The sequence below is a fragment of the Rhodococcus sp. IEGM 1409 genome (genome assembly GCF_030056735.1).
In the GTDB taxonomy this organism is placed as follows: domain Bacteria; phylum Actinomycetota; class Actinomycetes; order Mycobacteriales; family Mycobacteriaceae; genus Rhodococcus_F.
Genome location: NZ_JASHKN010000007.1, coordinates 1 through 115,343 on the forward strand (window position 1 = coordinate 1; position 115,343 = coordinate 115,343).

At 62.8% G+C, this 115,343-nt stretch carries 105 protein-coding genes and 1 pseudogene (1 of these 106 running past the window's edge); 52 read left to right on the forward strand and 54 right to left on the reverse strand.

The annotated features are described in order from the left end of the window. Nucleotides 1–94: 94 nt before the first annotated feature. Together QM716_RS18520 and bar are read right to left on the reverse strand one after the other, a co-directional pair. Nucleotides 95–1,573: an amidase gene (locus QM716_RS18520; RefSeq protein ID WP_283305498.1), complete on the reverse strand. Its 1,479-nt coding sequence runs from the start codon at nt 1,571–1,573 to the stop codon at nt 95–97. Between the two features lie 156 nt (nt 1,574–1,729). Further along, entirely contained in the window at nt 1,730–2,839 is a 1,110-nt protein-coding gene (bar, locus tag QM716_RS18525) for a barbiturase (protein ID WP_283305500.1), read from the reverse strand. A gap of 224 nt (nt 2,840–3,063) precedes the next feature. On the opposite strand from bar, the gene upp reads away from it, so the two are divergent. The 4 genes from upp to QM716_RS18545 all read left to right on the forward strand — a co-directional run bounded on the left by upp (nt 3,064) and on the right by QM716_RS18545 (nt 8,493). Then, the gene (upp, locus tag QM716_RS18530) at nt 3,064–3,687 is read left to right on the forward strand and encodes a uracil phosphoribosyltransferase (RefSeq protein WP_283305501.1); all 624 of its coding nucleotides are present in this window, start codon (nt 3,064–3,066) and stop codon (nt 3,685–3,687) included. A 92-nt stretch (nt 3,688–3,779) separates the two neighbouring features. Then, nucleotides 3,780–5,477, forward strand: a complete 1,698-nt coding sequence (locus tag QM716_RS18535; RefSeq protein ID WP_283305502.1) for a PucR family transcriptional regulator — start codon at nt 3,780–3,782, stop codon at nt 5,475–5,477. A 269-nt stretch (nt 5,478–5,746) separates the two neighbouring features. After that, complete coding sequence (locus QM716_RS18540; RefSeq protein ID WP_283305504.1) at nt 5,747–6,985, forward strand: CaiB/BaiF CoA transferase family protein; 1,239 nt, start codon at nt 5,747–5,749, stop codon at nt 6,983–6,985. Next, entirely contained in the window at nt 6,982–8,493 is a 1,512-nt protein-coding gene (locus QM716_RS18545) for a carboxyl transferase domain-containing protein (protein WP_283305506.1), read from the forward strand. The genes QM716_RS18540 and QM716_RS18545 overlap by 4 nt, the downstream gene beginning before the upstream one ends. Nucleotides 8,494–8,580: 87 nt before the next feature. Here the strand turns inward: QM716_RS18545 and QM716_RS18550 are convergent, their stop codons facing one another. From QM716_RS18550 to QM716_RS18560, 3 genes are all read right to left on the reverse strand, one after another. Then, nucleotides 8,581–10,035, reverse strand: a complete 1,455-nt coding sequence (locus QM716_RS18550; RefSeq protein ID WP_283305508.1) for a uracil-xanthine permease family protein — start codon at nt 10,033–10,035, stop codon at nt 8,581–8,583. A gap of 148 nt (nt 10,036–10,183) precedes the next feature. Then, a complete protein-coding gene (locus QM716_RS18555; RefSeq protein ID WP_283305509.1) occupies nt 10,184–11,827 on the reverse strand; it encodes a PucR family transcriptional regulator in 1,644 nt (547 codons plus the stop codon). 102 nt (nt 11,828–11,929) lie between these two features. Next, nucleotides 11,930–13,045 carry an XdhC family protein gene (locus QM716_RS18560; protein ID WP_283305510.1) on the reverse strand — a complete coding sequence of 372 codons (1,116 nt, stop codon included), beginning with the start codon at nt 13,043–13,045 and terminating at the stop codon, nt 11,930–11,932. 283 nt (nt 13,046–13,328) lie between these two features. Here QM716_RS18560 and QM716_RS18565 point away from each other — a divergent pair, with 283 nt between their 5' ends. Genes QM716_RS18565 through QM716_RS18575 form a run of 3 tightly spaced genes read left to right on the forward strand, consistent with a single transcriptional unit; the run spans nt 13,329 to nt 15,875 of the window. Further along, complete coding sequence (locus tag QM716_RS18565) at nt 13,329–14,516, forward strand: CaiB/BaiF CoA transferase family protein (RefSeq protein ID WP_283305512.1); 1,188 nt, start codon at nt 13,329–13,331, stop codon at nt 14,514–14,516. A 43-nt stretch (nt 14,517–14,559) separates the two neighbouring features. After that, nucleotides 14,560–15,219: a TetR/AcrR family transcriptional regulator gene (locus QM716_RS18570; protein WP_283305513.1), complete on the forward strand. Its 660-nt coding sequence runs from the start codon at nt 14,560–14,562 to the stop codon at nt 15,217–15,219. After that, a complete protein-coding gene (locus QM716_RS18575) occupies nt 15,216–15,875 on the forward strand; it encodes an enoyl-CoA hydratase-related protein (protein ID WP_283305514.1) in 660 nt (219 codons plus the stop codon). The genes QM716_RS18570 and QM716_RS18575 overlap by 4 nt, the downstream gene beginning before the upstream one ends. Here the strand turns inward: QM716_RS18575 and QM716_RS18580 are convergent. Next, nucleotides 15,843–16,385 (reverse strand): ATP-binding protein, encoded by a 543-nt coding sequence (locus QM716_RS18580; protein ID WP_283305515.1) that lies wholly within the window; start codon nt 16,383–16,385, stop codon nt 15,843–15,845. The genes QM716_RS18575 and QM716_RS18580 overlap by 33 nt on opposite strands. A gap of 115 nt (nt 16,386–16,500) precedes the next feature. Between QM716_RS18580 and QM716_RS18585 the strand changes: the two genes are divergently transcribed. Beyond that, on the forward strand, nt 16,501–17,232 hold the full coding sequence (locus QM716_RS18585; protein ID WP_283305516.1) for an oxygen-binding di-iron domain-containing protein: 732 nt from the start codon (nt 16,501–16,503) through the stop codon (nt 17,230–17,232). Here QM716_RS18585 and QM716_RS18590 read toward each other — a convergent pair. Both QM716_RS18590 and QM716_RS18595 read right to left on the reverse strand, forming a co-directional pair. Then, nucleotides 17,224–18,615, reverse strand: a complete 1,392-nt coding sequence (locus QM716_RS18590) for an amidase (RefSeq protein ID WP_283305518.1) — start codon at nt 18,613–18,615, stop codon at nt 17,224–17,226. The two genes, QM716_RS18585 and QM716_RS18590, sit on opposite strands and share 9 nt — an antisense overlap. Nucleotides 18,616–18,765: 150 nt before the next feature. Continuing rightward, nucleotides 18,766–19,077: an ArsR/SmtB family transcription factor gene (locus QM716_RS18595; RefSeq protein ID WP_007735219.1), complete on the reverse strand. Its 312-nt coding sequence runs from the start codon at nt 19,075–19,077 to the stop codon at nt 18,766–18,768. 91 nt (nt 19,078–19,168) lie between these two features. Here QM716_RS18595 and QM716_RS18600 point away from each other — a divergent pair, with 91 nt between their 5' ends. Next, on the forward strand, nt 19,169–20,227 hold the full coding sequence (locus QM716_RS18600) for an SDR family oxidoreductase (protein WP_283305519.1): 1,059 nt from the start codon (nt 19,169–19,171) through the stop codon (nt 20,225–20,227). A gap of 142 nt (nt 20,228–20,369) precedes the next feature. Further along, nucleotides 20,370–21,668 (forward strand): T3SS (YopN, CesT) and YbjN peptide-binding chaperone 1, encoded by a 1,299-nt coding sequence (locus tag QM716_RS18605; RefSeq protein ID WP_283305520.1) that lies wholly within the window; start codon nt 20,370–20,372, stop codon nt 21,666–21,668. A gap of 25 nt (nt 21,669–21,693) precedes the next feature. Here the strand turns inward: QM716_RS18605 and QM716_RS18610 are convergent, their stop codons facing one another. From QM716_RS18610 to QM716_RS18635, 6 genes are all read right to left on the reverse strand, one after another. Further along, on the reverse strand, nt 21,694–23,787 hold the full coding sequence (locus tag QM716_RS18610) for a transglycosylase domain-containing protein (protein WP_283305521.1): 2,094 nt from the start codon (nt 23,785–23,787) through the stop codon (nt 21,694–21,696). A 208-nt stretch (nt 23,788–23,995) separates the two neighbouring features. Continuing rightward, nucleotides 23,996–24,205 carry a hypothetical protein gene (locus QM716_RS18615; RefSeq protein WP_019746112.1) on the reverse strand — a complete coding sequence of 70 codons (210 nt, stop codon included), beginning with the start codon at nt 24,203–24,205 and terminating at the stop codon, nt 23,996–23,998. A gap of 25 nt (nt 24,206–24,230) precedes the next feature. Continuing rightward, nucleotides 24,231–25,067 carry a carbohydrate ABC transporter permease gene (locus QM716_RS18620; protein WP_003946046.1) on the reverse strand — a complete coding sequence of 279 codons (837 nt, stop codon included), beginning with the start codon at nt 25,065–25,067 and terminating at the stop codon, nt 24,231–24,233. Beyond that, a complete protein-coding gene (locus tag QM716_RS18625) occupies nt 25,064–26,239 on the reverse strand; it encodes a carbohydrate ABC transporter permease (RefSeq protein WP_283305523.1) in 1,176 nt (391 codons plus the stop codon). The genes QM716_RS18620 and QM716_RS18625 overlap by 4 nt, the downstream gene beginning before the upstream one ends. A 20-nt stretch (nt 26,240–26,259) precedes the next feature. Continuing rightward, entirely contained in the window at nt 26,260–27,549 is a 1,290-nt protein-coding gene (locus QM716_RS18630) for an ABC transporter substrate-binding protein (RefSeq protein WP_283305524.1), read from the reverse strand. A 170-nt stretch (nt 27,550–27,719) separates the two neighbouring features. After that, nucleotides 27,720–28,793, reverse strand: a complete 1,074-nt coding sequence (locus tag QM716_RS18635; protein WP_283305525.1) for an ABC transporter ATP-binding protein — start codon at nt 28,791–28,793, stop codon at nt 27,720–27,722. A gap of 114 nt (nt 28,794–28,907) precedes the next feature. Here QM716_RS18635 and QM716_RS18640 point away from each other — a divergent pair, with 114 nt between their 5' ends. From QM716_RS18640 to QM716_RS18650, 3 genes are all read left to right on the forward strand, one after another. Continuing rightward, nucleotides 28,908–29,732, forward strand: coding sequence for a DUF2786 domain-containing protein (locus tag QM716_RS18640; RefSeq protein WP_283305527.1), 825 nt, complete (start codon nt 28,908–28,910; stop codon nt 29,730–29,732). Next, nucleotides 29,729–30,226, forward strand: a complete 498-nt coding sequence (locus tag QM716_RS18645; RefSeq protein WP_283305528.1) for a TIGR04338 family metallohydrolase — start codon at nt 29,729–29,731, stop codon at nt 30,224–30,226. The genes QM716_RS18640 and QM716_RS18645 overlap by 4 nt, the downstream gene beginning before the upstream one ends. A 61-nt stretch (nt 30,227–30,287) precedes the next feature. Continuing rightward, entirely contained in the window at nt 30,288–30,656 is a 369-nt protein-coding gene (locus tag QM716_RS18650; protein WP_283305529.1) for a helix-turn-helix domain-containing protein, read from the forward strand. On the opposite strand, the gene QM716_RS18655 is transcribed toward QM716_RS18650, so the two are convergent. Further along, nucleotides 30,657–31,244 carry an ATP-dependent Clp protease proteolytic subunit gene (locus QM716_RS18655; RefSeq protein WP_283305530.1) on the reverse strand — a complete coding sequence of 196 codons (588 nt, stop codon included), beginning with the start codon at nt 31,242–31,244 and terminating at the stop codon, nt 30,657–30,659. Between the two features lie 4 nt (nt 31,245–31,248). Beyond that, on the reverse strand, nt 31,249–31,857 hold the full coding sequence (locus QM716_RS18660) for a ClpP family protease (RefSeq protein ID WP_283305532.1): 609 nt from the start codon (nt 31,855–31,857) through the stop codon (nt 31,249–31,251). Between the two features lie 249 nt (nt 31,858–32,106). Between QM716_RS18660 and QM716_RS18665 the strand changes: the two genes are divergently transcribed. Then, nucleotides 32,107–32,901, forward strand: a complete 795-nt coding sequence (locus QM716_RS18665; RefSeq protein ID WP_283305533.1) for an LLM class F420-dependent oxidoreductase — start codon at nt 32,107–32,109, stop codon at nt 32,899–32,901. Here the strand turns inward: QM716_RS18665 and QM716_RS18670 are convergent. From QM716_RS18670 to QM716_RS18680, 3 genes are read right to left on the reverse strand one after another with little or no spacing between them, the layout of a single operon-like run. Further along, nucleotides 32,823–34,052: a CaiB/BaiF CoA transferase family protein gene (locus QM716_RS18670; RefSeq protein WP_283305534.1), complete on the reverse strand. Its 1,230-nt coding sequence runs from the start codon at nt 34,050–34,052 to the stop codon at nt 32,823–32,825. The two genes, QM716_RS18665 and QM716_RS18670, sit on opposite strands and share 79 nt — an antisense overlap. After that, complete coding sequence (locus QM716_RS18675; protein WP_283305535.1) at nt 34,049–35,764, reverse strand: acyl-CoA dehydrogenase family protein; 1,716 nt, start codon at nt 35,762–35,764, stop codon at nt 34,049–34,051. The genes QM716_RS18670 and QM716_RS18675 overlap by 4 nt, the downstream gene beginning before the upstream one ends. Beyond that, entirely contained in the window at nt 35,764–37,140 is a 1,377-nt protein-coding gene (locus tag QM716_RS18680) for an MFS transporter (RefSeq protein WP_283305537.1), read from the reverse strand. The genes QM716_RS18675 and QM716_RS18680 overlap by 1 nt, the downstream gene beginning before the upstream one ends. Nucleotides 37,141–37,285: 145 nt before the next feature. On the opposite strand from QM716_RS18680, the gene QM716_RS18685 reads away from it, so the two are divergent. After that, the gene (locus QM716_RS18685; RefSeq protein WP_283305538.1) at nt 37,286–38,164 is read left to right on the forward strand and encodes a LysR family transcriptional regulator; all 879 of its coding nucleotides are present in this window, start codon (nt 37,286–37,288) and stop codon (nt 38,162–38,164) included. Here the strand turns inward: QM716_RS18685 and QM716_RS18690 are convergent. Genes QM716_RS18690 through QM716_RS18700 form a run of 3 tightly spaced genes read right to left on the reverse strand, consistent with a single transcriptional unit; the run spans nt 38,161 to nt 42,058 of the window. Next, a complete protein-coding gene (locus QM716_RS18690) occupies nt 38,161–39,870 on the reverse strand; it encodes an acyl-CoA dehydrogenase family protein (RefSeq protein ID WP_283305539.1) in 1,710 nt (569 codons plus the stop codon). The genes QM716_RS18685 and QM716_RS18690 overlap by 4 nt on opposite strands. 10 nt (nt 39,871–39,880) lie before the next feature. Further along, nucleotides 39,881–41,386 carry a class I adenylate-forming enzyme family protein gene (locus QM716_RS18695; RefSeq protein WP_283305540.1) on the reverse strand — a complete coding sequence of 502 codons (1,506 nt, stop codon included), beginning with the start codon at nt 41,384–41,386 and terminating at the stop codon, nt 39,881–39,883. Between the two features lie 36 nt (nt 41,387–41,422). Then, nucleotides 41,423–42,058 (reverse strand): TetR/AcrR family transcriptional regulator C-terminal domain-containing protein, encoded by a 636-nt coding sequence (locus tag QM716_RS18700; RefSeq protein WP_283305541.1) that lies wholly within the window; start codon nt 42,056–42,058, stop codon nt 41,423–41,425. A gap of 176 nt (nt 42,059–42,234) precedes the next feature. Here QM716_RS18700 and QM716_RS18705 point away from each other — a divergent pair, with 176 nt between their 5' ends. The 11 genes and pseudogenes from QM716_RS18705 to QM716_RS18755 all read left to right on the forward strand — a co-directional run bounded on the left by QM716_RS18705 (nt 42,235) and on the right by QM716_RS18755 (nt 54,420). Then, a complete protein-coding gene (locus QM716_RS18705; RefSeq protein WP_283305542.1) occupies nt 42,235–43,215 on the forward strand; it encodes a helix-turn-helix domain-containing protein in 981 nt (326 codons plus the stop codon). 204 nt (nt 43,216–43,419) lie between these two features. Next, nucleotides 43,420–44,487 carry an aliphatic aldoxime dehydratase gene (gene oxdA / locus QM716_RS18710; protein WP_283305543.1) on the forward strand — a complete coding sequence of 356 codons (1,068 nt, stop codon included), beginning with the start codon at nt 43,420–43,422 and terminating at the stop codon, nt 44,485–44,487. 108 nt (nt 44,488–44,595) lie between these two features. Further along, nucleotides 44,596–44,964, forward strand: a complete 369-nt coding sequence (locus tag QM716_RS18715; RefSeq protein WP_283305544.1) for an ArsR/SmtB family transcription factor — start codon at nt 44,596–44,598, stop codon at nt 44,962–44,964. 45 nt (nt 44,965–45,009) lie between these two features. Further along, a complete protein-coding gene (locus tag QM716_RS18720; RefSeq protein WP_283305546.1) occupies nt 45,010–46,416 on the forward strand; it encodes a substrate-binding protein in 1,407 nt (468 codons plus the stop codon). Nucleotides 46,417–46,530: 114 nt separating this feature from the next. Then, nucleotides 46,531–48,096, forward strand: coding sequence for an amidase (locus tag QM716_RS18725; protein WP_283305547.1), 1,566 nt, complete (start codon nt 46,531–46,533; stop codon nt 48,094–48,096). Nucleotides 48,097–48,169: 73 nt separating this feature from the next. Next, the gene (gene nthA / locus QM716_RS18730; RefSeq protein ID WP_283305548.1) at nt 48,170–48,793 is read left to right on the forward strand and encodes a nitrile hydratase subunit alpha; all 624 of its coding nucleotides are present in this window, start codon (nt 48,170–48,172) and stop codon (nt 48,791–48,793) included. Between the two features lie 26 nt (nt 48,794–48,819). Continuing rightward, on the forward strand, nt 48,820–49,458 hold the full coding sequence (gene nthB, locus QM716_RS18735; protein WP_283305549.1) for a nitrile hydratase subunit beta: 639 nt from the start codon (nt 48,820–48,822) through the stop codon (nt 49,456–49,458). A gap of 98 nt (nt 49,459–49,556) precedes the next feature. After that, nucleotides 49,557–50,754 (forward strand): annotated as a pseudogene (gene zigA / locus QM716_RS18740) (zinc metallochaperone GTPase ZigA). A 31-nt stretch (nt 50,755–50,785) separates the two neighbouring features. Beyond that, on the forward strand, nt 50,786–51,700 hold the full coding sequence (locus QM716_RS18745; RefSeq protein WP_283305550.1) for an SMP-30/gluconolactonase/LRE family protein: 915 nt from the start codon (nt 50,786–50,788) through the stop codon (nt 51,698–51,700). 151 nt (nt 51,701–51,851) lie between these two features. Further along, a complete protein-coding gene (locus QM716_RS18750) occupies nt 51,852–53,669 on the forward strand; it encodes an ABC transporter substrate-binding protein/permease (RefSeq protein ID WP_283305551.1) in 1,818 nt (605 codons plus the stop codon). A gap of 4 nt (nt 53,670–53,673) precedes the next feature. Beyond that, nucleotides 53,674–54,420: an amino acid ABC transporter ATP-binding protein gene (locus QM716_RS18755; RefSeq protein ID WP_020909781.1), complete on the forward strand. Its 747-nt coding sequence runs from the start codon at nt 53,674–53,676 to the stop codon at nt 54,418–54,420. Here the strand turns inward: QM716_RS18755 and QM716_RS18760 are convergent. The 7 genes from QM716_RS18760 to QM716_RS18790 form a co-directional block, all read right to left on the reverse strand. Then, nucleotides 54,406–55,590, reverse strand: a complete 1,185-nt coding sequence (locus tag QM716_RS18760) for an RNA polymerase sigma factor (RefSeq protein ID WP_283305818.1) — start codon at nt 55,588–55,590, stop codon at nt 54,406–54,408. The genes QM716_RS18755 and QM716_RS18760 overlap by 15 nt on opposite strands. 8 nt (nt 55,591–55,598) lie before the next feature. Next, nucleotides 55,599–56,006 (reverse strand): YciI family protein, encoded by a 408-nt coding sequence (locus QM716_RS18765; RefSeq protein WP_283305553.1) that lies wholly within the window; start codon nt 56,004–56,006, stop codon nt 55,599–55,601. 117 nt (nt 56,007–56,123) lie between these two features. Then, nucleotides 56,124–56,738, reverse strand: coding sequence for a response regulator transcription factor (locus QM716_RS18770; protein WP_283305554.1), 615 nt, complete (start codon nt 56,736–56,738; stop codon nt 56,124–56,126). Then, on the reverse strand, nt 56,735–57,877 hold the full coding sequence (locus QM716_RS18775; protein WP_283305555.1) for a sensor histidine kinase: 1,143 nt from the start codon (nt 57,875–57,877) through the stop codon (nt 56,735–56,737). The genes QM716_RS18770 and QM716_RS18775 overlap by 4 nt, the downstream gene beginning before the upstream one ends. Before the next feature lie 21 nt (nt 57,878–57,898). Continuing rightward, nucleotides 57,899–58,690: an ABC transporter permease gene (locus tag QM716_RS18780; RefSeq protein WP_283305556.1), complete on the reverse strand. Its 792-nt coding sequence runs from the start codon at nt 58,688–58,690 to the stop codon at nt 57,899–57,901. Then, the gene (locus tag QM716_RS18785; protein ID WP_283305557.1) at nt 58,687–59,625 is read right to left on the reverse strand and encodes an ABC transporter ATP-binding protein; all 939 of its coding nucleotides are present in this window, start codon (nt 59,623–59,625) and stop codon (nt 58,687–58,689) included. The genes QM716_RS18780 and QM716_RS18785 overlap by 4 nt, the downstream gene beginning before the upstream one ends. Continuing rightward, complete coding sequence (locus tag QM716_RS18790; protein WP_283305558.1) at nt 59,622–59,858, reverse strand: hypothetical protein; 237 nt, start codon at nt 59,856–59,858, stop codon at nt 59,622–59,624. Before QM716_RS18790 ends, QM716_RS18785 begins: the two co-directional genes overlap by 4 nt. A gap of 234 nt (nt 59,859–60,092) precedes the next feature. Here QM716_RS18790 and QM716_RS18795 point away from each other — a divergent pair, with 234 nt between their 5' ends. Beyond that, a complete protein-coding gene (locus QM716_RS18795) occupies nt 60,093–62,174 on the forward strand; it encodes a PhoX family protein (RefSeq protein WP_283305559.1) in 2,082 nt (693 codons plus the stop codon). A 3-nt stretch (nt 62,175–62,177) separates the two neighbouring features. On the opposite strand, the gene QM716_RS18800 is transcribed toward QM716_RS18795, so the two are convergent. Together QM716_RS18800 and ggh are read right to left on the reverse strand one after the other, a co-directional pair. After that, entirely contained in the window at nt 62,178–62,924 is a 747-nt protein-coding gene (locus QM716_RS18800) for a glycoside hydrolase family 25 protein (protein WP_084325600.1), read from the reverse strand. A 56-nt stretch (nt 62,925–62,980) separates the two neighbouring features. Beyond that, nucleotides 62,981–64,318, reverse strand: coding sequence for a glucosylglycerate hydrolase (ggh, locus tag QM716_RS18805; protein ID WP_283305560.1), 1,338 nt, complete (start codon nt 64,316–64,318; stop codon nt 62,981–62,983). A 110-nt stretch (nt 64,319–64,428) separates the two neighbouring features. Here ggh and QM716_RS18810 point away from each other — a divergent pair, with 110 nt between their 5' ends. The 3 genes from QM716_RS18810 to QM716_RS18820 all read left to right on the forward strand — a co-directional run bounded on the left by QM716_RS18810 (nt 64,429) and on the right by QM716_RS18820 (nt 67,610). Next, the gene (locus tag QM716_RS18810) at nt 64,429–65,127 is read left to right on the forward strand and encodes a haloacid dehalogenase type II (protein ID WP_283305561.1); all 699 of its coding nucleotides are present in this window, start codon (nt 64,429–64,431) and stop codon (nt 65,125–65,127) included. 72 nt (nt 65,128–65,199) lie between these two features. Next, on the forward strand, nt 65,200–66,111 hold the full coding sequence (locus tag QM716_RS18815) for a cation efflux transmembrane domain-containing protein (RefSeq protein WP_060938777.1): 912 nt from the start codon (nt 65,200–65,202) through the stop codon (nt 66,109–66,111). A 119-nt stretch (nt 66,112–66,230) separates the two neighbouring features. Beyond that, nucleotides 66,231–67,610 carry an HNH endonuclease signature motif containing protein gene (locus QM716_RS18820; protein WP_283305562.1) on the forward strand — a complete coding sequence of 460 codons (1,380 nt, stop codon included), beginning with the start codon at nt 66,231–66,233 and terminating at the stop codon, nt 67,608–67,610. Between the two features lie 74 nt (nt 67,611–67,684). On the opposite strand, the gene QM716_RS18825 is transcribed toward QM716_RS18820, so the two are convergent. Further along, entirely contained in the window at nt 67,685–68,686 is a 1,002-nt protein-coding gene (locus QM716_RS18825; protein ID WP_283305563.1) for a PHP domain-containing protein, read from the reverse strand. 60 nt (nt 68,687–68,746) lie between these two features. Between QM716_RS18825 and QM716_RS18830 the strand changes: the two genes are divergently transcribed. Beyond that, on the forward strand, nt 68,747–69,157 hold the full coding sequence (locus QM716_RS18830) for a TIGR03668 family PPOX class F420-dependent oxidoreductase (protein ID WP_283305564.1): 411 nt from the start codon (nt 68,747–68,749) through the stop codon (nt 69,155–69,157). A gap of 131 nt (nt 69,158–69,288) precedes the next feature. Beyond that, complete coding sequence (locus QM716_RS18835; protein ID WP_283305819.1) at nt 69,289–70,038, forward strand: cyclase family protein; 750 nt, start codon at nt 69,289–69,291, stop codon at nt 70,036–70,038. Here QM716_RS18835 and QM716_RS18840 read toward each other — a convergent pair whose 3' ends face one another. The 4 genes from QM716_RS18840 to QM716_RS18855 all read right to left on the reverse strand — a co-directional run bounded on the left by QM716_RS18840 (nt 70,039) and on the right by QM716_RS18855 (nt 74,306). Continuing rightward, nucleotides 70,039–71,619, reverse strand: a complete 1,581-nt coding sequence (locus tag QM716_RS18840; protein ID WP_283305565.1) for a GGDEF domain-containing protein — start codon at nt 71,617–71,619, stop codon at nt 70,039–70,041. 150 nt (nt 71,620–71,769) lie between these two features. Beyond that, complete coding sequence (locus QM716_RS18845; RefSeq protein WP_283305566.1) at nt 71,770–72,648, reverse strand: metal ABC transporter permease; 879 nt, start codon at nt 72,646–72,648, stop codon at nt 71,770–71,772. A 3-nt stretch (nt 72,649–72,651) separates the two neighbouring features. Next, nucleotides 72,652–73,383, reverse strand: a complete 732-nt coding sequence (locus QM716_RS18850) for a metal ABC transporter ATP-binding protein (RefSeq protein ID WP_283305567.1) — start codon at nt 73,381–73,383, stop codon at nt 72,652–72,654. Next, on the reverse strand, nt 73,380–74,306 hold the full coding sequence (locus QM716_RS18855; protein ID WP_283305569.1) for a metal ABC transporter substrate-binding protein: 927 nt from the start codon (nt 74,304–74,306) through the stop codon (nt 73,380–73,382). Before QM716_RS18855 ends, QM716_RS18850 begins: the two co-directional genes overlap by 4 nt. A 77-nt stretch (nt 74,307–74,383) precedes the next feature. Here QM716_RS18855 and QM716_RS18860 point away from each other — a divergent pair, with 77 nt between their 5' ends. From QM716_RS18860 to QM716_RS18875, 4 genes are all read left to right on the forward strand, one after another. Then, a complete protein-coding gene (locus QM716_RS18860) occupies nt 74,384–75,061 on the forward strand; it encodes an SDR family oxidoreductase (protein WP_283305570.1) in 678 nt (225 codons plus the stop codon). A gap of 139 nt (nt 75,062–75,200) precedes the next feature. Then, nucleotides 75,201–75,980 (forward strand): TIGR04222 domain-containing membrane protein, encoded by a 780-nt coding sequence (locus QM716_RS18865; protein WP_283305571.1) that lies wholly within the window; start codon nt 75,201–75,203, stop codon nt 75,978–75,980. A 5-nt stretch (nt 75,981–75,985) separates the two neighbouring features. Next, a complete protein-coding gene (locus tag QM716_RS18870; protein ID WP_283305573.1) occupies nt 75,986–76,897 on the forward strand; it encodes a TIGR04222 domain-containing membrane protein in 912 nt (303 codons plus the stop codon). An 11-nt stretch (nt 76,898–76,908) separates the two neighbouring features. Continuing rightward, on the forward strand, nt 76,909–77,790 hold the full coding sequence (locus QM716_RS18875; protein WP_283305574.1) for a TIGR04222 domain-containing membrane protein: 882 nt from the start codon (nt 76,909–76,911) through the stop codon (nt 77,788–77,790). Here the strand turns inward: QM716_RS18875 and QM716_RS18880 are convergent. From QM716_RS18880 to pdhA, 5 genes are read right to left on the reverse strand one after another with little or no spacing between them, the layout of a single operon-like run. Next, nucleotides 77,716–78,825 carry a Glu/Leu/Phe/Val dehydrogenase family protein gene (locus tag QM716_RS18880; RefSeq protein WP_283305575.1) on the reverse strand — a complete coding sequence of 370 codons (1,110 nt, stop codon included), beginning with the start codon at nt 78,823–78,825 and terminating at the stop codon, nt 77,716–77,718. The two genes, QM716_RS18875 and QM716_RS18880, sit on opposite strands and share 75 nt — an antisense overlap. Before the next feature lie 25 nt (nt 78,826–78,850). Then, on the reverse strand, nt 78,851–80,245 hold the full coding sequence (gene lpdA, locus QM716_RS18885; RefSeq protein ID WP_283305576.1) for a dihydrolipoyl dehydrogenase: 1,395 nt from the start codon (nt 80,243–80,245) through the stop codon (nt 78,851–78,853). Continuing rightward, nucleotides 80,245–81,477: a dihydrolipoamide acetyltransferase family protein gene (locus tag QM716_RS18890; protein ID WP_283305578.1), complete on the reverse strand. Its 1,233-nt coding sequence runs from the start codon at nt 81,475–81,477 to the stop codon at nt 80,245–80,247. Before QM716_RS18890 ends, lpdA begins: the two co-directional genes overlap by 1 nt. After that, nucleotides 81,474–82,478, reverse strand: a complete 1,005-nt coding sequence (locus tag QM716_RS18895) for an alpha-ketoacid dehydrogenase subunit beta (protein WP_283305580.1) — start codon at nt 82,476–82,478, stop codon at nt 81,474–81,476. Before QM716_RS18895 ends, QM716_RS18890 begins: the two co-directional genes overlap by 4 nt. A gap of 2 nt (nt 82,479–82,480) precedes the next feature. Beyond that, nucleotides 82,481–83,608, reverse strand: a complete 1,128-nt coding sequence (pdhA, locus tag QM716_RS18900) for a pyruvate dehydrogenase (acetyl-transferring) E1 component subunit alpha (protein WP_283305581.1) — start codon at nt 83,606–83,608, stop codon at nt 82,481–82,483. A gap of 154 nt (nt 83,609–83,762) precedes the next feature. Between pdhA and QM716_RS18905 the strand changes: the two genes are divergently transcribed. The 3 genes from QM716_RS18905 to QM716_RS18915 are packed head-to-tail and all read left to right on the forward strand — an operon-like array spanning nt 83,763 to nt 85,427. Next, entirely contained in the window at nt 83,763–84,233 is a 471-nt protein-coding gene (locus QM716_RS18905) for an Lrp/AsnC family transcriptional regulator (RefSeq protein WP_283305584.1), read from the forward strand. A gap of 46 nt (nt 84,234–84,279) precedes the next feature. Then, entirely contained in the window at nt 84,280–85,104 is an 825-nt protein-coding gene (locus QM716_RS18910) for an MbnB/TglH/ChrH family RiPP precursor modification enzyme (protein WP_283305585.1), read from the forward strand. Next, nucleotides 85,101–85,427 carry an SCO6045 C-terminal-like domain-containing protein gene (locus QM716_RS18915; RefSeq protein ID WP_283305587.1) on the forward strand — a complete coding sequence of 109 codons (327 nt, stop codon included), beginning with the start codon at nt 85,101–85,103 and terminating at the stop codon, nt 85,425–85,427. The genes QM716_RS18910 and QM716_RS18915 overlap by 4 nt, the downstream gene beginning before the upstream one ends. Here the strand turns inward: QM716_RS18915 and QM716_RS18920 are convergent. The 8 genes from QM716_RS18920 to leuS form a co-directional block, all read right to left on the reverse strand. Next, a complete protein-coding gene (locus QM716_RS18920) occupies nt 85,416–86,210 on the reverse strand; it encodes a family 1 encapsulin nanocompartment shell protein (RefSeq protein ID WP_283305589.1) in 795 nt (264 codons plus the stop codon). The two genes, QM716_RS18915 and QM716_RS18920, sit on opposite strands and share 12 nt — an antisense overlap. Continuing rightward, nucleotides 86,207–87,265: a Dyp-type peroxidase gene (locus QM716_RS18925; protein WP_283305591.1), complete on the reverse strand. Its 1,059-nt coding sequence runs from the start codon at nt 87,263–87,265 to the stop codon at nt 86,207–86,209. Before QM716_RS18925 ends, QM716_RS18920 begins: the two co-directional genes overlap by 4 nt. Before the next feature lie 68 nt (nt 87,266–87,333). Next, a complete protein-coding gene (locus QM716_RS18930) occupies nt 87,334–88,290 on the reverse strand; it encodes an SMP-30/gluconolactonase/LRE family protein (RefSeq protein ID WP_283305593.1) in 957 nt (318 codons plus the stop codon). A 33-nt stretch (nt 88,291–88,323) separates the two neighbouring features. Beyond that, nucleotides 88,324–89,280 carry an alpha/beta fold hydrolase gene (locus tag QM716_RS18935; protein WP_283305594.1) on the reverse strand — a complete coding sequence of 319 codons (957 nt, stop codon included), beginning with the start codon at nt 89,278–89,280 and terminating at the stop codon, nt 88,324–88,326. Nucleotide 89,281: 1 nt separating this feature from the next. Continuing rightward, nucleotides 89,282–89,656: a nuclear transport factor 2 family protein gene (locus QM716_RS18940; protein ID WP_276117230.1), complete on the reverse strand. Its 375-nt coding sequence runs from the start codon at nt 89,654–89,656 to the stop codon at nt 89,282–89,284. 65 nt (nt 89,657–89,721) lie between these two features. Next, the gene (locus QM716_RS18945) at nt 89,722–90,402 is read right to left on the reverse strand and encodes a hypothetical protein (RefSeq protein ID WP_283305595.1); all 681 of its coding nucleotides are present in this window, start codon (nt 90,400–90,402) and stop codon (nt 89,722–89,724) included. A 63-nt stretch (nt 90,403–90,465) separates the two neighbouring features. Next, entirely contained in the window at nt 90,466–91,971 is a 1,506-nt protein-coding gene (locus QM716_RS18950) for an MFS transporter (protein ID WP_283305597.1), read from the reverse strand. A 455-nt stretch (nt 91,972–92,426) separates the two neighbouring features. Then, a complete protein-coding gene (gene leuS, locus QM716_RS18955) occupies nt 92,427–95,273 on the reverse strand; it encodes a leucine--tRNA ligase (protein ID WP_283305598.1) in 2,847 nt (948 codons plus the stop codon). A gap of 101 nt (nt 95,274–95,374) precedes the next feature. Between leuS and QM716_RS18960 the strand changes: the two genes are divergently transcribed. Beyond that, the gene (locus tag QM716_RS18960) at nt 95,375–95,869 is read left to right on the forward strand and encodes an SdpI family protein (RefSeq protein WP_283305599.1); all 495 of its coding nucleotides are present in this window, start codon (nt 95,375–95,377) and stop codon (nt 95,867–95,869) included. Nucleotides 95,870–95,874: 5 nt separating this feature from the next. Continuing rightward, nucleotides 95,875–96,834 (forward strand): DUF1648 domain-containing protein, encoded by a 960-nt coding sequence (locus QM716_RS18965; RefSeq protein WP_283305600.1) that lies wholly within the window; start codon nt 95,875–95,877, stop codon nt 96,832–96,834. On the opposite strand, the gene QM716_RS29410 is transcribed toward QM716_RS18965, so the two are convergent. After that, the gene (locus QM716_RS29410; protein ID WP_502942090.1) at nt 96,828–97,112 is read right to left on the reverse strand and encodes a hypothetical protein; all 285 of its coding nucleotides are present in this window, start codon (nt 97,110–97,112) and stop codon (nt 96,828–96,830) included. The genes QM716_RS18965 and QM716_RS29410 overlap by 7 nt on opposite strands. 43 nt (nt 97,113–97,155) lie before the next feature. On the opposite strand from QM716_RS29410, the gene QM716_RS18975 reads away from it, so the two are divergent. Then, the gene (locus QM716_RS18975; RefSeq protein WP_283305601.1) at nt 97,156–98,136 is read left to right on the forward strand and encodes a bile acid:sodium symporter family protein; all 981 of its coding nucleotides are present in this window, start codon (nt 97,156–97,158) and stop codon (nt 98,134–98,136) included. Nucleotides 98,137–98,420: 284 nt separating this feature from the next. Here QM716_RS18975 and QM716_RS18980 read toward each other — a convergent pair whose 3' ends face one another. Further along, on the reverse strand, nt 98,421–99,026 hold the full coding sequence (locus tag QM716_RS18980) for a YqgE/AlgH family protein (protein WP_054831849.1): 606 nt from the start codon (nt 99,024–99,026) through the stop codon (nt 98,421–98,423). Nucleotides 99,027–99,080: 54 nt separating this feature from the next. Then, on the reverse strand, nt 99,081–99,776 hold the full coding sequence (locus QM716_RS18985; RefSeq protein ID WP_283305603.1) for a TetR/AcrR family transcriptional regulator: 696 nt from the start codon (nt 99,774–99,776) through the stop codon (nt 99,081–99,083). A gap of 134 nt (nt 99,777–99,910) precedes the next feature. Between QM716_RS18985 and QM716_RS18990 the strand changes: the two genes are divergently transcribed. Genes QM716_RS18990 through QM716_RS19005 form a run of 4 tightly spaced genes read left to right on the forward strand, consistent with a single transcriptional unit; the run spans nt 99,911 to nt 104,482 of the window. Then, complete coding sequence (locus tag QM716_RS18990) at nt 99,911–100,852, forward strand: NAD-dependent epimerase/dehydratase family protein (protein WP_283305605.1); 942 nt, start codon at nt 99,911–99,913, stop codon at nt 100,850–100,852. Between the two features lie 54 nt (nt 100,853–100,906). Next, a complete protein-coding gene (locus tag QM716_RS18995) occupies nt 100,907–101,530 on the forward strand; it encodes a TetR/AcrR family transcriptional regulator (RefSeq protein ID WP_283305607.1) in 624 nt (207 codons plus the stop codon). Continuing rightward, nucleotides 101,514–103,151, forward strand: a complete 1,638-nt coding sequence (locus QM716_RS19000; RefSeq protein ID WP_283305609.1) for an acyl-CoA dehydrogenase family protein — start codon at nt 101,514–101,516, stop codon at nt 103,149–103,151. The genes QM716_RS18995 and QM716_RS19000 overlap by 17 nt, the downstream gene beginning before the upstream one ends. 23 nt (nt 103,152–103,174) lie before the next feature. Next, nucleotides 103,175–104,482 (forward strand): MFS transporter, encoded by a 1,308-nt coding sequence (locus tag QM716_RS19005; RefSeq protein ID WP_283305610.1) that lies wholly within the window; start codon nt 103,175–103,177, stop codon nt 104,480–104,482. Here the strand turns inward: QM716_RS19005 and QM716_RS19010 are convergent. After that, nucleotides 104,466–105,917 carry a CCA tRNA nucleotidyltransferase gene (locus QM716_RS19010; protein ID WP_283305612.1) on the reverse strand — a complete coding sequence of 484 codons (1,452 nt, stop codon included), beginning with the start codon at nt 105,915–105,917 and terminating at the stop codon, nt 104,466–104,468. The two genes, QM716_RS19005 and QM716_RS19010, sit on opposite strands and share 17 nt — an antisense overlap. A 111-nt stretch (nt 105,918–106,028) precedes the next feature. Between QM716_RS19010 and QM716_RS19015 the strand changes: the two genes are divergently transcribed. The 5 genes from QM716_RS19015 (at nt 106,029) to QM716_RS19035 (ending at nt 114,411) form a co-directional block, all read left to right on the forward strand. After that, nucleotides 106,029–106,616 carry an NUDIX hydrolase gene (locus tag QM716_RS19015; protein WP_283305613.1) on the forward strand — a complete coding sequence of 196 codons (588 nt, stop codon included), beginning with the start codon at nt 106,029–106,031 and terminating at the stop codon, nt 106,614–106,616. After that, complete coding sequence (locus tag QM716_RS19020; protein WP_283305614.1) at nt 106,613–108,967, forward strand: DUF6049 family protein; 2,355 nt, start codon at nt 106,613–106,615, stop codon at nt 108,965–108,967. The genes QM716_RS19015 and QM716_RS19020 overlap by 4 nt, the downstream gene beginning before the upstream one ends. After that, a complete protein-coding gene (locus QM716_RS19025) occupies nt 108,964–112,947 on the forward strand; it encodes a lipid II flippase MurJ (RefSeq protein WP_283305615.1) in 3,984 nt (1,327 codons plus the stop codon). The genes QM716_RS19020 and QM716_RS19025 overlap by 4 nt, the downstream gene beginning before the upstream one ends. 47 nt (nt 112,948–112,994) lie before the next feature. After that, a complete protein-coding gene (sigM, locus tag QM716_RS19030) occupies nt 112,995–113,621 on the forward strand; it encodes an RNA polymerase sigma factor SigM (protein ID WP_283305617.1) in 627 nt (208 codons plus the stop codon). Between the two features lie 73 nt (nt 113,622–113,694). Continuing rightward, nucleotides 113,695–114,411, forward strand: coding sequence for an RsmA family anti-sigma factor (locus tag QM716_RS19035; protein WP_283305618.1), 717 nt, complete (start codon nt 113,695–113,697; stop codon nt 114,409–114,411). A gap of 9 nt (nt 114,412–114,420) precedes the next feature. Here QM716_RS19035 and QM716_RS19040 read toward each other — a convergent pair whose 3' ends face one another. After that, entirely contained in the window at nt 114,421–114,987 is a 567-nt protein-coding gene (locus tag QM716_RS19040) for a helix-turn-helix domain-containing protein (RefSeq protein WP_283305620.1), read from the reverse strand. Nucleotides 114,988–115,085: 98 nt separating this feature from the next. Here QM716_RS19040 and nox point away from each other — a divergent pair, with 98 nt between their 5' ends. Further along, on the forward strand, nt 115,086–115,343 hold the 5' portion of the coding sequence (gene nox, locus QM716_RS19045) for a 4,4'-dithiodibutanoate disulfide reductase (RefSeq protein WP_283305621.1). 951 nt of this gene lie beyond the right edge of the window; only the first 258 of its 1,209 coding nucleotides appear in the window; the start codon lies at nt 115,086–115,088; its stop codon lies off the right edge, out of view.

The following is a 115,343-nucleotide window of genomic DNA, read 5'->3' on the forward strand; positions in this document are numbered from 1 at the left end:
GTTCTTCTCCACAGCGCCCATGTCCGCGAACCCGTGCCACAATGCCGAAGCCATCGTCGTTCTCTCCCAACTGGATACGTCCGAAATAGATAAGTCAGTTCACGCGGAGCGCGGGCGGAAGCACCCGCTCGACCCACTTGGTTGCCTGCTCGAACGCGTAGGAGAGTTGGAGAACGTCCAAGTCGGCGCCGTGCCGACCGATGATCTGGATACCCATGGGAAGCGAACGATCATCGAAGCCGACCGGCATCCCCGCGACCGGAACCCCGGCCATCGTCCAGGGAACAACCGTCTCCATCCACCGGTGATACGTGTCCATCGACCGGCCGTCGACGACCTCGGGCCAGTGAGTGTTCTTGTCGAAAGCAAACACCTGGGCACTGGGCGCGAGAATGTAGTCGTAGGTTTCGAACATCTTGGTAATGGCCGACAGCCAGCCGTTGCGAGCCTCCGCGGCCTTGGTCACGTCGAGAGCCGAGAGTGTGACCGCGTGCTCGAGTTCCCACAACAGTTCGGGCTTCATCAACTCGCGCATGCTCGGATCGTTGTACTGATCGATCAAGCCGAGCTGTGCCCACCAACGCCATCGCAAGAACAGTTGCCAGATGTCCTCGGGTTTGAAATCGGGAAGTGCTGCCTCGACGTGGCACCCCAACTGTTCGAAGACCTCGAACGAGGATTCGCACAACTCGAGGACTCCAGGTTCCGTCGCCAGATAACCGTTCCAATCACCGACCCATGCAATCCGAGAGCCCTTCAGATCACGGGCGAGGCTCTCGGTGAATACAGCGGGATCCTCACGAATCCCCAACGGTGCATAGGCATCCGGCCCCGCCATGGTGGAGAGCAGGTGAGCCACGTCGGTGACGGTTCGGCCCATCGGGCCCACAACCGCGCCCTGCGCAATGAATCCCGTCTCCGGCACGCGGCCCCAGGAAGGTCGAAATCCCACGACATTGTTGAACGCCGAGGGGTTTCGGAGCGAGCCCATGTAATCGCTTCCGTCCGCCAACGGAAGCATTCGGAGCGCCAACGACGCTGCGGCGCCTCCACTGCTACCGCCGGCCGTGCGCGAAGTGTCGTACGGCGACACCGTAGTACCCCACACCGGGTTATATGTCTGGGAGCCGAGCCCGAACTCCGGCGTATTGGTCTTGCCTATCACGATGGCGCCGGCAGACTTGATCCGCTTGACGAACAGTTCATCCTCTTCGGCGATTCGATCCGCGAACATCGGCGACCCGGACGTGAACGGCAGACCCTTTGCCGCCGAAAGATCCTTCACCGCATGCGGAAACCCGTGCATCCAACCAAGATATTGCCCATTCGCCAACTGCGAATCACGCTCGCGCGCCTCAGCCGTCAACGCTTCCCGATCCCGCAATGCAACAATCGCGTTCACTGCCGGGTTATGTATTTCGATCTGGTCGAGGAATCTGTCCATAACCTCGACACATGACACTTCACGCCGGCGTATCAGACCACTGAGAGTTACCGCATCGGCCATGACGAGATCGCCACTCTCAGCCACACCGGAATCGCTCTCGTCGACAGGGTCAGCAGCATGAACCATCGTGAATCCTTTCAAGCAGTGAAGTGGGGTGCGCCGGGGGAAATCTCGACCTGGGACATACACCGGGCGGACGCGCCGCCACCGGCAACCGATTCGAAGCGCGAATTGCCGGTGGCGGCGTGCCACTGTCGAAGTTTCCAGCGAGGATCTTGCTGGCTACTGACCGAGATCGACGATGGCAGCGACAGGGCCGCCGCCCTCGGGACCCTGGTGCGCGGCCGACACCGACACGAACACCGCAGGATCACCGGTGACAGCTGCCGTGACGCCACCTACACACGACTTGATCTGGCGGTGCCAGTGCACGTCGGAGTCGTCGAGCATCGCATTGCGACGACCGCGGACCGTTCCGTCCTGACTGGCCTCGCACTTCAAGAACACGTTGACGAGTTGACCATTCAGGTCGCTCGAGTGCGGCCGCTCCGGAAGTTCGAGTCCGGCGTCACGGATCGCCGCCCAGATGCCGTCCTGGTCGAGAGCATCCTTCATCACGCTGTGCCCGATGCGGTAGCGTCCGCCGACGCCACGTGCATTGCCGACGACGACGATCTGGGCGCGGTCCAACTCGACGCCGGACGAGCAGGATGCAACAGAGGAGAAGAGCTCGCGGCTGTGCATGACATCCTCGTCGGTCGGCATGTCGATTTCGCCGAGCGCGACCGCGATCCCGAGAGCCGTACCGCCGTTGGACAGGTCCATCGATTCGTGAGTCTGTTCGGTCCATACCGTCTTGCCGCGGCTCTTGGCGTCACGGATGGTGTGAATGGTCAGCAACGGAGTCTTGGTCTGTACGTAGTGCACGTCGGCAGGATCGGTGATGCCAGCGTTGGCCATTGCATCTTTCACTGCCGCAGCCACTTTGGTGATCATCGCCGTACGGCCGATGTCCTCGGGCAGCAACTGCTCACTCATGGCAACACCCACGGTCAGTCGCGGCTCGTCGGTCTTGGTGACCTTGTCTGCCGGCACGGTCGCGAAGATCGTCGCGTGCGGGCTGATCACGCCGTCCGTTCCGCCTGACCAGACGATCGGCACCTGCGCCACCTCTTCGAGGCTGCGATTGCCCTTGGCGGAGAGAACCTCTCGAAACGCTCGGTCCGCGATGATGCGCGTGTAGTCGTTGACGCCGCCGTTACCCTCGGTTTTGCCGATGACTGCAATGACACGGTCGGCTTCGAGGACGCCGTCGTCGATCAGCTTGGCGAGCTCACTGGCGTCGGAGACGCTGTGGAGCGGAACCTTACGGACCTCGATTGCTTCGGGCATTGGCATCTCCTTGTATAGGGAATCGTGGAGGCAAAATTGGGCCTTGACAGCTCCGCGCGTCCAGTCCAGCCGAGCGGTTCGGAACTGCCATGCCGACCACGCTATGACGACTCGAACCCTTCGGCATCGTCAATACTTGCCCAAACGAAAACCGTGATTGGTTATTTCGACTCCGGATTCACCGGTTGTGCGCCGCCCCATCGGTTCTCACTTACGATTCGACCATGGACACCACTGTTGTCGACCACCCGCTGGCGGCATCTCTGCTCACGACCATGCGCGACGCTCGCAGCGACAACGCAACATTTCGGTCCGCCCTGCGCAGACTCACGCACATGTTGGTCTACGAGGCCACACGCGGCGCAGAAGTGGAACAGTTCGACATCGAGACGCCAGTTGCTCCGACGCAGGGAGTGCGACTGTCGAATCCACCGCTCCTGGTACCGGTCTTGCGTGCCGGCCTCGGCATGGTCGAACAAGCGAGCGCCCTCATTCCGCAGGCAGGAGTCGGTTTCGTGGGAATGGCGCGAGACGAGAAGACACACCAGCCGGTTCCGTACCTGGAGTCCCTGCCCGCTGATTTGTCGGGCACCCCCGTCTACGTCCTCGATCCGATGTTGGCAACCGGCGGATCCATCATCCGCACAATCGATCTGCTCATTGCACGCGGAGCAACCGACGTGACTGCAATTTGCGTCGTCGTGGCCCCGGAAGGGATCGAAGCATTGAAGAACTCCGGACATCCGGTCCGACTCCTCACCGCGAGCATCGACGACGGCCTGAACGAAAATGCGTTCCTGGTACCTGGACTCGGAGACGCCGGCGATCGTCAATTCGGGCCACGATAGTTAACAGACATACGGAGAACCACTCATTTCGAGAGGATATTTTCGTCAACTGTTGACAATGTTCACTGTGTGATCGAGCGTAGTCTCGCGACATGGATAGATCTGCCAAATATTCGAGCGAAGAGCTTCAACATTTGCCAGAAGGTGGCGACTACAGACTGACGGTTCGGGATGTCCTCGAGCTGCCCAGTCTGCGTGGAGCCGAAGTCCTTGCCGGGCACGGGGGCTTGCGGCACCTCGTCCAGTCGGTGAACGTGATGGAAGTTCCGGACATCCTGGCTTGGGTGAAGCCGAACGAACTGTTGGTGACAACCGGGTTCCCGCTGCGCTACGGGCGGACCGGAGAGCTTCTCGACGACACCGATCTCAGTGACCTCGTCGACGGTCTTGCACGTCGAGGAGTCGCGGCACTTGCCGTGAAAACGGGCCGTTATCTCGACGAACTGCCGGAGGCGATGCTGCACATGGCGGAGCAGCGAGGCCTGCCGCTATTGGTTCTTCCCGTCACCGCAGGATTCGACGAGGTGATCTCGGAGGTCTTCACCAAGTTGGTGGCGAAGCAGTCCGCGGCACTCGACATCGCCGATCGACTTCACCGCTCGTTGACGTCGATCGTCTTGGAAGGTGGCGATCTACCTCAGATTGCCGCAGAATTCGCCGCGCTTTTCGACGTCAGCGTTCTGATCTGCTCGCCGGACGGAAGGGTATTGACCGAGGCCGGGGATTCAGCCGCACTGAACGCGCTTCCGTTGTTCGAAAGCACCGGTCGGTTCTTGACCGAGCGGGTCGCTGTCGGTTTACAGAACGCACCCAAGGGATTTCCCGGTCAGTTGGCGCTCACCCGAGTGGTGGCCGGCGGCACCGACCACGGCCGAATGGTGGCGTACGCCGGTACCCACGAACTCGGCGCAGTTGTCGTACAAGCGTTGGAGCGAGCGGCCACCGTTGCTGCGCTGGCCGTCACCAAGCAGCTGGCAGTTGCGGCAGTGGAATCCAAATTTCGCGGCGACTTTCTCCGCGACGCACTGATCGGCGAAGCCGGCTCGCCGGCGGAAGTGAGCGCGCACTTCACCCAGTTGGGGTGGGACGTTACTCGTCCCCTTGCCGTTGTGGTTGCAGAACTCGATGTCGACCACCCGGAATCCCAGCACGCGAATTCCACTCGCACAGACCAAGATCGACTCAGTGACGGCTGGCAACAAGTGGTGCGTACCCACGAGCGGACGGCACCGTCCGTCGGGTTTCGACACGAGGTGGTCACGCTTTTCCCGACCAGCACCGACCGCGCAGTTCGGGACATCGAAGGGGTGGTGCGCAAGGTTGCCGGCGATCGCACCAGCGGCCGCCGCTCCTTCAGCACAGGAGTGAGCCGGGTGATCTACTCCCTGGCCGACCTTCCTGCAGCCTACGACCAAGCCTGCACAGCCGTAGTCGTCGGCCGACGCATCAACGGGCCGGGGCGGATAGCGCACTTCGACGAACTCGGCGTACACCGACTCCTCTCGCTCCAGACAGACAAGAGCGAACTGCGTTCGTTCACCGATGACGTTCTGAAGTCGCTGTCGGCGGACAACGCCGAAGCCGCAGACTTGCGTCTCACACTCCAGACTCTGCTCGACTGCAATTGCAATGTCGCCGAAGCGTCCCGGGCACTGCATATGCATTACAACACTTTGCGATACAGAATCGGGAAGCTGGAGAGCGTCGTCGGATCGTTCACCGACGACCCAGTCCTCCGGTTGAACGTCTCACTCGCCCTGCAAGTCATGAAGATGCACGAGATGAGCTGACAGAGCGCCCCGATTAAGGTTCGACACAACCGTAATCGCGCCATGCGGTGAACGTTCGTCACTTCTTACCCACCACTGATACCCGTCATCGGCAAGGTTACCCATGTGCCGTTCACCGGTGCCCGCTTACGGTTCGAAAGACGGGCCGCACATACCTCCTTCAGTGGCCCTGGCCGGTTTCTCGGTCCAGCGGACCGGAGTCGACCGAACTACGGAGGCCTCAACCACCAACTGGCTCAGCCAATTACACCAGAACACGGCGGTGCGACATGAACTCGACTTCGAAGCCTCACAACACAAGTGCTCGTAGTGGTCCACTACACGACGTGATAGTCGTCGACCTCACGCGCGCACTCGCGGGTCCTCACGCGGCAATGATGCTCGGCGATCTGGGTGCCGACGTGATCAAGGTCGAATCACCTCACGGCGGCGACGACACCCGAGGGTGGGGCCCGCCGTTTGTGGAACCTCCGTTGGAAGCACCGTCGGAACCACCGAACACACAACGGGAATCGACGTATTTCCTGTCCACGAACCGGAACAAGAAGTCGATCACGCTCGATCTCAAATCCGACAGCGGGCGAGCGACCCTCGAAGATCTCGTCTGCCGCGCCGATGTTCTCATGGAGAACTTCCGCACCGGAGTGCTCGATCGACTCGGATTCTCCACCGAGCGACTGGCCGAACTCAATCCTCGACTGATCGTCCTGTCCATCAGCGGTTTCGGCCACGACGGTCCGGAAGGCGGTCGCGCCGGCTACGACCAGATCGCCCAGGGTGAAGCCGGACTCATGTCGCTGACCGGATCGAATCCGGACGACGTCCAAAGGGTCGGAGTTCCGATCGCCGATCTTCTCGCCGGGATGTACGGGGCCTTCGGCGTCGTCGCGGCCTTGAAGGAACGCGAGCAGACGGGGAGAGGCCGCGTTGTTCGAACGTCGCTCTTGGCCAGCGTGGTCGGTGTTCACGCGTTTCAGGGAACGAAGTGGACCGTCGCCGGCGAGGTAGGCACAGCGCAAGGCAACCACCATCCCTCCATTGCACCGTACGGGCTCTTTCGTACCGGCGATGGCGCAGTACAGATTTCGGTCGGCAGCGAGAGCCTGTGGAGAAGATTCTGCGAAGGGTTCGACCTCGATCCTGACGCCCCGGGTATGGCAACAAACGCCGAACGCGTCGAGAATCATTACCAGGTCGTCGAATTGATCGAACGTACATTCAAACCGTACTCGCGTGACGAGCTTCTGACCGAACTCGACCGCATCGGAATACCGGCAGGACGGGTTCGGACGATCTCCGAGGTGTACGAATGGGAGCAGACCCGATCACAGGGATTGCTCGTCGATGTCGACCACAGCACGCTCGGCAACATCACTCTGCCCGGTCCGCCGCTGCGATTCTTCGATCCGGACGGAACCGAAGTGACGGAGACCCGCCACACGGCACCGCCGGTACTCGGTGAAGACACTGACGAAGTCATGTCGTGGCTACAAGGATTCACCCGATGAACCGCCTGACGGCTCGCGACATGCTCGACCTGGTGATCGATGCCGGCACCTGGGAGTCGTGGGATACCCCTCCGATACCCGTCGCGACCGACTCCGACTACACCGAAGCACTTCTTCGGGCCCAGGAGAAGACCGGGCTCGACGAGTCCGTTCTGACGGGCAGCGCCTCCGTCAGAGGCCGCCGAGTGGCAATCATCGTCTGCGAGTTCGGTTTTCTCGGCGGATCGATCGGCGTAGCCGCTGGCGAACGCCTAGTCATCGCCATCCGACGCGCCACGCAGGAGCACTTGCCCGTTCTTGCGCTTCCTACGTCCGGGGGAACGCGCATGCAAGAGGGGACGACGGCGTTTTTGCAGATGGTCAAGATCACCGCGGCACTCATCAAGCACAAAGAAGCGCACCTGCCCTACATCGTCTATCTCCGAAACCCCACCACCGGAGGCGTATTCGCATCCTGGGGATCACTCGGCCACGTGACGATCGCGGAACCGGGAGCCCTGGTCGGATTCCTCGGCCCCCGAGTGTTCGAGGCCTTGTACAACTCACCTTTCCCTGCCGGTGTCCAGACAGCCGAAAACCTTCACGAGCACGGACTCATCGATGCGGTGAGGCCGCCAGACCAGCTCGCCGAAATCGTCGAACGCGCATTGCGCATCATCACCGGGGCGCGTCGTGGGTACTCACTGCCCAGTGACCCGTGCTCGTACGACTGCCCACCCGATACGTCGGCGTGGGAATCCGTCGTCGCATCCCGACGCGAAGACCGCCCTGGGATTCGTGAAGTGCTGCTCAATTCCGCTTCGGACATGCTCCCGCTCAACGGAACCGGCCAGGGTGAGAACGATCCCGGCATCATGCTCGCACTCGTTCGCTTCGGCGACATGCCCTGCGTCCTTCTCGGACAGGACCGACGCGGGCAGACTCCTCACTCTCCACTCGGCCCCGGCGCTCTGCGGGAAGCTCGGCGAGGAATGCGGCTGGCCGCAGAACTCGACCTGCCGTTGGTGACGATCATCGACACGGCGGGCGCGGCACTGTCGAAGGAAGCCGAAGAAGGTGGATTGGCCGGCGAGATCGCTCGGTGCATAGCCGACATGATTTCACTCGAGGTCCCCACCATTTCCCTCCTGCTCGGGCAGGGCACCGGCGGCGGCGCCCTGGCACTGATTCCGGCCGATCGAGTGCTGGCGGCCCACCACGGTTGGCTCTCGCCCTTACCTCCCGAAGGTGCGAGCGCAATCATGTTCCACGACATCACGCACGCTCCGGACATGGCTGCCAGTCAAGGGATACGATCCTTCGATCTGCTTGCGGGCGGCATCGTCGATCGGGTCATCCCCGAATTTCCCGATGCCGCAGACGAATCCGCCGCATTCTGCACACGCATCGGAGCGGTACTGCACTACGAGCTGAGCGTGCTCACCGCTACCGATGCGACTGAACGGCTCATCACCCGCACCGAACGCATCGATCGTATCGGCCTGGTCGAGGCCAGCACCCCCGCCTGATCGTTCAGTACCCAGAACACCGGAAAGGCCGGACATCCTCCAAGGAGGATGTCCGGCCTTCGTCAATCGAGCACACTCAGCCGAACGTCACGTGAGCTGCGGGGCGGGTTCTTCCCGATCGCCGCCGGGAGCCTTCGAATCAGGCTTGTTCGGTTCGGGATTCTTCGCATTCAGTTCTGGATTTTTCGCATTCAGTTCTGGATTTTTCGAACCGATGAACTGGCACAGGTGGTACATCCCGATCACGACGATGGTGCCGAGCGCGATGCCGCTGAGTGAGAACGTGTCACTGAACTTCAGAGCCGTGTCGCCGATACCGATGATGAGGCCGGCCGCGATCGGCATGAGGTTGAGCGGATTCCCGAAGTCGACACCGTTCTCCTTCCAGATCTTGGCGCCGAGAAGGCCGATCATGCCGTAGAGCACCACGGTGATTCCGCCGAGAACGCCGCCGGGCGTCGCCGAGATGACGGCTCCGAACTTGGGGGAGAAGCCGAGCATCATGGCGACGATGCCGGCAACCGCATAGGCGGCGGTGGAGTACACCCGGGTCGCTGCCATGACACCGATGTTCTCGGCGTACGTCGTGGTGGGCGAACCACCGACGCTGCTGGCGATAGCGGTGGCGAACCCGTCGCCGGCGAGCGCACGTCCCATGTACGGGTCGAGATCGTCCCCGGTCATCTCGGCCACGGCCTTGACGTGGCCAGCGTTCTCCGCGATCAATGCGATGACACCCGGAAGGACCAGGATGATGAATGTCAGGCTGAAGGACGGGGCGTGGATGCCGACGATTCCGTTGGCTTCGTCCGAGAACGGGGGCAGCCCGAACCACGACGCCGAGTGCACCGAATCCCAGTTGACGCGGAAATGCTCGGTGATTTCACCGGTGCCGGCGTCGTACGAGGTGATCGTGCCCGAGACGCGGTCGAGGATCCAGGAGAGGGCGTAGCCGAAGATCAGCGCCAGGAAGATGGCGATGCGGGCCATGAAGCCGCGTAGCGCGATACTCATGACGATCAGGGCCACCATGACGATCATGGCCACCCACTGGTCCTGCGGCCAGTACAGCCCCGCGACGACGGGTGCCAGGTTGAATCCGATCAGCATCACCACTGCGCCGGTCACCACTGGCGGAAGAACCTTGAAGACGACCCGGCCGCCGAGGAAGTGGATCGCGATACCGATGGCCGCCAGGACGAGTCCGGACACCAGGATCGCCCCGGTCACCTCTGCGGACGTTCCGCCTTGGGCACGAATGGCGGCGATACCACCGACAAAAGCCGCCGACGTTCCGAGGTAGCTGGGAATGCGTCCCTTGACCACCAACAGGAAGAAGAGGGTACAGAAACCCGACATCATCACGGCAAGTTGAGGATTGAGGCCCATGATGATCGGGAACACGAACGTCGCTCCGAACATCGACACCACGTGCTGGCTGCCCAGCCCGATGGTTCTTCCCCAACTGAGCCGCTCGCCCGGCGCGACCACTTCACCCGGTCTGATGTTCTTTCCATCTCCGTGCAACGTCCAAATCGGCATGATGGGACCTTTCGTGCAGAGGAAGGTGTCCGAACGCTGAGTGTGCTCCAGCTCACAAAACACCGTGACTGGAGTGAAACGCTATTACAGCGCGGGGGTGTGGACGTGATGACAATCTGCCAGAACCCACCGACCCGGATTGGCAATATTAGTGATTGATGCCGCGCATCGCGGTTATCTTCAGTGCTAGAGACAGATCCAGCCGGAGTTCGGGTTGTGCTGTGAAGGGTCCCAGCATTTTCTCCAGCTTAACGACCCTGTAACGCAGTGTGTTGTAATGGAAGTGGAGCTTGCGCGCCGTCTCGGCAATGTTGATGTTGGTCGCGAGCAAGACTTCCAATGTCTTGCGCATGTCCTGCGCTTCGGCAGTTTCCTCCGTCAGTTCCCGCAGCGTCTCGCGGGCGAACGTCTCCAGCTCGTTTTCGTCCTCGACCAAACTGAGCAGTCTGTACACGCCCAGATCGTCGAACTGAGTCACCGTCCACGGACCGGAAATCCGCCGGCCGACGGTCAGTGCGGTGCGCGCCTGGCTGTAGAGCGCAGGCACGGCTTCGATCGCAGCTGTCGGCCTGGACACCCCGACACTGAACGGCCTTCTCCCGCCGCCACCTTCACCACGAACGACCGTGACGAGGTCCCGCACCAATGCCATCGTGTCGGTGCCGACACCCATCACGATCACCGTCTCGCCTGTCAGCGCGGTCACCGCCGCACCGGGATCACGGTGAGCGATCGCGCCGGAGAACGCCATCGCCTGACGATCGACGACGGGCAGCCGAGCGGGCGCCGCGGAGGTCGGTTCGTCCACCGGGTCCGGTTCGATCGAGACGATCACCAGCGGGCGGTCGAAGTCCCACCCGAACGTCTTGGCGTGGGAGACAACGTGATCGTGGTCCCCGGCCCGGCCGAGGAGCAGGTCGTGAACGAAGTTGGCGCGATGGCGTTCCTCCACCGACGCCACGGCCTGTTCGCGGGTGATGACCAAGGCGCACACCGAAGCGGCACGCTCGACCAGGTACTGGTCGTAACTCGTCATCACGCGCTCACCGGTGAACAACGCGAGACGCCCGTGGTCGATGTGATTGGCGGAAATCGCGGACACCGCGATGAATTGACCGTCGAACTCGTGCAGACCCAACCCGCCCTCGACAGTGTCGGTCCGCAGACGACCGGTGGAATCGACGGCCGGGCAGGCTGACAGATGCTTGCGCTCCGCGGCATCCCCGGCGCGGCAGATCTCGCGGCCGTCCGAGGTGGTCACCAGAGCCGCGCCCTTCATCTCGCGCGCGATGACTTCGGTCAACTGCGGGAGTCCGCCGCCGCCCATCACGACGTCGACCAGTAGCCGCCGCAACCGCTCGGCCCCGAACATGGCGTCGATCTGCGCCGACTCCGTCTGATCACGGTCCCGCGCCGCGGGGTGATCGCATGCGCCGTGAAAAACCAAAAGCGGAAAGTCGGCGCCCTCGGCTGCGTCGACCAGTTCCGGTGCGAGAGTGTCCCCGTCGGCACTGAATTGGACGGCGAGCGCTGCAACTCCGCGCGTCGACAACCGTCCGACAAATGCTTTGAAGGGTTCGGTGACCCGGGCGAGGGTTTCCGGGGTGGTGATCAGCAACTGCCCGCGTCGTAGCCACGGCCCGATGTCCGGAACCGCCATGAATCCCACCCGCGCAACCGTCGGATCCTCGCAGCCGCCGGCAACCTTTCGAACACCAGGAAGGAGTGGGGTTCGAAGAAGTTCGGAGAGAACAGCATTCACCTCGGATGCCGGTACGGCCGGGTTTGCCACTTGGCAGGCACCTCGATTTCATTCGGATCACGGAAGATGGTTCACGAAAGAAACGATCCTATCCCCACCGAACACAAGATGTCCGAATTCAGCGCAGTCGACTCAGGCCGTTCGATGCAGGGCGGTCGGATTCTCCTGAGGTGGCGGGTGGATCGGCCCCTGCAGATCCCGCAGTTCCAAACCGGAGGCATTGCGCAGGGTCTTGGTCATCTCGGCCAGGATCGACACTGCGGTCTCCTCCGGCGTCCTGGCGCCGAGATCCAACCCGATCGGCGAGTGCAGACGCCCCAACTCGGCGTCGGTGACGCCACGTTCCTTCAACAGCGCCACCCGACGCTCGTGCGTCGCACGACTTCCCATCGCGCCCACGTAAGCAGCGTCCGAACGCAGCGCGATCTCGAGCAACGGGATGTCGAACTTCTCGTCGTGAGTGAGCACGGCGAGGACGGTTCGGTTGTCGATCGGGGCGGTTTCGAGGAACTTGTGTGGCCACATCACGACCAGATCGTGGGCGTCGGGAAAGCGTGCACGTGTCGCGAAGACCGGCCGTGCGTCCACGACGGTCACTCGGTAACCCGCAAAGGCGCCCAACGTACACATCGATGCCGCAAAGTCGATGGCCCCGAACACGTACATCCGCGGTAGTGGCGCGAAGATCTCGACCAACAGGTCGTGCTGTGAATCGATGAGAGTTCCCGCCGGTGAGACAAAAGCTACGGACTCACCGGTCTCCATCGTGCGCAGCAGGATGGAGACTTCTTCCTGCGTGGCATCCAGATCCCCGCTGCGGCGTCCGTGCTCGACGACGAGGTGCCGCGCCGGCGCTCCCGGACGCACTTCGGTGACCACGACGACGGGCGTATCCGCCTCGATCCGTTCACAGACCTGACCGAACTCGGCGAAACCTGCTCCGACGGCCTGGACAAACACTTCGATGGTTCCGCCGCAGGTCAGACCTACTCCGATGGCGTCGTCGTCGGAGACGCTGAAGACCTCGACGCGGCTGGTGCCGTCGGCGAGAACCTCCTGGGCGATCTCGTACAGGGCACTCTCGATGCACCCGCCCGAGACGCTTCCGACCACCTCACCGGAGCGCGAGACGGCCATCGAAGCACCGGGCATGCGTGGTGAGGATCGCCAGGTACGGACAACCGTCGCCAGTGCAAAATCCTCGCCGCGGGCGTGCCACTGCGCCAGCTGAGTGGAAATGTCGCGCATCGCCTCGCCTCCCGCTTGCATTGCCGTCCGTAGAGAGTTCACGGTATCGGCCCACCGCAATCCTTCCTGTCACACAATGCGCCTAAATCCGGGCCCTGCAGTTGTGCAATGTCGCCGTCGCATCACCTTGCGCTCTCGACCAGTGTTGTCACCGAGCCCAGCCGAAAGCAGGCCTGACCTTCATTCTTCCCCTCTCCGACGATCACTGCAGCGGTAACTCACGCAGATGGTGCCGACGGATCGAGTGGGCGACGTTGCACACCACAGAACCGAGGTTTCTCCGATGGACCAATTACTCAGCGGTATCAAAGTTCTCGACCTCACCCGTGCTCTCGCGGGGCCTCTGTGCACGTCACTACTCTCCGACTTCGGCGCCGACGTGGTCAAGGTCGAAACCCGTGGCTCCGGCGACAGTTCGCGTCAGTGGCCGCCGTTCGACGGCGATCAAAGCCTCTACTTCGCTTCCGTGAACCGCGGCAAACGGTCGATCGCCATCGACATGCGCAGTGAACGCGGACGGAAACTGCTCCGCAGCCTCGCCCTCGACGCGGATGTGCTGGTCGAGAACTTCCGTCCGGGAGTGCTGGCCGACATGGGGCTCGATCCTGATTCGCTCGAGCAGGAGAATCCGGGGCTCGTCGTGATGAGCATCAGTGGTTTCGGCCCGGTGGGCCCGGATCAGTTCGCGCCCGGACTCGACCAGGTGGCCCAGGGGATGTCCGGGCTGATGTCGGTCACCGGCGCCGGGGAACAGACCCCGATGCGGGTCGGTATCCCCATCATCGACACCGTCTCGGGCATCTACGCTGCGCTGGGAATCACAGCGGCACTGGCCTCGCGCGGACGCGACGGTCGTGGGCACCGCGTGCAGACCTCGTTGCTGGAATCCGCGATCTCGATCATGACCTTCCAGGCGCAGGACTACCTGAGCACCGGACGCGTTGCGACGCCGAACGGCAATACGCACCCGACGATCACGCCGTACGGCGCTTTCGACACCGCGGACTTCCCGATCAACATCGCCACCGGCTCGGACAAGCACTGGATCGCGCTGTGCTCGGTTATCGGCGACCCCGACCTCGCCTTCCGTGCCGAATATGCCACCGGTAAGGAACGTTTGGCACACCGAGACCAACTGACGAAAGAACTCGAGGACCTACTGACCACAAAAGGCGCGGCGCAGTGGATCGCCGAGATCCGCGGTGCCGGAATCCCCTGCGGCCCGATCCATTCGATCGATCAGGTGTTCTCCGACCCGCAGGTCGAGGCATTGCAGATGGTCGAGCAGACACACAGTGCCGACGGGACGTCGATTCCCGTTGTCCGCGGGCCGTTCTGGGTGGACGGCAAGACTCTTCCCGTCAGGAATGCACCACCCATGACTCTCGGCGGTGACGCCGACGACGTACTCGCCGACTTCGGCCTGCGTCCGGAGGAGATCGAAGACCTTCGCGCGAATTCGGTGATCTGACCACACACCAGTAACAGAGCAGACGCTCTGTTACTGTGCGTTCATGCCTCGGCCACGCGTTCACGACCTCGACACGCTGCTCGACGCTGCCGAAAAACTTGCCGCCACTGCCGGGCCGAGTGCTGTCACCGTCCGGGCTGTCTCCGAATCCACCGGTGTGTCCAACGGAGCGATCTACCACGCATTCGGCTCTCGCAGTGGACTGGTCGGTAGCGCGTGGCTGCGTGCCGCGCAGCGATTTCTCGCGCTTCAGCAATCGAGAGTGGACGGCGCACTCGCCGACCCGTCGCCAACTTCGGCGGTTTCCGCCGTCGTCGCAGCAGCCGAAGTTCCCGCTGTCTTCGCTCTCGACTACCCACAATCCGCGTTGCTGCTGCTGACGATCCAGCGCGACGAACTGCTCGGCACCGACGTCCCTGCCGACATCACCGAGCAACTCACACAACTCGACCGGTCTCTGGTCGAGTTGTTCATCCGGTTGTCGACCGCGCTCTGGGGCCGCAAAGACGGCCGAGCCGTCGAGGCAATCGAGGCCTGCGTTGTCGGCCTGCCTACCGGACTGCTCATTCACCCGGCCAAACGCGCCGACGGTTGGCGAGCCCCCGACGCAGCAGCACGCGCGCGGTTGGATGCCGCCGTTCGAGCGGTTCTACATCTTGACCCACCACTCCCCAAGTCCCGCAACAGGAAAGGCCAATCATGACCGCAACTCTTCGCTTCGAAGACAAGATCGCCGTTCTCGATCTCGGCGAGGACGAAAATCGTTTCTCCCCGGATTGGCTCGATTCCGTCGACAAGCTGCTCGACCAGGCTCTGAGCGAAGGCGTGCATGCCCTGGTCACCACGGCGACAGGCAAGTTCTACTCCAACGGACTCGACCTCGACTGGCTGGGCGCGAACAGCGACAAGGCAAATTGGTATGTGCAGCAAGTGCAGTCGCTGTTCGCTCGAATACTGACGTTCCCCATGCCCACCGTCGCTGCGATCAACGGCCACGCCTTCGGAGCGGGCGCAATGCTCGGTATCGCGCACGATTACCGCGTCATGCGCGATGATCGCGGCTACTACTGTTTCCCGGAGGTGGACATCAACATCCCTTTCACCGAAGGAATGGCAGCTCTCATCCAGGCCAAACTCAGCCCGGCAGCGGCGATCGTCGCCATGACCACGGGTAGGCGATACGGCGGAAGTGACGCATTCGCAGCCGGTTTGGTGGACTTCACCGCACCCGTCGACGCCCTGACTACCAAGGCGATCGAATTGGTTGCACCGATCGGCCCGAAGAACCCGGGCACACTGGGTGCCATCAAGTCGACGATGTTCGCTTCAGTGGTCACTGCCCTGAGCACTGAGCAGTAGCGCTGGACAGCGTTCCCGCAGAGCGGCTTCCAAGTCGTCGGCGACACTTTCAGGATCGCGCCCTTCGGTGCTGAGAACCACGTCGACCCCGCCGAGCGACGGCATCGAACCGGCCAGCAGTTGTGACGCCTCCACCAATTCGTCCAACCCGGCCCAGCCCGCCGGTTCACGCTCGATGATTCTGGTGCGCAACGTATCCTGATCAGCCTCGAGGCGTGCCAGCAGGTGCCCCTCGGCGCCGGTCCCGGCCAGCAGGGCGCGCCCGTAGTCGTCGTCTTCGACGGTCGCTGTGAGGAACAGGAGTTCGTACCCCGCTTCCCGGTACGACGCACACAGCATCCCGACGTGTGCGATTGCCCGTTCGGTCCCCAGCGGCGGGTAGCAGCACTCGAGTTCGTCCACCTCGATCATCGCGTTGCTCACGCCGGCCTCACCGAGTCGATCGTGAAGTGCGGTCAGCACGGAACTCTTCCCCGCGCCAGGCGGGCCTGTCAGTAGTAGTACGAACACGTCCTCAACTATTGCAGAGCCGTGAGCATGTCCAGAACCTTGTGCAGGCGCGGGGCGGCGAGAAGGCTGGAGAGGACAGCTTGACGAGTACTACAGCCCTGATCGGAGCACAGCGATGACCACCACGATCACCGAAATCGCGCCGGACATCTATCGACTGTCGACGTTTGTGGCCGAAGCGAACCTCACGATGAACCAGTTTGTCGTCGACGGCGAGGAACCTCTGCTCTTCCACACCGGGCAGAGAGCGTTGTTCACCTCGGCTTCCGACGCACTCTCGACGTTGATCGACATCGACCGCCTGAAATGGATCACGTTCGGTCACGTCGAGGCCGACGAGTGCGGATCCATGAACTCCTGGCTTGCGGCAGCCCCCGAAGCGCAAGTGGCCCACGGCGCGATGGGGTGCTTCGTTCAGGTCAACGACCTGGCCGATCGCGCGCCGCTTCCCTTGCAGGACGGCGATGTACTCGAAACCGGGAGCCGCCGAGTTCGCCACATCGACACCCCGCACGTCCCGCACGGTTGGGACGCGGGCCTGATGTTCGAGGAGACTACGTCCACGCTGTTCTGCGGAGATCTCTTCACCGCATTCGGGCACCACCCGGCGACCACCGAGCACGAAATCGTCGGTCCCGCTTTGGAAGCCGAGGACTTGGGCCACGCCACCTGCCTCACCCCGGATCTCGAACCCACGATCCGTGCCCTGGCCGACCTCGAGCCGCGGATTCTGGCCACCATGCACGCACCGACGTACTACGGCGACTGCGTCACCACGCTTCACGATCTCGCCGACTCGTACGCAGCACGTTTCGCAGCCGAAACCGAAAGATGGAAGTCAGACTAAGGCCTGCGCGTTCGACGTGATTCGCGCCGCCACGGACAGCGCAACATGCTCGCGGAACGGCCGCGCCACCACCTGCACCCCGATCGGTAAACCGTTGCGGGAGAGCCCTATCGGAACCACCACCGACGGCAGACCGAGCACACTGATCGCCCGGCAACTCGCGAGCGCATCCATCCATGTGAGTTCGCGACCACCCACCTCGAAGCTCTCCACACCGAGCGTCGGAGCGAGCACCGACGCAACCGGCAGAATCAGGACGTCGCCCATCTCGCCGAGGAATTCGCTGATCAACACCGCACGATCCGCCCAGAGCGCTTCCACTTCGGCGGAACTCCGATCATGCACTGCCGCAAGCATGGCGGTGATGTCCGCGTCGAAAGAATGCGCTGAACCTTCGGCGAGAGAATGAATGTCCGCGTGAGTCTCGACCGATCGCAACGCACCGAAAAGCGTGTTAGCCCGCGACAGGGCCAGACCGTCGTACTCGCTCGCGTCCAGACTGATCGCCGCCGTCCGAACCGCCGCCAGGATTTTTTCGTCGACGGGCATGGTTCCCTCGCCGGGCGCCCAGCGGATGTCGAGGTCGTCGACGTCGACCGAGGCAGGCTCGGTCCACGCGAGATGCGGCATCGACAGAACGCGCAGCGCAAGCGCCGCATCACCGAGGTTGCGGGCCAGTGGGCCGATGGTCTGGATCGTGCCGTGCATCGTTGTGGGGTTGGCGAGCAACCGCCCATCCGAAAGCACGCCTGGATACTGACCTTCCGGATCGACACGTCCGAGCGTCGGGCGAACCGAAGTGAGCCCGGTGCAGTGGGCGGGCCAACGCACCGAACCACCAAAATCCGTACCGAGTCCGAGCACGCTCATTCCGGCAGCAACCGACGCGGACTCGCCGCCACTCGATCCACCGGGGGACCGGACGACGCCGTCCGGTCGCACCGGACTGGCCGTGGTTCCGAACAGTTCGTTTCGAGTCAGGCCGCACGCGCCGAATTCCGGGGTGTTGGTCTTGCCGATCAGAATTGCGCCGGCAGCCTTGAACGCCGCAACGGCCGGGGCGTCGACGGTCGGGACGTTGTCCGCAAGAGTGCGAGAACCCGCAGTGGTGCGCACGCCGGCAGTGGCGATCAGGTCCTTGACCGTGAACGGAACCCCGGCAAGGGGGCCGATCGTCTCGCCGAGAAGGCGTCGCTCGTCCAGGGCGTCCGAGGCCGCGCGAGCCTCCTCGGTGCACACGGTGACCAGTGCGTTGAGTTCGCCGTTGCATTCGTCGACCCGTGCGAGATGGTGTTCGACGACGGTCCGCGCCGACACCTGACCCGACTGCACGGACTCGGCGATGGATCGAGCATCGCGGCCCACCCAGCTCTCACGACTCATCGCACGCCTTTCCTCGCCAGACTCCTCTGCCGAGCGTAAAGACAGCGAGTGAGTCGAGAAACGACCACAGTGCACATACCGACGGCTCCGGCGATGTGAGGTTTTGCCACAACGTCTGCAGCCCTGGAGGGATCGGTCAGGTGATGGTATCTACAAACCCTGCCTGATGAATGCAGCAAGCTTCTCGATCTGTTGCTCGTTTCGTTTGTAGTGCCTCCACTGGCCGATTCGTGTGGTGGTCACCAGATCCGCAGCCTGGAGTGCGGCCATGTACTGAGACGCAGTCGATTGCGATACCTTCGCCCGCGCCTGAATGTGCTTGAGGCACACTCCGACCTCCTCGGCAGGCTCGAGCTGAGGGGGAAAGCTTCCCGGGTCTTTCAACCACTGCAGGATTTGCACACGCATCGGGTTGGCCAGCGCCTTGAACGCCGTTTCCCACTCGGTTGTTGCGTCTTCCATGTGCGTGAGCATACCGCTAGATCGCGAAATCCCGATATATGTGGTTCACTTCTCATATCGCAACATCGCGATATGCCAATGGGAGGTTGGAATGGTGCAGCACGACAAAGTGGCACTCGTGGTCGGAGCCCGAGGTGTGATCGGTGGAAACTTGATCGATCACCTCGAGTCGACCGGCGAATGGAAGATCATCGGGCTCTCGCGCCGAGGCGGCACGGACACCGACCGGGTCGAACACATCGCAGTCGACCTGCTCGATCCTTCCCAGACCGCGGCAGCGCTGAGCGGACTGGACGCCGTCACCCACGTCTTCTACGCCGCCTATCAAGACCGCCCGACGTGGGCCGAGCTCGTTCCGCCCAACCTGGCGATGCTGGTCAACACTCTCGACGCAATCGAACCCGTTGCCGGCGGACTCGAGCACGTCAGCCTGATGCAGGGCTACAAGGTTTACGGGGCACATCTCGGACCGTTCAAAACTCCCGCTCGTGAGAGCGATCCACCGCACATGCCACCCGAGTTCAACGTCGACCAACAGCAGTTCCTCGAACGCAGGCAGCTCGGCAAGGCATGGACGTGGTCGGCGATCAGACCCTCCGTGGTCTCCGGATTCGCATTGGGAAACCCGATGAACCTCGCGATGGTCATCGCCGTCTACGCAACCATCTCGAAGAAGCTGGGTGTCCCTCTCCGATTCCCCGGCAAACCCGGCGCCTACACCAGCTTGATCGAAATGACCGACGCCGGACTCCTGGCCGAAGCAACGGTCTGGGCCGCTACCAATCCCGAGTGCGCAAATCAGGCATTCAACATCAACAACGGCGACCTGTTCCGCTGGCAGGAAATGTGGCCGAAGATCGCAGCCTTCTTCGACATGGACGTCGCACCTCCGCTCCCGATGTCCCTCGATGTCGCAATGGCGGACAAGGAGTCGGTGTGGGATGAACTCGTCGAGGAACATCATCTTGCTCGGACCCCGTATTCCGATGTCTCGTCCTGGGGGTTCGGTGACTTCGTATTCGGATGGGACTACGACTTTTTCGCTGACGGATCCAAAGCTCGGCGGTTCGGATTCCACCGCCACGTCGACACCGAAGCGATGTTCCTGGACATCTTCGCCAATCTGCAAGCTCGGAAGATAATCCCCTGACCAGGAACACGGTCACGTCGGAGCCTATGAACATCGGCACTGTCGGACCCCACGACTAACGTCGTAGGCGCGGTTTGAAAAGCAGGGGTTTCGGCGAGTCGTCGGGTAGGGCCCCATGCACCCCCGGACCAGAGGAGCGACGATGTCGGACAATACTTTCGATCTGGAAATCCTGAGTGCCTGGACTACTTTCGAGACTCATCTCGCTCGCTACATCTCCGTGATGGAGGACGACGACACCCTCGTGGTGGAGTCGCATTACGACAGCATGGACGAACTGGCCGACGCACCCGCATGCATCCAGTTCTTCGCGTGGAACCAGACCTCCGTGCGCTGCGAAGTTCCGTCCAACAGGTTTCTGCATCCCCTGCGGATGCTCGAACCGGAAGACCACACAACGTTGCTCGACATGGGGTTCAACGCTCCGGACCTGTGCGAGCACGAACCCGAGGGCAACGGGTCCATGTCCTTCTACATCGACGTCGACCGCGCTCAACCCGAGGAACTGGTGACGAAGGTACTGCGCGTCTTCCGCGAGATGTGGAGCATTGCGCACCCGTCGTTCCTGCGCGCCAGCACCAGTGGGCGCGAGTCGACGCCGGCCTTCGCCACGACGCCGTCGCACGCTCCCTCGGGTTCGGGCGACATGCTGCGGATCCTGGTCGACGGGGCCGTCGAACGCCTCCTCGGTCATCCACCCAAGCGTGACGACGACGGCGACATCCCGTTGGTCCGCGGTGAGCAGGTCACCTATGTGCGCGTCCTCGAGGACGACGAGTACGTGGAGGTGTTCTCGCGGGTCGTGCATTCGGTCGAGAACCTCGACAACGCTGCTGTTGTTCTTGCACAGCTCAATCGGCAGTGGCCGACCATCAAGCTCATTCTCGTCGAACAGAGTGTGCTCGGCGTGGTCCGCGTGGACGGTGCACCCTTCGTCGCCGAGCACCTGCTGCGGGCTCTGCGCTCGTTTGCAGAGTTGGCCGAAGCATCGGACGAACTCGCCGAAGAACTGGGCGGGCAACCCATCCGCGCAACTGGAGACACCGCCCTCAACGACGGGATGGCCTCCGAGCACGAAGATCCCGGTGCCGAATACGAGTCACACGAGTGCCACGAATTTCCCCCGGCACTCATGGCCCTCCTCGAACTCGACGCCGACGGAACGGGTGAGCTCAGCGCCGAAGAGGTTGCCGTGATCTGTGAGCACGACCGCGACACCATTCTCGACTACCTGCGGATCAGTCAGGAGCAGGAGACGGCGTGGCACGAGGCGTTGACCGAGTCCATTCGGCGCAAGGACGACGACACCGACCTGTGTGCGGGCGAGAAGCGCGCCTGGACGCACGCGATCCGCAACCTCAGGCGCGGACTGCGCGTCGTCGTGCTTCCCGCCAAGGACGCGGCGCCGACGCAACTCGGCCTCTTCGACGATCAGGCCTGAGAGCCGGAAAATCGAGCGCTGCTTGTCAGCCCGGTAGCGGGATGACGATGCCAGGCAGGATCTCGATCTGACGCGGCAACTGGGGAACCTGCGGCACTTCGATCGGCGGTAGGCCCGGCACCTCGATGGGTGCTGGAGGAGCGGCCGCGCCCGTCGTGGGCGTACCCGTCCCGTCACCTGAGGTCACGCCGGAGTTGGCGGGGACACCGGCCTGACCACCGATCGGGTCCGGCCACGGGAAGCTCTCCCAGTCGGAACCCTTCAACGCGCCGTCCATCGTGCTCTTCCAAATATCGGCAGGCACTCCGGAGCCGTAGATCAAGCCGCCGTAGGAGTTGGTAATGGCTTGCGCGTCGGAGGTTCCGATCCATACCGCAGTAGACAGCGACGGCGTGTAACCGACCATCCACGCATCCTTGTTCTGGCCCGTGTCACCGAGCTGCGCGGTGCCGGTCTTGGCGGCAGACGGGCGTCCACCGGCAAGCGCGTGACCGTTCGAGTACGACGCGATCGGCAGCATCGCCTGCGTGATGTTGTCCGCAACAGCCGCATCGAGACGACGCTCACCGGGAGACACCGGGCGATCGAGCAGGACTTCACCTTCGGCCGTCACGACCTTCTGGATGAAGTGCGGCTGCTGGTACACGCCTGAGTTGGCGAGCGTCGCATACGCGGACGCCATGTCGATGACGCGAGACTGATACTGGCCGAGCACGATTCCGTTCTCCGGCGGACTACCTTCTTGCGTGAGCGTCGGGTAGTCGAGTCCGGGAATGCGTTCGGGTAGCCCGGCCAGGTGAGCGGCGTCGGCGATCTTCTGGGGGCCGTTCTCCATCGAGAGCATCAACCGGTAGAAGCTGGTGTTCAGCGAGCGCTTGAGTGCCTCGGCGATGGTGCAGCGGCCACAGGACTCGCCGCCGACGTTTCCGATCGTCACACCGTTGATCGTGAGCGGTGAACTGTCGAACCGTGCGGACAGCGGAATGTCTTCCATCAACGCCGCGACCAAGCCGAAGACCTTGAACGCGGAACCGGTCTGCAACGGCGCCTGGGCGTAGTCGAATCCGGCTCCGTCGTCCCCGCCGTAGTAGGCGTCGACGCCACCGGTCTTCGGGTCGATCGACACAACGGCGGTCCGCAGGTCTTCCGGCTCGCCTTCGAGATTCCGCCTGACCGCGTTCAGCGCAGCTTCCTGCGCAACCGGGTCGATGGTTGTCGTGATCTGCAGACCAGCGGTGTTCAGCGTCTGATCGCTGATACCGGCCTCGGCCAGTTCCTTGAGCACCTGGGTCTTGATGTGACCTTCGGGTCCGGGCGCTTGGTTCAGATCGGTCGGCCGATTGGCGGGGGCGACGGCAGGGAACTGCATCGCGTCGCGATCCGTCTTGGTCAGGCTGCCCAGTTCGACCATGCCGTTGAGAACGTAGTCCCAGCGTGCTTGCAGCGCGGACAGATTGGTCTCCGGGTCCAGGAACGACGGGCTCTGGATGACAGAGGCCAGAACTGCGCCTTCCTCGACGCTCAGCTCACTGACCGGCTTGTCGAAGTACGCGTTGGACGCCGCGGCGATGCCGTACGCACCGCGGCCGAAGTAGATGGTGTTGAGATACGCGGCAAGGATGTCGTCCTTGGACCACTCGCGCGCCATCTTCGCGGAGATGACAAGCTCACGCAGCTTTCGGTCGATACTGCGCTTGTCGCCCACCAAGACGTTCTTCACGTATTGCTGCGTGATCGTCGAGCCACCGCCGGCGCTTTCCTTGCCCATCACGTTGTCGCGAGCAGCGCGAGCAAATCCGGAGATCGAGAAGCCGGGGTTGGTGTAGAAGTTGCGATCCTCCGCCGAGAGCACCGAATCGCGGACGTGAATCGGGATGGCCGACAACGCGACCTCCGTCCGGTTTCCCTCCGCCGGCACAACTTTGCCCAGCACCGTCGTGCCGTCTGCCATGTAAATGGTGGACACCTGATTGGTCTGCATGTCAGAGGGCCGCGGGACATCGGTCCGGCTGTACGCGACAGCAAAAATCGACGCGGGCACGATGACCATCAGGAGCACGAGGACGTAGATGGTCCGGCGGACATACAGCCACTTCGAGCGCTGCTTCTTCACGGGCATGGCCGACTTGCTCGACCGGGGCGAATTAGCCGACTTGCCCGACCGAGCCGACGACTGATCGCCACCCGTCGCACTCGATCTGTTCGATGGACTCACTCAACACTCCCGGTCGTGGATCCGGACTTACCGGCACCATTCCACCAGGGTGATATCTCGATCAGATAACTCCCGGCAACTGCGATACCGAAATGTCACCCTACCGGGCTGGCTACTCGCGACGTTCTGCTCGGACCGCGTTCCGATATCCGCGGAACGCCAGCCCGAGAGCGACGACGCAACCGAGCAGCACCAACGACGGCATCACGCCGGGGTCGCCCTTGACTATCGCCACCACAGCGCCGATCAACGCCATGAGGGCGAAGACCGAGATGAAGCCGGCGATCAGCTCCATTCGCTGGGCGCGCGAAGCCCGCCTCATCGGAACCGTGCGCGCGAAGCCCGCATCACGACTTGACGCCGCCTGCGGTGAGACCGGCGATGATGCGTCGCTGGAAGATGAGAACCATGATGACCAGCGGGACCATCACAAGGGTGCCGCCGGCCATGATCGAGGTGTACGGCGTGACGAATGGGTCCGTTCCGGAGAACTTGGCCATCGCCACGGTGACGGGCGCAGTCTTGTCACTCGAGAGTTGGAGCGAGAGCAGATACTCGTTGACCGTTGCAATGAAGGCCAGGATCGCGGTGGTGAACAGTGCCGGCGCAGCGAGCGGCAACATGATCAGGCGGAAGGCCTGGCCACGGGTGGCGCCGTCGATACGCGCCGCCTCTTCGAGTTCCCACGGAAGTTCTGAGAAGAACGACGTCAGCGTGTAGACCGTCAGCGGCAGCACGAACGAGATGTTCGGGATGATCAACGCTTTGTAGCTGCCGATCCAGCCGATGTCGGTGAACAACTGGAACAGCGGAGTCACAAGTGCGACGACCGGAAACATGGACGCGCCGAGGATGATTCCGGTGACGAAGTATTTGCCACGGAAATCGAAACGCGAAAGCGCGTACGCCGTGAACACGCCGATGACCAAGGCGATCAGCGTGGTCGCGCCCGCGATGATGAGGCTGTTCATCAGTGCACGAGTGAAGTTCACCTTGGCGTCGGGATCGAGCGCCGCGGTGAAGTTGGACAGCGTGAGATTTGTGGGCCACAGCGACGTCGAGAACGTGTCCGCCGGGTCGCGCAGCGCCGTCACGATCATCCAGTAGCAGGGAGCGAGTCCCCACACGATGATCAGTACGACGCCGATGTAGGTGCCGATCTTGCCGCGTAGTGCCTTGTTCATACCGGCTCCCCCTTCCGCTGCTTTTCCTGCGTGCTGACCGCATTGGCTCCGAGGAATCGGACCAGGATGAAGGCCACAGCGAAGATGATGAGGAACGTGATGGTGGACAGTGCCGACGCCGAATTGGCGCCGACGCGCATCTGATCGACCACCAGAACCGAGATGGTGGAGGTGGCCGGGTTGGATCCCATCATGATCGCGGGCAGGTCGTACATCCGCAGAGCGTCCATCGTGCGGAAGAGCACCGCCACCATGAGTGCGGGCTTGACCAGCGGGAGCGTGATCATGCGGAAACGCTGCCACGCCGTCGCGCCGTCGACCTTGGCTGCCTCGTAGACGTCGGCGGGAATCATCTGCAGACCCGCGAGGATCAGCAACGCCATGAACGGCGCTGTCTTCCAGACGTCGGCGACGACGATCGCGAATCGTGCCGGCCAGGGATCGGCCGTCCACAAGATGTTGGTGCCGAGAATCTTGTTGGCGATGCCGTCGTTGGCAAAGATGAAGAACCAGAGCTTCGCGGTGACGGCCGTGGGGATGGCCCAGGGAATCAGCACGGAGGCGCGGAGCAAACCGCGTCCGCGGAACGTCTTGGCCATGATCAGCGCCATCGACAGACCGATCACCGTCTCGAGTAGGACGGTGACGACGGTGAAGCCGAAGGTATTTCCGATCGACTGCCAGAACTGCGATCCGAGTGTGCCGGGCGGGCAGGGAATCGAGCCGTTGGCGGTGTTGCAGGACTGGGTGATCCAGTTCTTGTAGTTGTCGAACCACGTGAACTGGCCGGTGACGAACATGCCGGTCTCGGGATCGAGCTTCTTGCCGTCGCTGTGCATCGACATCCAGATCGCTCGTCCGAGCGGATACAGAATGATGACGGCGAGAACGATCAGTGACGGTGCGACGAACGCCCACACGGGAACTCGTCGACGCTTCTTCGGCTTGTCAGCCGACGCCGGCGGAGGCGAGGTCGGTGGGGGTGGAGTAGCTGCAAGGTCAGGCAGAACCTTGGTCAGGGAAATTCCTGCTGCCTCGGATGCCGACGGCTCTTCTAGCGGTTCCGGTGCACGGTGTCTCCCACCAACGCCCGAACGGTCGGGACCGGTTGAACCGGCCCCGACCGTGGGGTTGGTAGGCACAGCCGCGGAAGGATCCTGCGGTACTGCCATTGCTTATTGCTCCTGGTAGATCAGTTACCGGCGGTTTCGATGCCGGCCTTGGTGTCCGCCAAAGCCTGCTCGACGGTCTTCTCGCCGCGAATAGCAGCGTAGGTGTTGTCGGAGATCGACTTCGACACCTGCGTGTAGTACGGCGTGACGGGACGCGGCTGAGCGGTAGCGAGTGCTTCCTTCAGGGTCGCGAAGTACGGGAACTGAGCGAGCACTGCCGGGTCGTCGTAGACAGCCGAGAGGACGGGCGCGCCGCCGACCTCGGTGAAGTACGTCTGCGACTTCTGGGTCTGCATGAACTCGAGGAAGTCACGAGCGGTGGCCGGTGCGTCGGAGTACGCGCTGATGCCGACGTTGTAGCCGCCGACCGTCGAAGCGCCCGGCCCGTCGACACCCGGAAGAACGGTGTAGCCGTACTTGCCGGCAACCGAGGTCTTCTCACCGTCGACCGAGAAGCCGGACCACGTGCGCATGAAGAGTGCCTTGCCGTCGCCGAATGCGGTCTGCGACTCGCCCTCGGAGTAGGTCAGTGCTTCCTGCGGGATGGTGTTGTCGGCGAAGTTGTCGACGATCGACTGAACGCCTGCCTTCGTCTTGTCGTCGATGGCCGGGGTGAGTCCGTCCGGGCCGACCCACGGGCCGTCGAAGGCGTTGGTGATCTCGGTGGTGTTGACCGTCAGGCCCTCGTAGTTCTTGAACTGACCGATGTAGCAGGAGATGCCGGCTTCGACAGCCTTCGGGCAGTTTTCCTTGAGCTCGGCCCACGTGGTGGGAGCCTTCTCGACGAGGTCCTTGCGGTAGTACAGGAACGCGGCGTTGGTGTTCTTCGGCGCTGCGTAGAGCTTGCCGTTGTATGTGCCCGAAGCGACGGTCGACGGCAGGAGGCCGGACTCGTCGATCGCGAGGTCACCCTCGAGCGGCAGCAGCCAGCCGTTTGCGGCAAACTGGGCGGTGTTGACGACGTCGACACCGATGAGGTCGTACTCGTCGCTCTTGGCCTGCATGCGCTGGGTGATGTCGTCGACCTGCGCGTTGGCTTCCTTGGCCAGCGGCTTGAGCGTCACCTTCTCGTCCGGATGCTCGGCATTCCAGTCGGTGATGATGTTTTCGAGCGCCTCGTTCAGGGCATCCTGCCCCTCGACGATCGTGATGGGTCCGCGGCCTTCGCTCGAGGACGATCCCCCGGATGCGGCCGTGGTGCTGGTTCCGCTGTCCTTGTCCGAATCGGACGAGCAGCCCGCCAATACCAGCATGGACGCTGCCGTGGCTGCAATTGCAGCGCGGCGCATCGCCTTCGAGTTCAGAACCATGGATTCGCTCCCCGTATGTGTATGACAAATAGACGGTCACCGAGAGCCGGCTCACGGCATGCGCCATGGGTGCCGGCTCCCGGCGTCGGCCCCTACTGTGGCACGAGACACCCGTACTTGTGGGTATTACGCCGAACCTGAATCGGTCATGTGTCGTTTGACAGGTCCGCCTAACCCAGGCGACGCCCGTCGGTGGTGGCAAAAATGTGCACCTTCTCGGGGTCGACGCGCAGATTGACGCGCTCGCCCTTCTGCGGCGGATTGCGCCAGTCACCACGCGAGACGATCTGCTGCAACCGTCCACCGATCGTGGTCCGGCCGTAGACGTAGGCGTCCGAGCCGAGTTCCTCGACGACGTCGACCTCCATCTGCAGACCTTCGGCAGCGATCTCGAGGTGCTCAGGGCGAATACCCAGAACAACCTCGGTTTCGACGACGCCGTTCATCGTCTCGCGCGGAACCGGAACGATTCCGTCGCCGAAGGCCACGCCGCCGTCGACGACGGGGAGAGTGAAGAGGTTCATCGCGGGCGAACCCATGAAGCCGGCGACAAAGACGTTCTTGGGCTTGTTGTAGAGCTCGCGCGGCGAGGCGCACTGCTGCAGGGTTCCCTTTTCGAGGACGGCGACGCGGTCACCCATCGTCATCGCCTCGACCTGGTCGTGGGTCACGTAAACCATCGTCGTCGCGAGGCGTCGTTGCAGCTGAGCGATCTGCGTACGCGTCTGCACACGGAGTTTCGCGTCGAGGTTCGAGAGCGGCTCGTCCATCAGGAAGACCTGCGGCTGGCGGACGATGGCGCGGCCCATCGCCACTCGCTGACGCTGACCACCGGACAGCGCTTTGGGCTTGCGATCGAGATAGGGCTCGAGATCGAGCATCTTCGCGACCTCTTCGACGCGAGCACGGATCTCCGTCTTGTTGGTTCCGGCGAGCTTGAGCGCAAAACCCATGTTCTCGGCCACCGACATGTGCGGGTACAGCGCGTAGTTCTGGAAGACCATCGCGATGTCGCGCTCTTTCGGCTCCTGACCGGTGACGTCTCGGTCGCCGATGAGGATGCGTCCGCTGTGGACGTCTTCGAGCCCGGCGAGCATGCGCAGGGTTGTCGACTTTCCGCAGCCGGAGGGTCCGACGAGGACGAGGAACTCGCCGTCCTCGATCTCGAGGTCGAGCTTGTCCACTGCCGGAGTGTTCGATCCGGGGAACAGGCAGGTGGTGCTCTCGAAAGTCACTGAAGCCATGACGGGGTTGATCCCTTCTACCGGCAGGAACGTGCCGGACGATCCAAGTTGAGGGTGAGCGTGTGCGCTAGCAGCATAAACGTCCGTGTCGGCGCGCGAGCGTAGTCTTTCACGGTGAGTTCGGAGAAGATGCTGACCCGCATCGGTGCGCTGCTTCGCCAAGCGGAGTCCACCGACAATCCACACGAAGGTGAAGCCTTCATGGCCGCCGCGCAGCGGTTGGCCACCAGTTCCGCCATCGACCTGGCGGTCGCGCGTGCGCACACCGCATCCTCGGAAAAACGTGCGACGCCCACTCAACGGCTCATCACCATCGGCGAACCGGGCAAGCGCGGACTGCGAACGTATGCCCAGTTGTTCATCGCGATCGCCGCTGCCAACGACGTGCAATGCGACATCGCTCAGACGTCGGCCGTCATCTACGCCTACGGCTTTACCGGCGACATCGACGTGTGCGAGGCCCTGTACTCGAGCCTGCTCTTCCAGATGGTGCGTGACTCCGACGCGTACGTGCGCTCCGGGGCGTACCGCGACGAAACGTCCGTGCGGACGGTCGTCGAAACTCGTGGGCGACGACGCGTCAGCACACAGGTTCGCAAGCCGGTAGCCGGAGTGACGGCGCGCCTGAACTTCCAGATGGCGTACGCGTCCCGCATCGGCGCTCGGTTGGCCGAGACGAAGCAGGAGACGGAGAAGGCGGCGATCGCAGAATCTGCTGCGTCGTCTTCGGAAACCGCACTCGTGCTGCGTAACAAGGAAATCGAGCTCAAGGACTACTACTCGTCCAACTCCCAGGCACGCGGGACGTGGCGGGGCGGTGGCCGCGCGAGTGCCGGGCATTCCTCGCACGCTCGACGAGCGGGTGATCGGGCAGCGCGTTCCGCACGTCTGGGTAACCTTCCGGAGATCGGCAGGGTGCGCGGGCAACTCGACTCATGAGGGATACGCAGCGCAGCGCGGTCTACGAGGCAGAGACGTTGGTACGCACCATGTTCGATCGCGCCGACGAGCGCGGACTCCGGAGCGTCGAGGTCATGGGTTCCACCATCACGCTGCCAGTCGAGCGCAAATTCGGCTCCGTGGAGTCGGTACAGACGTACTGCGATCAGCTACTCGGGCTGAACTGGGTACGGGAGACCTGGCCTCGCGCAACCGTTTCGGTGTCCGTACGCTCCCGAGCCGGCAACGCTGCCGCCCACTATTCGAATGACGTCATCGCCGTTCCGGACGACCGTGACGGTAGGTGGGCACTGCGCGAATTCGTTGTCCTGCACGAACTCGCGCACCACCTCGGCGACCCCGCCTCCGACGAGGCTTCCCACGGACCCGAGTTCGTCGACCGCTATACGCGCCTGGTCGGCGAGATCATCGGGCCCGAGGCGACCTTCGTTCTTCGCGCGATGTTCCTTGCCGGTGGTGTCCGGACAAGTTGACGGTTATCAGCCCTCGGCGAACCCGGTGGTGTACGAACCGGTCGGCTGGAATACTCGGCCTATGGATGCGCCGCGCAGATTAGTCCTGGTCAAGGATGGGTCCGAACATCCCGATCCAGCTGTTACCGTGCGCAAACCCCCACTGATTCGTGAAGCTTACGGACGAGTGTTGCGGGAGGTTCGACGCGATCAGGACCGAACCTTGGATGACGTCGCCGCAAAGGTCGGGATGTCGAAGCAGTACCTGTCCGAGGTCGAACGGGGCAAGAAGGAACCGTCGTCGGAAATTCTGCGCGCAATCTGCGAAGCGCTCGGGATGCCGCTCGAGCACCTGCTCTTCCGAGCGGGCAACAGGATCGTTGCACTCAACTCCCTCACCTTCGGGCACTCTCCCGCACCGATCTCGGGTCCCGTCCTGATGGCGGCCTAGTCAGTTCCCTTCGATGAGGGTGTCTGCCAGTCCGTAGGAGATCGCGTCGTCGGCGGTGAAGATCCTGTCGCGATCGGTGTCCTTGCGGAGTCGCTCGACACTCTGACCGGTGTGCTTACTCAAAATCGCCTCGGTCTGCTCCCGGATTCTCAGGATCTCGGCTGCTTGAAGCGCGAGGTCCGAGATGGTGCCGCTGCCCTGCGTCGACGGTTGATGCAGCAACACCCGGGAATGGGCGAGAACATGCCGATGGCCGGGAGTACCGGCGGCCAGAAGCACTGCAGCAGCCGACGCCGCTTGCCCCATGCAGTACGTGGAAATTGTGGGTTTCAAGAACTGCATGGTGTCGTAGATCGCGAGCATCGCGGTAGTGGAACCGCCGGGAGAGTTGATGTACAAACCGATTTCGCGATCTGGATTGTCGGCCTGCAGATGCAGCATCTGAGCCATCACGACGTTCGCAACGCCGTCGTCGATCTCCGTGCCGAGAAAAACGATGCGCTCGTTCAGTAACCTGCTGAAGATGTCGAAAGACCGCTCACCTGTTGGTGTTCGCTCGATGACATTGGGAATCGTGTACTGGGACATGACGTCACAATCCGATCTTGGGGAAGGTGGCTTGCGGTGCGATCTCGGCGAAGGACGTCACGACGCGGTCGACGATTCCGTATTCGCGCGCCTGCTCCGCGGTGAACCAGCGGTCTCGATCGCTGTCGGTCTCGATCTCTTCGACGGTCCGGCCCGTTTCGGCGGCAAGGATTTCCTGCGATTGACGCTTCATCAGCTCGAGGCTCTCGGCCTGAATCGCGATGTCCACCGCAGTACCACCAATACCGGCCGAAGGTTGGTGCATCATGATGCGGCTGTGCGCCAAGCTGATTCGCTTACCGTGTGTACCGGAGCAGAGGAGCACCTGACCCATGCTGGCCGCGAAGCCCATCGCGACCGTCACGACGTCATTGGGGATGAGCTTCATGGTGTCGTAGATCGCCAGACCGGCAAACACCGATCCGCCGGGTGAATTGATGTAGAGCACGATGTCGCGCTTGGGGTCGGTGGTGGCGAGGAGTACCAGTTCCGAACACACGCGTTCGGCCATGGCGTCGTCGACCTCGCCGGTGAGCAGAATGGTTCGCTGCCGGAAGAGCCTGTCTGTCAACAGGTCACGGTAGCCGGTATCGGTGAGCGCTTCGGTAGTCATGAATCCATTCCTACCGGCACGGCGGTGCCGGACCTCCACCTGTCTGCTGTGGGCAGACCACCCCTGTTTGTGCCCGCCCTGCTTGAGCGAACGGCACGTTCAGTCGATCTAAGGCGCCGAACGTACCGTTCGCTCGAAACGGGGTGGGAACAAAGCAGGCATAACCGTCACCGACTGCGGCAGTAGCGGTACCGCGCACACCCAGCCATGATGGGAGGAGACAACCATTCCTCTCGTCAGGAGCGTGGCATGACTCGTCCGGTACGCATCGGTGTTCAACTCCAACCTCAGCACGCACCCGACTACGGGTTGATACGCGACGCCGTCTTGCGGTCCGAGGACGCCGGGGTGGACATCGTCTTCAACTGGGACCACTTCTACCCGTTGACCGGCGATCCCGACGGAGCCCACTTCGAATGCTGGACCATGCTCGGAGCCTGGGCCGAGCAGACCGAACGCGTCGAAATCGGCGCCCTGGTCACCGGCGGCGGCTACCGCAATCCGGATCTGCTGGCCGACATGGCGCGAACCGTCGACCACATCAGCGGCGGTCGTCTGATCCTCGGTATCGGTGCCGGCTGGTTCGAGAAGGACTACGACCAGTTCGGATACGACTTCGGCACTCCCGGCTCACGGCTCAAACTGCTGGGCGAATACCTCCCCCGCATCACGGGCCGTCTGGCGAAGGGCAACCCGCCGCCGACGCGCAACATCCCGGTTCTCATCGGCGGTGGCGGTGAGAAGAAGACCCTGCGCCTGGTCGCCGAGTACGCCGACGTCTGGCACAGCTTCGGCGACCGTGAGACACACCTGCGCAAGTCGGACATCCTCTCCGACCATTGCGCCGACGTGGGCCGGAACCCGGTGGAAGTGGAGCACTCGGTGCCGTGGCCCGGGCTCGAGAATGCTGCCGACCTGGTCGCCGACGGCGTCTCGCTCTTCACCGTCGGCGTCAGCGGACCTGACTACGACCTGACGACGCTTGTCGAGGCCATCGGCTGGCGCGACGACAACACCGCACCGGCGTTGAGCGGGTTGGCCTGAGAAGTACCCAGCACCTCGTCGTTGTCGGCGCCGAGAACGGGCGGCGCCGACGTCAGGCGCGGCCTCTGTCCGGAGAAGTTGACCGGAAAGGCCACTTGCTTCAACGGACCGAGCGTCGGATGGTCAACCGTCCCGACCATGCCGAGCGCGGCGGTGTGGGGATCTGCGTAGATCTCGTCGAGGTGGCGTATCGGTGAAACCGGCACAGCGCGATCGGTGAGAAGAGCGCACCAGTGTTCGACGGTTCCGGACGCGAAGGCACTGGTGAGTTCTCGTTCCAGACTTTCGCGGTTCTCCACCCGCTCGCGGTTGTGCACAAAGCGAGGATCGGTGACGAGTTCGCCTCGACCGATGGCCTCGCACAGCGACGCCCACATCGCGTCGTTGCCGACGGCGATGACGAAGTACCCGTCGCTGGCAGGAAATGCTTGGTAGGGGGCAAGATTCGGGTGACCGGAGCCCAACGCCGTAGGGCGCTCACCGGTGGCGAAGTAGCTGGTCGCCCAGTTCACGTGCATGGCGAGTTGGCACTCGTACAGGGACGTGGTCACGTACTGTCCACGTCCGGTCCGGCCTCGCTCGACCAATGCAGCCAGCACCCCGACCAGTCCGAACAGCGCTGCACCCAAGTCCCCCAACGCAAATCCGGACTTCATCGGAGCGCCACCCGCTTCACCGGTGAGCGACATGAGCCCACCCGCGGCTTGCGCGATCATGTCGTACCCCGGTTCGTCGCGCAACGGCCCTTCCTCACCGAATGCAGAGATGTGCAGGGTGATCAGATGTGGGTATCGCTCGGACAGTGCCTGGTAGTCGAAGATCTTCTGTAATCCACTGCCCGGCTTGAAGTTCTCCACGACCACGTCGGTCTCTTCGAGCATGCGGTGGATGATCTCCTGTCCTTCGGTGGACTTGAGGTCGATCGTGACCGACTTCTTGCCGCGGTTGATCGCGAGGTAGTAGGCGGCATCGACCCCGACGAAGGGCGGTCCCCACGAACGTGTGGGGTCGCCGCCCTCGGGGTGCTCGATTTTGGTGACGTCCGCTCCGAGATCGGCAAGCGACATGGTTGCGTACGGTCCGGCAAGGATCTTCGACAGATCGAGAACACGGACACCGGCGAGCGGTACGGGGCCTTGTGGAGAATTCACCGGTGAACTCCTGCCACAGAGAGGAACTCGACTACGACGTCACGTGCGTCATCCAACTCCACGTCGCCGCCATCGGTAATCACGTCAAGATTGCCGAGCGCAGCCGACGGCACCTTCCCGGCAAGACCTGCCAGGTAGGAGTTCGCCACCAGCAGTGACCGGTACCCGTAACCTTCTCGGATGCCGTGATCAGCAAGGTCGAAAAGCAAGGTCGCCATGACGGTACGAGCCAACTCGTCGGCATATTTTGCACTGGCAGCCTGGGCGGCATCGTCAGATCCGGCGATCAGACGATCTCCCTCCTCGGCCAGTTCCTCCCAGCGCCGCAACAGAACTCCGGCACCGGCGTCACAGTCAGGTCCGACGCTGGACAGGATGTCCGTCATCGCTCCCGCGACCGCGCGGTGCGAGCCGAACTTGCGTAGGCACCGAAGTACATCCAGCGCAATGACATTGCTCGAGCCCTCCCAGATCGAGCCGAGGTGGGCGTCCCGCACGAGCCGCGCGTTGACCCATTCCTCGATGTAGCCGTTGCCACCGCGTACCTCCATCGCTTCACCGGTGACCACCCGTGCACGTTTGCAGACAAAGTGTTTGGCGATCGGCGTCAGCACCCTGATCAGTGCTCGCGCCTGATCGTCACCGCCGTCTGCAGCCTGAAGACACTGCGCGCTGTACGCGACCAGAGCCAGCGAGGCCTCGGCGTCGAGCGCAAGCGGAAGAAGGGTCGCCCGCATCAGCGGCTGATCGAAGAGCTTCTTACCGAACACGACTCGACTCTTCGAATGTTCGACGGCTTCGCGGACTGCTCGGCGCATGAGAGCGCTCGACCTCATCGCATTGGACAACCGCGACGTGTTGACCATCTCCGCCATCTGGCGGAACCCTCGATCGAGTTCACCGACCTGGAGTGCGTGCGCGCGGTTGAGTGTCACCTCGCCGCTGGGCATGGAGCGCGTGCCCAGCTTGTCCTTGAGTCGATCGATCGTGATGTTGTTGCGTTCGCCGGATACCAAAGTCTTGGGAACCATGAACATTCCGACTCCACGCGTCGAACCATCCTGTCCGCCTGGGAATCGTGCGAGGGTGATGACGACATCGGCGTCAGGGTTGGAGGCGAACCACTTCTTGCCGGTGAGGACCCATCCGTCACCGTCGCGCTCGGCACGCGTTTCGGTGCAGGCGATATCGGTGCCGGCCTGTATCTCGGTCATGAACATCGCACCGGTCTTCGCATGCTCGGGGCCCGTCGACGTCAACGCGTCGATCCAGGGCGAGAACACCACTGGATCACCGAACATACGCAGGGTTCGCGCAGCCGCATCGGTCATCGACACCGGGCAAGCAAGCCCGAACTCTGCCTGCACGAAGATGTACGACGCGAGGTACTTCGCGAGTGGAGAGGGCACGGAGTCCCATCCGTGCAACCCTTTTCGGTGCGACATCGCGGACAGGCCGTACTCGCTGTACGCCGCCCGGCACAGTTCCAGGTAGGCCGGGTGGTAGGAGATGCGGTCAACGCGATCACCAGCCTTGTCGAACTGCTGCAGCACAGGCGGGTTCTGGTCTGCGATGTCGGCAAGCTCGGACAACCGGCCGGCTGCATCTCGGCCCAGTCGGTCGAGCAAGCCGTTCAACGTCTCCCGGTCCGCCCCGACGGTCCATCTGTCCACTACCGCTTTCAGAGCGGGGTCGGTGTGTGCAAAGTTCATCAGTGGTCAACGCCTTTCAGGGTGGATGCGTCGGTCATGTTCGAGGAGTCCATCGCCTCGGGTCCCGGAGCTTGCGAGTACAGCGCACTTCTGCGCAGTAAAGCCGTCATACAGACAAGGGAGAGAACGACATAGACGAGCCCAAGAGCCACGACCGGCCAGATCGAGTTGGTTCGCGTCAGCAGATACTGGCTGACCATCGGGGCCGTTCCGGCGAATACGGCCGTCGAAAGTTGGTACGACAGGGAGATGCCCGTATACCGAACGTTTGTGGGGAATATCTGCGCCAGAATGCCGGCCAGCGCGGCGTAATACATTGCGTGAGGTGCCGTCGCGAGGACCATACCCAGAATCGCCAAGGGGACGGAGCCGGTCTGAACCAGCAGGAACATCAGCGGTAGGAGCACGAGTTCCGGTAGCAGCATCCAACGGACAGCTTTCGACGGATCGATTCGCGTGGCCAGCACAGCGCCGAAAGGTTGTACGAGTGTCTGGGCTACCAGTGCCACGGTGATCACGAGGAGGAAGTCGCTGCGCTCGAATCCGAGATCCGTTGTCGCCCAAGAGAGCGCAAAGGTCGTCTTGACGTACGTGATGGCGACGCCGGCAACCACGGCGCCGACGCCGAGAGCAAGTTCGACGGGATGCGAACGAAGAACCTCTACCAGCGGCATCCGTGTACGTTCTTGTGCTGCAACGGCCTTCTTCATCTCGGGCGTCTCGGAGATGTGCAGTCTGATGTAGAGGGCGACGATGACCAACGCTGCGGATCCGAGGAACGGCAGGCGCCAACCCCACGACTCGAACACGGAATCCGACATCAGGGTCAGGCCTAGGAATGCCAACGTCGCGAGCAGATTGCCGACCGGCGAACCCTGCTGCGCAAACGCGCCGTAGAGCACCTTCTTCTTCGGGGGAGCGAACTCGGTGGCAATCAGTACGGCACCACCCCATTCGCCACCCATGGCAATGCCCTGGAGAACACGAAGTGCAACAAGCAGTATCGGCGCCCAGATCCCGATCTGGGCATACGTGGGCAGGAGGCCGACACCGACAGTTCCCAACCCCATCAACGCGAGGGTGATGACCACGGCGTTCTTGCGGCCGAACTTGTCTCCGAAATGACCGAAGACCACTCCGCCGACCGGGCGAGCCACGAATCCCACGGCAAAAGTCGCGAAGGCTGCGAGTGTTCCCACAGCCGGCGACGCGTCCGGGAAGAAAAGTGGGCCGAGTACCAAAGCGGATGCGGTTCCGTAGATGTAGAAGTCGAACCATTCGATAGTCGTTCCGACAAACGCAGTAATTCCGGCCTTGCGCGCTTGCTCGGTGCTGTATGCGGGCGGATTGGTGTCGTGACCTGGGTTTTGATCCACGGTTCTCCCTGATTCTCGCGTCGAGCATCACCAAGGATGCAATGTGAGGCGTGAATCACTATCGTCCGAAATCCATGTAGAGTCCAAGACTTAGTTCGACTCATTTATGTGGGCAAACCACATAATGAATGACGGGAGTAGCGACGTGGAACTGCGTCAACTGCGCGCGTTTCTCGCAGTCGCCGACGAACTTCACTTCGGCCGCGCTGCCGAGCGACTCCACATCGGGCAGTCCCCGCTCAGCCAAACCATTCGGGCGCTCGAGCGCGAACTCGGAACCGACCTTTTCGTCCGGACCACCAGATCAGTGCAGTTGACCGCCGCCGGCGAAGCCTTGGTCACGCCAGCACGGATCATCGAAGCGCAGCTAGCCGTCGTACGAGATATCGCTTCGGCCGCGTCGACCGGGGAAACTGGCCGTGTCACAGTAGGTTTCGGCGGTACTGGCGGCTACACGGTGCTTTCGGCCCTCACACGATCGTTGGCGGACTCCCATCCGGGAATCGAACTGGATTTACGGCCGCAGATGTATTCGGGTGAGGTGCTCGACGCTCTCCGACGCGGAACCCTCGACATGGGCATAGTCGGTCTGCCCATTCCGCGCGGATTCGAGACTCACACGGTGCGGGAGGAAACCTTGATGGTCGCGGTTCCGGCCCGGCATCACCTCAGTACCCATGACTCGGTGTCACCGGAAGACCTCGCGACCGAGAGATTCGTGATGTATCCCGCCGAGCACGGCTCGGTGGTGCGCGATGCGACATTGTCCTTTTGCGCCACAGCGGGTTTCACGCCCATCGTCGCGCACGAAGCCCCCGATCCGTACAGCCTGCTGGCCATGGTCGGAGCGGGGGTCGGGATCGCCGTCGTCGTGGAGTCGACGGCGCATCTGTCCATGGACGGGGTCGTGTACCTGCCGATCGCCGGGGCCACGCCCACGCTGAAAATCGCAATGACGTGGCGACCGAACAATCCGACGCCGGCAGTACACACCGTCACTCGGGTGCTGAGAGAGCAGCCTTAGGCCCTGGCGAGGATTCCCGCGAAATCAGTTCCCACAGGCAGAGTTCCGTACTCGTGACCACGATCGGCACCGAGGCGAGCGGCAATGAACGCATCGGACGAAGCGGCCGGGGAGTGGCGAACCATCAATGACGCCTGCAGCGCCAAAGCCATTGCCTCGACGACGGTCCGAGCGCGGAACTGCGCGTCGGCAGGCGGCATCGTGGCGAGCTCACCGAGTTGGCGCCTTACCCGATCGAGGTGCTGATCGAGGACCGGGTTGTTGCCGCGAGCGAGGTTGACCTCGTGGTCGAAGGCGGCAACGGAATCCGGTTCACGGGTCATCGCGCGCAGGACGTCGAGCGCGATGACGTTGCCCGACCCCTCCCACACGGCCATGACGGGCTGCTCACGGTAACGACGGGCGAGCGGGAAGTCCTCGGTGTAACCGTTGCCGCCCAGGCATTCGAGGGCTTCGTAGGAGTGGTGCGGACCGCGCTTGCAGATCCAGTACTTCGCAACGGCCGTCGCGAGTCGGCGGAAGGCCTTCTCCTGCTCGTCCGCGTCCTCGTCCTGGGCGCGCGCCAATCGCAGGGCGGTGATGGTTGCGGCCTCGGATTCGAGAGCCAGATCGGCAAGCACCGACGTCATTGCCGGCTGATCAGCGAGGACGGCACCAAAAGCACTGCGGTGCCGTGCATGCCACACTGCTTCGGCCACCGACTGACGCATACCTGCCGTGCTGCCGAGGATGCAGTCGAGTCGCGTCTGAGACACCATTTCGATGATGGTCCGCACACCGCGGCCCGGTTCACCGATCATGGTGCCGACGGTGCCGTCGAGTTCGATCTCGGACGATGCGTTGGACTTGTTGCCCAGCTTGTTCTTCAGACGCTGGATGCGGAAGACATTGCGTGTTCCGTCGGGCAGGATGCGGGGGAGAAGGAAGCAGGAAAGTCCCTCGCCGGCAGCACCTTCGGCCTGAGCGAGAACCAGGAATGCGTCGGACATCGGCGCGGAGCAGAACCACTTGTGTCCGGTGAGCAGGTAGTCCGCACCCGGCCCGCCGCGGCCGGCCGGCTTGGCGATGGTCGTGTTGGCTCGCACGTCGGAGCCACCCTGCTTCTCCGTCATCGACATTCCGAAGATCGCGGATGCCTTTCCCGGAGCATCCAATTCGGGCGTGTAGCTCCGCGAAAGCGCACGCGGGGTCCAGATGGCGGCCACGTCCGGCTGCAATTCGAGTGAGGGGATCACGGCGTGCGTCATGGAGATGGGGCATGCATGGCCCGGCTCGACCTGGGAGAAGAGCATGAATGCCGCGGCCCGAGCCACGTTGGCACCCGGCTTCGGATCGGCCCAAGCAGAAGTATGGGCACCGTGGGCAACTGCGGCAGAAATGATCCGGTGGTACGACGGATGGTATTCGACCTCGTCGATGCGGTTTCCCCAGCGATCGAAAGTCTTCAATTCGGGGATCACCGTGTTGGCCAGCTCGGCGTCGTGCTGGAACCCGGCACTGCCGACCAGTTCACCGATGTCGGTGAGTTCACTGGTGGACCAATCGGCGTCGTGGCGCGCGACGCCTTCGACGAGCACCGTATCGAGCTGGAACTCGTTGACATCCGTGCGCGGTACCGACTGGTTGAGCACAGCGTGGGTGCGATGCGGAGCGGGGTGGGTGACGATCTTCTCGGAAATAACGGTGTTCTCGGAAATATCAGTCATGACAGGCCTTTCAGCTCGCTGCGCGGATGAGATGCTTCTGGATCTTGCCGGTCGGCGTACGCGGAAGAACGGTCGCGAACACCACTTCACGCGGAATCTTGTAGCGCGCTAACTTGTCCGAGAGGTAGTCCTTGATGTCGTCGGCGCTGATGACATCCGGTTCGCGCCAGACCACGTGTGCGACGACGGTCTCGCCCCACTCTTCGTTGGGTTTTCCGACAACGGCGACGTCGACAACGTCCGGGTGCCCGGAGATCACGTCCTCGACCTCTTTGGAGTAGACGTTCTCGCCGCCCGTGATGATCATGTCCTTCGCGCGATCGACGATGAAGAGGTAGCCGTCCGCATCCTTGCGCGCCAGATCGCCGGTGCGATACCAACCTTCGTCGGCGAAGGCAGCCTTGGTGGCAGCAGGGTCGTCGAGGTAGCCCTGCATGACGGTGTCGGCGCGCAGCCAGATCTCACCGATCTGACCGGGCTCCGCGTCGGTGCCGTCATCGGCAACCAGGCGCAGGTCGACGCCGGCCAGCGCGACGCGCCCGATCGATCCCGCCTTGCTCAACTGCTCTTCGGGGTACAGAACAGTGCCCACGGGTCCAGTCTCGGTCATGCCGTATACCTGCCGGAATTCGGTGGTGCCGTACGACTCCACCAGTCGCCGAGCGACATCCGCACCGATCGGTCCACCGCCGTACAGCCATGCGCGAACGCTACCGAGGTTGTAGTCGGCGAAGTTCGGCACCAGGTTGAGCGCGGTGGTGTAGATGACCGGCGGTCCGAAGCAGAGGGTAATGCGTTGTTCCTGAACAGTTTCCAGGAACTTGACGGGATGGTACTCGCGCAGCAGCACGACGGTTCCGCCCATGTAGAGCGTGGACATGAACCAGTTGTTGAGCGGGGAAGCATGCCAGATCGGGACGGCCATGAGCAGTCGCTCGTCTCGAGTCGTCGACACGGCGAGGGCCGCCGTGACCGCAACGCCGACCACGTTGCGGTGACTGTGGACGCAGCCCTTGGGCGAACCGGTAGTTCCCGAGGTGTAGAGGATCTCGGCCGGATCGTTCTCGTCGATGTCGATACCGTCCACGCCCTCCTGGCGGGTGATGGCGTCGTCGAAGAAGTCGAAACCGTCTGCGACAGAGTCTGTGCTGACCAGTTTGGCTGTTGTCTCCAATCGACCGACAACTGGTGACAACTCACCGTCGAAGACGCACACGGACACCTTCGCGTGCTCCAGCACGTAGGCAACTTCGGGCGTTTGCATCTTGTGATTGATGGGGACCACGACGGCGCCCAAGCGCCAGGCACCGAGCATCGCGTACACGAATCCCGGAGTATTGTAACACATCAGCGCGACGCGGTCGCCCGGCTGCACGCCTAGCGACTGCAAATAGCCTGCGACACGGCGACTTCCGTCCTGAACCTGGGAGTACGTGTGATCGTGACCGCCTGCGATCAGAAAGGGTTTGTCCGGGGTCTTGGTGACGTTGCTGTCGAATACACGAACGATGTTCATCGAAGTCCTTGTCGGAGAATCACGCTCGAAGAGAGTTCATTCCATCGAGCTGTTGAGTACGGCGTCGGGTATCTGGAGGGTGGCGAAGATGACGGCAACCGCCTCCTCGAGGGAGTAGCCGAAGCTCTCGCCGGTGGCAGTCTTCTGGATGACGAGGCCGAAGATCGCAGACCAGAAGGCCTTGGACTCGACGTCGATGCCCGCGCGCAGCTGCCAGCCGGTGCGGACCAAAGTACGGAGGAGGGCGGTTTCGCCCGAGGAATGCAGAGTGCGAAGCGTTTCGGAGATCAGGTCGCGGAGTTCACCACGACGACCCGTCATCATCATCGCTTCGACGAAGAGTTCGACGCTGGGAGCCCCCGAGCCCAGGAGGGATCCGACCAGCTTCTCGGTGTAGTCGCCGACCGTGTCGGCGTCGGCTGCATCGACCTCGGCGCGCTTGCCTGCGCGCAGAACGGCCGCGCATGCCACCTCGACGAAGAGCTTCTCTTTGGAGCCGTAGTAGTAGGTCACCTGGTTGGGATGGGCGCCGGCGGCGGTGCAGATCTGCGCGATGGAGACGCTGTCGCCGTGCTCGAGAAAGAGCTCGGTAGCGGCGTTGAACAGCGCCAGACGCGTCTGCTTACCCGACTCACGCGTCGCACGCGCGGCGGGAACTGCCTCGGTGACCATTGCGAACTCCTACTTGTTTGCCATACAAACAATAACTCGCCATTGTTTGTATGGCAAACAAATTCTTCCCGACCCGATGACGTGTCGATTCCTATCGACATGTCCGATGTGCGGGGATTACTCTCTGACCATCGAGCACCCGAGAACTTCGACTTTCTGCGAGGAGGCGCCCTGCAATGCTCGCGCGATCCGGCTTCTCCCAGCCCACACGCACGACGCTCACGGGCGACTGGGCAGACTTGCTACGCGAGCATTTTGTCGCGCTCGACATCTCCGATATCGAAGACAGCGATCGGTTCAGCGGGGCCGTCCGCTCGGCGCAACTCGCCCACGTGCGGGTGTCCGCAGTTCAGTCAATGGAACAACGAATAGTCCGTAGCAACAGCCTGATCAAGAGCGACAGTGCGGACTATCTGCAGATCGGGATGATTCGTCGTGGTAGCGCTGTAGTGCGCCAAGACGACCGTGAATGCGTGCTGCGACGGGGCGACTACGTCCTGTACGACACCACGCGCCCCTTCGATTGGCAGATCGAGGGCCATGCCCACGACGGCATCTGGGGACTCGAGGTGTTCACCTGGCCCCGGTCATATCTGTCGCTCACCGAGGCCGAGGTCACCAGTTTGACCGCCATTGCGTTCGACGGACATGCCGGCCTGAGTGGGCTTCTGGGTCGCTTTCTTCACGATCTTGCTTCCGTCCGTATGACGTCAGACGCGAGCGGAGACGAAGAGGAAGTCGTCAACGAGATCGGCAGCCTGGTCAAGTCGGTACTTCACGCCACAGCGCGCCCGACGATCTCGCGACGAACCGGCCTGTACGAATCCGCTCTGTCGGTCATCGATACTCGCATCGCGGATCCGTCCCTGTCTCCGGTGGACATCGCGGGAACAGTCAAGGTCTCCATTCGGCAATTGCACAGAACCTTCGCCGAGCATGGCACTACGGTGTCGCGTTCGATTCGCATCCGTCGACTCGACGGATGCCGTCGTGAGATCGTCCAGCGCCACGGACCAGAACGGTCACTGACCCAGATTTCTCACCGCTGGGGATTCGCCGACCTGGCCGCCTTCAGTCGCGCATTCAAGGCGGAGTTCGGGATCAGCCCGCGGCGATACCGGTCGCAAGCAGCGGCCCCCACAAGTACTGCTCGCTGATCTGTAACATCTTCGGACACTTGCCCATTCAACATGGTGGTCAAAACATTCTGTCGCCGAAGCTTATCCACAATTCTTGGCACGGTGGGCCAAGTATCGGGCGCTGACGGCCAAGTTTGCTCGGCTGAGCGGGCGTAGATTTTCGGCACGGAGTTGCCAAGTGCCAGGCACCCGATCCGACCACCTACATCACATGGAGCACTCATGGAATCTGCAATCGGTGAACACCTTCAATGCCCGCGCACGCTGACCAGGCGCGTTCCGGATACCTATACGCCACCGTTTCCCATGTGGGTAGGGCGCGCAGACGACACATTGCAACAGGTCGTGATGGGCTATCTCGGCGTGCAGTTCCGCGGCGAGGATCAGCGCTCGGCAGCACTGCAGGCAATGCGGGATATCGTCGCCGGCTTCGACTTGCCGGACGGACCGGCACACCACGATCTCACCCATCACATCGACAGCCAGGGCTACGAGAACCTGATCGTGGTCGGATACTGGAAAGATGTTTCTTCCCAACATCGTTGGAGCAAGTCGACTCCAGTAGCATCCTGGTGGGAGTCCGATGACCGCCTGTCGGACGGATTGGGATTCTTCCGAGAGATCGTGGCACCACGAGCCGAACAATTCGAAACGCTCTACGCGTTCCAAGACGACCTCCCCGGGGTCGGAGCCGTCATGGACGGCACCAGTGGCGAGATCAACGAGCACGGCTACTGGGGTTCGATGCGCGAGCGATTTCCGATCTCCCAGACCAACTGGATGCAGGCCTCGGGCGAACTACGGGTCATCGCCGGTGACCCCGCCGCGGGCGGACGCGTAGTAGTGCGGGGGCACGACAACATCGCACTGATCCGGTCCGGGCAGGACTGGGCCGACGCGGAAGCCGACGAGCGCAGCCTCTACCTGGACGAAATTTTGCCCACTCTTCAATCGGGCATGGATTTCCTCCGCGACAACGGCCCTGCCGTCGGGTGTTACAGCAACCGATTCGTACGCAACATCGACATCGACGGAAACTTCCTCGACCTGAGCTACAACATCGGCCACTGGGCCTCGCTCGACCAACTCGAGCGGTGGTCGGAATCCCACCCGACCCATCTGCGGATCTTCACGACATTCTTCCGAGTTGCCGCGGGTCTGTCGAAATTGCGCCTCTACCACGAGGTCTCGGTGTTCGACGCCGGCGATCAGCTGTACGAGTACATCAATTGTCATCCCGGCACCGGAATGCTGCGCGACGCGGTGACCACCGCCGAGCACTCAACATAAACGCCAGAACATTCGGCCACGTTCTTTCCCTCGGAGGCAACTCGAGATATGTTGACGAGTGTCGACATATCCCAGTAGAGGCCATCGAGGAAGCGCGGACAGCAGACAGTGACTACTCAACGAAACGAAGAGTTGGCATTTGCTGTGCTGGCCGACCAAGTGCGTCGACAGATTCTCGACACTCTGGCTACCCACGGCGAGTGCAACGCGGGCTTCATCAGCGATCAAATTTCGACAGTCGGTCGCACCACGGTATCCACACATCTCAAGGCGCTGCGGCTGTCCGGAGTGATCGTCGAACGACGTCAAGGACGACATCGCTTGTTCTCGATCGATCCGTCGGGGCCGGCCAACGATGCACTCCAGTTCCTGCGCGACGTCCTCGGGCGAGCATTGGAAGCCGGTTCGAACTCCTCCGACTCACCGACCACGGCGACTGAGGATTCCGACGTCGCGTCGGTGCGTCGCCGGGCGTGAGGCCCTGTTTGAGCCCCAGCATCTATTTCAGGCAGGAAGTAGAACGTGCCAGGTCTCTCCGTAACGGCACAGATCGTGACGACCGACCCACCAGGGTCAGCCTTCGAGCGCCTCGAAACGGGGCAACTGCTCGAACTCGAATGTGAGCAACTGACGGTCGGGGCCGCTGTCGCCATCTCCCTTCCCGTAGGCGACGGCGCACGCGCAGATCTAGCCGGAATGCCGATCACGCTGTTGGGATACGTCGCCGGCGTGAAGCGGGGCCGATCGGTAGTGATCGTGCACCACCAACCGTGGCGCGGCCGCCTGACGATCCGGTTCTTTCCCGACGGCACCGGGACCCGGATCGTTCTCGAATCCAGCCTCGATCAGGACGGCATTTCCTGGCTTGCGAACAAGCGTGGATTTGCCCCGCCCGAGCCGCCGCGCTCCGACCGCCATCGCATTGGACTGCTGGTCAGCAAATCCGGCTCGGCAGCTGTATTCGCTCAGGCCACAGAGACACTCGCCGCCCTGGCTGTCGAACAGATCAACGCCGACGGCGGTATCGGGGGTGTTGTCGTCGATTTGGTGATAGGCGACGATGCTTCCGACTCCGCGGCCGGAGCGGCGACCGCACTACGACTGGTGAAGAGCGGATGCCGCGCAGTTTTCGCGTGTGTGACCTCGTCAACCTTCAATGCCGCTGCATCTGCCTTGCAGAACACCGGTGTGCTGTTGGTGCACACAGTTCTCAACGAAGGAGGTCGATCGCGTCCAGGGGTTCTTCGCTTGGGGGAGCGACCACTCGACCAGACGCGAGCGGGCATACCCGCAATGATGTCCGAAACTGATTCTCGCACTTGGTTCCTGGTCGGTCAGCAGTACTCTTGGTCGTTCGGAGCACATTGGGCGGCCCGGCGCGTGATTGCCGAATCCACCGGCTCGGTAGCCGGTGAAGCCTACGTACCGTTGGGGACAACTGACTTCTCACGCGTCATCGAGTCGATAGCCGACTCCGGCGCCGAACTGATACTTTCCTCCCTGGTCGGCCACGACGAGGTCTTCTTCGAAAGACAATGCGCCCAGCAGGGACTGCGGGCCACCACGCGGACCTTTGCACTGGTCCTCGACGAAGCCACTCAACAACTCATCGGCAATTCCGACGCCGACGGAGTCTGGGCGGCATTCGGCTACTTTCAAACCGCAGCCGGCAATCACGACCTCGAAAAGCGATACAGCGCAAGCTCGAACGACCTCCTACCTCCGCTGAGCTCTCTGTCGGCGACAACGTACGAAGCGATCGTGGCTTACGCCCGCGCAGCCCGGACAACGTCGATCGGCGATCCCGAAACCGTGCTTCGGCAGCTCGTCACTACGTCGAAAAGCTCTACAGACAAAGAAGTTCCACTGCATCGGCCGATTCTGATCGCTGAATCACGCCGCGGGCGCCTGTACCCCCGCTCTCTCTGAGCGCGCGTAACCCGAACTTAACGAGTCAATATGTCGATACCTATTGACGCAATTGCAGATCTGGCCCTAGTCTGAGCAACAAGTGAAGCCGATCACATCAGGAGCACACTTCTCATGGCGACAATCCGACCGGACGACAAAGCAATAGACGCCGCCGCAAGGCATTACGGCATCACCCTCGACGAATCAGCCCGGCTCGAGTGGCCGGCACTGATCGACGGAGCACTGGGCTCCTACGACGTAGTCGACCAACTGTATGCCGACGAGGCAACCCCGCCGACCACGTCACGCGAGCACGAGGTGCCAACTGCAAGCGAAAACCCCTTGAGCGCTTGGTATGTGACCACCAGCATCCCGCCGACGTCGGACGGCGTACTGACCGGCCGACGCGTGGCGATCAAGGACAACGTGACCGTGGCCGGAGTTCCGATGATGAACGGATCTCGGACGGTAGAGGGATTCACTCCGTCTCGCGACGCGACTGTGGTCACTCGACTACTGGCGGCCGGTGCAACTGTCGCGGGCAAAGCTGTGTGTGAGGACCTGTGTTTCTCCGGTTCGAGCTTCACGCCGGCAAGCGGACCGGTCCGCAATCCATGGGACCCACAGCGCGAAGCAGGTGGATCATCCGGTGGCAGTGCAGCTCTCGTCGCAAATGGTGACGTCGATTTTGCCATCGGCGGGGATCAAGGCGGATCGATCCGAATCCCGGCGGCATTCTGCGGCGTCGTCGGACACAAGCCGACGTTCGGGCTCGTCCCGTATACCGGTGCATTTCCCATCGAGCGAACAATCGACCATCTCGGCCCGATCACACGCACGGTCCACGATGCCGCACTTATGCTCTCGGTTATCGCCGGCCGCGACGGCAACGACCCACGTCAGCCGAACAGTGTCGAAGCGAGTGACTATCTGTCCACCCTCGACGCCGATGTGCACGGCCTGCGAATCGGGATCGTTCGAGAAGGTTTCGGGCACGCGGTCTCACAACCCGAGGTCGACGACGCAGTCCGCGCAGCGGCACACAGTCTGAGCGAAATCGGCTGCACAGTAGAGGAAGTAAGCATCCCGTGGCACCTGCATGCTTTCCATATCTGGAACGTGATCGCCACGGACGGTGGTGCCTACCAGATGTTGGACGGCAACGGATACGGCATGAACGCCGAGGGTTTGTACGATCCGGAACTGATGGCACACTTTGCTTCTCGACGCATTCAGCATGCCGACGCTCTATCCGAAACCGTCAAACTAGTGGCCCTGACCGGCCACCACGGCATCACCACCCTCGGCGGCGCGAGCTATGGCAAAGCCCGGAACCTCGTACCGCTCGCCCGCGCCGCCTACGACACTGCCTTGAGACAATTCGACGTCCTGGTGATGCCCACACTGCCCTACGTCGCATCCGAATTGCCGGCGAAGGACGTGGATCGTGCAACCTTCATCACGAAGGCTCTCGGGATGATCGCCAACACGGCATCATTCGACGTGACCGGACATCCGTCCCTGTCCGTTCCGGCCGGCCTGGTAAACGGGCTTCCGGTCGGAATGATGATCACCGGCAAGACCTTCGACGATGCGACGGTCCTCCGGGTCGGGCGCGCGTTCGAAAAGCTTCGCGGCGCGTTTCCGGCTCCTGCCGAACGTGCCTCCGGTTCGGCACCACAACTCAGCCGCGCCTAGTTCTGACGCGCTGTCAGGCAACGAATTCCACCGATTCACACATGATCAGCCCACATAAGAAAAGGTGAACCAGATGTCAGTAACGATCGACCACAAAACGGAGAACGCGGCACCGGCCCAGGCGCCGGTCTCCGATCGCGCGTGGGCGCTGTTCCGCGCACTCGACGGCAAGGGATTGGTACCCGACGGTTACGTCGAGGGATGGAAGAAGACCTTCGAGGAGGACTTCAGTCCAAGGCGCGGAGCGGAATTGGTGGCGCGCGCATGGACCGACCCCGGGTTCCGGCAGCTGCTTCTCACCGACGGTACCGCCGCGGTTGCCCAGTACGGTTACCTGGGTCCCCAGGGCGAATACATCGTGGCAGTCGAAGACACTCCGACGCTCAAGAACCTGATCGTGTGCTCGCTGTGTTCATGCACCGCGTGGCCCATCCTCGGTCTGCCGCCGACCTGGTACAAGAGTTTCGAATACCGTGCACGCGTGGTCCGCGAGCCACGGAAGGTTCTCTCCGAGATGGGAACCGAGATCGCGTCGGACGTCGAGATCCGCGTCTACGACACCACCGCCGAAACTCGGTACATGGTCCTACCGCAACGTCCCGCAGGCACCGAAGGCTGGAGCCAGGAACAACTGCAGGAAATCGTCACCAAGGACTGCCTGATCGGCGTCGCAGTCCCGCAGGTCCCCACCGTCTGACCACCCCGACAAGAAAGAAGCACACCATGGATGGAGTACACGATCTTGCCGGAGTTCAAGGCTTCGGCAAAGTCCCGCATACCGTCAACGCCGACATCGGCCCCACCTTCCACGCCGAGTGGGAACACCTGCCGTACAGCCTGATGTTCGCCGGTGTCGCCGAACTCGGGGCCTTCAGCGTCGACGAAGTTCGATACGTCGTCGAGCGGATGGAGCCCCGCCACTACATGATGACCCCGTACTACGAGCGGTACGTCATCGGCGTCGCGGCTCTGATGGTCGAAAAGGGAATCCTGACGCAGGAAGAGCTTGAAAGCCTTGCAGGAGGACCGTTCCCACTCTCGCGGCCCAGCGAATCCGAAGGGCGACCGGCTCGCGCCGACACAACCACCTTCGAGGTCGGTCAGCGAGTTCGTGTGCGAGACGAATACGTTCCCGGGCATATTCGAATGCCTGCTTACTGCCGAGGTCGGGTGGGGACCATCGCTCACCGGACCACCGAGAAGTGGCCGCTCCCCGACGCAATCGGTCACGGCCGCAACGACGCCGGCGAAGAGCCCACCTACCACGTGACCTTCGCTGCGGAGGAATTGTTCGGTAGCGACACCGACGGCGGAAGCGTCGTTGTCGACCTCTTCGAGGGCTACCTCGAGCCTGCGGCCTGATCTTCCAGCATTCCAGGCGGCGGTCACGTGATCGCAGCGGTTCGCGTGACCGCCGCCTGATCTCAACGATTCACTCATTCGGAAGGACACTGGAAATCATGGTCGACACACGACTTCCGGTCACGGTGCTGTCAGGTTTCCTGGGCGCCGGGAAGACGACGCTACTCAACGAGATCCTGCGCAATCGGGAGGGTCGTCGGGTTGCGGTGATCGTCAACGACATGAGCGAAATCAACATCGACAGTGCAGAAGTCGAGCGTGAGATCTCGCTCAGTCGCTCCGAGGAGAAACTGGTCGAGATGACCAACGGTTGCATCTGCTGCACTCTGCGAGAGGATCTTCTTTCCGAGATCAGTGCCTTGGCCGCCGATGGCCGATTCGACTACCTTCTCATCGAATCTTCGGGCATCTCCGAACCGCTGCCCGTCGCGGAGACGTTCACCTTCATCGATACCGACGGCCATGCCCTGGCCGACGTCGCCCGACTCGACACCATGGTCACAGTCGTCGACGGCAGCAGTTTTCTGCGCGATTACACGGCTGGGGGTCGCGTCGAAGCCGATGCCCCGGAGGATGAACGAGACATCGCGGATCTGCTTGTCGATCAGATCGAATTTGCCGACGTCATCCTGGTGAGCAAGGCCGATCTCGTCTCGCAACAGCACCTGGTCGAATTGACCGCGGTCCTACGATCTTTGAACGCAACTGCTGCGATAGTTCCGATAACTCTCGGCCGTATCCCACTCGACACGATTCTCGATACCGGCTTGTTCTCGCTCGAGAAAGCTGCTCAGGCCCCCGGATGGCTACAGGAACTTCAAGGTGAACACACCCCCGAAACCGAGGAGTACGGAATCGGTTCGGTGGTGTACCGCGAGCGCGCCCTTCCACCCCCAACGCCTGCATGATTTCCTGAGCAGCGAGTGGACCAACGGAAAGTTACTTCGGGCCAAGGGCTACTACTGGAATGCCTGTCGGTTCACCGAGATCGGGAGTATTTCTCAGGCCGGTCATCTCATTCGCCACGGATACGTCGGCCGTTGGTGGAAGTTTCTACCCCGTGACGAGTGGCCGGCCGACGACTACCGTCGCGACGGAATCCTCGACAAGTGGGAAGAACCTGTCGGTGACTGCCGACAAGAACTCGTCTTCATCGGCCAATCCATCGACCCGTCTCGACTGCACCGAGAACTCGACACGTGTCTACTCACCACAGCCGAGATCGAACTCGGGCCAGACGTATGGACCAGCTGGAGCGACCCCCTGGGCGTCGGCTATACCGACCAGACCGTTTGATATTGGTCCGGTTTGCCGTAAGTTGTGCGCAATGGGAGTATCACGCAACCGAACTCGGGCGTTGTTGATCGTCGCGGCGATCGCAGCCGGGACCGTGGCCGCAGCTACGCCGGCGGAGGCCACCTGGACAGCCGCGCCGATGTGCGGCGAGTGGCGGGTCGAAACCGTAGCGCAAGGGTTGGAGCAGCTCGAAAACCTCGAGCCCGATGACAACGGCGGGTTCTACCTCTCCGGCGAGTCGAAGATCTATCACGTCGACGCCGCAGGGCAGGTGCGAACTGTCCTCGACGGCATGGCTGCCCCTGGCGGTTTGCAACTCGACGGCTCGAGGCTGTCCTTCCTCACCAGACAGGACGGCAAGCTGTGGCACCTGGACACCACGACGGATCAGCTGTCCGCACCCGTCGACTTCGCAGGCAACGGCCTGCTCCGCCTACCCGACGGCGATCTACTGTCCACGTGGGTCGGAACAGAAGGCGGCCAGTCGAAGGGCGTGTCGCGCTATGACCACGACTCCGGAACCGTCGTACCCAATTGGTCGACAGTGCCGCGTTCGGAGGGGCTCGCGCTCAGTCCGGATCATCGAGCCGTGTACACAGACGATCTGTTCACCGGTCAGATCATCCGGGTCCCCTTGGATATCCCTGACGCGTGGACAGTTGTAGCGACGGTCCCGAGCCTGATACCCGGCCTCGACGATTTGACCATGTCGCAGGATGGAATGCTCTACGCCGCTGCTCACGTCGAAGGCTCGATCTATCGCGTCGACCCTGATACCGGCGCTTCGTGCGTCGTCGCTTCGGGCCTCTCGGGTGGATGGACCGGGCCGAGTTCCGTGCGTATCGGCCGGGACGGCGACGGTTGGGCGATCTACGTCACCAGCTTCGACGGGACGCTGCGTCGCCTGGTACCTCCGTCGGGCGTCGAACTCGCACCCATCCGCTGACGCCGATCTCTTCGGCACGAGATTCTCCGACCTGGCGATACTTAAAATCACGCTGATTTGAATGCATGCCCGCAGCACAACGGCCGCTTGTCGGAAAACTGTCAACAGTTCTACACGGAGAAATGGCTACCCTTAGGTTTACGCTGCACGCATGTTTTCTTCCGTCGCAGCGAAGATCCGCCTGGTGGTGGCACTGCTCCTCACTGCCCTCCTGGCGCTGACTCTGTCATCGTGCTCGAGTGGCTCGGATTCGTCGGCAGCCCCCACAGACCTGTGTGCACCTCCAGGAGTGGGAGCCGCAACCGCGGCGCCCACCAACCTTGATGCGGCAGCGGGTGCGGGCGCCGAAGACCGCTACACCACGGCCACCGCCACCCCGGTCGATCAGATCGACACCTCCAAGCTGAACCTGATCAAACCCGGGGTCATCACGGTCGGCACGCTCGGCGACGCGCCCCCGAGCATCTGCGTCAACTCCGAGAACCAGTACACCGGATACGACAACGAACTGCTCAAGGCCGTCGCGGACAAGCTGGGTCTGAAGGTCGAGTTCGTCGGCACCGAGTTCGCTGGTCTTCTCGCCCAGGTCGCCGGTCGACGCTTCGACGTCGGCTCGTCGTCGATCACCACCACCGACGACCGTCGCAACACCGTCGGCTTCACCAACGGTTACGACTTCGGATACTTCTCCCTCGTCGTCCCCAACGGCAGCGCGATCACCGGCTTCGGAGACCTGGACGCGTCCAAGCGCATCGGCGTCGTGCAGGGAACCGTTCAGGACGACTACGTCGTGAACACGCTCAAGCTCGATCCCGTGAAGTTCCCCGACTACGCCACGGCGTACGCGAACCTCAAGTCCGGACAGATCGACGCCTGGGTAGCTCCGTCTCAGCAGGCCGAAGGCGCAATCGCTCCCGGTGATCCGACCTCGATCATCCAGAACACCTTCTCGGTCAACAACTTCGTCGGCTGGGCGGTGAACAAGGAGAACCAGCCGCTGATCGACGCCCTCAATTCGGGCCTCGACGCGGTCATCGACGACGGAACCTGGGCTCAGCTGTACGCCGACTGGGTGCCGCGCCAACTCCCCGAAGGCTGGAAGCCCGGATCCAAGGCCGCGGCCACTCCGGAACTGCCCGACTTCGCAGCCCTCGCAGCAGAAAACGCAGCAAACGGCGACGGTGGAGATACCGCGTCGTACCAACCGAAGTCGACGCTCGAACAACTCAAAGACACGTTCTTCGACTGGGATCTGTACAAGAAGGCATTCCCCGATCTCCTCAAGACCGGTCTGCCCAACACGCTGATCCTCGCGCTCGCGTCGGGCATCATCGGCACGATCCTCGGCATGCTGCTCGCTGTCGCCGGTATCTCGCGAACCCGTTGGCTGCGCTGGCCTGCCCGCGTCTACACCGACATCTTCCGTGGCCTGCCCGCCGTCGTCATCATCTTGATCATCGGGCTCGGCGTCGGACCGATCGTCAAGGGAATCACCGGCAGCAATCCGTACTGGCTCGGTGTCGCGGCGCTGTCGCTGCTCGCGTCGGCGTACATCGGTGAGATCTTCAGATCCGGTATCCAAAGCGTCGAATCCGGGCAGCTGGAAGCCTCCCGCGCTCTCGGCTTCAGTTACCGAAAGTCCATGTCGCTGGTCGTCATCCCGCAGGGTGTACGACGCGTTCTGCCGGCGTTGATGAACCAGTTCATCTCGCTGATCAAGGACTCGTCGCTGATCTACTTCCTAGGCCTCCTCGTCACTCAGCGGGAGCTCTTTGCCGTCGGACGCGATCTCAACGCCCAGACCGGCAGCCTGTCCCCGCTCGTCGCGGCAGGCTTGTTCTACCTTGCTCTGACCATCCCGCTGACGCACCTCGTCAACTACATCGACAACCGACTCCGGACCGGACGCGCCGACACTTCAGGCACGTTGGATCCGCTCGAGCAGGCCATCGTCGTGGAAAGGGGCTGAGGACATGACCACCAGCTCTGAACTGAAGTCCGTATCGCTCACCGGCAAGGACCTGCATCTGTCCTTCGGTACCAACAAGGTGCTTCGCGGCGTCAACCTGCACGTCGACGCCGGAAACACCGTCACCGTCATCGGACCCTCCGGTTCGGGCAAGTCGACGCTCCTGCGGGTGCTGAACCGCCTGCACGAGCCTGAGCAGGGTGACGTGCTGCTCGACGGGAAGTCCGTCTTGAAGGACAACCCCGACGAGCTTCGGCAGCGAATCGGCATGGTGTTTCAGCACTTCAACCTGTTCCCGCACAAGACCGTCGCCGAGAACATCGCGCTCGGGCCGAACAAGCTCAAGGGATTGTCCAAAGAACAAGCTCGGGCTCTCGCGCTCGAGCAGCTGGATCTCGTGGGGCTCAAGGAGAAGGCCGACTCGCGGCCCGGCAACCTTTCGGGTGGTCAGCAGCAGCGCGTCGCCATTGCCCGCGCCTTGGCGATGAAGCCCGAGGTCATGTTCTTCGACGAGGCGACGTCGGCTCTGGACCCCGAACTGGTCAAGGGCGTTCTGGCATTGATGGCCGATCTCGCGAAGTCCGGCATGACCATGGTCGTCGTGACGCACGAAATGGGCTTCGCTCGCTCGGTGTCCGACAAGGTGCTCTTCATGGATCGTGGCGCCGTCGTCGAAACCGGAACTCCTGAGCAGCTTTTCGACGATCCCGAAACCGATCGACTGCAGGCGTTCCTGTCACAGGTTCTCTGACTCGGGCGTGCTTGCGCGAGATCGACGGGCGTTGATCCTGGACGCCTGAAGCATCAGATGGTCACGTTCGGCGAGGTTGGATGCCTTGTGCGCTGCATCGGCATACAACCTCGCCGCCGTCTCCAGGTCTCCGTCGCGTTCACGGAGATAGGCCTCGACGGCAACATAGCGTGGAAGTGAATCGTCCAGCGCTGCAAGAGCTGCCAAGCCGGCGCGTGGTCCGTCCGCCTCGCCGACGGCCACCGCCCGATTGAGCCGGACGATCGGGCTGTCGGTCAGGGCTGCGAGTTCGTCGTACCACTCCACTATCTGCACCCAGTCGGTCTCGTCTGCTGTGAGAGCGTCGGCATGAAGTGCGGCAATCGCGGCCTGGGCCTGGAACTCGCCGAGCCGGTCGCGAGCGAGAGCTGCCTGGAGGATCACGACTCCTTCGGCAATCGACTCGGTGTCCCACCGTCCGCGGTCCTGCTCGGCAAGCGGAACCAGGCTGCTGTCTGCGGCAGTGCGCGCGGCGCGGCGAGCGTGGTGAAGGAGCACGAGCGCGAGCAACCCTGCGACCTCGGGGTGATCGATCGCGGCGGCGAGCTGCCGGGTGAGCCTGATGGCCTCGGCGGCGAGGTCGACGTCACCGGAGTAGCCCTCGTTGAAGACCAGATAGAGGACACGTAGAACGGTGGCGACATCGCCGGGTTGCTCGAACCGCACGCCGGAGACCGTGCGCTTGGCTCGGCTGATGCGCTGAGCCATCGTCGCTTCGGGCACCAGGTAGGCCTGCGCAATCTGGCGAGTGGTCAGCCCGCCGACAGCGCGCAGCGTGAGTGCGACGGCGGACGACGGCGTCAACGACGGGTGAGCGCACAGAAAGTAGAGCTGGAGTGTGTCGTCCACGCCCGGCACTGACCCGCTGACCGGCCGCTCGCCTGGCTGCTCGTCAACCAGAAACTCCCGCTTGCGACGGGCCGCATCCGACCGGATCCCGTCGAGGAACCGCCGCCAGGCCACTGTGACCAGCCAGCCCTTGGGGTCCCGCGGCGGGTTGTCCGGCCAGGCCCTGACCGCCTCGAGCAGAGCGTCCTGCACGGCGTCCTCGGCCAACGCGAAATCTGCTCCGCGGCGGACGAGGATGCCGAGCACGCTCGGAGTCAGACTTCGAAGCAGCGCGTCGTCCATGAGAGTCGTCAGTCCGTGATGGTCGGCGGCTCGGTCAGGAACGGGCGCAGTTCGAGCCATTCGTGAATCGGCTTCCCGCCTGCGCCGGGCGCGGCCGAAAGCTCCCCGGCCAATTCGACGGCACGGTCGTAACTGTCGACGTCGATCACCATCCAGCCGGCAATGAGGTCCTTGGTCTCCGCGAATGGGCCGTCGGTGACCGGGGGGCGCCCCTCACCGTCGTACCGGACGAAGGTGCCCTCCGGAGCGAGAGCCTGACCGTCGACGAACTCGCCCGCCTTCTCGAGCCGATCCGCGAAGTCCTGCATGTACTTCACGTGGTCCGTGATCTCGTCCGGTGTCCACTGGTCCATCGGCACGTCGTTGACTGCAGCCGGAGCGCCGCGGTAGTGCTTGAGCAGCAAGTACTTGGCCATCGTGAATCTCCTCTGTGTCGGTGCCACCCATTCTGGTCGCACGTCACTACAGGGACGAAGCAAGTCGGGGATTCTCGACATCTCGGGGCTATTCTCGAGATCGCGGGGCTTCGGGCCCTAAATCCACCCTTGCCGGCGGGCGATCACCGCGGCCTCGTGCCGATTCGCAGCACCGAGTTTGGTGACAGCTGACGACAGATAATTCCGCGTGGTTCCTGCAGAGAGATGCGCGCGGGACGCGATCTGATCGATGGATGCTCCGTCCGCCGCGTACTCGAGTACGTCCGCTTCACGCGGAGTAAGCGGTGAGTCGCCGGCGCCGATTGCCTCGGCCGCCAACGACGGATCGACGTACCGCCCGCCGGCATGGACGCTGCGGACCACCTCGGCGAGCGTCGCCGCGGGCGTCGTCTTCGGCAGAAATCCGCGGACGCCTGCTGACAGTGCCTTCTTCAGGTACCCGGGACGCCCGTGGCTCGTCACGATGATCGAGACGCACCCCGAGACCGTCTGCGCAATCTGTTGCGCTGTCTCGATGCCGTCGATACCCGCCATCTGAAGGTCGAGCACGGCTACGTCAGGCTGATGTTTTACAGCAGCGATCACGGCATCCTCGCCGGATTCGGCTTCCGCCACGACAACGATGTCGTCCTCGAGCGACAACATCATGGCCAGAGCCGAGCGGATCAAGTTCTCGTCGTCGGCCAGCAGTACCTTGATCGGCTCGGTCACCGAGACTCCTTCGTTCGGGACGGAAAGTGGGCGGTGAGGGTGAAGCGATCTTCGTCCTGCACAGTTTCGACAGTTCCTCCGACGGCGCTGACGCGCTCGCGCAATCCGTTCAAGCCGGTTCCGTCGCTAGGCGGTGCGATACGTGCGCCGTCGTTGACAATTACGACGCCGTCCGCGAACACCTCGATGCCGCAATTCTGAGCACTGGAATGCCGGAGAATGTTGGTCACGCCTTCACGGACGACCCACGCGGCGGCCTCGGCCAGTTCCACCGGCAGCTGATCTGCCGATCCACGTATCGCGGTGGAGATTCCGGCAGCCTCGAGCAGAGACTGCGCGCCGGCCAGCTCGGACGCCAAGGCGATGGACCGGTATCCACGAACCAGCTCGCGTGCTTCGTCGAGCGAATCTTGCGCAAGTTCGCGTACTTCGTCCATCTGCGCGGCGGCACGATCGTCGCCGCGCCGTGAAAGTGTGGCTGCAAGTTCACTTTTCACCGCAATTGCAGACAGTGCCCGCCCGACGACATCGTGGAGATCGCGCGAAAATCGCAACCGCTCCTCGGCGACGGACAGAGCGGCGGCAGCTCCGCGTGCCTCGTCCAATTCGGTGACCATCCGCAACAGCCACACCGACATGTAAACCGTCAGCCCCATGAAGGCAGCAACGATTCCGACGGACACGCCGCTTGCCGGACCTGCAAGCAGTCCCAATACAACCCCGGCGGCCACCGAACCCAAGATCAGCCAGCGCAGCGACGTCAGCCCCGCAAGGGGCACAACTAGGATTGCCGCCAGCCAGAAGTACGGGCCGTTCTCGGCATTGCTTCCCAATGCAATTCCTGCCGAGCAGAACGCCGACAACGTCATCACGGCAAGAGGAATCTGGACGGGCTTGGCCACGATCCCGCCCAGATCAGGCATCCGGGACACGGCTATGGCGCACGCAATCGCACTGATTCCGAGGAACGCCCCCGACAGATACCGATCCGTCACGATCTCGGTGAACGTACCGAAGCCACCGAAGACGAAGGCGAACATGATGAACGACTGCCGCGTGTAGAGGCGAACCTTGTCGAGGTTCGACGCGGTTCGCCACGTCCGTCTCGGATTCCAGCGTCCGAAGTTCTGCGCGATCATGCTCACTACCTTCTCAGAGTTCTACGAACGCGGTTCCCAGCGGAAGTGGACGTTCGCGATCAGAACCGAACCGACGATCCATGCCAGCATGACCAACAGCGGTTGCGCGGCCGAACCGAAGGTGTCGACAAATCCAGCCGCCGCACCAGGTGCATCGCCCAGATCACCCAGTTCGGCAGTGGTCCGCCCCAGCCATCCGAGATTGAGGAGGTCGACCACCGCGGCCAGCGGAGTGAACTCGAGAACACGAGCAACGTTGTCCGGCACGACATTCCTGATCGAAGACATACCTGCCGTCGCCAGAATCAGAATCGGCATGCAGGTTATCTGCGCTGCCTCTGCGTTCCGAGTGACAGCCGAGGTGATCAACGCCAGCGCGGTGAAGAGCGCGGCGCCGCCGATCACCGCAGCCAGCACCAGCACCGGATTGACCGGTGCGTGGCCACCGAGAACCATCACGGCGATGCCGATGACCACCGTCAGCAGCCCGGTGAGAACCCACGAGGGCACCGCCGGACCGGCCAGGATCTCGGCGTCGCTGCATTCCCCGGTCCGTAGTCGCTTGAGAACCAACTCGTCACGCCGTGTCGCGTAGACCGACAGCAGGTTGTAGAAGACCACGAACACGAGAAGGAAGAGTGCAAACACCTCGAGCCCTGCCGACACCGACTTGTCCGACAGTCCGCCGTCTCGCGACAGGTACAGCATTCCCACGGGAAAGATCAACGGGAGAACTATCGCGTTGAAGAGCAGCAGTCGATTTCGTCCCAGGAGCGTGAACTCCGAACGAGACAGGGTTGCGATGCGGTTCATGCCGACGCTCCTTCGAGAGTTGCGTGATGATCGAAGTGGTCTGCAATGGAGAGGAATACGGTCTCCAGGGATGCCGCGCGAGCATCCAAGCCGGTCAGCGAGACATCATTGTGCTGCGCCCACAACAGCAGTTCCGTCAGCGTCTCCTGGACGGTGCGAGTGGTGATCAGCACCAGATCATTTTCGACGCGTACCTCGGCGCCGGCCAAAGCTGGGAGCGGAAGACCTGGGCGGTGCAGTTTGATCTGGGCGGGATGATCCGCGACGACATCCGCCACGGTTCCGCTGCGCACCACCGATCCACGGTGCATGATCGCCAACTGGTCACACAAGGACTCGGCTTCGTCCAGGTAGTGCGTCGTCAACATGATGGTGACGCCCGACGCTTTCAAATCAGCGATCAATTGCCAAGTGTTACGACGACTTTCGGGGTCCAGGCCGGTAGTCGGTTCGTCGAGAAAGAGGACGAGGGGACGGCCGATGATCGCGCACGCCAGGTCCAGTCGGCGCGCTTCACCCCCCGAGAGGAACTTCACATGGGTATCGCCTCGGTCGCGCATGTCCACGCGCTCGAGCACCTCGTCAACGGGAAGTGGATTCGAGCAGGTTCCTGCCCACATCGCCAAACTCTCGCGCGCAGTCAGGTCTTGGGGAAGACCGCCCTTCTGGAGCATGATGCCCAGGGACGGGCGAATCTGCTTGCGGTTGCGCACCGGATCCATCCCCAGAACGCGCACCGTGCCGGCACTGGCACGTGAAAGTCCCTGAATCACCTCGAGAGTGGATGTCTTGCCGGCACCGTTTGTTCCGAGGAGGCCGAACAGCTCGCCTTCCCGGACACTCAGATCAAGATTGCGGACAGCATCGAACGCATCCTTGCCCGAGCCGTAGCGGCGCGACATTCCGACAACGTCGATCACGGGATCGCCTTTCATCGCTGCGCCTCCTCTCGGTTCCAGCCGCGCAGTCCGATCACGAATCGGATACCCGCATAGACAGCGAGAGCGGCAACAAGTATCCAGAACACGGGATTGGAGCCGATGATCGCGAACAGCACTCCGATGATCGCGATATTCACGACGATCACAACAAGTTCGCGGCCCATCGTGGGTGCGGGTCCGATGTCCATCAGGTCCGTCAGGAGGCTTCCCTCATGTGGTTCTCTCATGCCTCCAAGCTTCGCGAGAAGTCGGAGCCGAAAACAGTGCACAGCGTCATCAGCTGCGGTGACACCGTCACGGATCAGCGATGACAAATGTCATGCGACGTCCCCGCGGGGACGCCTCCTAACCTGCAGGTAAGGGTCACCTCGTTGTTTTGCCGTTCATTTTTACGTTCCTTTACCCTTGCTTCGAGCTTCTACGGTTCCCGAAGTCCGTACATCGAAACTCGGGAGTTCACGGTGGCTATCAAGCCTTTGGCCTTGTTCGTCAAACACGACGGCGTGTCTGCACGCGCGTCGATCACCTGCCAGTACAAGTGCGGAAATGCGTGCTCTCACGAGGTCCCCAACACCTCGGGCGGCGAGTACTTCCGCGACATCGCACGCACGGCACTGTCTCGTCGCGGCATGCTTCGGGGCAGCGGCATGGCAGTCCTCGCGGTGGGAGCCGGCAGCGCCCTCGTCGCGTGTTCGGACGAATCTGCAAGCGCCGAACCGGGAACCGGTTCGACGAGTGGCAGCAGCAGCGGATCGACACCGGCGGGAACGAACTACAGCGCTGTCGCTCCCAACAAAGAAGACAAGGTCACCGTCCCTGACGGATACGATCAGGCCGTCGTGATTCGTTGGGGTGACGCCGTTCTCGCCGGTGCCCCGGCTTTCGACTTCGACAAGCAGACTGCGGCAGCGCAGGAACTGCAGTTCGGATTCAACAACGACTTCGCCGGATTACTCCCGGTCGACGGGCAGCCCAACACCTACCTACTCGTGGTCAATCACGAATACTCCACCGAGCCCGCGATGTTCCGCGGCTACGATGCGGAGAACCCGACCGAGGAACAGTTCAAGATCGGCCTGGCCAGCCACGGACTGTCGGTCGTCCAGGTCAAGGGAGAATCCGACAACGGCAAGCTGGTGCCGGAGATCGGATCGAACAACCGCCGCATCACCGGAACCACGGAGTTTGTCGTGACCGGCCCCGCTGCAGGTAGCGACTTCCTCAAGACGAGCGCCGATCCCACCGGAACCAAAGTGCTCGGCACCCTCAACAACTGCGCCGGCGGCGTCACACCCTGGGGCACAGTGCTTTCCGGCGAAGAGAACTTCAACCAGTACTTCGCAAACGCCGAGGGTGTCACCGATCCCACGGTCGCAGCGCGGCTGAAGCGCTACGGTCTTGCCGGCGCCGCTTCCGAGCGCAAGTGGGAACGCTTCGACAAGCGGTTCGACCTGGTCGCAGAACCCAACGAGGTCAACCGATTCGGATACGTCGTCGAGATTGATCCCTGGGATCCGTCATCGACTCCGATCAAGCACACAGCGCTCGGACGTTTCAAGCACGAAGCCGCCACCATTTACATCACGTCGGACGGCACCGTCGTCGCCTACAGCGGCGACGACGAGCGCTTCGACTACATGTACAAGTTCGTCTCCAGCCGAAAGATGCAGGACGGCAAGAGTCAAGCAGCCATGCGTCACAACATGACTCTGCTCGACGCCGGAATCCTGTACGTCGCAAAGCTCAGCGGCAACTCTGCCGGCGAGATCGACGGCAGCGGCAAGCTCCCATCGGACGGCAAGTTCGACGGAACCGGCGAATGGGTAGCCATCCTGCGCACCGGCGAAGACGGCAAGGGCGAATCGCTGGTCGACGGCATGAGCGCCGAAGAGGTAGCCGTCTTCACCCGCCAGGCCGGCGACAAGGTCGGGGCAACGAAGATGGACCGCCCCGAGGACTTCGAGGCAAACCCGAAGAGCGGCAAGGTTTACGTCGCACTGACCAACAACACCAAGCGCGGAGTCGACGGCGGCGCGGCGGCCGACGAGGCGAACCCGCGCAACAACAACAAGAACGGCCAGGTCCTCGAAATTTCGGACGATCACGCCGGCACCACCTTCGGCTGGAATCTCCTTCTCGTCTGTGGAGATCCGGCTACAGCCGACACCTACTTCGGTGGTTTCGACAAGAGCAAGGTCAGTCCGATCTCGTGCCCGGACAACCTTGCCTTCGACCCGCACGGAAACCTGTGGATCTCCACCGACGGCAACGCACTCAAGTCCAACGACGGACTGTTCAGTGTTGTCCTCGAAGGCGAAAATCGTGGTGAGACAAAGCAGTTCCTCACCGTCCCCGTCGGCGCCGAAACCTGCGGACCGATTGTGGACGAGAAGCGCGTCATCGTCTGCGTCCAGCACCCCGGCGAGACCGACGACGCCAGCATCGAAAGCCCCGCATCCCATTGGCCCGACGGTGGTTCCTCCCAGCCTCGCCCGTCGGTAGTTGCAGCCTGGAAGAAGGACGGATCTCGGCTCGGCTCGTAGAGGTCAGCTGCTCCCGAACCCCACGCTGTTGGCATAGCGATCGAAATCGCCCTGGGCTCCGCTGTAGACGTTGATGTCGGTATTCCCGGTGATACCGGGGATACGTCCGGTGCTGGTGTACTGCCAGAAGGTCCAATTGGACCAACCACCGGGCAGCGGCCCCGGGGCGTTCTGCCCGTTGTAATCGGCGATCCACAGCGGGTAGTGGTTGAACTCAGTGGTGTTGGCCATCTGAGTGCGCCAGAAGTTGGGGTACGTGTAAATGATGGGCTGCCGCCCGGTGAGTGCCTGGACAGTATTGAGGTAGCGATGAGTCCAGTCGATGACCTGTCCGGCGGGCAGTCCCTTTGCGTCCTCGAGATCCAGAACGGGTGGGAGGTCACCAGGTCCGTTGATACCCAAGACGATCGCCGAGTAGAAGGCGGCCTGGGCTTCGGGGGACTGGCGAACGTCTGCGTAGTGGTACGCCCCGCGCGAGACGCCGGCAGCACGCATGACCAGGCAATCCTGGATGAAGTACGGATTGACGTAGTTGAGCGACTCGGTGGCCTTGACCATCGCGAACTCGTGCCCTGACGCCTTGACCTGGAACCAGTCGATTCCGGTTCCGTCCACGTGCTGCCACGAAGAGACGTCCGGGCCGCGTGGAGCGTCGGCCGCGGCGAGGCCGGGTGCCGTGATTGCGATGGCAGCAGCCATCGCAATCGGGGTGAGCTTGCCCAAAGTCCTGACGATCCGTCGCTCGGCCATTTCCCGAGGGTAAGGTCGATTGGTCCGTTTTGTCCGCTAATTCAGGAAACGTTCACTCAACCGAGCCAGTCGAGAACGGCCGCCGCAGTCCACGACTGCTGCATGCTCCCCAACGGCTCTCCGGTGAAAGGCTCGTAGTACTCGGCAAATGTGCCGTCGCTGGCCTGCCTCAACCCCTCCGAACGCAAGACATGTGATCGCTCGGCCCATCCCCGACGCGCGAACGCCCACGAGAACAACCACGTGATAACCGGCCACACCGGGCCACGCCAATACTCACGCGGGCGAAAATCACCGGAAACCGGCGACGTCGACGGCGGGACGGCAAAACGCATGTCCGGGTGGCCGCAGAACTTGGGCCCCTCGAAAGTGCGCAACAAAGCGCGCTCGGCTTCGCGGTTCAAACCACCGCAGAGCAACGGCGCAAACATCGCGATGGTCTCGGTATGAACCCACCGTCCAGTGCGCAGGTCGAAATCCTTTGCCGCACCGGATCGCTCATCGGTGGTGGCAATCACGCCCCGACGGAAGCGATCTGCCCACCCACGCAGATCTCGAACGTCGGAGTTCGGACGCGAATGCTCCTCGCCGATCGTCGCCAGGACGTCGCACGCCATCGAGAAGACGGCACTGACAAACACGTCCTCGACGGCAAAACTCATGGCCGTTGCAAGCTGCGAGTCCTCGTACCGCACGGCCTTCATCTCTTCGAGAAGCCAAAGGTAGCGGTCGTATTCGTGATCCGTGGGCCGCTGAGACAGGTCGGTCACCACCGCGAGATCCGCCCTCTGATACGCAGGTACCTGTCCTGCAACAACATTCGCGTAGGCCAGATCCCAGCGCGGAGAATTGTCCATCCCCGATTCCCACCCGTGGTAGAGCGCGATTCGGCCGTTACCGTCGAGATCCCGCGCCTCCGCCAACCACCGGTGCCACCGAACAAGATCGCTCCAGCGACGGTCGAGAAACTCTTCGGCCACCGCACGCGTCGTACGTCCGTGCCGACGCGAATGATCGAGAATCCGCTGTACCGCGATCGCGTGGACGGGGGGTTGAGTGATTCCCGATGTAGCGGTGCCCAGAGGCGCGTGCGCTGCCAAGGCGTTGACGTCCCACCGCGTCGGGCCGGGGAAGTAGCCGTCGACACCGTTTGCGAACACGATGTGCGGAATCATCCCGTTCTTCCACTGAGCCGAGAGCAAGGTATCGAGCTCTACTACCGCCCGTTCGACGCTGAGCGGCGCCAAACCTACCGCGACGAACGCCGCGTCCCAGCTCCACATGTGGGGATACAGCTTCGGGGCGGCGCTGGTCATCGTGCCCAGGTCGTTTCCGCGCAGCAGGTAGGCAGCTCGGGCGGCGAGCTGAGTCGGGGTAAATCCGCGGTCGGCCATAGATGTCTATTTTGCGACGCGTCGAGCCTTTGCGCTCATCGAACACGAATCAGGCGCTGCAACCGCGCTAGGGTGGCATCACCGTCAGGCGATCTCGGGGTGGAGGCCTTGTGCGCGAGAAGATCAAAGCACTGCTGTTCGACGTCCAGGGCACAGCAACAGATTTTCACAGCACTCTCTGTAGAGAGGCCCGTCGAATCACCGACGCCGACGTCGACTGGCCGCGACTCGTCAATCTCTGGCGCGCTGAATACTTCGCGAACACCTCCGAGGCCGGCGACGCTACAGACGAGTGGGTGACAGTACATTCGGTGTACCGCGAGGCCCTGCGCAAACTGTCAGCCCGCGAGAACATCGAACTTTCCGACGCGGAACAGGAAGAACTCACCGCCGCCTGGAAATTCCTGGACCCGTGGCCGGACACCGTCGCTGGTCTGACAACCCTGCGTCAGCAGTACACCGTCGCTGCCTTGTCCAACGCTGACGTGAACGCTGCAGTCAGCATCTCGCGGCACGCAAACCTGCCCTGGCATGCCGTCTTCACCGCCGAGATGGCCGGCGTGTTCAAACCCGATCCGAAGATCTACCACCTGGCTGCTCGATACCTCGGGTACGACCCGGCCGAGATCATGATGGTTGCCAGCCACAAATACGACATTCGGGCGGCCAAAGCTCTCGGATTTCGCACCGCCTTCATCGCCCGTCCCCTCGAATTCGGAGCCAGAGGCAATCCCGATGTGTCATTCTCCGAAGAGTTCGACATCAACGCCGAGGACTTTCTCGATCTGGCAGCGCAATTGGTGCTCTGATGCCGCGGCTGCGCGTCGTTGCTGGTATCCCTACGTGAAGGAATATCGAAACGGACAGGCGGTTCGGAATTCATGGGCACCAAGGAAGACAGCGCTACCCGCGAACGCAAGGCCCTGCGGTACTCGCTCGTGGTCGCCACGGCGTTGGCTGTGCTCGCCGCATTCTGGGGCTGGATCTCGCAGTCCCAGGTAATCCTGCTCGATGGTGTGTACGCCCTCATCGGAATGGTGTTGACCGCGCTGTCGCTGCGGGTCTCGCGGATAGCCGACTCGGGCCCCACCGCACGCTTTCCTTTCGGCAAAGAGGCGTTGATTCCCGTAGTCATCGCCGTCCAGGGCATGGCACTACTGGCGACGCTCGCCTACGCCGCAGTCGAGGCAGTTCGTGTCATCCTCGCGGGCGGGGCGGATGTCACCGCCGGGTCGTTGGTCGCGTACGGCGCTGTCAGCGCAGTGGTGTCGATCATCATCTGGCGCTACGTCGGACAAGTCGACCGCACGTCCGATCTGCTCGTCGCCGAAGCCAGGCAGTGGGGAGCGTCGGCTGCCTTCAGTGCGCTGGTCGCCGTCGGTGCTGTCGTCGCAATGATCCTGGGCCGCACCGACTTCTCCGACGCCGACCGATATGTCGACTCCGTCTTGGTCCTCCTCGGCTGCGCGATGCTGGTCCCACAACCGTACGCACTACTGCGAACCGCACTGATCGAACTCCTCGAGGGTGCCCCCGGAGAAAACGTTCAGGCTCGCGTGCACGAAGCCATCACCGCCGTCCGCGACGAATTCGGTTTGGACGAACCGACTCTCACCATGAGCAAGGTGGGCCGCAAGCTGTATATCGAAGCGACGTTCATGGTCGCACCGCACAGCTGGGACATCGACGGCGAAGACGCAGTACGACGCTCGTTCGCCACCAGCCTCGCCGACCTTCCATACGAACCATGGCTGAACATCGAACTGACCACAGATCCGGCGCTGATGCTCTAGCGACGGAATCTGCTCTCGAACAACAGAATCACGTCAACTCAATCCTTTTCGCCTTCCAGAAAAAGTCCTTGACTCGAAAGTTTGTTCGAGTATGATGGGAGGTGGAACGGGGGGTTCTCATGACGATCAACATCATCGATGACGCTGTCACTAGCGAAGATGCTGTCGCCGACGTGGTGAACAGCTCCGCAGTGGGCGTGCGCGCACGATTGTGGCGACTGCACCCCACCGACGTCCGCGAGATCGCCATCACCGCATCAGCGGAAATCCTTCGCCTGGAAGCTATTCGAGTAGCCGCCGTCGACACCTTGACGTTGAACCCGGACGAACAAGTGCTCTGCTACCGCGGGACCGGAGAATGGCTCGCGAACCACACCATGCTCCAAATCTCAGCCGGCAGAAGAATCGCAGCCTTGGGAAAAGCCCTACGGTCATTTCCGGAGATCGAGAACCAATTCGACGCCGGTGAACTCACTTTCGAGCACGCAGCACTGATCGTGGCGTTCTGCGAATCCCCACCCAAGGGAATGCCCGATGCCGCACTACCGTACTGCCGCGACACACTCCTCGCCGCAGCATCCGGAACCGAAGCAACCACCGTCAAACTGCGCTACGCCATCAGCGTCCTCGAGCACATGTTCGAATCCGACGACACACCACCAAGCGAAGACACCGACCGCAACGAACTCCGCATCTCCCCGACCCTCAACGGAAGAATCGCCGTCCGAGGCGATTTCGACGGCCCAACCGGCGAAATGCTGCTCTCGGCCCTCTCCAGTCTCTCGATGCCCACCCCCGCCACAGACGGCACACCCGACAAACGACCCGCCGCCAAACGCAACGCAGACGCCATGGCAGAGCTCATCCGGCGCTACCTCGACAACGCGGCCACGGGCATCGACGGCGGCCAACGCCCGCACCTGAACGTGCACATCAACGCCAAAGACTTGGCGTTCCATCGTGAGTGCGCCGGGGCCATCAGCCCCTCAACAGGTCGCGCCAGGACTACCGAAGCGTCCGACGATGACGACCTCGACACCCTGGACCTCGACATGCAACACCTCGATGTCGGTCACATGCCCTGGATGGGGCCACTGAGCGTCGGCCGCACCCGCATGATCGCGTGCGACTGCATGCTCGGCGCCGTCCTCCTCGACGAGAACGGTGCCCCGCTCGACGTCAGCCCACTGAAAAGGCTTGTCACCGCGGCACAACGAACCGCATTGATCGCCCGAGACAAAGGGTGCGCCTTCCCCGGCTGCGACTGCGTCCCAGCCTGGACCGACGCACACCACATCAAACACTGGGCCGAAGGAGGGCCGACAGTCATGGACAACCTGGTCCTGCTCTGCCGATCCCACCACACCCTGATGCACCGAAAACCCGGATTCACCGGGCAATGGGAAATCCGGATAGGCGCCGATCACCTGCCCTGGTTCATCCCACCGCCGGGCATCGACCCGGACCAGAAACCCCGCCGCTCCACCACGCGGCTTTGAACCCGGAGGTCACCGAGCAAACGCCTCGGTGACCCATTCCGGCGTGCTCGGAGTGCACTCACTTGCCTGTGCTCTCAATTGCCCGCCCACTCCAGAAGGTTTTCGGCAGTCCAGGTATTGATCACCCGATCCGCTTCGACGCCGCACTTTTCGGCCCGGTCACAGCCGTAGCCCTGCCAGGCCAGCTGGCCAGGAGCATGGGCGTCGGTGTCGATGGAAAAGAGACAATCCAGATCGCGGGCCAACTCGATCAAACGCGATGGCGGGTCACGACGCTCCGGTCGGGAGTTGATCTCGACGGCGGTGCCTGATTCTCGGCAGGCTTCGAACACTTTCTCCGCATCGAACTGCGACTCGGGACGGGTTCCGCGAGCACCCTCGACGAGACGTCCGGTGCAGTGTCCGAGAATATCGACACGCGGGTTTCGCACTGCAGCAAGCATTCTGCGAGTCATCGCCTCGCTCTCGGACCGCAGCTTCGAGTGCACGCTCGCCACCACGATGTCGAGTTCGTCGAGTAGATCGGGATCCTGGTCGAGTGAACCGTCTTCGAGGATGTCCACCTCGATTCCCGTGAGGATGCGGAAGGGCGCCAGCTCCACATTCAACCCGGCTATCACGTCGAGTTGAGAACGTAGACGCTCCGCGGACAGCCCGTTGGCAACAGTGAGGCGAGGCGAATGGTCGGTGAGTGCGCAGTAATCGTGGCCAAGTGCTGCTGCGCGTCGCATCATCTCTTCGATGGGGCTTCCGCCGTCGGACCAGTCGGAGTGTGTGTGAAGATCGCCGCGCAGGGCTTGGCGCAACGGGCCGTCTCCGATGGGCTCGGCCTGCTCCCGCAATTCTGCGAGATATTCGGGGATGCCGTCGTACGACTGGGCGATGATCATTCCAGTCTTGGGGCCGATGCCGGTGAGAGCCTTCCAACTGTCGGCTTTCCGGCGAGACTCCTTCTGCTCGTCGGACAATCCTGCAAAGACCTCCGCAGCTCGGCGATAGGCCTTGACGCGGTGCGTTTCGGCGCGCGATCGTTCGAGCCAGTAGGCGATCTCCCGAAGCGCTTCATCCGGTTCCATGAGACCACTGTTCCGTCAGCAGCGGCATGCGGCAACCCTTGATCCACTTACGCTGTGGTTATGGACGATCCGAGAACACGATTTGAAGCCGCGCGGGTGGCTCGCCTGGCGACGGCTGACGCGGCCGGCGTTCCGCACATCGTGCCGCTTGTATTCGCCTTGGTCGGCGGAACCGTCTATTCCTGCGTCGACCACAAACCGAAAACCACCACCGCGCTTCGCAGGCTCCGGAACATCACCGAGACGGGGCGCGCAAGCCTGCTGGTCGATCATTACGACGACAACTGGTCCGCACTCTGGTGGGTCCGCGTCGACGGACACGCGGAGGTTCTCGAACCCGGCACCAAGGAATCCGAGAGCGCAATCGATGCTTTGGCCGCAAAGTATCCGCAGTACGTAGATCACCGACCGCGCGGACAGGTGATAGCTGTCCGCGATGTGAAGTGGTCGTCTTGGTCCGCAGCAGCCTAAGGTTCATGGAGCGAAAGTGATTGCAACACTCTCAATTCGGGCAAAATGGCGAGGGCTCGATGAAACGACGACAGTTACTTCAGCGCGCAGCCACAGGTCTGGCGCTGGTAGCGGGACCCCAGGTGATCGACATGGGTAGCAGTTCCGGAAGCAGCCAAGACGCAACAACGCCGGACGAGCTGTTGTCAGTTGTTTCGCTCTCACACGTGAACGACCCCGCGACGACGCCGGTGTTTCCCGGCGATCCCGAGTTCACTCTCGACACAGCGGCAACCATCGCAGACGACGGCTACTACCTCCAGTACGTCAAGGAGGGCGAACACACCGGCACACATTGGGGCGCGCCGGCGCACTTCCAGGAAGGTGGACTCACCGCCGACCAACTCGATCCGGCGGACCTCTTCCTCCCCGCGGTGAAAATCGACATCCGGGACAAGGCTGCCGCCGATTCGGACTATGCGCTCACCGTCGCGGACATTCAGGAGTGGGAGACGCGCAACGGCAAGATCCCCGATGAAGCGGCCGTAGTTCTCTGGACCGGATGGGAGTCGCACTGGGGTAGCGAAGAATATGCCAAGGCCGATGCCGAGGGTGTCACCCACCAACCCGGCTTCTCGGTGGAAGCGGCGCGGTGGCTGATAGAAACCGGACGTCTGGGCACCCGCGGAGCATTGGGAACCGACACGTTCGGTCCCGATCTCGGAAACGACGAGACCTACCCCGTCTCGACGCTCCTGTACGACAAGCATCGAATCAGCCTGGAGAACCTGAACAATCTTGCCGCCCTGCCAACCACCGGGGCGAGCATCCTTGTCGGGGGCGCGATCAACAAGGCCGGATCGGGTTCACCGGCCACGATCTTCGCACTCCTACGGCGCTAGTCATTTGCGGCGATCGCGGTATACGACTACAGCGCCCTTCCCACTTCTCTTCGCGTCGTACATCGCCGCATCGGCCTGGCGAAGAAGAGTGTGCGCGCTGAGCGGTTCGTCCCCGAACTCGAACTGCGCGGACTCGAACTGCGCGGACCCGAACGACGCGGACCCGAACGACGCGACACCGACACTCGCACCTACCGATACCGATATGTCGCCGCCTGCAATCCCATCACTACTGAGGGCGTCGACGATCCTTCGAGCTACGACGACGGCATCGTCGATCGAGCCCTGCAGGAGCACTGTGAACTCGTCGCCACCGAATCGAGCGACAAACGCACTCTCGGGAACCGCTTCGCGCAGACGTGCTGTGAGGGCAACCAACAAACGATCACCGGCCGGGTGCCCGTACTGATCGTTGACCTGCTTGAAATCGTCCAGATCAACAAGCATCAGCACGCGTTCGGACTTCGTGTGGCGATAGTCGTCAATGGCACTTGCGAAGTGCTCGTCGAACGCGGCCCGGTTGGCGAGCTCGGTGAGTGGGTCGTGATGCGCTCGGTACCGGAGCTCGTCCTGGGCAGCGGAGATCTGTTGGAGGAGCGCGTCGTTCTCGAGGAGAGTGAGTATTTGACGCACCAGCGCGAGAACGAGCACGACGACGCCGACAATCACGACCACGGCATCGAGGTTGCCGACGATCAGTGCCTGAACCGTCACTATCGTCGCGATGACCGCGATCAACAGGTACGGCAGCAGCAATTGAGTCCGATCACTTCGCCGATGTTGCTCCGCGGTGCGCGGCCGGGGCTCAGCTCGCTCGGTCGACGCCGCCAACGCGATCAACGGCGGGCCTGCGATGAACCCCGCGTCGGCGATGGTCGGCATACTCTCGGCGCCGATCGCCACCGAGTACGCGTACAGGCAGTTCGAAAGGCAGAGCATCACCAACCCGCACCCGAGGAACGTCAGCGGTTCACGGATCTGGGCTACGGCCTTCGGTCCGATGACCATCAACAAGACCATCGCGATCAGAACGAAGTCGGTGATCGGGTACATCACCGCGACGAGAAACCCGAGAGAGCCAGTCGGACCGGTGTGCACGACGGTACCGAGGGCAGTCGTCCACGTGAGGATGAACAATCCACCGACCACGACGAGACCGTCGAGCGTCAGCACCATCCAGAGGTGAATCGGACCGATCGCTTCACGTCGGGGCGACTGGCGCACCAACGACAGAAGCGCCGGCACGGCAAACACCGGGAACATGAGGAAACCGATGTCCGCGATCGACGGCGACGGAAGTGGAACGTGGAGAACCGAGCGGTAGAACGCCCAGAAGAACATCCCGAGGGTCAAGCCGGCCATACCGAGAGAAATCAGAGTTCGGCAACGACGCTCGACTCCGTGATGGCGCCGCGATATCCACCAACAGACCGCAGTGGCGGTGGCGCCGCCGACGAGCTGGGCACTATCGTCCACCAGAACCGAAGTTCGTGGGCTGAGCAGCCCGGATCCGGCGAGGACGATGACCGCAACAACGACGCCGAGAACCAGCCACGTGCGTCGCGCTCGGAACTGCGTCATCGAAGAACCCATCGGTGTTCAAGGCGTCACCACCGATTGTCTTGCAGCCGGCCTCGTTTGCGGCCGGAAAGTTTGTGGTGACGAATGCCTGTACGAACCTACCCGATTTGGTAGCGGATTGTTAACTACATGGACGATCAGGACCGCTCGCTACGCCACGGCGCTGTATTCCGCCCGGGCCTTACGCCGCTGCGGAGTCCATTTCGCAACAACCCCTTGCGACGGGCTGAACAGGTATACCAAGGCAAACACGATGCCCTGCGTCATCACGACCATGCCACCGGAAGCTGTGTCGAGGTAGTAGCTGACGTAGATACCGGTAATCGCGCAGATTGCGGATACGACGGGAGCTATCACCAGCATCCGTGAGAACTTGTCGGTGAGAAGGTAGGCCGTCGCCCCGGGGATGATCAGCATCGCCACCACCAGCACAACTCCGACAGCTTGCAGCGCCACCACTGACGTGAGTGCGAGGACTCCGAGGAGTAGGGCGCCGAGGCGCTTGGGGGAAAGACCTATCGCGTTGGCATGGACCGGGTCGAACGCAAACAACGTCAGATCGCGACGCTTGATCAACAGAATGCCCAGCGCCAATGCCCCGAGTATCGCGACCTGCAGAAGATCGGACGAGCTCACACCCAACAGGTTGCCGAAGATGATGTGATTGAGATCGGTTTGGCTGGGGGTCACCGAGATGAGAACCAAACCGAACGCAAAGAGCGTCGTGAAGACGATGCCGATCGCGGCGTCTTCCTTGACGCGACTGGTGTTACGGATCAGCCCGATCAGGGCGACGGCGATCAACCCGAAGATCAAGGCCCCTATGGCAAATGGAGCGCCGACGACGTAAGCCAGCACGACACCGGGCAGTACGGCGTGCGACACTGCATCACCCATCAGTGACCACCCGATGAGCACCAACCAACAACTGAGCACCGCGCAGACAACTGCCGCCACAACCGCAACGGCCAACGCGCGCACCATGAATCCGTACTGGAGAGGATCGAGTAACAGTTCTACGATGTTCATCGATCAGGTCCTGTCCATCACGTCGAGACCGAAAGCCAGGGCGAGGTTCTCCGGTTGAAGCACGGTGTCCGGGTCGGAATGCACCAGGACCTTGCGCATGAGCAGTACCGCCTCGTCGCAAAGTTTCGGCACCGCGTGGAGATCGTGGGTCGAGACCAAGATCGACCGACCGTCTGAAGCCAACTCTCGTAGCAGCGTCGAAATCGTTGCCTCGGAACGCTTGTCGACACCCGCAAACGGCTCGTCCAGCAACAGTATCGACGCATCTTGTGCGATACCGCGTGCCACGAAGGCGCGCTTCTTCTGACCGCCCGAGAGCTGTCCGATCTGGCGATCCGCGAATTCGGTGAGTTCCACTCGCTCGAGCGCCTCGGCCACCGCCTCGCGATCTGCACGTCGCGGACGCCGCAAAAACCCGAGATGGCCGTACCTGCCCATCATCACGACGTCACGGACGCTGATCGGGAAGGTCCAGTCGACATCTTCACTCTGCGGCACATATCCGACGCGCCCGTTCTTGCGCGCAGCGGCTGCGTCGAGGCCGGCAATTCTCACAGAGCCGTTGTCCGGCTTGATCATTCCCATGATGACCTTGAACAAAGTGGACTTGCCTGAACCGTTCATGCCGATCAGTCCGCAGACGCTTCCGGAATTCAACGTCAGATCGACGTGGTCCAGTGCGTGGACCTCGCCGTAGTGAACGCTGACATTTTCGACGCGAATGGCTTCATTCATGATCGACCGCCGGTGAGGCCGCCGAGGATGACGTCGGTGTCGTGACGAATCATGTCCAGGTAGGTGGGCACGGGCCCGTCGGCCTCAGACAGCGAATCGACGTACAGCGTTCCACCGAACTTCGCGTCGGTCGCCCCGACAACCTGCTGCATGGGAGCATCCGAGACCGTCGACTCGCAGAAGACGGCGGGAACGGAATTGGCCCGGACGAAGTCGATGGCCGCGATGATCTGCTGCGGCGTCGCCTGCTGCTCGGCGTTGACCGGCCAGATGTATGCCTCGCTGAGTCCCGCGTCCCTGGCCAGATAGGAGAATGCACCCTCGCAGCTAACAAGTGCCTGCTGACCTGCGGGCAATGTCGCCAGGCCACTGACCAGTCCGTCCTGCACCGCTTGCAGTTCCGCCTTGTACTTCGCGCCGTTCTCCGAAAATGCCGAGGCGTTGTCCGGGTCGAGGTCACTGAACGCCGTCACCATGTTGTCGACGTAGATCTGCGTATTCAGCGGAGACATCCACGCATGCGGATTGGGCTTGCCTGCATAGGCATCACCGGCGATCGGGATGCCTTCGACGCCATCGCTGACCACGACGTGTGGCACATCCAGTCCGTTGACGAACTTGGCGAACCACGCTTCGAGGTTCATGCCGTTGTCGAGGATCAGGTCCGCCTCATTGGCGCGGCGAATGTCTCCGGGCGTCGGCTCGTAGCCGTGAATTTCCGCCCCTGCCTTGGTGATCGACTCGACGCGCAGGTGCTCGCCGGCGACGTTCTGGGCGATGTCCGAGAGCACGGTGAACGTGGTGAGCACTACCGGGCGGTCGTCGCCGGAAGCGGAATTCACTGCCGAACAGCCGGAAAGAAGCAGGGCGGCGAGGGCAGCAATTCCCAGGCGGCGGAAATTCTTCGCGTCGCGAGTCGTCATGGTCGAACTCTAATATGTGGGTAAACAAATACACAAGTTCGTCTAGCCGAACATTCCTCACTCGATAGGGTCGGATCATGCGTCCTTCTGCCTTGATCACCGGTTCCAGTCGCGGCCTCGGAGCTGCCATCGCACGCGAACTGGCGCCGACACACGACCTGCTGCTCGGTGCACGATCCGCGCAGGCCCTCGAGCCGATCTGCGCCGAACTGCCCGGATCGACGCCCCTCCCCCTCGACCTCACGGACTACGACGCCGTCGCGGTCGCCGCCTCCTCCATTACGACGCTCGACGTACTGGTACACAACGCCGGCGTGGCCGACATCGGAACCATCGAGGAATCCTCGGTCGATCAGTGGCGCCGCACCCTCGAGGCAAACGTCATTGCCGTCGCCGAACTCACGCGTGCACTCCTACCTGCCCTTCGTGCAGCCGGAGGTCACGTCGTGCTGATCAATTCGGGTGCCGGGCTGCGCGCCAATGCCGGCTGGGGGTCGTATGCGGCCAGCAAGTTCGCCCTGCGCGCTTTCGGAGACGCCCTGCGTCTGGAAGAGCCGTCACTGCGGGTCACGTCCATTCACCCTGGTCGGATCGACACCGATATGCAGCGCGACATCGTCGCCGGTGAAGGCGACGAGTACGACCCGGAACGCTTCCTGAAGGCCTCCACTGTGGCCCGTGCCGTACTCACTGCCGTCGAGACACCGTCCGACGCACACCCCACGGAGATCGTGCTCCGACCTACCGGCCGGTAAATCCCCAGTTCGCCGGTAACGGAATGGTGACGATGACCATCCGGATATCGCTTTCCCGGGCGCTGGCCCGATACTGACATCAGTTGTCGGACAAAGAGACTGGACCTGTTCTCAGAAGTTCATCGAGAGGTGGTGTGCGATGCATAATCATACGGATACGTGGGGAATTTCCACCGAGGCCTTCCTCGGGTGGTACATCGCCGCCGCCACCGGAGCGGTGGTGATCGCGCTGGCGATCAGAGGCGTCGCCCTGCGCAAGCCCACCCCTGAATTGCGTACGCTCACACCACCCGAGATGGGTGTACTGACCAGCGACGAGCGTGCAGTACGCGCCGCCATGGCAGAACTCGAGAGTGCTGCACAAACCTCCGGCCAGGGTCAGCATGGCCGCTTCACCCGCATCGTCCGCCAGCGGATCGACGACGCCGGTGGAACTGCCGTGCCCTCGCAGCTCGTGCCGACACTCCCGCTGCCGCTGTTGGAACTTCGTAGCAACCTGGTGCAGGCCGGCTACCTGAACGGCAATCGTGAACGCACTCTGACGCGGTTGACCGTGGTACCGGTCCTGATCGTCGCCGTGGTCGGCACGATCCGGGCAGGATTCACCGTCGTGAACGAGAACCCGGTGGGATACCTTCCGCTCGTTGTCATCTGCCTCACCCTGGTTGCCGTAACCCTTCTCCGCCTGAGCCGACGCACTCGTGTCGGCCAAGTCGAATTGCGCCGACTGAAGGACGAATACTCCTACCTGACACCGAGTTCCCGACCATCGTTTGCCACCTACGGGGCGGCATCTGTGGGTATTGCGGCGGCACTATTCGGTCCGGGTCGCGACGGCGGTTGGGCACCCGGATGTGGTGGCGGGTCTTCACCGTCCAGTTGCTCGGCCTTCTCGAGCACCGTGAGCTGTGGGGGGTGAGTGCTGTGAACAACTACTACTCAGCTGACACGTGGGGGATCCCCAGCCAGACCTTCCTTCAGTGGTACCTGGTGGCAGCCGCCGTCGCGATCGGGCTCTCGCTCTACAGCCGAATGTCTGCGCGCCGGTCACCAGTGGTCGTCGACGCGGTGCGTCGGCCGCTCACTCCTCCCGAGATCGGCGCTTTGACCAGTGACTACCAAGCGGTGCTGGCGTCGATGGCTATTCTGCGCAGCGCAGAGCTGATCAGCCCCGAAGGAAAGACCAAGCTGGCGCTCACTGCGGAGGACAAGAGTCGTCTCGACTGGTTCACCCGCACGGTGCACAAGCGGCTCGGCAACGGAAAAGTCCCGCTGCGCCAAGTGCGTCTGATGGGACGGCTGAACATCGCACTCGCACAACTACGTACGACGCTGATCGACGAGGGTTACCTTCAGCGCCCGCAGGACGGTCTGACTGCTGCCCTTCGGACCGTTCCGATCGTGGCGATAATTGCTCTCGGCGTTATCCGACTCATCGCCGGGATCGCAGGCGGAAAGCCGGTCGGGTTTCTGCTCCTGACCATCATCGTTCTCGCGCTGATGATTCCGCTTCTACGAATCAAGCGTCGCCGTACGACGTTGGGCGACAATGAACTTCGACGTCTCAAACACGAAAACTCGTACCTCTCGCCGAAACTACGGCCCTCGTACACCAGCTACGGTCCGTCGCTCGCCGGACTCTCGGCGGCACTCTTCGGCTCGGGCGCTCTGGTTCTGATCGATCCGGCGCTCGCTGGGGCAGTGGCTGCGGGCGCCGCGTACAGCCCGGGTGGTGGCAGTTCGAGCTACTACAGTTGTGGCTCCTCATCCGGTTCATCCGGCTCTGACGGCGGCGGCAGTGGTAGTAGTTGCGGCGGCGGCGGGTGTGGGGGATGACTGTGTGGGGGATGAGCACTCACGCTGCCGACACCTGGGGGATCCCCAGCAAAGAGTTCCTGTACGGCTATATAGCCGTTTCAGTCACCCTCATGGTTCTGACTCTGGTGTGGCGTCTGATGATTCGGGCACGCCGGTACGACGGGTATTCCGCCGAGCAATTGACGCCTCCGGAAGTCGGAATGCTCACCGGCGAGTCACGAGCCATCGCTGCGTCGTTGGCGATCCTGCGTAGCGCTGATCTGATCACCACCGACGGAGCCGTCCTGCGCCCGTTGGGCCCTGGCGACGAGACCCTGGACTGGTACACCCTCACCGTGTACCAGCGCCTCGCCCAGCAGGCCGTACCCCATCGTCGGAGGCAACTTGCCGAGCGCATGACGGTGGAAACAGCCCGCCTACGAAACTCGTTGGCGGACCGGGGATACCTGACCTCCGACAGCACCAGGCGTTCGGTCCTCCTCGCGACACTTCCGCTGAAAATCCTGGTGGCCGTGGGTATCGCCCGCATTGCATTCGGACTGCACAACGACAAGCCTGTCGAGTTTCTGATTCTCGCCGTGCTCGTCACCGGGTTCAGCATCCCCCTGCTCGGGCTCAACTTCGATCGCACCGCTTCGGGAAATGCAGCACGCTCGGAGCTGACCAAGGCACACGCCTACCTGGCTCCGCGCAACAAGCCGGCCTTCTCCGCCTACGGACCGCGCTTGGCGGGGATGTCCGCTGCTCTCTTCACCGGATCGGCGATGCTGATGATCAATCCCGCCCTGGCCTCCGCCGCCGGAATCGGTACCGACGGCAGCGGAGGTAGCGGGGGTTCAGATGGCGGGAGCAGCAGCTGCAGTGGTGGAGGTGGCGGATGTGGCGGCGGCGGGGGTGGATGTGGCGGATAGGCGTGCACGGGCGAACAGGAGCGCGGCGGCCTCGGTAGTGATGCCGCGTTCCTCGCTCAACGAATACACCTCGTCCAACGTTCGACCGATCCCTCGGGTTCGCTCCACGACATCGTCTTCGTTCCACCCCAGGACTTCTCGCCCCACGAGGTGAAAGGCTCCGCCCGCATTGGCCACAAAATCAGGGGCACAGAGAACCTCGCGGCTTCGCAGAACCTCGCCGGCAGCCGCATCGGCCAAGATGTTGTTCGCTGCGCCGGCCACTGCCAGAGCCGGAATCGACGCAGCAGCAGCGGAATCGATGATGCCTCCCATCGCGCAGGGAGCAAAGAGGTCGCACGGCGTTCGGAGTACCTCATCCGCAGGAATGACCGTGTGCCCCGCGAGCGAAGCCGCCTCGAGGCGCTGCGGGTCCGTATCGGCAACCAGCAGACGTGCCCCAGCGTGCGCCGCAAGGCGGACAACGTCGCCGCCAACGGCGCCGAGTCCCTGCACGAGTACCGTTCGGCCGTCCAGTGTTCCGAGTCCACGGCGACGCGCCGTGGCTTTCATCGCTTCGAACACGCCCAGAGCCGTGGCGTGCGCGCTGGAACCGCCGCCACCGTTGTCGACCGACCGCCCGAAGACGTATTTGGTGGTGCGACTGAGCTGATCCATGTCCGAGGAGTTGGTGTTGACGTCAGGACCGGTCCAGTAGTTTCCTTCGAGCTTGTCGATGTTCTCGGCATGGATGTCGAGGATACGAGACCAGGTTGCGGAGTCGATCTGATTGCGCGGTGCGGGTAGCGCTATCACCGACTTCCCGCCACCCATCGGCAGGTCGGAGACCGCCATCTTCAAAGTCATTGCGCCGGCCAGCTTCCCGGCGTCCGCCAGAGCGTGACCGATCGAGGGATAGTGCGCGGCCCGCGTACCACCCGACGCCGGGCCCAATCGGGTTGAGTCGATTCGAATCACGAATGTCGTGCCAGTCTCCCGATCGTGTCGGGTGACGGTCAGTTCACCGTCCCAGCGCAGTTCGTCGTCGATACTCATTCCATCTCCTTTTCCTGTCTCCGGGTCAGCTGTGCGCGTGCAGTGGAGTTCCGGCGAGTGCGAGCATGGCCTCACCCAACGCTTCGTTCTGGCTGGGGTGTGCGTGGATGAAACGCCCCACTTCGTCGGGAAGTGCTTCCCAGGCAACGGCCAACTGTGCCTCACCGATCAGTTCGCCGACGCGATCTCCCACCAGGTGCACCCCGATAACAGGGCCTTTCGTTCCGCTGCGAATCACCTTGATTCCTCCGGTAGTCCGCAGGATCTGACTCTTGCCGTTACCCGCCAGGTCGTAGACGACGGTGGAGATGTCTCCGTACTGCTTGCGCGCCGCCTCTTCGCCGAGTCCGACTGATGCAATTTCGGGATGCGAGTACGTCACGCGGGGGGTCAGATGTTCGGCCACCGGAAGAGGATCCTTCCCGGCGATCTGTTCGGCTACGAAGATTCCCTGTTGGAATCCGCGGTGCGCCAATGCAAGACCGGGCACGATGTCGCCGACCGCGTACACACCGTCCACGGAGGTACGGAGTCGTTCGTCGGCGACGACGAATCCTTTCTCGAGGCTGATTCCGTTTTCTGCGAAACCGCTACCGTCCGTGCGGGGTCGGCGGCCGACGGCGACCAGCAGTACGTCGGTATCGAGTATCGTCCCGTCACCTAGTTCGACACGAACGGAATCAGCTGCTTCTTTCGCGGAAACCATCTTCGTGTTTGTCCTACAGACGATTCCGCGTTTCCGGTAGGCCCGTTCGAGCTGCTTCGAAGACCACGGATCCTCGGCCGCGAGGAGTCGGGGGAGTGCCTCGACAATCGTCACTTCGGCACCGAAAGAGCGCCAGAGGCTTGCGAACTCCACGCCGATGACACCGCCGCCCAGCACTGTCGCGCTGGTGGGCACCTCGTCGAGTTCGAGTGCCTGGTCACTGGTGAGGATCCGTCGGCCGAGTTCGATGCCGGGGAGCTCCCGCGGATACGAGCCGGTGGCCAGAACGAGTGATGTTCCGGTGTAGCGGGTTCCGTCGACGTCGATGCTTCGCCCACCGACATAAGTCCCGTATCCGTGGACGATGGTGATCTTGTGTTGCGCCAGCAGCCCGTGCAAGCCGCTGTACAGCCGCTCGACTGTCCTGTTCTTGTAGTCGTGCACCTGTGCGATGTCGATGCCGTCAAATGTTGCACGGACTCCGAATTGTTCACTGGTGCGTGCAGAGTCGGCCACCTCGGCGGAATGCAGCAGCGCCTTGGTCGGGATGCATCCGCGGTGCAGGCACGTTCCGCCGACCTTGTCTGCCTCGATCAGCGTGACCGACAACCCGAGTTGGGCGGCGCGGATGGCGCAGGCATAGCCACCCGATCCTCCACCGAGGACAAGGACTTCACTGTTCTGTTCGTCAGTAGACATCAGAGCCTTGGTCATCAGAGTCTTCCCAGGACGCGGATCGGGTTCTCGATGTAGTCACCGAACAGCCGTAGGAATCCACCGGCTTCGCCTCCGTCACAGACGCGGTGGTCGAAGCTCAACGAGATCTGAGTGACCTTACGAATACTCAACTCGCCGTTCACCACCCACGGCTTGTCAATCATGCGTCCGATGCCGAGGATCGCCGCCTCGGGGTGGTTGATGATCGGAGTCGATCCGTCGACGCCGAATACCCCGTAGTTGTTGAGTGTGAAGGTGCCGCCGGTCAGGCGAGCGGGTTCGAGTTTGCCGTCGCGGGCGAGTTCGGTGGACGTCCGAAGTGCTTGTGCGAGTTCGACGGTGCTCAGGGAATCGGCATTGCGAATGACCGGGACCATCAATCCCTTCGGTGTCTGTGCGGCGATACCGAGGTGGATGCGGGCGTGTCGAATGATCTCGCCGCGAGCAGTGTCAACCGACGAGTTCAATTCGGGGTACTGCGCCAACGCAGCGGTGGTCAGCCGGGCCAGCAGCGCCATCAGGCTGATCTTGTCGGAATCGGGCAGTGACTTGTTGATCTCGGCGCGCGCCGTGAACAGTTCGGTGGCGTCGACGTCGACCCAGGTTGTTGCGTCGGGGATCTCACGGCGGCTGGTGGACAGCTTGTCGGCAACCACCTTGCGTAGTCCCTTGATCGGGATTCGTTGGTCGGTCGCGTGTGGCGTTTCCGAGCCGATGTTTGCCCCGACCTCGACGTCAGCTCGCGTGATGACCCCGCCAGCGCCCGAACCGGAGATCGTGGCCAGGTCGATACTGTTGTCAGAAGCCAGTTTACGAACGATCGGCGAGATCACGCGTACCGACGGAGCAGCTCTGCGGCGGCGCAGAGGTGCGTCCTCGCTCGTGCCGTAGCCGATCAGGACATTGCCCGAACCGGCGCGTTCCTCTTCACGGTAGCGCTCGTGGTCAGCCGAGACGCCGTTGTCGACACCGTCGTCTGCCCGTCCACCGCTACCGCTCACAGTGATCAGCGGCGTGCCCACCTTCAGGGTGTCGCCGTCTTTGCCGTGTAGTTCGATCACGGTCCCCGCGAACGGGATGGGCACATCCACAGCAGCTTTCGCAGTCTCGACCTCGACGACGATCTGATCGATGGTGACCACGTCGCCGACCTTGACGTGCCACTCCGCGATATCGGCCTCGGCCAGACCTTCACCCAGGTCAGGGAGCATGAATACCTGATCGGTCATGCCGTCACCGCCCAGCGGGTGTCGGGAGCGTCGTTCCACTGCAAACGGTCGACGGTATCGAGGACGCGGTCGACGCTGGGCAGGTGGTGACGCTCGAGCTTCGGAGCGGGGTAGGGGATGTCGAATCCGCTGACCCGGAGCACCGGGGCGTGGAGATGGTGGAAGCACCGCTCTTGCACGCGGGCGGCAATTTCCGCACCCACACCGGCAAAGCCTTGCGCTTCCTGGATGACGATGCAGCGTCCGGTCTTTCGCACCGATGCGGTGACCGTCTCGTCGTCGAAAGGCACTATCGAGCGGATGTCGATCACCTCGATGTCGCGGCCCTCGGCTGCAGCGGCCACGGCGGACTTCAGTGCAACATCCACGGACGGGCCGTAGGCGATGAGCGTCGCATCACGACCGGGGCGCCGGACAATTGCGCGACCGATCGGCTCACGTGCGTTCAGTTCGACATCAGCTCGCGAGAAGTACAGCTTCTTGGGCTCGAGGAAGATCACCGGGTCGGGGTCCTCGATTGCCGAACGTAGCAGCGAGTACGCATCTTCGACCGTGGACGGCGCCACAACCTTCAGGCCGGGTGTGTGCGCGTAGTAGCCCTCGCTGGAATCACAGTGATGCTCCACCCCGCCGATACCGCCGGCAAAAGGAACGCGGATGACGATCGGGATCGACAGCGCACCCTTGGTGCGGTTGCGGATCTTCGCGACGTGGGAGGCGATCTGCTCGAATGCCGGATAGGCAAACGCGTCGAACTGCATTTCCACGACCGGACGAAAACCGGCCATGGCCATCCCGATTGCGAATCCGATGATGCCGGACTCGGCGAGTGGAGTGTCGAAGCATCGGTCGTCGCCGAAGTCACGGGTGAGGCCGTCGGTGACGCGGAAGACGCCGCCGAGAGTGCCGACGTCCTCGCCGAAGACGACAACGTTGTCGTCCGCGGTCAACGAGTCTCGCAGTGCGGTGTTGAGGGCCTGAGCCATCGTGAGCATGGGCATTGTCAGTTTCCCCCTGTGCCAGCGGCTTCGGCGGCAAGTTCGGTCTCGAGTTGCGCTTGTTGCTGACGCAATTGCGGCGTCGGCTCGGCGAAGACGTACCGGAACAGATCGAGCGGATCGTGCGGGCGGTCGACATTCATGCCGGCGCGCAGTGTGGCGGCCTCTGCCTCGGCCTCTGCGGTCAGCGATTCCACGAATACGTCGTCGATCAGATCGTGTGCGCGCAGGTATTTCTCGAGTCGTGACAACGGGTCTCGCCCGAGCCAGGTTTCCACCTCCGCGCTGTCGCGGTAGCGGGTGGCGTCGTCGGCATTGGTATGTGCGTCGATGCGATAAGTGTGTGCCTCGACGATCACCGGTCCGTTGCCGCTGCGGACGAAGCGCGCTGCCTCGTCCATGACGGCCATCATCGCGACGGGATCGTTGCCGTCGACCTGCTCGCTGCCGATCCCGTAGCCGACGCCCTTGTGCGCCAACGTCGGTGCTGCGCTTTGGCGCGACAGTGGCACGCTGATCGCAAATCCGTTGTTCTGCACCAGAAAGATCACCGGCGCCTTGAAGACGGCGGCGAAGTTCAGCGCCTCGTGGAAATCACCCTCACTGGTGGCCCCGTCACCGCAGAGCGCGAGCGCGACGGTGTTCAAGCCCCGTCGTGACTCCCCGTAGGCCACCCCCGCTGCATGCAGCAATTGCGTTGCCAGCGGGGTGCACTGCGGCGCACTGCGCAGCGCTACCGGGTCGTACCCGCAGTGCCAGTCGCCGGCAAGCATGCTCAGAATCTGCACCGGATCGACACCCCTGGCAGCCAACGCCATCGAATCCCGATAGGTGGGGAAGAGCCAGTCACTCGGCTTCAGGCTCATCGCCGCCGCGATCTGACATGCCTCCTGTCCTCGCGAGGACGGATACACGGCCAGGCGCCCCTGTTTGGTCAGCGCCGTCGCCTGCTGGTCGAAGCGTCTGCCCAGGAACATCTTTCGATACATGTCGATCAGGCGATCGTCGCTCGGTTTTGCGTAGCGGGCCTCGCTGCGCGTCAGTTCTCCAGCAGCGTCGAGGTACTGCACCGCGGAATCGGCCGGCAGGAACTTTTGATACCGCAGTTCCCCCAAGGGCTCGACAAGAGTCACTTCTACCTCCAGAAGACGTTGTGTCCATCAGTATTCGCACTTGGGCGACGTAATGGCAGAAGGCGTCGAAGATTCAAGACAAACGGCCTATCATGAGGATTCGGGCAGCAATTTGTCCATCAACCAACTCGACTACCGAAGCAGAAATGGACAGATGGCCACCGAACCGCACACTCTCGATGCGATCGACCGCCGCATCATCGCCGAACTGGTCGCAGACAGTCGCATCTCCATGCGCGCGCTGGCCGAGAAGGCACACATTTCCCGCGCTCACGCCTACGTCCGCATCGAAAGGCTCGAGGACGCCGGAATCATCACCGGATTCACGACGCGGATCGCCCACGAGAAGGCCGGGCTCGGCTCCTCGGCGTACGTGGCGCTCTCGATCAGGCAGCACTCGTGGCGGGGTCTGGCGGCGTCCTTGAAGGCCCTGCCGTTTGTCGAGCACTTCTCCCTCCTCGGCGGCGACTTCGACGTTCTGGTGCTGGTCCGCGCCCCGGACAACCGGGAACTACGCCACACCGTTCTCGAAGAACTCCAGGGACTCGACGGGGTTCTTTCAACCAAAACGTGGCTGATCTTCGAGGAAGGCAACGGACCGGGACCCAACTGGCTGCCCGCCTGATCCGTCTATAGTCGCCGTTAGCAGTTGCACACGGGAGGTGACTCGAATGACCCTGCACGGATTGGGAATCGGATGGCGTCCCGAGGTCTCCGGAATCATCGCGCAACTCGACGGCTTGGCGTTCTGCGAAGTCATTGCCGAATCCATCGGAAACGAGATACCTCAGCACCTCGGCTCGCTGGGAGTTCCGGTGATACCGCACGGAATCTCGCTCTCGCTTGGTGGGGCCGAGGCGGTCGATCAGGCCAGGATCGATCACCTTGCGCATGCATCCCAGCTACTGGACGCCCCCTTGGCGAGCGAGCACATCGCATTCGTGCGTGCGGGCGGCATCGAAGCCGGGCACCTGCTCCCGCTGCCACGCACCTACGAAGCCGTCGACGCCCTGGTACGCAACATCACCCGGACTCAGGATGGTCTACCGGTGCCGTTTGCCGTCGAAAATGTTGCCGCCCTTTTCGACTGGCCGGACGACGAGTTGACCGAAGGGGAGTTTCTCGCGGAGATCGTCGAGCGCACCGGAGCCCTTCTGGTTCTCGACATCGCGAACGTCTATGCCAATGCTCTCAATCGCGGGCGTGATCCGTGGACCGAGCTGAGCCGGCTGCCACTCGAACGAATCGCTTACTGCCACATCGCCGGTGGCAGCATCAGCGACGGTAAATACCACGACACGCACACCGATCCGGTACCCCAAGCAGTGCTGGAATTGCTTACGCGATTCACCGCGGCCGGACACCATCCCGCGATCATGCTCGAGCGCGACGGCAACTATCCGCCCGCACTGGAATTGCTCGACGAGCTCGATGCCATCGCCGACGCAGCGGGTCTGGATCGCATCACCGCGGGCACCGATTGGTCACGCACATGAGCACGCTCGGTGAGCGTCAAGAGGCGCTGATTCGGGCTCTGGTGGCGGGCGGCGAACTACCCGAAGGCTTCGACAAAGACGATGCTGCCGTTGTCTCGACGGCACTGCTCCGAAAGCGCGCAGGAGAAGTGGCGCAACACCTTCCGGTGGTGCGCCACACTCTCGGCGATCGTTATCTTCAGTTGTTCACAGCGTGGGCGGACGGGCGGCCGAAGACGTCTTCGTATGCGGACGCCCAAGCATTTGTCGCCCATCTCCAGGACATCGGCGAACTGCCTCGCCCGCCCTGGTATCAGAGATTTCGAAGGCTCTTACGCCAGTGAGACAACAGCTTCGCTGGTGTACATGAGGAACGTCATCGATTCCTGGAAGTACAGCTCGACGGAGTTCGCATCATGCGAGAGATAGCCGATGGACAGGTCCTGACCCAGATGCAGTTCGTAGTCACCGCCACGCGTCGAGAGCAGGAAAGCGCCGTCGATGGCCGGGGCCCAGATGATCTCGCCGTCGAGGACGCGTCGCAGGTGCTCACGGATGGGGTAGCCGTGATCGGAGGTCTCGTTGATCGCGGTGAACGCGTCGGCGTTCAGGAGCAGTGAGTACGGTCCGTTGACACCGGCCAAGCGCAGCGACGTGATCGCCTGGCTGATGACCTCCGGATAGTCCTTGGCGTCGATCGGCAGCTTCAGTTCCGGGTTGGAACCGCTGGCCCGCACGCCGGTGATGCTGGCTGCGGGGTATCCCTCGAAGATGGCGCGGTCCTCGGCGAAAGCGATCTGCTTGGCCGCGTCCTTGACGGGCTGCCAGTCGGAGTCCTTGGCGCCGCGCTCGACGTCGTCGATGGCCTGACGGCTGATGGTGAACGGAACCCGCAGTTCGATGATCGGCTGCGACTGACGAGCATGTGCGATGACACCGTCGGCCAGGGGATTGATCGGCACCTGGTGCCCGAGCGGAATGGCCGCGAGATCGTCACCCGACGGTCCCTCCACGTCCACGACACGACGACCGGCGACGTGACGCTTGAAGGTACGGCTGGCCTCTTCCTCGATCTCGGCCCAGGCTGCTGCCGAAATGGGTGCTAGGTCGCGGTGCAGGTTTGTCATTGCTGGGCACTCCTTTTGAGGCTGCCGATTCCGAGAGAACCGTCAGAGATGGGCGCTGTGAACGTCGCTTCGGGAACGAGCCTGGTCGGCAAGTCCGGGGGATCGTCGAGAAAGTCCGCCGTCGGAACGAAGAAGTTGATTCCGGTGACGGCGGTGGAGAAGTCGAGAATGCGGTCGTAGTTCCCGACGGGATTCCCGATGAACATGTTGGTGAGCATCTGCTCGGTGACCGTCGGCGACGCCGAGTAACCGATGAAGTAGGTACCCATCTCAGCGGAGCCGACGTGTCCGAACGGCATGTTGTCGCGCAGGATCTGGATCTGCTCACCAGATTCGTCTTCGATGACGGTGAGTGCGGTGTGGGAGTTGGCCGGTTTGGTGTCGTCGTCCATCTCCAGGTCTTCGAGCTTGGATCGTCCGATGACGTTCTCCTGCTCCTCGACTGGCAGGGAGTTCCACTCCGACATGTCGTGGAGGTACTTCTGGACGATGACGTAACTGCTGCCCGCGAAGTCCGGATCCTCGTCGCCGACGGTGACCGCGACGTATGCGGCTTGGCCGGACGGGTTCTCGGTGCCGTCGACAAAACCCATGAGATCGCGTTGCTCGAAGTACTTGAACCCGTGGACCTCGTCGATCACCGACGCGGCCCCGGCCAACCTGTTGGTCACGACCGTGGCGAACTCGAAGCACAGGTCCATCTGACGGGCCCGGATGTGGAACAGCAGATCGCCCGGCGTGCGCGGGGCGTGGTGTTTGTCACCGGTCAACTCGACAAAAGGATGCAATTCCGCGGGGCGTGGACCGTCGAAAAGCCGGTCCCACGCATCCGAGCCAATGCCCACGACGGGGGCCAAGCCACCTGCAGGAACCCGGAATCCGATCGAGCGCTGCAGCCCGGAAATATCCGCCAGAACGTCGTGAACAGCCTGCTCACCACCCTCGTCGATGGTGAATACCAGGAAGATCGCAGCTTCCGTGAGCGGGGTCAGCAACGGCTGCGGTATCGCGGGAAGGGCCACTTCGGCCTCGTCGATCTCACTCGTTTCCGCCATGCAGACCAGTATGGACGATTCCGGCAGTCCCGGCATCAGTAGTGGGTAAGTCGAGGCAGGGTGTCGCGTTACGGTGTTGCGGCCTGGGCGCCCGCGTCGAAGCCCGCCGGAATCTCGAAGATCTTTCCGTCGAACCCGGCGCGGTAGAGATGCCCCGCCGCGAAACCGGAATTGCCGCGCCCGTAGGTCAACACGCTCGACGCCTGTAGTCCACTGGTGAGCGAGCAGTACTGGCCGGGTCCGTCGATCCGCCACACCTCACCACTGATGTCTGTGGGAACGATTGCGCGATCTCTCGAGTCCAGGGTCAAACCATCTGGGGCAGAGACGGTTTCGAGACCGCCGAGATCGACCAACGATTCCGAATACCCTGGATTGTCGACGGAGATACGGCTGACACCCGGGTTTGCGAACGTGCGCGAGACGTAGAGCCAGCGATTATCGGCGCTCAGGGCGGCGCCGTTTGCACTCGGGAAGGTTGCCCACGCCGGGTCGACGGCGCCGCCTGGGCTGACCTTGCCGATCAACGAACCGAAATCGTTGGTGGCATAGATCGTTCCGTCGTGCGCGACGGCGAGGCCGTTTGCAGCGCTCAGACCACCGGCGATCGGCGTCACGGCACCCGAGTTCACGTCCACCCGCGCGACCGACGCAGCACGCGTCAGATCGCCGATCAGCACGCCGGCGTTTGCTCCGGTTCCCACCAGCAGTGAACCGTCCGGGCTCCACGCGAGTGCGCCCGCACCGCCGGGAACCGTCGCGATCGGAACCGCTGCCTGACCAGGCGCGTCGACGCGGAAGATTCGACCACTCACCAGGTCTGTCGTGTACAGGCGACCCTGCCCGTCCACGGTGACACCCTCGAGGGCTGCGCCCGGAATTTGGGCGCTGAGGATTGCGGGGGACGATCCCGGGCAGGGCGGCGCGGCCGCGGCACCGGACACACCCAGAGCCAGAAGCGAACCGGCAACAAGAGCACCGGTGATACCTACCCGAATACCGCGATCGAAGATCCTGGTGCGCATCTGCGCAACGCTAGACCTTCGGCCCGATTTCGCCTAGAGCGACCGAAGGAAAGAGATCAAAAGTTCATTGACCTCGGTAGCACGTTCCTGTTGTACGAAGTGCCCCGCGCCGCTGAGAAGGTGCACACCCCGCAGGTCGGGGACGGTGTCCTTCATTCGGACCAATGCCTTGGGGCCGCTCATCGCGATGACCGGATCCTCGGCGCCCGCGACGAAGAGCGTCGGGACGTCGATGTGCGCTCCGTCCAGATCCGCGCTGCGTTCCCAATTGGCGTCGTACGCTCGGTACCAGTTCAGCCCACCGGTGAAACCTGTTGCAGTAAAGGTTTTTACATAAACATCCAGGTTGTCCTCGGTGAGCCACGACCAGGGCAGCGCAGGCGCCTCGGGCAGTACGTCGAGGTAGCCGTTGCCTTCGGACGGGTTCTTCCAGACGTCGAGGTACCGGTAAGCCCCGGACAAAGCGTGAAAGAGCCGTTGAAGGAATTCACGTGGACGGGCGTCGAGTTCGCGCTCCGCGACACCCGGTTCCTGGAAATAGTGAATGTGCAGAAAGTGCTTGCGCGCCATGGCGGCGTAGATCGTCGAGGGCTTGGCCGGGAACCTGTCCGGCGCATACGGGACTGCCAACGAGACAAGTCCCGCAACACGATCCGGGTGGCGCAGAGCGGTGGTCCACGCGACCGGAGCGCCGAAATCGTGACCGACGAACACCGCTTTGTCGATTCCGAGAGCGTCGAGTAGGCCGATCAGCCGGTTCGCGACCGCGTCGTTGGTGTAGTCGTCGACGGCCTCCGGGCGGGTGGTGCCGCCGTAACCTGGCATGTCGAGTGCGATCGCTCGAAAACCCGCTTCCGCCAACGCTGTCGACTGATGCCGATAGCTGTACCCGAGGCCGGGAAAGCCGTGGCACATAACCACAGCTGTCCCAGAACCGGAATCGTCAATCTGCCAACGGAATCCGTCGACGTCAATCGTCTTCACCGTCATGTCAGGAGGTGATCATGTCTTCCTGGTTCCAAAATGCGCGCATCGACAGGATCTTGCCGTCGTCGTCAAAGGTCATGACGTCGATGGGTGCGATGGTCAGCGTCTGCTCGCCGAGCTTGGTGATCAGCGAGAAGTGGAATGCCGCTTCGTTTCCGGCAATGCGGAGGGTCTGAAGGTGAGCTTCCTGGTCGAAGTTCTCGATCACGGAGTAGAACTCGAGAATGGACTCACGGGTGGTGCGCACGTCGGTGCCAACCGGGTCTTCGACCGTTGCACCTTCGGCATACAGGGCCACAACCTGGGCGGCAGTGCCCGTGGCAACTGTCTCGATGTAGGCGTCGACGGTCTTGCGGATTACCTCTGCGGACGGTGCCATGGTCTACCCCTCGTAGTTAGAACAGGTTCTAATTCTGAGGATAACCTACGTACCTGATCCTCGAGTCAGGTTTCGATCACCTTGCGTAGCCGGGCCTTCTTCCGGTTCTCCCGCACGATCCAGACGACATCGGCGTCGTCCGACGCCTCAAGGGAGACGAACGCCGGCAGGGCATACTCCGGATCCGCTGCGACCGCGACGCTCCAGCAGTACCCGAGCGCCTGCCGGAGAGTGCGTGTGTCGGCTTCACGACGGGCATCAGCTGGTTGCGAGACGATCCACTCGGTAGCGTCTCGGCACACCTGAACGGCCAGCGCAGCGTTGGCCTTGTCCTTCAGCAACCTCGGCTCGCAGATCCCGGCGGCCGCTGCGCGCAGCGTCAATGGATGGGTGGAGCGTGCCCACTTCTCGATGATCGCCCGCAACAACTCCGTATCCGCGTCACCAACCTCTTGAACAGCCATCGCGGCAGCTTCACGTGCACGCCACGAAGCACTGGTGGTTGCCTCCGTCAGACTGTCCAGAACAGCCTCGTCGCGCGAACGAACAAGAATGAATCCGAGCCCGACGATCCCGCAGCAGCGGATGTATTCGTCTTCGGACTCCGCCGCCTGCAGGATGTCGTCGTTATCGGCGCCGCGCGCGAACTCGAGCATGAGCGCGAGGTTCGCACGCGGGCCGGGCAGTCCTGAACGCTCCTTCAGGTAACTCCACAGTTCATTGCCGTCCAGATCCGCGAACGTCATGGGAGTCCTTTCGTCGGTACGCCCAATCCTGTCATCGCGGATTTACACGCGCAGCATTTCCGATCAGTGAGCTGGTAGGAGGGACGTCTCCTGCTGTACTCCGTCTTCTGCGCCGATCTGGACGATGTTTCGCGGCAGGAACACGGCTGCGATCGCGCCGAGAACTGCTGCAGCAGCACCGATCAGGAACGCGATGCGCATTCCCTCGTCGGTGTAGAACACAGCGCCCTCCATCGCCATCGCGATGTGCGAGTTCAAGACCGTGAAGGCGATGACGGGAAGCACAGCGGGGAAGATGCTCTGGAAGACCGCAACCATGCTCGCCGTGGTTGCCTGCAACTGCGGCGGCACCGCTTCGATGAGCAGGTTCGGAATGGAGGCGTAACCCATACCCATACCGACACCGAAGATGCCGGCAAAGAGGATGAGCAGCGGCTTGTTGTCGTGAATGGTGGCCGTCAAGGTGAATCCGACTGCCATGAGGATCATTCCGATGATCATCAGCAGGCGGGGTCGAATGCTGCGTCCCACGAGGAAGCCCACGATCAAGCCACCGACTACCACCATGCCGCCAAGCGGCGCCTGGAAGATCGCGAATCCCTCTGCCGTGACGCCGAATCCGTATCCCAGGCCGAGAACTGCGGGGGTCATCACCATCATCGGCAGCAAGATCGTGAAGACTCCCGACGCGCCGTAGCAGAACCCGGCACCGACGGCGGTGAGCATCACCGAACGCTTGCCGAAGTAGCGCAGGTCGATCAAGGGCTCACGGATGGCACGAGCAGAGGCAACCCAAGCCACCAGCAGTGCGACGCCGCCGATCAGATAGGCCAGTGTCGAGCCGTTCTTCCAGCCCCAGGTCGGTCCGAAGCTGACGCCGATCAGAATTCCGGCGATGCCCGATCCGAGCAGTACCGCACCGATCAGGTCCAGCGAAGAGCGCAGTCGCACAGCTGATTCCGCCGTCGAAGCGAAAATCATGCCACCGAGCAGAACCAAACCGATGACGAAGAACCAGAAGATGCTCCGGAACCCGTGGTTGTCGATCAACCAGCCGGTGAGGAACGGCGCTGGGATCGCGATCAAACCCATGCCGGAGGTCGCGATACTGACAGCCAAGGCAACAGTTTTCGGCGGAAAAACATCTCGAATGAGGGAGTAGCTCAGGAACAGGCAGGGAACGAGCAGACCCGTCAGCGACCGGCCCAGAATCAGGATCGCGTAGCTCGGCGCTATCGCCGAAATGAAGGAACCGACCGCCGCGCCGGTGACCGCAAAGAGCAAGACTTTTCGTTTGCCGTACATGTCGGCGAGCTTGCCGAGCAAAGGAGACGCGACCGCGCCCAGCAGCAGGAACGACGTGAGCAGCCAGGCTCCCTGCGTCGTTTGATAATGCACCGAGATTGCGGGGAGAGCAGTGGAGATCATCATGTAGCTCACTGCGAGCATCTCGAGAAGTAGAACAATCGACGCCAGGGAGAACACCAGTCGCGGAGTCCACCGCTCCGGTATCGATGTCGGTTCGGGCAAACTGGGAGACGAACCGTCGCTGTGGACATGAGACGTCATGGCTGGAAGATCCTTTCGGGACACCTGCGAATTCGATTGACACCCTGTCGAATACCGCCGACGGGGGCCTTGCCGGGAAGTGCAGTGGAACGACAGCTACCGTTGTCGGCAACGTGTTACCTGCATCACAGCCCTCACTTCGAACGCGCGCTACGGAATGTTCCGCGGAGCGGGACATTCAGGACAACGACTGATTGGCGTCACGAACTCGAACCCACCTTTGGATTATGAGCCAAGGCAACGAGTTTGGCATCCAGCGAAAGGTCAGCGGCTACTTCGTGCTCGGGTCAATGCCTTCACGCAATCCATGCGTTCAGAAGCGGTTGCCACAGACGTTGAGTAGCTTGGCCGGAAACTCGACATGTCGGAACTCGACCGATCGGTTTTCCCTGCATACAACTGTGCGCCGTTTCGGTAGCGGTAACTACCAAAACGGCGCACAGGGGCCGAAGGCCCTACAGAACGATGTTCACCATCTTGCCCGGCACAACGATCACCTTGCGCGGTGCGTTGCCCTCGAGCAGAGCGACGATCTTCTCGTCGGCCAGCGCGATCTCCTCGACAGCCTTGCGATCGGCATCCGCCGGGACGCTGATGCGGCTGCGGACCTTGCCGTTGACCTGGATCGGGTACTCGACGGTGTCCGAGGTGAGCCACTTCTCCTCCACTGTCGGGAAGGGACCGTGTGCAAGGGATTCCGTGTGACCAAGCCTCGACCACAGCTCTTCTGCAAGGTGCGGTGCCAAGGGAGCAAGCATCAGCACCAGCGGCTCGACAGCAGCACGCGGCGCACCGCCGGGGAACGCCTTGGTGAGGTGGTTGTTGTACTCGATCAGCTTCGCGGCCGCCGTGTTGTCGCGCAGGGCCGTGTAATCCTCGATGACACCGGAAATCGCCTTGTTGAGCGCACGCAGAGTCTCTTCACCGGGTGCTTCGTCGGTGACACGGGGCTTGCCGGTCTCCTCGTCGATGACGACGCGCCACACTCGCTGCAGGAATCGCGCAGCACCGACGACGTCCTTGGTCGCCCACGGACGCGAGGTGTCCAGCGGACCCATCGACATCTCGTACACACGCAGAGTGTCTGCACCGAACTCGGCGCAGATCTCGTCCGGCGCAACGGCATTCTTCAGGCTCTTGCCCATCTTGCCGTACTCGCGGTTGACCTCGGCGCCCTCGTAGAAGAACTTGCCGTCACGCTCGACGACCTCTTCTGCGGGCACGTAGACGCCGCGGGCATCGGTGTACGCGAATGCCTGGATGTAGCCCTGGTTGTACAGGCGACGGTACGGCTCGCTCGAGGACACATAGCCCAGGTCGAACAGAACCTTGTGCCAGAAGCGCGAGTACAGCAGGTGCAGCACTGCATGCTCGACGCCGCCTACGTACAAGTCGACTCCACCGGGATCGTTGGGGCCGTGCAGTTCCGGACGCGGGCCCGTCCAGTACGCCTCGTTCTGCGGGTCGCAGAAGGCGTCCTGGTTGGTGGGGTCGATGTAGCGCAGCTGGTACCACGAGCTGCCGGCCCACTGCGGCATGACATTGGTGTCGCGGTGGTACGTCTGCAGTCCGTCGCCGAGATCGAGCTCGACGTTGACCCAGTCGGTCGCCTTGTTCAGCGGGGGAGAGGGCTCGGAGTTGGCGTCGTCCGGATCGAAGGACACGGGCGCGTAGTCCTCGACCTCCGGAAGCACCACGGGCAGAGCCGAATCCGGCAGGGCGTGTGCGTTGCCGGCCGCGTCGTAGACGATCGGGAAAGGCTCGCCCCAGTAACGCTGGCGCGCGAAGAGCCAGTCGCGCAGCTTGTACTGGATGGTGCCCTTGCCCTGGCCGCTCTCCTCGAGGCGGCTGATGACGGTCGCCTTGGCCTCGGCCACGTCCAGACCGTCGAGGTAATCAGAGTTCACCAGCGGGCCGTCACCGGAGTACGCCGCCTCCGAAACATCGCCACCGGCAATAACTTCGAGAATTTCCAGACCGAACGCGTTCGCGAACTCCCAGTCACGATGATCGTGTCCCGGAACTGCCATGATCGCGCCGGTGCCGTAGCCCGTCAGAACGTAATCGGCGATGAAGATCGGAACCTTGTGTCCGTTGACCGGATTGACCGCATAGGAACCGAGGAAGACGCCCGTCTTCTCCTTGTTTTCCTGACGTTCCAGGTCGGTCTTGGCGGCAATCGACTTACGATATGCAGCAACAGCTTCCGCAGGAGTCGTGGCGCCGCCGGTCCAGCGCGCGTCAACACCTTCGGGCCACTCGTCCGCAACGAGCTTGTCCACCAGATCATGCTCGGGAGCCAGCGTCACGTAGGTGGCGCCGAACAGCGTGTCGGGGCGCGTCGTGAACACATCGACACCGTCTTGGCCTGCGGCAAAGGTAACTTCGGCGCCGTACGAGCGTCCGATCCAGTTGCGCTGCATGGCCTTGACCTTGTCCGGCCAATCCAGGTACTCGAGGTCGTCGACCAGGCGGTCGGAGTACGCGGTGATGCGCATCATCCACTGCTGGAGGTGCTTACGGAAGACAGGGAAGTTTCCGCGGTCACTACGACCGTCGGCGGTGACTTCCTCGTTGGCCAGCACCGTACCCAAACCGGGGCACCAGTTGACCATCGAGTCCGACTGGTAGACAAGGCGGTACGAGTCCAGAACCTTGGCCTTCGCGGCCACGTCCAACGAAGCCCACTCGCGTCCGTCTTCCAGAGCGCGCTCTCCGGAATCGAACTCGGCTTCCAACTCGGAGATACGACGCGCCTTGCCGGCTTCCTTGTCGTACCAGGCGCCATGGATCTGCAGGAAGATCCACTGCGTCCAGTGGTAGAAGTCGACATCCGTCGTCGCGAGACTACGACGCTCGTCGTGGCCCAGGCCCAGGCGTCGCAGCTGGCGCTTCATGTTGGCGATGTTGGACTCGGTGGTGGTCCGCGGGTGGGTACCCGTCTGCACGGCGTACTGCTCGGCCGGGAGCCCGAAGGCGTCGTAGCCGAGGGTGTGCAGGACATTGCGACCCTGCATGCGATGGAAGCGCGCGAAGACGTCCGTAGCGATGTATCCGAGCGGGTGACCGACGTGCAGGCCCGAACCCGAGGGGTACGGGAACATGTCCTGAACGAAGAGCTTGTCGGCGGGAACACCGTCGGGCGAGGAGAGCGGACCGACCGGATTGGGCGCGTTGAACGTGCCGTCCTCACTCCAGCGGTCCTGCCAGTGCTGCTCGATCTGGCCGGCGAGCTCCGCGGTGTAGCGGTGCTGCGGAGTTGCGTCGGCTGGTGAATCGGGGGACTGCGGAGACTCGGTCACTGTGGTCGCTATCTACTTGGCTGACGGAAATACCGATAACCAGGGTAGAGCCTGCACGACCCGGGCATACCATCAACTCCACCCGCGCCTATCCTGTATGGGTGATCGTTGTCGCTGTGGTGCTGTTCGTGCTCGCCGTCGCCGTCGGTGGAGTTGCTGTCGCCGGACTGATCGGCAAACTCCCGCGCAACCGCTGGGCCGGTGTCCGCACCGAGGATTCCCTGCGGAGCGAGGAGTCGTTCGCCCTCGCGAACAAGGTGGCCGGTCCGACCATGCTCGCGGCCGCCGGAATGTTGGTCATCGGCGGAGTCGCAGCACTGACCATCGGCGGAGTCTTCGGTGTCGCAGTCGCGATCATCGCCGTCGTCGTCGCCGTCCTCACTGCCGGTTTCGGTGGAGGCATCGGCGCCCGCGCTGCCGCCGCACTCCCGCAGCAGAGCGGATGCGGTAACGACTGCAACTGCGGCGGCCACTCCGGGCCTGCTGTAGACGAGCCGGTGGCGGAGACCCCCGAGGCCAAGGCGAACGCTGCCGCTTGCGGCACCGCTTCCTGCGGTGCCTGCGCGCTCAAGGATGCTTGCCAGCCGGCTCATTGATTCACGTGAAACATCGCGTGGTCGACCCGGCCGGGGTCGTATTCGGGCTAGTGGTTCCTCTGCTGTGTGCGGTCTTCGGCTTCGTCCTGACAAAAACTTGGGAGCCTCGCCTCCCGGAACAGATCGCGACTCACTGGACCACCACCTCACCGGACGGCTTCTCCACCCCGTCGGCCAACGCATGGACGGTTGCACTTCTGACCCTGCTTTTCGGTGGCGGTCTCAGCGCGATTGCCGCTCTTGCGCCCGCGATGTTGATGATGCGTCGCTTCATGTTGGTTGTCGGGCTGAGCGTGGTCGGGCTCATCACGACAGTGAACTTCGCTTTGCTCTACACCCAACTCGATGTCGCCGATCCGTCCACGACGTCACTCCCGCTGTGGTCTATCGGTGTCGGCTTTGCCGTCGGCGGGGTGCTGGGTTGGATCGGCGCCTCGTTCCTGCGTGACTACCGCGTCCGCGCGCTTGCCGCGACCACACCCTCGGCTGGGTTGCCGCGCAGCAGCTGCCCTCTTCCCATCTCCGACGACGTCGGATTCAGCACCAAAGGGTCGGTGATCCTCACCGCGATCACTCTGGCGCCCGGAGTTGTCATGGCACTAGGGACGCGGTCGCTCTGGCCGCTGTTCATCTTCGGGGCACTCGGCCTGCTCGTCGTCAGCCTGGTTCGCTTCCGGGTGATCGTCGACGAACGGGAAATCCGAGTGATCAACATGGGGATGGCTGCGATGACCTACGACATCGACGAAGTTGTCGGAGCCGACGTCGCGGAGATCAAACCGTTCTCGGACTTCGGCGGCTGGGGACTCAAGACCAAGGGTCGTCGCAACTACGGCGTCGTCACCCGCACCGGGCCAGCGGTGGTCATCACGTTCGCCGGTGGCGACCGGCTCACGATCACGACACCGAAAGCCGAAGACATCGCCGGGACCTTGAACCGATTGGCCGACGCCCGGGCTCAGTAACCGCCGAGACTCAGTGAGCGTCGAGACTCCCAGCCGAGCCCGAACCGATCGCTTCCTGAGTTTTCTCCAGGTATCCACACGCCGCCGCCCGAACCCACGCCCGCGAGAGCCACGGCGGAGTTCTGGCCGCGTTCTTCACCGTCAGCTACGCGGGACTGGCGATTCCGTCGATCATCGCGGGTATCGCCATCACCATCCAGGGAATGCAGACTGCCATCATCGAACTGTCGATCGTCGGGACGCTGCTGTGCCTGACCGTGATGGGCTTCAACCTTCATGGGGCTCGAGAGCCCGCTCGAGCACGCCGTTATCCTTAGCCAGGTGAAGTTTCTCAGCAGGTTTTACATCGACGGGTTCATCCTCGGCATCATCATCGCCGGCGTGCTCGGAAGTGTGTTCCCGGTATCGGGTACCGCGGAGAGCATTCTGAACTGGGCCACCAAGATCGCCATCGGCTTCCTGTTCCTGCTCTACGGCGCACGGCTCTCGCCGCAGGAAGCGTGGAAGGGCGTCAAGCACTGGCGACTGCACACCGTCGTCCTTGCCGCGACATTCGTGCTGTTCCCACTGATCGGCCTGGCACTGCGATTCCTGTCGCCGACCCTGATCAGCGACGAGCTCTACACCGGCATCCTCTACATGTGCCTGGTTCCGTCGACGGTTCAGTCGTCGATCGCGTTCACCTCGATCGCCAAGGGGAACGTCGCGGGCGCGATCGTCAGTGCGTCGTTCTCCAACCTGATCGGCGTCTTCATCACACCGCTGCTTGTGGTTCTGCTGATGAACACCACCGGTCAGGCCACCGTCGACTTCTCGTCGATCCTCGACATCGTCGTGCAGTTGCTGATCCCGTTCATCGTCGGCCAGTTGATCCGCCCGCTGGTGATCGGATGGCTGCAGAAGTACGCCGAACCCACCAAGTATGTCGATCGCGGATCGATCCTCCTCGTTGTCTTCGCCGCCTTCAGCGAAAGCATGAAAGAGGGAATCTGGAGCACCATCACGATCTGGCAGATCGTGATCCTCACAGTGGTCTGCTGCCTGATTCTCGCTCTGGTTCTCGGCGTGACCACTCTCGCGGGGCGCAAGCTCGGGTTCGATCTTCCCGATCAGATCGTCATCATCTTCTGCGGGTCGAAGAAGTCCTTGGCAACGGGCCTACCGATGGCGGCTGTGCTGTTCGCGGGCCAGCCCGTCGGCCTGATCGTGTTGCCGCTGATGATCTTCCATCAGATCCAGCTGATCGTCTGTGCTGCGATGGCGCAACGCTTCGCGAATCGGGATCCGGTCAGCGTCAGCTAGCGAGCAACTCGTCTCGGGTCGCCTCGACACAGCCACAACCACCCTGCAGTTCAGCACAATCGATGGACAACGCATGGCGGACCGATGCCAGATCGACGCAGTCTGCACCGGTGCACTCGAGTGATCCGTCGGCATGTCGCAGCAGTGCATCGTGGCAGTGATCGACATCCGAAACACACTCCGCGCACTGGATCTGACGATCAACGATCATTACTGCCACCTCTCTCGAAAACGATGACTCAGGAATATCATCGACCTCCGACAGGTCAGTTCCGTTCAACCTCTCAGTTCCGTTCAACCTCGATGGGGTGACTGGCCAGCATTGCCACGGGTAGCGGTTGGCGTCGTAGCACCCGTGCCCAGACGTCGACTCGGGGTGGCGTCAGCACATCCGACGGGAGTGAGCTGATCACCATCCAGTCTTCACGCTCGAGCTCCGAATCAAGCTGCCCCAGAGTCCAACCCGAGTATCCGGCAAAAATGCGGATTCCTTCGACCAGGGGAGCGATGACTGCCGGGTCCGAGTCCAGATCCACCATGACAACTTTGCCGTCCACCCGCCGCAGCCCGGCGACGCCGTCGATCCGTGCACCGTTACGAGCGATGCCCAGGCACAACGCCGAGTCACGCTTGACGGGTCCACCGATGTACAGCGCCGAAGGATGCGCGGTCAGCGGCGACCACTGCGGCAGCACGTTCTGCACGGCCGTCTCACTCGGCCGATTGACGACGACGCCCAAGCTCCCGGCGTCATTGTGCTCGATCATGTAGATGACGGTGCGGCGAAATGCAGGTTCCGTGAGATCAGTCGACGACACCAACAAACTGCCCGGACGAACCTCCGGTTCTATCCAGGCCATTCGATCCTCGGGTTCTTCTGCGTGCGCCACAAAGACATCATCTCACCGACGACTGTGTGCGGTGGAACGCAGACACAGGCGTGTTCAGGTCAGACCCGCCACATCGGCAAGTAGTGCCAGATGCCGCTCGAAAATCTCGCTGGCGTCGGTGAACGTATCGCTTCCGTACTGCCCGAACACCTCGAAGTTCACCGAACCGAACAGCGATACCCAGACGAGAACTGCGCGCACAGCGGCATCCGGCGGCAAGTCGGTGCCCAGTTCTTTACGCACTCCCTCGAGGTCCGTGGCCAGCGTGAGGCTCAGGTCCGGGCCCTCCCGCACCGTGAGTGCGCCCGCTTGGTGGGCGCCGTCGATGATCGCGATCAGTCGGGTCACGACGCGGGTGCCAGGGCCGGTGGTCTGCTCGCCCGGAGCGTCGTAACCGGGGACAGGGCTGCCGAACAGCAAACCGTAGCGGGCCGGTTCCCGGATCGCCCAGCTCCGGACGGCGCGCCCGAGAGCAATGAACTGCCCGCGAAAGTCTTCTGCTGCAACGGCATCCAAGGCAGCATCCACCTCCGCGCCCAACTCGGTGTATCCGTCCACCACCAGCAAGGTCAGCAGTTCGTCGCGACTGGCGACATAGCGGTACACCGCTGAGGACACGACTCCCAGATCACGTGCGACAGCCCGCAGGGACAAAGCAGCGGCGCCGACGGCAGCAAGATGCTCGCGCCCGATCCGGGTGATGTCCTGCAGCGTCTGTTCGCGCGCCCGCTCTCGGGGAGTTCCGACCATGAGTCCATCTTGCCCCATCTCCGAGAGCAGTATCAACAAAAGAGAGCACTGCTCTTGACAGCACTGAAACCCGGGTGCATTCTTGAAAACGAGAGCAGTGCTCTCAGTTCACCTGAAACGAGAAGGAGCACACCATGTCGAACCTCGAAATCGTCACCGGAGCAGGACCTGTCGGATCCGCCGTCGCGCTACAGCTCGCCGAGCAGGGAATCAACGTCCGCATCCTGACCAGGTCCGGCAGCGGACCCGAACACCCGCTGATCGAACGTCGACGCGTCGACGTCTCGGATTCCGAGGCCCTACACGCCGTCAGCGAAGGCGCCACGGCGATCTACCACTGCATCCACGCCGCCTACAACGCAGCCGATTGGGAGCGGGAACTCCCAACTGCCGAGAAGGTCGTCCTCGACGCGGCCGCATCGATCGGCGCCGTCGTGGTCTTCCCCGAAAGCCTCTACGCCTACAACTCCGACACCCTGATGACCGAATCCGACCCACGCAACGCCACTGGCGGCAAGCGCGGAGTGCGCACCGCACTGCTGCGTGCTCGCGAGGCCTCGGCAACACCCACCGTCAGCGTCGTCGCTTCGGACTTCTTCGGCCCCCATGTCCGGACCGCTCACGCCGGTGAGCGCATGGTTCCGAAGGTAATGGCAGGTAAGAAGATTCGTGTCATCGGTTCCGCAGATCAGCCACATTCCTTCACCTACATTCCCGATCTCGCAGCAGCGATGATCGCAGCAGCACACAACCCCGAGCTTTGGAACTCCGTCCTCCACGCACCCACCGGTCCCGCGCCCACACAACGCAAGATCGCCGAGGCCTTCGCCCGCGCCGCCGGAGCGTCCCCCGCCAAGGTAGGCGTCCTGCCCGCCTGGGTGCTCGACGCCGTCGGCAAGATCAACACCGACAGCCGCGAACTCGCGGAGATGAACTACCAGTTCACCAAGCCGTTTGTCATGGACTCGAGTGCCAGCGAAGTGCTGCTCGGACTCTCGCCGACGCCGCTGGATCAGGCCGCCGAGGAGACCGTCGCGTGGTGGCGCGCGGAACACGCTCGCGCCGCTGCTGCCTGAACCTGCAGGTGGGTGCTCTTGACGCAAGAACGGAACGGGTGTTCACTTCTTCACATGGCCTATCGCCGCACCCCGGCAGTACAGGAACGATTGGACGCCCAACGCGCCCGAGTGCTCGATGCCGCCACTGCGGCAGTGGCAACCCACGGTTATGCGGGATGTTCCGTCGCCGCGGTGGCCAAGACCGCCGGCGTCGGCACCGGGACGCTGTATCGACATTTCGACGGCAAGGGTGAATTGTTCGCCGAAGTGTTCCAATCTGTCTGCAGCCGTGAGGTATCCGCGGCCCGGGAGGCCGGAGAAAGCGCCCGAAGCGTGGAAGGCAATCACCGCTCCGCGGTATCGGCGTCGGTTCGCACCTTCGCCGAACGTGCCATGCGTGCACCTGTTCTCGCCTATGCGCTGCTGGTGGAACCGGTGGATCCACTCGTCGACGAACAGCGCCTGATGTTTCGCGAATCGTTCCGCGATTGCCTGGCCACCGCAATTCGCTCGGCAGTCGACGCCGGTGAGATACCGCCGCAGGACGCCACTCTGACGGCAGCGTGCATCGTCGGGGCAATCGGTGAGGCCCTGATCCTTCCGCTTCGCGGCGGCACCACCGATCCCGCTGCGATCGACGCCATTCTCACCTTCACCCTTCGATCGTTAGGGAGCTTCGATGACACCCACGCATGAAGTCACCAATCAGGTTCCGCCCCTTATCGATTACGACGCAGCCGAATACGCGCCGATCCTCGAGGCACTACACCGCGAAGGAGCTTCGGACGCACTCGAGGAGGTCCATCGCGTCGGGATACGCGCCGGCAGTGCTCAGGCCCAAGAGTGGGGCGATCTGGCCGAGGAACACCCACCCGTACTGAGAACCCACGACCGCTACGGCAACCGCATCGACGAGGTTCGCTACGACCCCGCCTATCACCAACTCATGAACGCCGCAGTGCAATTGGGACTGCACGGCGCTCCGTGGGTTGACCCGAATACACACGCACATCTCGTCCGCGCGGCGAAGATGGCCGTGTGGGGTCAAACCGACGCCGGCCACGGCTGCCCCATCTCCATGACGTACGCCGTGATCCCCGCGCTGCGGCACAACGCAGATCTGGCAGCGCAGTACGAACCCCTCCTGACCACGCGGCACTACGATCCGGCACTGAAAGCTCCCCTCACCAAGCCCGGATTGATCGCGGGTATGTCGATGACGGAGAAGCAGGGCGGTTCGGATGTTCGTGCCGGAACCACAAGAGCAGTGCCACAATCCGACGGAAGCTACCTGCTGACAGGCCACAAGTGGTTCACCTCCGCGCCGATGTCGGACGTGTTCCTCGTCCTCGCCCAGGCACCGGGTGGCCTGTCGTGCTTCTTCCTTCCTCGGGTCTTGCCGGACGGCTCGCTCAACAACATGTACCTGCAGCGCCTGAAGGACAAGTTGGGGAACCATTCCAACGCGAGCAGCGAGGTCGAGTACCGCAACGCTCTCGCGTGGATGGTCGGCGAGGAAGGCCGGGGCGTGCGCACCATCATCGAGATGGTCAACATGACCAGGCTGGACTGCACGATCGGCACGGCCACCGGCATGCGCGTCGGCACCCTGCAGGCAGTTCACCACGCGACTCATCGAAGTGCGTTCGGCGCCAACCTGATCGACCAACCCTTGATGCGCAATGTTCTGGCTGATCTGGCGGTGGAATCGGAAGCCTCCACCACCGTCGCGATGTGGCTGGCTGCTCTGACCGACCGCGCAACCGCAGGCGATGCCCACGCCACCGCACTACGACGCATTTCATTGGCCGTGAGTAAGTACTTCGTCTGCAAGCGCGGACCGATCCACGCCGCCGAGGCACTCGAATGTTTGGGCGGAAACGGGTACGTCGAGGAATCCCGGATGCCGCGCCTCTATCGCGAGGCTCCGCTGCTCTCGGTGTGGGAAGGGTCGGGCAACGTCGCGGCGCTCGACACACTGCGGGCGATGGCGAGGCAACCCGAAACGCTGCAGGTGTTCTTCGACGAATTGAAACAAGCGAGTGGAGTGGACAGTCACTTCGATCAGGCAGTGCGGGATCTCGAGGCGGCGTTCGGCGATTTCGACGACATCGAATACCGGGCGCGAAAGATCGTCGGTGACATGGCACTCGCGCTGCAAGCCTCGCTGCTGCTCCGCTACGGGTACCCTGCGGTGGCCGACGCGTTCTGCGCGAGTCGGCTCGGAAATAGCTGGGGAAGCGTGTTCGGAACGCTGCCGAGGGGCGTCGACATCGCGCCGATCCTGGAGCGGGCCACCGTCAAGATCGGCGCCTGACCCACCCACTACAGTGACCGCTTATGAACCGAGCCTCGAACCGCCGCGAGGCCTGGCAGCGCGTACTGCACACACTGCGTGAATCACCCGGCCTCGGAAGGCTGGCGCTCGTCCGCTTTTCCAGCCAGTTCGGCGACGGAATGTTCCAGGCCGCGCTCGGCGGCGCAATCCTCTTCAACCCGGAACGCGAAACCGATCCGGTGGCGATAGCGGCCGGCTTTGCCGTACTGCTCCTTCCCTATTCGGTGATCGGGCCCTTTGCCGGGGCTCTGCTGGATCGCTGGGACCGCCGCCTGGTGCTCCTGTGGGCGAGCGTGCTCCGCGGGCTCTTCATCCTGACCACAGCGGTGCTGCTGGTCGCCGGCGGCGGCGACACACTTTTGTTGACGTGTGCACTGGCGGCCATCGGAGTCAGCCGCTTTGTCGGGGCAGGCGTATCCGCAGCCCTACCGAAGGTCGTCCGACAATCGTGGCTGGTGGCCACCAATTCCGTTCTCACAACGGCTGGTTCGGTGGTAGCCGCCCTGGGCGCTTCGGCAGCGGTGGCGATCATCGGTGTGATCGGCGCGGGCGATCGAGCGTCGGGCGCAGCCGTGGCCGTCGCAGCACTGGGATCGGTGATCGCAGCCCTCGCCGCGGCCAGGTTCACCGCCCGCTCACTTGGCCCAGTGGCCGACGAGGTAGTCCGCGCCAGCGCCGTGCGTTCGGTAACAGCCGGACTGCGAACCGGTGCGACCGCAGTCTGGGAGGCGCCCGGCGTCACCACGGCAATGATCGGAATCGGAGCGCACCGCATCTGCTTCGGCATCAACACCCTCATCATGGTGCTGGTCCTACGCGACACCTCGAACGGCTCCCAATTGCCTGGCGGGATGGCCGGATTCGGCGTCGCCGTCGGCGCAACGGCAATCGGAATGCTGATCGCGGCATTGATCACACCGTTCCTCATCCCGCGGATCGGTCGCTCACGGACGATCACGTACGCCCTGGTGTGCGCGGTGCTCGTCCAGCTCGTCTTCGTCACCGCCCTGACGCAGGGATCGCTGCTGATCGCCGCGTTCCTGCTCGGCATCGCCGGGCAGTCCGTGAAACTCAGCGGTGACGCGGCCATGCAGATCGACATCGACGACGACCGTCGTGGCCAGGTATTCGCCTTGCAGGACACCGTGTTCAACGTCGCGTTCATCGGTGCGATCGCGGCAGCGTCGACGGTGATCGCACCCGACGGCAAGAGCGTCGGCCTGGCCCTTGCCGGTGCGGGCGTCTATGCCGCCGGCTTGTCAGCGGTGCTGATCAACCGTAGGAAACGAGAAACTAGCCCTGCTGGGTAGCCCACCACTTCAGCAGTTCGGCCTCGGCCTCGTCACGATCGAGCGGGCCGCGATCCAGACGCAGTTCCTTGAGGAACGTCCATGCCTTGCCCACCTGCGGGCCGGCCGGGATGTTGAGCAGTTCCATGATGGCGTTGCCATCCAGATCCGGACGCACCCGAGCAAGGTCTTCCTGCTCCGCGATGCGCGCGATCCGCTCTTCGATGTCGTCATATGTGGCCTGCAACTGCGCGGCGCGACGCTTGTTACGCGTGGTGCAGTCGGCCCGGACGAGTTTGTGCAACCGGGGGAGCAACTCGCCCGCGTCGGTGACGTACCGCCGCACCGCCGAGTCGGTCCACTGCCCTTTGCCGTAGCCGTGAAAACGCAAGTGCAGGAACACGAGCTGCGAAACGTCGTCGACCATCTGCTTCGAGAACTTCAAGGCACGCATGCGCTTGCGCACCAGCTTGGCACCGACCACCTCGTGGTGGTGGAAGCTGACGCCACCGCCTGGCTCGTTGCGCTTGGTATCCGGCTTTCCGATGTCGTGAAGCAGTGCGGCCCAACGCAATACGAGGTCCGGATCGCCTTCTTCGAGATCGATCGCCTGCTGGAGCACTGTGAGGGAGTGCTGGTAGACGTCCTTGTGCTGGTGATGCTCGTCGATCTCGAGCTTCATCTGCGGAACCTCGGGCAGCACGTACGCGGCCAGCCCGGAGTCGACCATCATGTTGATGCCGTCCACCGGGTACATGCCCAGCATCAATTTGTTCAGCTCCACCTGCACACGCTCGGCAGTGATCCGCTCGATCTGCGACGCCATCTCCTTGATGGCCTCGAAAACGCGATTGTTCAACGTGAAACCAAGCTGCGAGACGAACCGGGCTGCGCGCAGCATCCGCAGCGGATCGTCGTTGAACGAGTTTTCCGGCGCCGACGGCGTATCGAGCTCTCCGGCGAGCAGGGCGTCCATGCCGTTCAGCGGATCGACAAAAGTGAAGGAACCGTCCGCGCCGATCTTCATCGCCATCGCGTTGACGGTGAAATCTCGGCGCACCAGATCGTCGGCCAACGTCGTGCCGTACTCGACTATCGGATTACGTGAGACACGGTCGTAAGCGTCGGCCCGGAAGGTCGTGATCTCGATCTCCTGGCCGTGCTTGATGGCGCTGATGGTCCCGAACTCGATGCCGGTGTCCCACTGCTTGTCCACCCAGCCCTTGAGCAGAGCCTGGACCTTCTCCGGCCTGGCGTCCGTCGTGAAGTCCAGATCGCCGCTGAAGCGGCCGAGAATCGCGTCGCGAACACTGCCACCCACCAGGAACAGCTCGTGACCGGCCGCAGCAAAACGCTCACCGAGCGGGTTCAACACGTCGGACAACGTGCCGAGCGTTGCAGTGGCGTCGGCAAGCAGTCGTAGGCGGCGATCAGCGTCGGAGGTAGGGACAGTCACGTGAAAGGAGCTTACTTAAGGTGCGCAAATAGCAGAACGCGCATACGAACGCGATAGACGGCTTTGCGCGGGTTACCGGGCAACGCTGCAAGGCCAACTAGTATCGATGAGGTGTCTGGTGCCGAACGAACAAACAGGAGTCGCCGCAACCCGCGGCGTCGACCTGCCGTCGGCAACCCCGATAAACCTTTGATGCGAACCGTCCGTGAAACTTCTGCGGGCGGCTTGGTCGTCGACGGCTGGGGCGGACCTCCCGAACGCCTCTGCGCTGCACTGATCGGCCGAACCGACCGCCGCGGACGCCTACTCTGGTCGCTACCCAAGGGCCATATCGAGCAGGGTGAGACCGCCGAGCAGACCGCAATGCGTGAGGTCGAAGAAGAAACCGGTATCCAGGGAACCGTCCTGGCACCGCTGGGCAGCATCGACTACTGGTTCGTGACCGAAGGTCGACGCGTCCACAAGACCGTGCACCACTATCTCCTCCGCTTTCTCGGCGGTGAACTCTCCGACGAGGACATCGAGGTCACCGAAGTCGCCTGGGTGCCGCTGACGGAACTGCACTCGCGACTCGCGTACGCCGACGAGCGCAAACTCGCGGAACTCGCGTCGCAGATGATCGCCGAGATGCCGCGACCTGAAATGCACCGACCTGAGATTCTCCGAACACAGCACCCGAAGGAACCGGACGCCGGATGAGAAGGGCTCTGCGGCGGGCCGGTGTGGCCGCTCTGGTGATGGCCGCTGTCGGTTTCGGGCCTGCAACGACGGCTGTCGCAGGTGCAGCGCCGTCCAGCCAGCCCAGTGAGCGCGCTCCGGCGCGAAACACCAACGATGCCAAATTTCTGCAGCTGACCATCGACTCCACCGCACCGACCACGGTGACGACCACCAGCGACCGCAATGTCGTGGTCAAGGGCACGGTGAAGAACGTCGGGGACCGTCCCGTCGAGGACGTCGGAGTCAGACTGCAACGCGCTCCCGCGATCGACTCCAGCTCCGACGTGCGCGCAGCACTCGACTTCGACCAGGCTGTTTTCGACACGGTCGGCGAATTCGACACCGTCGCCCCCACCCTCGACACCGGCCAGTCCAAGCAGTTCACACTTACCTTGCCGCTCCGGAGCACAACCGGGTTGTCCCTCGACATCACCGAACCCGGCGTCTACCCGATGCTCGTCAACGTGAACGGCACCCCGGAGTACGGCGGTGCCGCCCGACTCGACGACGCACGCTTCCTGCTCCCCGTCCTCGGCGTGCCGGCCGCAGCCGAATCGAACTCCCCAGCCGGAACCCCCAGTTCGTCCGCCACGGCCGTCGTTCCCCCCGACACATCCGCCCCGATCGGCGTCACGCTGATGTGGCCGCTGGCCGACACTCCCCGACTCGTCGGCGGAATCCCGGGCGCGGTCAACGAGCCCGTACGGCTGATCGACGACGAACTTGCCACCGAACTTTCCGACGGCGGACGTCTGGACGCGTTGGTCGATGCGGTGGAGAACGCCACCAAGCCCGAAAGCGATACCGATCGCCGCGTCACGGATGCGCTCTGCCTGGCAATCGACCCCGACCTTCTGATCACCGTCGAGAACATGACTCGCGGATACCTCGTCGCCGACAACTCGTCCGATCCCACCGGGCCTTCGCACGAAGGCCGTGGCAGCGACGCCGCCAACCAATGGCTCGGCCGGGTGAAGACCCTCGCGTCCTCGATGTGCACGACGGCGGTTCCGTTCGCGCAGGCCGATCTCGCCGCGGTCACCTCGGTGGCCAATCCGGAGTTGACGGCTACCGCGCTCGCACGCCCGGCGGACATCGTCGACAACATCCTCGGCGTGACCTCACTGCGAGATTTCGTCTGGCCCGATTCGGGTGTCCTCGACTCGGCCACTGCGGAGGTGCTGAGCGTGAATCCCACCACAGCGATGGTGGCTGACACCTCCGTCGACTCGGCAGCACCGCAGCTGTCGTCACGGATAACCGGCTCACTCGACGCGCTTGCCTTCGACACCTCGGCAGCCGCAGCCTTGGCCGCCACCGGCTCGGAGCCGCAGGTCCCGTCGTACATCCCCGACGACACCGCGCCGTCCATCGACATCGAATCGCGCAGCGCCCGGCGTCAGGACGCGGTGGGAGCGATGGCCTGGGCCGCGCTGACGCCGACCTCGCTGCCGCGCAATCAGATCTTCGCGCCGCCGCAACTGTGGACCGCCGACAGCAACGACGCCACCGCGGTGCTGTCGATGCTCGCGACCCTCATCCGGTCCGGGCTCGCCTCACCTCAGGCCCTACCGGCACTGCTCGGCAGACAACCGGGCGCCACGGACGCCGCCACCCTCGACTACCCGGACCGGGCTACCCAGGACGGTCCGCAGACGTCCGTCGTCGAGACCGCAACCACCCAACTTCCACGTATCGACGGGCTCGAAGCATCGCTCGTGGACGATCCGGCGGCTTCGCTCACCCCCCGGGGATTCACGGCGCCGCTCCGCGAAGATCTACTCCGCTCGATGACCTTGGCCGATCGCCGCAACGTCGACTCCGCATCGGTCAATCGGGCGGAGCGCGCTGCGACCATCCGCGCCGACAACGTCACCGAAGCCGTCGACGGGATGTACCGGGCCGTCAGTGTCGTGTCGCCGGGCGGCGTCTACACACTCGCGTCGGGGCAGAGTCCGCTCCTGCTGGTCGCGCGCAACGAGCTGCCCATCGCCATCAACGTCGACCTGCGTGTGGAAGCCCCACCCGAAATGCAGATCAGTGACATCGGTCCCAAACAGCTGCCGCCGCGAGGTAGCCGACAGTTGACTGTGCCCGCAGAAATGAACGATTCTCGCAAGCTGGAAGTCAACTTCTCGCTGACCACGACAGATGGCCGCCAATTGGGTACGCCGACCAGCGTGACCGTACGGTCGAATGCGTACGGTCGTCCCCTGGCCGCCGTGACGGCGACAGCGGGTGGGTTGCTGCTGTTCCTGGCAGGGCGACGGCTGTGGCATCGATTCAAGGGTCAGCCGGACCCAGCAGATGAAGGGTACGAACGCTCATGACCGGGAATCCACCCGAGGAGGGTCGCCGCTCGGCGATCACCCGCAAGAGTGCCACGACCCGTTCGCATCCTCGGATGCCACCGTGGGAGCGCGGCTACCCGATTCAGCCGGTCAACCCGGACGCACGTTTCGACGACGCACCCACCATGACCATCCCGGTGATCCGCGACTACCCCAGGTACCGCGAAGCCGAGATGGAGTTCGCGGACCGGCAGGCGACCAAGTCGGGCGAGTTCGACACCGACGCGCACGCTCTGGTCGCGGAGCGCAAGGAGACGAACTCTCGACTCCTCGCGGCAACCGGTTCCATCGCCATCGCGACGCTGACGAGCCGCATCACGGGGTTCGCCAAGCAGTTGATGATCCTGATGGTCCTCGGCCCCGCCATCGCCAGTTCGTTCACCGTCGCCAGCCAGATCCCGAACATGATCGCGGAACTGGTTCTGGGCGCCGTGCTCACCGCGATCGTCGTTCCCGTTCTGGTTCGCGCCGAACGTGAGGACGCCGATCACGGCGAAGCGTTTGTCCGACGCCTCTTCACCGCGTCGCTTGTCCTACTCGGCATGGCCGCGCTGCTCGCGACCCTCGCCGCACCCGTACTCACCAAATACGTCTTCCTGTCCGAAGACGGCAAGGTCAGCACAGACCTGACCACGGCGCTGTCGTATCTGCTTCTGCCGGCGATCCTGTTCTACGGTCTGTCGGCGCTGTTCACAGCGTTTCTGAACACCAGACAGATCTTCAAACCCGGAGCCTGGGCGCCCGTACTCAACAATGTCGTCGTCCTCGTGGTGCTCGTGATCTATCGCTTCACTCCGGGTGAGATCTCGCTGAATCCGGTCTCGATGGGCGACGCAAAGCTGCTCACCCTCGGTATCGGCATCACCATCGGCGTCATCGTGCAGGCCGCCAGCCTGATCCCCGCGCTTCGCCGCGAGAATATCTCGCTCAAGCCGCTGTGGGGTCTCGACGATCGCCTGCGCCAGTTCGGCGGCATGGCCGTCGCCATCGTCTTGTACGTCCTGATCAGCCAGATGGGCATGATCTTCGCGACCAAGATTTCCTCACATGCCGACGAAGCCGGCCCTGCCATCTACAGCCAGGCCTGGTTGCTCCTGCAGCTCCCGTACGGCGTGCTCGGAGTGACGGTTCTGACGGCGATCATGCCGCGCCTGAGCCGCAACGCAGCAGCCGACGACACCCCGGCCGTCGTGGACGATCTGTCGGTCGCGACGCGTCTGACCATGATCACGCTGGTTCCGATCATCATGTTCCTGACCTTCATGGGTCCGCAGGTCGGTGAAGCGCTCTACGGTTACGGCCGCTTCGGACCCGAACAGGCCGAACGACTCGGCACCGCCGTGAGCTGGTCGGCATTCACGTTGATTCCGTACGCGCTGGTCCTGATCCAACTTCGAGTGTTCTACGCCCGCGAACAGGCCTGGACGCCGACGTGGATCGTTCTCGGCATCACTGCAGTGAAGATCGCTTTCTCGGCGCTGGCTCCGGTCTTCGCATCCAACAGCGATCAGGTCGTGATCCTGCTCGGTGCGGCCAACGGTCTCGGCTACATCACCGGCGCCGTGATCGGCGGATACCTCCTGCACCGCAGCCTCGGAAACCTGCAGATGGCCAACGTGAGCAAGACGGTCTGGTCCGTAGTACTCGCCTCGCTGGCCGGGTCGTTGACCATGCTCGCGGTCGACCGAGTCCTCGGATTCGATCAACTCACCGAGCGTTTCGGCGGACCTGGCTCGATGGTTCGCGTCGCCGTCGGCGGCATCCTGATGCTCGCGATCACCTTCACGATTCTCTACTTCAAGAAGGTTTCGGAAGTTCTGTCGGTAACGGTGGCGGTCTCCCGCAAGATTCGTTCACTGACAGGTCGCGCGGAACCGGACACACGTAACAACACCGACGACGACGACGTCACCGAGCTGATTCCTGCAATCAGAACGGAATCAAACGAGCACGAACGACCGGGTGCGCTCCCGTACCCTGGTCATGGGCGTACAGGATCGCAACCCGCGCGTATTCGGGGACGGGCTATCGATGGAGAAGGAGCGAGGGTGAGCGACGACAACGTTTCCGGCAACAAGAGTGCCGGGACTTCTGCCGTGAAAGCGTCCGAACAGAAGTCAACGGCATCGTCGGGCACACCTGCATCCACGAGTTCCTCCGCATCTGCCGGCCAGAAGCCACAGCAGCCCGCGCAGCGGCCGGTCCAGAAGCCACAGCAGGGTCAGAAGCCACAGCCGCCGGTGCAGAAGGCCGCTCCGCCGGTGCCTCCGGTCAGTGTGTCGAAGACACCTTCGGCGCCCGTGTCGAAGACACCTTCGGCGCCCGTGTCGAAGACACCCGCACCGAAGACGCCTGCTCCGGACAAGACGGCTGCCGCTCAGACACCACCGCCCGCTGCGCCTCGCGCACCTGCCGCCGGATCCGTATCACGACCGGCACAGCGACCGATGCCCCGTGGACCCAAGCTCATCCCCGGCGCTTCTGTAGCCGGCGGACGCTACCGTCTGCTCGCCCCGCACGGCGGAACCCGCGGACTGCAGTTCTGGGAAGCTCTCGACGTCAAGCTCGACCGTGAAGTAGCCCTGACGTTCGTCGACGCCGATCAGCGCGGCGACGACGACAGCCAGTCCGGACCGCAGGCCGTTCTCTCACGCACTCTGCGCCTGGGACGAATCAACTCGCCCGGTCTGGCTCGCGTCCTCGACGTCGTCCGCGGAAGCTCGGGCGGCATCGTCGTCGCCGAATGGACTCCCGGTCGCTCGCTGCGTGAAATGGCCGAGACGACGCCGTCACCGATCGGTGCAGCGCGCGCAATCCGCGCCCTCGCGGCCGCTGCCGAAGCTGCTCACCGCACCGGCGGTGCGCTGTCCATCGATCACCCGGACCGCGTACGCATCAGCATCAACGGTGACGCCGTACTGGCGTTCCCGGCGACGCTTGCCGACGCCGATTCCACCAGCGACGTCCGCGGCCTCGGCGCCATGCTGTACTCGCTCATCACGGCGCGCTGGCCGCTCGCCGAACCGTCCGCCGGTCCCGTCGGTGGTTTGCTTCCCGCCGGCCGCGGCGCCGACGGCAACATCGTCGAACCTCGGGTCGTCCGTCCGGAGGTCCCGTTCGACATCTCGGCGGTTGCAGTTCGAGCTTTGCAGTCGGAGAGTGGAATCCGCACTGCGGCCACCGTGCAGCACATCCTCGATCAGGCGTCCGTCGTCAACGACAAGACGGAAATGATTCCGGCACTTCGTCTCGGCCACCGCGAACAGGGAGCGTCGGGTCATGCACTGAACGACCCCGAAGCCATCGAGGCCGAGAAGAAGAAGTCGACGCGGATGCTCGCGGCACTGACGGCGCTCGGCGTCTTCACCGTGATCGTCTTGATTCTCCTTGTGGTGTGGGTTGCGAGCTTCCTTTCGGGCGGCAGCAACGACACCCCTCTCAGCGAGCAGAGTTTCGGATTGACCACCGAAGCCACTGCGCCCGAGAACAATTCACCCGCGCCTGCGCCTGCGGCGGCAACCGTGCCGGTAGCCGCCTCGGCCGTAACGGTGTTCTCACCCCAGGGCACGCCGGATCAGCCGGCAACGGCGAAGAACGCCATCGACGGCAATCCGGCTACCGCGTGGTCGTCGGACTCGTACTTCCAGCCCTTCCCGTCACTGAAGAACGGTGTCGGCCTGATGGTGACGCTTGCCGATGCGGCCAACCTGAAGAACATTGCGATCACGTCTGATTCGCCCGGAACCGTCGTTGAAATCCGCTCTGCCCCTTCTGCGAATACCTCGCTGGATCAGACCAAGGAAATCGGATCCGGTGTACTGAAAAACGGTGTGACCGACATTCCGCTCTCGTCGGACGGCTCGGGTCAGTATGTCCTGGTTTGGATTACGCAGCTCAGCACCGAATCCGGACAAAACCAGACATCCATCTCGGAGATTGCATTCACTGCTGCAAAGTGATCGCCCTTGGCCCTTCTGAAACCTACCGACTGGGCTAATATCCGCCCGTGCACAGTTATCGGGGGGGCACCGGGGGCGGAGCCGGGAAATTCGAATCCAGGAGTTTCGAGAACACAAATCTCGAGAAGACGGATTTCGAATTGTTGACTGCTCATGTGGCGGGCGATCGGCATGCGTTCCGTGAACTTCTGACCCGGCATCAGGACCATCTATGGCACGTTGCCCGGCGTACGAGCTACTCGGACGAGGACGCGGCAGACGCGCTCCAGGAGGGTCTGCTGTCCGCGCATCGCAAGGCGGCGAAGTTCCGCGGCGACGCGGCGGTGCGCAGCTGGCTCCACACCATCGTGGTCAATGCCTGCCTGGACCGGATCCGACGCAACAAATCACGGGCCGCGTTCTCACTGTCTTCCGAGAATGCGGAGGAACCCCGTGATCACCGCGACTATGCGGCGGCAGTGGACATGAGCCTGACCGTCGAACAGGCACTGGCATCGCTGCCCCCTGAGCAGCGTGCTGCCGTCGTCGCCGTCGATGTCGAGGGGTATCCGGTAGCCGAGGCCGCCGAGAGATTGGGAGTGCCTGTAGGGACCGTGAAGAGTCGCTGCGCCCGCGCGCGCAAGCGCCTCGCCGCCCAGTTGGAGGACTTTCGCGAAGGCGGGAACCATTCGTGAACCGGTCGCGTCCTATCTTGTAAGCGTCCTGCAATCTTTGCAGGCGTCGACACCGACTGCCGAGGGAGGGTTCATGACAGGTCCGTCTGTTCGCGTTCCGTCTCCTCCGTTTTCGGAGGACTTCTTGGCGGATCTCCACGCCGGGGTTCTCGATCCCGAAACCAGTGCAACTCTGTGGCCGCTGGTACACGCCGACCCCGCCGCCCATGCATTTGTCACCACTCTCGACGGCGTCACAGCATCACTCGCGGCACTGAACTCGCGCGAGGCCTCTCACGAACGGATTCCGAATTTGCTTGCCGAACAGATCAATTCGGCACTGGATCTACAGTTCGAACAGGTTGAGCCGTCAACAAAGACAACCGTCGTACCGTTCCGGCGGCGCCCACAAGCGTGGGTTCTCGGTGCCGCAGCAGCCGTAGCGGTGGCCTTCGTGATCGTTGTGATCGGAACCCGAGATTCCGAACCTGCCGAAAGCGTTGTCGCTCAACCGAGCACACCGGCGACGTCTGCTGTCGAGGCTCCGGATTCGGCGTCCGTACTCTCACTCATCGGATCCAAAAATCTTGGACCACTGGATGATCCGTCCAAACTGGCCGGCTGCCTACGTGCCAACGGCATCGACGAGGGCAGGCCTCTGCTCGGTTCGGGTGAAGTACGCATCGACGGGGCACCGGCGATAGTCCTACTCTTCACGGGATCGCAACCGCGTCAGATCACTGCTCTGACTGTCGGCACCGACTGCAGCGACGGAAATCCGAATACGTTGTCGATCAAGAACATCGGCTGAAGTCGACGGTCAGCGCGGTGTTGCCGCCGGTAGCAGGAGTTCGAGAATTCTCCCGCGCAATGCATCCGTATCGTCCTCGACCGCTATCAGACTCGAAAACATCGCTGCTCCGGCCGCCAGAACCAGCACGGCCTTGGCATCGAGCAGTGCCGATTCGGGATCTTCGGCATTGCGAAGGAAGAGTTGCGTACTCGGTCCGCTGAAGCCGCGCCACAATTCGTTGCGTAGGTCGTCATGGTCACGCAGTGCCGCCAGCAGTCCCGGCGACGCGGCGCGAACCTCGGGCCGCGAGAAGAGCTGAGCACTTCCCTCCACCACCCAACGGATCCAGCCGTCGCGATCGGTGCCCTCGAACGGTGTCAGGTCTGGTGTTGCGCCCAGGATCGACCCGAGCACAAGATGTGCCTTCGACGGCCATCGCCGCGACATCGAGGCCCTGCTGACCCCTGCTCGTGCCGCGATCGCCCGGAGACTGAGTTGCTCCCAACCGACCTCGAGGAGCATCGCTCGGGTGACCTCGAGGACTGTGTCGTCGATGCGTGGGTCTCGTGGGCGACCTGATCCTGTGGCATTCATCGTGTCGAATTGTCGGACAGATTGAGAGAAGGCGCTATATCGTCATATATACGAGTCCACTGGCATCGTAATGATCAGGCCGCCGCAGGAAGCAGAAAATGACCACAGCGCCCACACCGTCGATATTCGAACCCGCACGTCTCGGCCCTCTGACCTTGCGCAACCGCATCGTCAAAGCTGCCACTTTCGAGGGTGTCATGCCCAGGGGAGCGGTCTCCGACGATCTGATCAACTTCCACACCGAAGTGGCCCGCGGCGGAGCCGCGATGACCACCGTCGCCTACTGCGCCGTCTCACCAGGTGGACGAGTCCACCGCGACACCCTCGTCATGGACGAGCGCGCACTGCCTGGGCTG

What these genes read in the sequence shown, in the direction of transcription:
- QM716_RS18520 (WP_283305498.1), bottom strand. Translation starts at nt 1,573, where the DNA reads ATGGTTCATGCTGCTGACCCTGTCGACGAGAGCGATTCCGGTGTGGCT.
- bar (WP_283305500.1), bottom strand. Translation starts at nt 2,839, where the DNA reads ATGCCCGAAGCAATCGAGGTCCGTAAGGTTCCGCTCCACAGCGTCTCC.
- upp (WP_283305501.1), top strand. Translation starts at nt 3,064, where the DNA reads ATGGACACCACTGTTGTCGACCACCCGCTGGCGGCATCTCTGCTCACG.
- QM716_RS18535 (WP_283305502.1), top strand. Translation starts at nt 3,780, where the DNA reads ATGGATAGATCTGCCAAATATTCGAGCGAAGAGCTTCAACATTTGCCA.
- QM716_RS18540 (WP_283305504.1), top strand. Translation starts at nt 5,747, where the DNA reads ATGAACTCGACTTCGAAGCCTCACAACACAAGTGCTCGTAGTGGTCCA.
- QM716_RS18545 (WP_283305506.1), top strand. Translation starts at nt 6,982, where the DNA reads ATGAACCGCCTGACGGCTCGCGACATGCTCGACCTGGTGATCGATGCC.
- QM716_RS18550 (WP_283305508.1), bottom strand. Translation starts at nt 10,035, where the DNA reads ATGCCGATTTGGACGTTGCACGGAGATGGAAAGAACATCAGACCGGGT.
- QM716_RS18560 (WP_283305510.1), bottom strand. Translation starts at nt 13,045, where the DNA reads ATGCGCGACATTTCCACTCAGCTGGCGCAGTGGCACGCCCGCGGCGAG.
- QM716_RS18565 (WP_283305512.1), top strand. Translation starts at nt 13,329, where the DNA reads ATGGACCAATTACTCAGCGGTATCAAAGTTCTCGACCTCACCCGTGCT.
- QM716_RS18570 (WP_283305513.1), top strand. Translation starts at nt 14,560, where the DNA reads ATGCCTCGGCCACGCGTTCACGACCTCGACACGCTGCTCGACGCTGCC.
- QM716_RS18575 (WP_283305514.1), top strand. Translation starts at nt 15,216, where the DNA reads ATGACCGCAACTCTTCGCTTCGAAGACAAGATCGCCGTTCTCGATCTC.
- QM716_RS18585 (WP_283305516.1), top strand. Translation starts at nt 16,501, where the DNA reads ATGACCACCACGATCACCGAAATCGCGCCGGACATCTATCGACTGTCG.
- QM716_RS18590 (WP_283305518.1), bottom strand. Translation starts at nt 18,615, where the DNA reads ATGAGTCGTGAGAGCTGGGTGGGCCGCGATGCTCGATCCATCGCCGAG.
- QM716_RS18595 (WP_007735219.1), bottom strand. Translation starts at nt 19,077, where the DNA reads ATGGAAGACGCAACAACCGAGTGGGAAACGGCGTTCAAGGCGCTGGCC.
- QM716_RS18600 (WP_283305519.1), top strand. Translation starts at nt 19,169, where the DNA reads ATGGTGCAGCACGACAAAGTGGCACTCGTGGTCGGAGCCCGAGGTGTG.
- QM716_RS18605 (WP_283305520.1), top strand. Translation starts at nt 20,370, where the DNA reads ATGTCGGACAATACTTTCGATCTGGAAATCCTGAGTGCCTGGACTACT.
- QM716_RS18610 (WP_283305521.1), bottom strand. Translation starts at nt 23,787, where the DNA reads ATGCCCGTGAAGAAGCAGCGCTCGAAGTGGCTGTATGTCCGCCGGACC.
- QM716_RS18615 (WP_019746112.1), bottom strand. Translation starts at nt 24,205, where the DNA reads ATGAGGCGGGCTTCGCGCGCCCAGCGAATGGAGCTGATCGCCGGCTTC.
- QM716_RS18620 (WP_003946046.1), bottom strand. Translation starts at nt 25,067, where the DNA reads ATGAACAAGGCACTACGCGGCAAGATCGGCACCTACATCGGCGTCGTA.
- QM716_RS18625 (WP_283305523.1), bottom strand. Translation starts at nt 26,239, where the DNA reads ATGGCAGTACCGCAGGATCCTTCCGCGGCTGTGCCTACCAACCCCACG.
- QM716_RS18630 (WP_283305524.1), bottom strand. Translation starts at nt 27,549, where the DNA reads ATGGTTCTGAACTCGAAGGCGATGCGCCGCGCTGCAATTGCAGCCACG.
- QM716_RS18635 (WP_283305525.1), bottom strand. Translation starts at nt 28,793, where the DNA reads ATGGCTTCAGTGACTTTCGAGAGCACCACCTGCCTGTTCCCCGGATCG.
- QM716_RS18645 (WP_283305528.1), top strand. Translation starts at nt 29,729, where the DNA reads ATGAGGGATACGCAGCGCAGCGCGGTCTACGAGGCAGAGACGTTGGTA.
- QM716_RS18650 (WP_283305529.1), top strand. Translation starts at nt 30,288, where the DNA reads ATGGATGCGCCGCGCAGATTAGTCCTGGTCAAGGATGGGTCCGAACAT.
- QM716_RS18655 (WP_283305530.1), bottom strand. Translation starts at nt 31,244, where the DNA reads ATGTCCCAGTACACGATTCCCAATGTCATCGAGCGAACACCAACAGGT.
- QM716_RS18660 (WP_283305532.1), bottom strand. Translation starts at nt 31,857, where the DNA reads ATGACTACCGAAGCGCTCACCGATACCGGCTACCGTGACCTGTTGACA.
- QM716_RS18665 (WP_283305533.1), top strand. Translation starts at nt 32,107, where the DNA reads ATGACTCGTCCGGTACGCATCGGTGTTCAACTCCAACCTCAGCACGCA.
- QM716_RS18675 (WP_283305535.1), bottom strand. Translation starts at nt 35,764, where the DNA reads ATGAACTTTGCACACACCGACCCCGCTCTGAAAGCGGTAGTGGACAGA.
- QM716_RS18690 (WP_283305539.1), bottom strand. Translation starts at nt 39,870, where the DNA reads ATGACTGATATTTCCGAGAACACCGTTATTTCCGAGAAGATCGTCACC.
- QM716_RS18695 (WP_283305540.1), bottom strand. Translation starts at nt 41,386, where the DNA reads ATGAACATCGTTCGTGTATTCGACAGCAACGTCACCAAGACCCCGGAC.
- QM716_RS18700 (WP_283305541.1), bottom strand. Translation starts at nt 42,058, where the DNA reads ATGGTCACCGAGGCAGTTCCCGCCGCGCGTGCGACGCGTGAGTCGGGT.
- QM716_RS18705 (WP_283305542.1), top strand. Translation starts at nt 42,235, where the DNA reads ATGCTCGCGCGATCCGGCTTCTCCCAGCCCACACGCACGACGCTCACG.
- oxdA (WP_283305543.1), top strand. Translation starts at nt 43,420, where the DNA reads ATGGAATCTGCAATCGGTGAACACCTTCAATGCCCGCGCACGCTGACC.
- QM716_RS18725 (WP_283305547.1), top strand. Translation starts at nt 46,531, where the DNA reads ATGGCGACAATCCGACCGGACGACAAAGCAATAGACGCCGCCGCAAGG.
- nthA (WP_283305548.1), top strand. Translation starts at nt 48,170, where the DNA reads ATGTCAGTAACGATCGACCACAAAACGGAGAACGCGGCACCGGCCCAG.
- nthB (WP_283305549.1), top strand. Translation starts at nt 48,820, where the DNA reads ATGGATGGAGTACACGATCTTGCCGGAGTTCAAGGCTTCGGCAAAGTC.
- QM716_RS18745 (WP_283305550.1), top strand. Translation starts at nt 50,786, where the DNA reads ATGGGAGTATCACGCAACCGAACTCGGGCGTTGTTGATCGTCGCGGCG.
- QM716_RS18750 (WP_283305551.1), top strand. Translation starts at nt 51,852, where the DNA reads ATGTTTTCTTCCGTCGCAGCGAAGATCCGCCTGGTGGTGGCACTGCTC.
- QM716_RS18755 (WP_020909781.1), top strand. Translation starts at nt 53,674, where the DNA reads ATGACCACCAGCTCTGAACTGAAGTCCGTATCGCTCACCGGCAAGGAC.
- QM716_RS18760 (WP_283305818.1), bottom strand. Translation starts at nt 55,590, where the DNA reads ATGGACGACGCGCTGCTTCGAAGTCTGACTCCGAGCGTGCTCGGCATC.
- QM716_RS18765 (WP_283305553.1), bottom strand. Translation starts at nt 56,006, where the DNA reads ATGGCCAAGTACTTGCTGCTCAAGCACTACCGCGGCGCTCCGGCTGCA.
- QM716_RS18775 (WP_283305555.1), bottom strand. Translation starts at nt 57,877, where the DNA reads ATGATCGCGCAGAACTTCGGACGCTGGAATCCGAGACGGACGTGGCGA.
- QM716_RS18780 (WP_283305556.1), bottom strand. Translation starts at nt 58,690, where the DNA reads ATGAACCGCATCGCAACCCTGTCTCGTTCGGAGTTCACGCTCCTGGGA.
- QM716_RS18785 (WP_283305557.1), bottom strand. Translation starts at nt 59,625, where the DNA reads ATGAAAGGCGATCCCGTGATCGACGTTGTCGGAATGTCGCGCCGCTAC.
- QM716_RS18790 (WP_283305558.1), bottom strand. Translation starts at nt 59,858, where the DNA reads ATGAGAGAACCACATGAGGGAAGCCTCCTGACGGACCTGATGGACATC.
- QM716_RS18800 (WP_084325600.1), bottom strand. Translation starts at nt 62,924, where the DNA reads ATGGCCGAGCGACGGATCGTCAGGACTTTGGGCAAGCTCACCCCGATT.
- ggh (WP_283305560.1), bottom strand. Translation starts at nt 64,318, where the DNA reads ATGGCCGACCGCGGATTTACCCCGACTCAGCTCGCCGCCCGAGCTGCC.
- QM716_RS18815 (WP_060938777.1), top strand. Translation starts at nt 65,200, where the DNA reads ATGGGCACCAAGGAAGACAGCGCTACCCGCGAACGCAAGGCCCTGCGG.
- QM716_RS18820 (WP_283305562.1), top strand. Translation starts at nt 66,231, where the DNA reads ATGACGATCAACATCATCGATGACGCTGTCACTAGCGAAGATGCTGTC.
- QM716_RS18825 (WP_283305563.1), bottom strand. Translation starts at nt 68,686, where the DNA reads ATGGAACCGGATGAAGCGCTTCGGGAGATCGCCTACTGGCTCGAACGA.
- QM716_RS18830 (WP_283305564.1), top strand. Translation starts at nt 68,747, where the DNA reads ATGGACGATCCGAGAACACGATTTGAAGCCGCGCGGGTGGCTCGCCTG.
- QM716_RS18835 (WP_283305819.1), top strand. Translation starts at nt 69,289, where the DNA reads ATGGGTAGCAGTTCCGGAAGCAGCCAAGACGCAACAACGCCGGACGAG.
- QM716_RS18840 (WP_283305565.1), bottom strand. Translation starts at nt 71,619, where the DNA reads ATGACGCAGTTCCGAGCGCGACGCACGTGGCTGGTTCTCGGCGTCGTT.
- QM716_RS18845 (WP_283305566.1), bottom strand. Translation starts at nt 72,648, where the DNA reads ATGAACATCGTAGAACTGTTACTCGATCCTCTCCAGTACGGATTCATG.
- QM716_RS18850 (WP_283305567.1), bottom strand. Translation starts at nt 73,383, where the DNA reads ATGAATGAAGCCATTCGCGTCGAAAATGTCAGCGTTCACTACGGCGAG.
- QM716_RS18855 (WP_283305569.1), bottom strand. Translation starts at nt 74,306, where the DNA reads ATGACGACTCGCGACGCGAAGAATTTCCGCCGCCTGGGAATTGCTGCC.
- QM716_RS18860 (WP_283305570.1), top strand. Translation starts at nt 74,384, where the DNA reads ATGCGTCCTTCTGCCTTGATCACCGGTTCCAGTCGCGGCCTCGGAGCT.
- QM716_RS18865 (WP_283305571.1), top strand. Translation starts at nt 75,201, where the DNA reads ATGCATAATCATACGGATACGTGGGGAATTTCCACCGAGGCCTTCCTC.
- QM716_RS18875 (WP_283305574.1), top strand. Translation starts at nt 76,909, where the DNA reads ATGAGCACTCACGCTGCCGACACCTGGGGGATCCCCAGCAAAGAGTTC.
- QM716_RS18880 (WP_283305575.1), bottom strand. Translation starts at nt 78,825, where the DNA reads ATGAGTATCGACGACGAACTGCGCTGGGACGGTGAACTGACCGTCACC.
- lpdA (WP_283305576.1), bottom strand. Translation starts at nt 80,245, where the DNA reads ATGACCAAGGCTCTGATGTCTACTGACGAACAGAACAGTGAAGTCCTT.
- QM716_RS18890 (WP_283305578.1), bottom strand. Translation starts at nt 81,477, where the DNA reads ATGACCGATCAGGTATTCATGCTCCCTGACCTGGGTGAAGGTCTGGCC.
- QM716_RS18895 (WP_283305580.1), bottom strand. Translation starts at nt 82,478, where the DNA reads ATGCCCATGCTCACGATGGCTCAGGCCCTCAACACCGCACTGCGAGAC.
- QM716_RS18905 (WP_283305584.1), top strand. Translation starts at nt 83,763, where the DNA reads ATGGCCACCGAACCGCACACTCTCGATGCGATCGACCGCCGCATCATC.
- QM716_RS18910 (WP_283305585.1), top strand. Translation starts at nt 84,280, where the DNA reads ATGACCCTGCACGGATTGGGAATCGGATGGCGTCCCGAGGTCTCCGGA.
- QM716_RS18915 (WP_283305587.1), top strand. Translation starts at nt 85,101, where the DNA reads ATGAGCACGCTCGGTGAGCGTCAAGAGGCGCTGATTCGGGCTCTGGTG.
- QM716_RS18920 (WP_283305589.1), bottom strand. Translation starts at nt 86,210, where the DNA reads ATGACAAACCTGCACCGCGACCTAGCACCCATTTCGGCAGCAGCCTGG.
- QM716_RS18925 (WP_283305591.1), bottom strand. Translation starts at nt 87,265, where the DNA reads ATGGCGGAAACGAGTGAGATCGACGAGGCCGAAGTGGCCCTTCCCGCG.
- QM716_RS18930 (WP_283305593.1), bottom strand. Translation starts at nt 88,290, where the DNA reads ATGCGCACCAGGATCTTCGATCGCGGTATTCGGGTAGGTATCACCGGT.
- QM716_RS18935 (WP_283305594.1), bottom strand. Translation starts at nt 89,280, where the DNA reads ATGACGGTGAAGACGATTGACGTCGACGGATTCCGTTGGCAGATTGAC.
- QM716_RS18940 (WP_276117230.1), bottom strand. Translation starts at nt 89,656, where the DNA reads ATGGCACCGTCCGCAGAGGTAATCCGCAAGACCGTCGACGCCTACATC.
- QM716_RS18945 (WP_283305595.1), bottom strand. Translation starts at nt 90,402, where the DNA reads ATGACGTTCGCGGATCTGGACGGCAATGAACTGTGGAGTTACCTGAAG.
- QM716_RS18950 (WP_283305597.1), bottom strand. Translation starts at nt 91,971, where the DNA reads ATGACGTCTCATGTCCACAGCGACGGTTCGTCTCCCAGTTTGCCCGAA.
- QM716_RS29410 (WP_502942090.1), bottom strand. Translation starts at nt 97,112, where the DNA reads ATGAAGGTTGAAGCCCATCACGGTCAGGCACAGCAGCGTCCCGACGAT.
- QM716_RS18985 (WP_283305603.1), bottom strand. Translation starts at nt 99,776, where the DNA reads ATGGTCGGAACTCCCCGAGAGCGGGCGCGCGAACAGACGCTGCAGGAC.
- QM716_RS18990 (WP_283305605.1), top strand. Translation starts at nt 99,911, where the DNA reads ATGTCGAACCTCGAAATCGTCACCGGAGCAGGACCTGTCGGATCCGCC.
- QM716_RS18995 (WP_283305607.1), top strand. Translation starts at nt 100,907, where the DNA reads ATGGCCTATCGCCGCACCCCGGCAGTACAGGAACGATTGGACGCCCAA.
- QM716_RS19000 (WP_283305609.1), top strand. Translation starts at nt 101,514, where the DNA reads ATGACACCCACGCATGAAGTCACCAATCAGGTTCCGCCCCTTATCGAT.
- QM716_RS19005 (WP_283305610.1), top strand. Translation starts at nt 103,175, where the DNA reads ATGAACCGAGCCTCGAACCGCCGCGAGGCCTGGCAGCGCGTACTGCAC.
- QM716_RS19020 (WP_283305614.1), top strand. Translation starts at nt 106,613, where the DNA reads ATGAGAAGGGCTCTGCGGCGGGCCGGTGTGGCCGCTCTGGTGATGGCC.
- QM716_RS19025 (WP_283305615.1), top strand. Translation starts at nt 108,964, where the DNA reads ATGACCGGGAATCCACCCGAGGAGGGTCGCCGCTCGGCGATCACCCGC.
- QM716_RS19035 (WP_283305618.1), top strand. Translation starts at nt 113,695, where the DNA reads ATGACAGGTCCGTCTGTTCGCGTTCCGTCTCCTCCGTTTTCGGAGGAC.
- QM716_RS19040 (WP_283305620.1), bottom strand. Translation starts at nt 114,987, where the DNA reads ATGAATGCCACAGGATCAGGTCGCCCACGAGACCCACGCATCGACGAC.